101 protein-coding genes, 1 tRNA gene and 3 pseudogenes (2 of these 105 only partly in view) are annotated in these 114,257 nt (G+C 60.0%); 58 read left to right on the forward strand and 47 right to left on the reverse strand.

The features are described from left to right. The 5 genes from BFL40_RS04215 to BFL40_RS04235 form a co-directional block, all read right to left on the reverse strand. Positions 1–653: the 5' portion of a methyltransferase gene (locus tag BFL40_RS04215; RefSeq protein ID WP_071482587.1), read on the reverse strand. It extends 535 nt beyond the left edge of the window; only the first 653 of its 1,188 coding nucleotides appear in the window; it begins with the start codon at positions 651–653; its stop codon lies beyond the left edge, outside the window. Next, on the reverse strand, positions 634–1,323 hold the full coding sequence (locus BFL40_RS04220) for an ABC transporter permease (RefSeq protein WP_071482588.1): 690 nt from the start codon (positions 1,321–1,323) through the stop codon (positions 634–636). Before BFL40_RS04220 ends, BFL40_RS04215 begins: the two co-directional genes overlap by 20 nt. Further along, positions 1,323–2,015, reverse strand: coding sequence for an ABC transporter permease (locus tag BFL40_RS04225; RefSeq protein WP_071482589.1), 693 nt, complete (start codon positions 2,013–2,015; stop codon positions 1,323–1,325). Before BFL40_RS04225 ends, BFL40_RS04220 begins: the two co-directional genes overlap by 1 nt. Before the next feature lie 71 nt (positions 2,016–2,086). Then, entirely contained in the window at positions 2,087–2,839 is a 753-nt protein-coding gene (locus BFL40_RS04230) for an ABC transporter substrate-binding protein (protein ID WP_071482590.1), read from the reverse strand. Positions 2,840–2,852: 13 nt separating this feature from the next. Continuing rightward, on the reverse strand, positions 2,853–3,626 hold the full coding sequence (locus tag BFL40_RS04235) for an ABC transporter ATP-binding protein (RefSeq protein WP_017138656.1): 774 nt from the start codon (positions 3,624–3,626) through the stop codon (positions 2,853–2,855). A 555-nt stretch (positions 3,627–4,181) separates the two neighbouring features. Here BFL40_RS04235 and gabP point away from each other — a divergent pair. Continuing rightward, positions 4,182–5,573: a GABA permease gene (gene gabP / locus BFL40_RS04240; protein ID WP_071482591.1), complete on the forward strand. Its 1,392-nt coding sequence runs from the start codon at positions 4,182–4,184 to the stop codon at positions 5,571–5,573. A gap of 74 nt (positions 5,574–5,647) precedes the next feature. On the opposite strand, the gene BFL40_RS04245 is transcribed toward gabP, so the two are convergent. Together BFL40_RS04245 and BFL40_RS04250 are read right to left on the reverse strand one after the other, a co-directional pair. Continuing rightward, entirely contained in the window at positions 5,648–6,061 is a 414-nt protein-coding gene (locus BFL40_RS04245) for a hypothetical protein (RefSeq protein ID WP_071482592.1), read from the reverse strand. Positions 6,062–6,131: 70 nt separating this feature from the next. Further along, entirely contained in the window at positions 6,132–7,052 is a 921-nt protein-coding gene (locus tag BFL40_RS04250) for an alpha/beta hydrolase family protein (protein ID WP_071482593.1), read from the reverse strand. A gap of 171 nt (positions 7,053–7,223) precedes the next feature. Between BFL40_RS04250 and BFL40_RS04255 the strand changes: the two genes are divergently transcribed. The 3 genes from BFL40_RS04255 (at position 7,224) to BFL40_RS04265 (ending at position 10,934) form a co-directional block, all read left to right on the forward strand. Further along, the gene (locus BFL40_RS04255; protein ID WP_071482594.1) at positions 7,224–8,189 is read left to right on the forward strand and encodes an arsenic resistance protein; all 966 of its coding nucleotides are present in this window, start codon (positions 7,224–7,226) and stop codon (positions 8,187–8,189) included. Positions 8,190–8,276: 87 nt separating this feature from the next. Next, positions 8,277–9,917, forward strand: coding sequence for an ArnT family glycosyltransferase (locus BFL40_RS04260; RefSeq protein ID WP_071482595.1), 1,641 nt, complete (start codon positions 8,277–8,279; stop codon positions 9,915–9,917). 192 nt (positions 9,918–10,109) lie between these two features. Then, the gene (locus BFL40_RS04265) at positions 10,110–10,934 is read left to right on the forward strand and encodes a class I SAM-dependent methyltransferase (protein ID WP_071482596.1); all 825 of its coding nucleotides are present in this window, start codon (positions 10,110–10,112) and stop codon (positions 10,932–10,934) included. A 103-nt stretch (positions 10,935–11,037) separates the two neighbouring features. On the opposite strand, the gene BFL40_RS04270 is transcribed toward BFL40_RS04265, so the two are convergent. The 4 genes from BFL40_RS04270 to BFL40_RS04285 form a co-directional block, all read right to left on the reverse strand. Then, a tRNA-Phe gene (locus BFL40_RS04270) sits at positions 11,038–11,113 on the reverse strand. Between the two features lie 103 nt (positions 11,114–11,216). Further along, entirely contained in the window at positions 11,217–11,489 is a 273-nt protein-coding gene (locus BFL40_RS04275) for an oxidative damage protection protein (protein ID WP_071482597.1), read from the reverse strand. After that, entirely contained in the window at positions 11,486–12,553 is a 1,068-nt protein-coding gene (gene mutY / locus BFL40_RS04280) for an A/G-specific adenine glycosylase (protein WP_071482598.1), read from the reverse strand. Before mutY ends, BFL40_RS04275 begins: the two co-directional genes overlap by 4 nt. Next, positions 12,550–14,760, reverse strand: a complete 2,211-nt coding sequence (locus BFL40_RS04285; RefSeq protein WP_071482599.1) for an AsmA family protein — start codon at positions 14,758–14,760, stop codon at positions 12,550–12,552. The genes mutY and BFL40_RS04285 overlap by 4 nt, the downstream gene beginning before the upstream one ends. Before the next feature lie 325 nt (positions 14,761–15,085). Here BFL40_RS04285 and BFL40_RS04290 point away from each other — a divergent pair, with 325 nt between their 5' ends. The 7 genes from BFL40_RS04290 (at position 15,086) to BFL40_RS04320 (ending at position 20,885) form a co-directional block, all read left to right on the forward strand. Beyond that, entirely contained in the window at positions 15,086–16,747 is a 1,662-nt protein-coding gene (locus BFL40_RS04290; protein WP_071482600.1) for an OFA family MFS transporter, read from the forward strand. A 268-nt stretch (positions 16,748–17,015) separates the two neighbouring features. After that, entirely contained in the window at positions 17,016–17,609 is a 594-nt protein-coding gene (gene hisB / locus BFL40_RS04295) for an imidazoleglycerol-phosphate dehydratase HisB (protein ID WP_003218037.1), read from the forward strand. After that, complete coding sequence (gene hisH / locus BFL40_RS04300; RefSeq protein ID WP_071482601.1) at positions 17,609–18,247, forward strand: imidazole glycerol phosphate synthase subunit HisH; 639 nt, start codon at positions 17,609–17,611, stop codon at positions 18,245–18,247. The genes hisB and hisH overlap by 1 nt, the downstream gene beginning before the upstream one ends. Continuing rightward, positions 18,248–18,505: a DUF2164 domain-containing protein gene (locus BFL40_RS04305; protein ID WP_071482602.1), complete on the forward strand. Its 258-nt coding sequence runs from the start codon at positions 18,248–18,250 to the stop codon at positions 18,503–18,505. Between the two features lie 39 nt (positions 18,506–18,544). Next, on the forward strand, positions 18,545–19,282 hold the full coding sequence (hisA, locus tag BFL40_RS04310) for a 1-(5-phosphoribosyl)-5-[(5-phosphoribosylamino)methylideneamino]imidazole-4-carboxamide isomerase (protein WP_029295899.1): 738 nt from the start codon (positions 18,545–18,547) through the stop codon (positions 19,280–19,282). A 10-nt stretch (positions 19,283–19,292) separates the two neighbouring features. After that, positions 19,293–20,063 (forward strand): imidazole glycerol phosphate synthase subunit HisF, encoded by a 771-nt coding sequence (gene hisF / locus BFL40_RS04315; protein ID WP_003171107.1) that lies wholly within the window; start codon positions 19,293–19,295, stop codon positions 20,061–20,063. 66 nt (positions 20,064–20,129) lie between these two features. Further along, a complete protein-coding gene (locus BFL40_RS04320; protein WP_071482603.1) occupies positions 20,130–20,885 on the forward strand; it encodes a substrate-binding periplasmic protein in 756 nt (251 codons plus the stop codon). Here BFL40_RS04320 and BFL40_RS04325 read toward each other — a convergent pair. The 6 genes from BFL40_RS04325 to gpmI all read right to left on the reverse strand — a co-directional run bounded on the left by BFL40_RS04325 (position 20,838) and on the right by gpmI (position 28,766). After that, positions 20,838–22,130: a Vps62-related protein gene (locus BFL40_RS04325; protein ID WP_071482604.1), complete on the reverse strand. Its 1,293-nt coding sequence runs from the start codon at positions 22,128–22,130 to the stop codon at positions 20,838–20,840. The genes BFL40_RS04320 and BFL40_RS04325 overlap by 48 nt on opposite strands. 63 nt (positions 22,131–22,193) lie before the next feature. Then, a complete protein-coding gene (locus BFL40_RS04330) occupies positions 22,194–23,525 on the reverse strand; it encodes a Vps62-related protein (protein WP_256254330.1) in 1,332 nt (443 codons plus the stop codon). 32 nt (positions 23,526–23,557) lie between these two features. Beyond that, positions 23,558–24,343: a divergent polysaccharide deacetylase family protein gene (locus BFL40_RS04335; RefSeq protein ID WP_071482606.1), complete on the reverse strand. Its 786-nt coding sequence runs from the start codon at positions 24,341–24,343 to the stop codon at positions 23,558–23,560. A 1-nt stretch (position 24,344) separates the two neighbouring features. Then, positions 24,345–25,661, reverse strand: a complete 1,317-nt coding sequence (locus BFL40_RS04340; protein WP_071482607.1) for a S41 family peptidase — start codon at positions 25,659–25,661, stop codon at positions 24,345–24,347. Positions 25,662–25,691: 30 nt separating this feature from the next. Next, positions 25,692–26,987, reverse strand: coding sequence for a murein hydrolase activator EnvC family protein (locus BFL40_RS04345; protein ID WP_071482608.1), 1,296 nt, complete (start codon positions 26,985–26,987; stop codon positions 25,692–25,694). A gap of 252 nt (positions 26,988–27,239) precedes the next feature. Then, a complete protein-coding gene (gene gpmI / locus BFL40_RS04350) occupies positions 27,240–28,766 on the reverse strand; it encodes a 2,3-bisphosphoglycerate-independent phosphoglycerate mutase (RefSeq protein ID WP_071482609.1) in 1,527 nt (508 codons plus the stop codon). Positions 28,767–28,916: 150 nt separating this feature from the next. On the opposite strand from gpmI, the gene BFL40_RS04355 reads away from it, so the two are divergent. From BFL40_RS04355 to secB, 3 genes are read left to right on the forward strand one after another with little or no spacing between them, the layout of a single operon-like run. Next, the gene (locus BFL40_RS04355) at positions 28,917–29,330 is read left to right on the forward strand and encodes a rhodanese-like domain-containing protein (protein ID WP_071482610.1); all 414 of its coding nucleotides are present in this window, start codon (positions 28,917–28,919) and stop codon (positions 29,328–29,330) included. A gap of 1 nt (position 29,331) precedes the next feature. Further along, on the forward strand, positions 29,332–29,586 hold the full coding sequence (grxC, locus tag BFL40_RS04360; RefSeq protein WP_010213876.1) for a glutaredoxin 3: 255 nt from the start codon (positions 29,332–29,334) through the stop codon (positions 29,584–29,586). A 42-nt stretch (positions 29,587–29,628) separates the two neighbouring features. Beyond that, positions 29,629–30,108, forward strand: coding sequence for a protein-export chaperone SecB (gene secB / locus BFL40_RS04365; protein WP_071482611.1), 480 nt, complete (start codon positions 29,629–29,631; stop codon positions 30,106–30,108). 145 nt (positions 30,109–30,253) lie between these two features. Here the strand turns inward: secB and BFL40_RS04370 are convergent, their stop codons facing one another. Further along, positions 30,254–30,709 (reverse strand): tRNA (cytidine(34)-2'-O)-methyltransferase, encoded by a 456-nt coding sequence (locus tag BFL40_RS04370; protein ID WP_003171120.1) that lies wholly within the window; start codon positions 30,707–30,709, stop codon positions 30,254–30,256. Here BFL40_RS04370 and BFL40_RS04375 point away from each other — a divergent pair. Both BFL40_RS04375 and BFL40_RS34010 read left to right on the forward strand, forming a co-directional pair. Next, on the forward strand, positions 30,708–31,148 hold the full coding sequence (locus BFL40_RS04375; RefSeq protein ID WP_071482612.1) for a hypothetical protein: 441 nt from the start codon (positions 30,708–30,710) through the stop codon (positions 31,146–31,148). The two genes, BFL40_RS04370 and BFL40_RS04375, sit on opposite strands and share 2 nt — an antisense overlap. 314 nt (positions 31,149–31,462) lie before the next feature. After that, positions 31,463–31,642 (forward strand): hypothetical protein, encoded by a 180-nt coding sequence (locus BFL40_RS34010; RefSeq protein ID WP_176999959.1) that lies wholly within the window; start codon positions 31,463–31,465, stop codon positions 31,640–31,642. 122 nt (positions 31,643–31,764) lie between these two features. Here the strand turns inward: BFL40_RS34010 and ntrC are convergent, their stop codons facing one another. From ntrC to glnA, 4 genes are all read right to left on the reverse strand, one after another. Next, positions 31,765–33,201: a nitrogen regulation protein NR(I) gene (gene ntrC / locus BFL40_RS04380; protein WP_071482613.1), complete on the reverse strand. Its 1,437-nt coding sequence runs from the start codon at positions 33,199–33,201 to the stop codon at positions 31,765–31,767. Beyond that, positions 33,198–34,283: a nitrogen regulation protein NR(II) gene (gene glnL, locus BFL40_RS04385; RefSeq protein WP_024072896.1), complete on the reverse strand. Its 1,086-nt coding sequence runs from the start codon at positions 34,281–34,283 to the stop codon at positions 33,198–33,200. Before glnL ends, ntrC begins: the two co-directional genes overlap by 4 nt. Positions 34,284–34,608: 325 nt before the next feature. Then, on the reverse strand, positions 34,609–35,145 hold the full coding sequence (locus BFL40_RS04390; protein WP_071482614.1) for a chorismate mutase: 537 nt from the start codon (positions 35,143–35,145) through the stop codon (positions 34,609–34,611). Between the two features lie 172 nt (positions 35,146–35,317). Beyond that, on the reverse strand, positions 35,318–36,724 hold the full coding sequence (glnA, locus tag BFL40_RS04395) for a glutamate--ammonia ligase (RefSeq protein WP_071482615.1): 1,407 nt from the start codon (positions 36,722–36,724) through the stop codon (positions 35,318–35,320). Positions 36,725–37,057: 333 nt separating this feature from the next. Here glnA and thiI point away from each other — a divergent pair, with 333 nt between their 5' ends. Both thiI and typA read left to right on the forward strand, forming a co-directional pair. Continuing rightward, positions 37,058–38,512: a tRNA uracil 4-sulfurtransferase ThiI gene (thiI, locus tag BFL40_RS04400; RefSeq protein ID WP_071482616.1), complete on the forward strand. Its 1,455-nt coding sequence runs from the start codon at positions 37,058–37,060 to the stop codon at positions 38,510–38,512. Between the two features lie 139 nt (positions 38,513–38,651). Next, complete coding sequence (gene typA / locus BFL40_RS04405) at positions 38,652–40,472, forward strand: translational GTPase TypA (RefSeq protein ID WP_003217997.1); 1,821 nt, start codon at positions 38,652–38,654, stop codon at positions 40,470–40,472. Between the two features lie 178 nt (positions 40,473–40,650). On the opposite strand, the gene BFL40_RS04410 is transcribed toward typA, so the two are convergent. Beyond that, the gene (locus BFL40_RS04410; RefSeq protein ID WP_071482617.1) at positions 40,651–41,085 is read right to left on the reverse strand and encodes a YkgJ family cysteine cluster protein; all 435 of its coding nucleotides are present in this window, start codon (positions 41,083–41,085) and stop codon (positions 40,651–40,653) included. Between the two features lie 239 nt (positions 41,086–41,324). Between BFL40_RS04410 and BFL40_RS04415 the strand changes: the two genes are divergently transcribed. From BFL40_RS04415 to BFL40_RS04440, 6 genes are all read left to right on the forward strand, one after another. After that, positions 41,325–43,775: a glycogen/starch/alpha-glucan phosphorylase gene (locus BFL40_RS04415; RefSeq protein ID WP_071482618.1), complete on the forward strand. Its 2,451-nt coding sequence runs from the start codon at positions 41,325–41,327 to the stop codon at positions 43,773–43,775. 171 nt (positions 43,776–43,946) lie between these two features. After that, positions 43,947–47,501, forward strand: a complete 3,555-nt coding sequence (locus BFL40_RS04420) for a DUF2339 domain-containing protein (RefSeq protein WP_071482619.1) — start codon at positions 43,947–43,949, stop codon at positions 47,499–47,501. Then, positions 47,501–48,850 (forward strand): DUF3999 domain-containing protein, encoded by a 1,350-nt coding sequence (locus BFL40_RS04425; protein ID WP_071482620.1) that lies wholly within the window; start codon positions 47,501–47,503, stop codon positions 48,848–48,850. The genes BFL40_RS04420 and BFL40_RS04425 overlap by 1 nt, the downstream gene beginning before the upstream one ends. A 96-nt stretch (positions 48,851–48,946) precedes the next feature. Continuing rightward, positions 48,947–49,957, forward strand: coding sequence for a class 1 fructose-bisphosphatase (locus tag BFL40_RS04430; RefSeq protein ID WP_003237460.1), 1,011 nt, complete (start codon positions 48,947–48,949; stop codon positions 49,955–49,957). 176 nt (positions 49,958–50,133) lie between these two features. Continuing rightward, on the forward strand, positions 50,134–50,388 hold the full coding sequence (locus BFL40_RS04435) for a hypothetical protein (protein WP_071482621.1): 255 nt from the start codon (positions 50,134–50,136) through the stop codon (positions 50,386–50,388). Between the two features lie 30 nt (positions 50,389–50,418). After that, a complete protein-coding gene (locus BFL40_RS04440) occupies positions 50,419–50,988 on the forward strand; it encodes a lipocalin family protein (RefSeq protein WP_071482622.1) in 570 nt (189 codons plus the stop codon). Positions 50,989–51,117: 129 nt separating this feature from the next. Here the strand turns inward: BFL40_RS04440 and BFL40_RS04445 are convergent, their stop codons facing one another. Beyond that, positions 51,118–52,482, reverse strand: a complete 1,365-nt coding sequence (locus tag BFL40_RS04445) for a formimidoylglutamate deiminase (protein WP_071482623.1) — start codon at positions 52,480–52,482, stop codon at positions 51,118–51,120. A gap of 147 nt (positions 52,483–52,629) precedes the next feature. Here BFL40_RS04445 and hutC point away from each other — a divergent pair, with 147 nt between their 5' ends. The 22 genes and pseudogenes from hutC (at position 52,630) to BFL40_RS04555 (ending at position 79,020) form a co-directional block, all read left to right on the forward strand. Further along, a complete protein-coding gene (gene hutC, locus BFL40_RS04450; RefSeq protein WP_173668614.1) occupies positions 52,630–53,340 on the forward strand; it encodes a histidine utilization transcriptional repressor HutC in 711 nt (236 codons plus the stop codon). After that, complete coding sequence (locus BFL40_RS04455; protein ID WP_071482624.1) at positions 53,337–53,897, forward strand: HutD/Ves family protein; 561 nt, start codon at positions 53,337–53,339, stop codon at positions 53,895–53,897. The genes hutC and BFL40_RS04455 overlap by 4 nt, the downstream gene beginning before the upstream one ends. Before the next feature lie 344 nt (positions 53,898–54,241). Continuing rightward, positions 54,242–55,912 (forward strand): urocanate hydratase, encoded by a 1,671-nt coding sequence (gene hutU / locus BFL40_RS04460; protein ID WP_016972277.1) that lies wholly within the window; start codon positions 54,242–54,244, stop codon positions 55,910–55,912. A 43-nt stretch (positions 55,913–55,955) separates the two neighbouring features. Then, complete coding sequence (locus tag BFL40_RS04465) at positions 55,956–57,413, forward strand: purine-cytosine permease family protein (protein ID WP_071482625.1); 1,458 nt, start codon at positions 55,956–55,958, stop codon at positions 57,411–57,413. Positions 57,414–57,482: 69 nt separating this feature from the next. Beyond that, positions 57,483–58,448, forward strand: a complete 966-nt coding sequence (locus tag BFL40_RS04470) for an ABC transporter substrate-binding protein (protein WP_071482626.1) — start codon at positions 57,483–57,485, stop codon at positions 58,446–58,448. 71 nt (positions 58,449–58,519) lie between these two features. Then, on the forward strand, positions 58,520–59,371 hold the full coding sequence (locus BFL40_RS04475; RefSeq protein ID WP_071482627.1) for an ABC transporter permease: 852 nt from the start codon (positions 58,520–58,522) through the stop codon (positions 59,369–59,371). After that, positions 59,368–60,192 carry a quaternary amine ABC transporter ATP-binding protein gene (locus tag BFL40_RS04480; protein WP_071482628.1) on the forward strand — a complete coding sequence of 275 codons (825 nt, stop codon included), beginning with the start codon at positions 59,368–59,370 and terminating at the stop codon, positions 60,190–60,192. Before BFL40_RS04475 ends, BFL40_RS04480 begins: the two co-directional genes overlap by 4 nt. Positions 60,193–60,276: 84 nt before the next feature. Beyond that, positions 60,277–61,800: a histidine ammonia-lyase gene (gene hutH, locus BFL40_RS04485; protein WP_071482729.1), complete on the forward strand. Its 1,524-nt coding sequence runs from the start codon at positions 60,277–60,279 to the stop codon at positions 61,798–61,800. Between the two features lie 115 nt (positions 61,801–61,915). Beyond that, a complete protein-coding gene (gene hutH / locus BFL40_RS04490; RefSeq protein ID WP_139213518.1) occupies positions 61,916–63,454 on the forward strand; it encodes a histidine ammonia-lyase in 1,539 nt (512 codons plus the stop codon). Between the two features lie 146 nt (positions 63,455–63,600). Beyond that, on the forward strand, positions 63,601–65,010 hold the full coding sequence (locus BFL40_RS04495) for an amino acid permease (RefSeq protein ID WP_071482629.1): 1,410 nt from the start codon (positions 63,601–63,603) through the stop codon (positions 65,008–65,010). 15 nt (positions 65,011–65,025) lie between these two features. Continuing rightward, positions 65,026–66,231, forward strand: a complete 1,206-nt coding sequence (hutI, locus tag BFL40_RS04500; protein WP_071482630.1) for an imidazolonepropionase — start codon at positions 65,026–65,028, stop codon at positions 66,229–66,231. Positions 66,232–66,242: 11 nt separating this feature from the next. Then, on the forward strand, positions 66,243–67,043 hold the full coding sequence (gene hutG, locus BFL40_RS04505) for an N-formylglutamate deformylase (protein WP_071482631.1): 801 nt from the start codon (positions 66,243–66,245) through the stop codon (positions 67,041–67,043). 151 nt (positions 67,044–67,194) lie between these two features. Next, on the forward strand, positions 67,195–68,142 hold the full coding sequence (locus tag BFL40_RS04510; RefSeq protein WP_071482632.1) for a choline ABC transporter substrate-binding protein: 948 nt from the start codon (positions 67,195–67,197) through the stop codon (positions 68,140–68,142). A 58-nt stretch (positions 68,143–68,200) separates the two neighbouring features. After that, on the forward strand, positions 68,201–69,130 hold the full coding sequence (locus BFL40_RS04515; RefSeq protein ID WP_071482633.1) for an alpha/beta hydrolase: 930 nt from the start codon (positions 68,201–68,203) through the stop codon (positions 69,128–69,130). Positions 69,131–69,233: 103 nt separating this feature from the next. Then, complete coding sequence (gene pip, locus BFL40_RS04520; RefSeq protein WP_071482634.1) at positions 69,234–70,205, forward strand: prolyl aminopeptidase; 972 nt, start codon at positions 69,234–69,236, stop codon at positions 70,203–70,205. After that, positions 70,202–70,639 (forward strand): D-aminoacyl-tRNA deacylase, encoded by a 438-nt coding sequence (gene dtd, locus BFL40_RS04525; protein ID WP_071482635.1) that lies wholly within the window; start codon positions 70,202–70,204, stop codon positions 70,637–70,639. Before pip ends, dtd begins: the two co-directional genes overlap by 4 nt. Before the next feature lie 267 nt (positions 70,640–70,906). After that, positions 70,907–72,643: a glucan biosynthesis protein G gene (locus tag BFL40_RS04530; RefSeq protein ID WP_071482731.1), complete on the forward strand. Its 1,737-nt coding sequence runs from the start codon at positions 70,907–70,909 to the stop codon at positions 72,641–72,643. Beyond that, positions 72,636–75,223 (forward strand): annotated as a pseudogene (gene mdoH, locus BFL40_RS04535) (glucans biosynthesis glucosyltransferase MdoH); the annotation flags it as partial. The gene BFL40_RS04530 and the pseudogene mdoH, both read left to right, overlap by 8 nt. Before the next feature lie 168 nt (positions 75,224–75,391). Further along, on the forward strand, positions 75,392–76,192 hold the full coding sequence (locus tag BFL40_RS04540; protein ID WP_071482637.1) for a transporter substrate-binding domain-containing protein: 801 nt from the start codon (positions 75,392–75,394) through the stop codon (positions 76,190–76,192). Between the two features lie 199 nt (positions 76,193–76,391). Then, the gene (locus BFL40_RS04545) at positions 76,392–77,189 is read left to right on the forward strand and encodes a transporter substrate-binding domain-containing protein (RefSeq protein ID WP_071482732.1); all 798 of its coding nucleotides are present in this window, start codon (positions 76,392–76,394) and stop codon (positions 77,187–77,189) included. 144 nt (positions 77,190–77,333) lie between these two features. Continuing rightward, positions 77,334–78,293 carry an amino acid ABC transporter permease gene (locus BFL40_RS04550; RefSeq protein WP_071482638.1) on the forward strand — a complete coding sequence of 320 codons (960 nt, stop codon included), beginning with the start codon at positions 77,334–77,336 and terminating at the stop codon, positions 78,291–78,293. Continuing rightward, positions 78,286–79,020 carry an amino acid ABC transporter ATP-binding protein gene (locus BFL40_RS04555; RefSeq protein WP_071482639.1) on the forward strand — a complete coding sequence of 245 codons (735 nt, stop codon included), beginning with the start codon at positions 78,286–78,288 and terminating at the stop codon, positions 79,018–79,020. Before BFL40_RS04550 ends, BFL40_RS04555 begins: the two co-directional genes overlap by 8 nt. Before the next feature lie 116 nt (positions 79,021–79,136). Here the strand turns inward: BFL40_RS04555 and BFL40_RS04560 are convergent, their stop codons facing one another. The 12 genes and pseudogenes from BFL40_RS04560 to ubiE form a co-directional block, all read right to left on the reverse strand. Continuing rightward, on the reverse strand, positions 79,137–81,044 hold the full coding sequence (locus BFL40_RS04560; protein ID WP_071482640.1) for a HAMP domain-containing methyl-accepting chemotaxis protein: 1,908 nt from the start codon (positions 81,042–81,044) through the stop codon (positions 79,137–79,139). A 133-nt stretch (positions 81,045–81,177) separates the two neighbouring features. Continuing rightward, positions 81,178–82,050, reverse strand: coding sequence for a methyl-accepting chemotaxis protein (locus tag BFL40_RS34540; protein WP_408003979.1), 873 nt, complete (start codon positions 82,048–82,050; stop codon positions 81,178–81,180). Further along, positions 82,036–83,094: pseudogene (locus BFL40_RS34545) on the reverse strand (methyl-accepting chemotaxis protein); the annotation flags it as partial. The gene BFL40_RS34540 and the pseudogene BFL40_RS34545, both read right to left, overlap by 15 nt. Before the next feature lie 97 nt (positions 83,095–83,191). Then, positions 83,192–83,899 carry a 16S rRNA (uracil(1498)-N(3))-methyltransferase gene (locus BFL40_RS04570; protein WP_071482642.1) on the reverse strand — a complete coding sequence of 236 codons (708 nt, stop codon included), beginning with the start codon at positions 83,897–83,899 and terminating at the stop codon, positions 83,192–83,194. Further along, positions 83,896–84,684 carry a twin-arginine translocase subunit TatC gene (tatC, locus tag BFL40_RS04575; RefSeq protein WP_071482643.1) on the reverse strand — a complete coding sequence of 263 codons (789 nt, stop codon included), beginning with the start codon at positions 84,682–84,684 and terminating at the stop codon, positions 83,896–83,898. The genes BFL40_RS04570 and tatC overlap by 4 nt, the downstream gene beginning before the upstream one ends. Continuing rightward, entirely contained in the window at positions 84,681–85,106 is a 426-nt protein-coding gene (gene tatB / locus BFL40_RS04580; RefSeq protein ID WP_071482644.1) for a Sec-independent protein translocase protein TatB, read from the reverse strand. The genes tatC and tatB overlap by 4 nt, the downstream gene beginning before the upstream one ends. Before the next feature lie 10 nt (positions 85,107–85,116). Continuing rightward, positions 85,117–85,395: a twin-arginine translocase TatA/TatE family subunit gene (locus BFL40_RS04585; RefSeq protein ID WP_071482645.1), complete on the reverse strand. Its 279-nt coding sequence runs from the start codon at positions 85,393–85,395 to the stop codon at positions 85,117–85,119. A 25-nt stretch (positions 85,396–85,420) separates the two neighbouring features. Beyond that, positions 85,421–85,753 carry a phosphoribosyl-ATP diphosphatase gene (locus BFL40_RS04590; protein WP_027605032.1) on the reverse strand — a complete coding sequence of 111 codons (333 nt, stop codon included), beginning with the start codon at positions 85,751–85,753 and terminating at the stop codon, positions 85,421–85,423. A 2-nt stretch (positions 85,754–85,755) separates the two neighbouring features. Beyond that, entirely contained in the window at positions 85,756–86,148 is a 393-nt protein-coding gene (gene hisI, locus BFL40_RS04595; protein WP_012721796.1) for a phosphoribosyl-AMP cyclohydrolase, read from the reverse strand. A 41-nt stretch (positions 86,149–86,189) separates the two neighbouring features. Next, on the reverse strand, positions 86,190–87,794 hold the full coding sequence (ubiB, locus tag BFL40_RS04600) for a ubiquinone biosynthesis regulatory protein kinase UbiB (protein WP_071482646.1): 1,605 nt from the start codon (positions 87,792–87,794) through the stop codon (positions 86,190–86,192). Next, positions 87,791–88,414 carry a ubiquinone biosynthesis accessory factor UbiJ gene (locus BFL40_RS04605; RefSeq protein ID WP_071482647.1) on the reverse strand — a complete coding sequence of 208 codons (624 nt, stop codon included), beginning with the start codon at positions 88,412–88,414 and terminating at the stop codon, positions 87,791–87,793. Before BFL40_RS04605 ends, ubiB begins: the two co-directional genes overlap by 4 nt. Further along, positions 88,414–89,184 carry a bifunctional demethylmenaquinone methyltransferase/2-methoxy-6-polyprenyl-1,4-benzoquinol methylase UbiE gene (ubiE, locus tag BFL40_RS04610; RefSeq protein WP_003171186.1) on the reverse strand — a complete coding sequence of 257 codons (771 nt, stop codon included), beginning with the start codon at positions 89,182–89,184 and terminating at the stop codon, positions 88,414–88,416. The genes BFL40_RS04605 and ubiE overlap by 1 nt, the downstream gene beginning before the upstream one ends. A gap of 144 nt (positions 89,185–89,328) precedes the next feature. Here ubiE and BFL40_RS04615 point away from each other — a divergent pair, with 144 nt between their 5' ends. From BFL40_RS04615 to BFL40_RS04625, 3 genes are all read left to right on the forward strand, one after another. Continuing rightward, positions 89,329–89,604: a polyhydroxyalkanoic acid system family protein gene (locus BFL40_RS04615; protein ID WP_071482648.1), complete on the forward strand. Its 276-nt coding sequence runs from the start codon at positions 89,329–89,331 to the stop codon at positions 89,602–89,604. Positions 89,605–89,709: 105 nt separating this feature from the next. Continuing rightward, positions 89,710–90,132 carry a phasin family protein gene (locus tag BFL40_RS04620; protein ID WP_071482649.1) on the forward strand — a complete coding sequence of 141 codons (423 nt, stop codon included), beginning with the start codon at positions 89,710–89,712 and terminating at the stop codon, positions 90,130–90,132. Between the two features lie 12 nt (positions 90,133–90,144). Continuing rightward, positions 90,145–91,107 carry a phasin family protein gene (locus BFL40_RS04625; protein ID WP_071482650.1) on the forward strand — a complete coding sequence of 321 codons (963 nt, stop codon included), beginning with the start codon at positions 90,145–90,147 and terminating at the stop codon, positions 91,105–91,107. Positions 91,108–91,188: 81 nt separating this feature from the next. Here BFL40_RS04625 and BFL40_RS04630 read toward each other — a convergent pair whose 3' ends face one another. The 10 genes from BFL40_RS04630 to BFL40_RS04675 all read right to left on the reverse strand — a co-directional run bounded on the left by BFL40_RS04630 (position 91,189) and on the right by BFL40_RS04675 (position 103,969). Further along, positions 91,189–91,809: a TetR/AcrR family transcriptional regulator gene (locus BFL40_RS04630; RefSeq protein ID WP_071482651.1), complete on the reverse strand. Its 621-nt coding sequence runs from the start codon at positions 91,807–91,809 to the stop codon at positions 91,189–91,191. A 27-nt stretch (positions 91,810–91,836) separates the two neighbouring features. Beyond that, positions 91,837–93,519, reverse strand: a complete 1,683-nt coding sequence (gene phaC, locus BFL40_RS04635; protein WP_071482652.1) for a class II poly(R)-hydroxyalkanoic acid synthase — start codon at positions 93,517–93,519, stop codon at positions 91,837–91,839. Between the two features lie 91 nt (positions 93,520–93,610). Beyond that, the gene (gene phaZ, locus BFL40_RS04640) at positions 93,611–94,456 is read right to left on the reverse strand and encodes a poly(3-hydroxyalkanoate) depolymerase (protein ID WP_071482653.1); all 846 of its coding nucleotides are present in this window, start codon (positions 94,454–94,456) and stop codon (positions 93,611–93,613) included. Positions 94,457–94,560: 104 nt separating this feature from the next. Next, positions 94,561–96,240, reverse strand: coding sequence for a class II poly(R)-hydroxyalkanoic acid synthase (gene phaC / locus BFL40_RS04645; protein WP_071482654.1), 1,680 nt, complete (start codon positions 96,238–96,240; stop codon positions 94,561–94,563). 249 nt (positions 96,241–96,489) lie between these two features. Continuing rightward, complete coding sequence (locus BFL40_RS04650; RefSeq protein ID WP_071482655.1) at positions 96,490–96,867, reverse strand: gamma-butyrobetaine hydroxylase family protein; 378 nt, start codon at positions 96,865–96,867, stop codon at positions 96,490–96,492. Positions 96,868–96,961: 94 nt separating this feature from the next. Beyond that, positions 96,962–98,299 carry an ATP-dependent protease ATPase subunit HslU gene (hslU, locus tag BFL40_RS04655; RefSeq protein ID WP_071482656.1) on the reverse strand — a complete coding sequence of 446 codons (1,338 nt, stop codon included), beginning with the start codon at positions 98,297–98,299 and terminating at the stop codon, positions 96,962–96,964. Positions 98,300–98,337: 38 nt separating this feature from the next. Continuing rightward, the gene (gene hslV / locus BFL40_RS04660; RefSeq protein WP_017738857.1) at positions 98,338–98,868 is read right to left on the reverse strand and encodes an ATP-dependent protease subunit HslV; all 531 of its coding nucleotides are present in this window, start codon (positions 98,866–98,868) and stop codon (positions 98,338–98,340) included. A gap of 245 nt (positions 98,869–99,113) precedes the next feature. Then, a complete protein-coding gene (locus BFL40_RS04665; RefSeq protein WP_016972721.1) occupies positions 99,114–99,815 on the reverse strand; it encodes an SPOR domain-containing protein in 702 nt (233 codons plus the stop codon). 1 nt (position 99,816) lies between these two features. After that, entirely contained in the window at positions 99,817–101,553 is a 1,737-nt protein-coding gene (argS, locus tag BFL40_RS04670; RefSeq protein ID WP_071482657.1) for an arginine--tRNA ligase, read from the reverse strand. Positions 101,554–101,749: 196 nt separating this feature from the next. Continuing rightward, a complete protein-coding gene (locus BFL40_RS04675) occupies positions 101,750–103,969 on the reverse strand; it encodes a primosomal protein N' (RefSeq protein WP_071482658.1) in 2,220 nt (739 codons plus the stop codon). Positions 103,970–104,195: 226 nt separating this feature from the next. Between BFL40_RS04675 and rpmE the strand changes: the two genes are divergently transcribed. Together rpmE and BFL40_RS04685 are read left to right on the forward strand one after the other, a co-directional pair. After that, entirely contained in the window at positions 104,196–104,429 is a 234-nt protein-coding gene (rpmE, locus tag BFL40_RS04680; protein ID WP_071482659.1) for a 50S ribosomal protein L31, read from the forward strand. A 288-nt stretch (positions 104,430–104,717) separates the two neighbouring features. After that, the gene (locus BFL40_RS04685; protein WP_071482660.1) at positions 104,718–105,986 is read left to right on the forward strand and encodes a malic enzyme-like NAD(P)-binding protein; all 1,269 of its coding nucleotides are present in this window, start codon (positions 104,718–104,720) and stop codon (positions 105,984–105,986) included. A gap of 107 nt (positions 105,987–106,093) precedes the next feature. Here BFL40_RS04685 and BFL40_RS04690 read toward each other — a convergent pair whose 3' ends face one another. Beyond that, positions 106,094–108,559: a penicillin-binding protein 1A gene (locus tag BFL40_RS04690; RefSeq protein WP_071482661.1), complete on the reverse strand. Its 2,466-nt coding sequence runs from the start codon at positions 108,557–108,559 to the stop codon at positions 106,094–106,096. Positions 108,560–108,777: 218 nt separating this feature from the next. Between BFL40_RS04690 and pilM the strand changes: the two genes are divergently transcribed. From pilM to BFL40_RS04725, 7 genes and pseudogenes are all read left to right on the forward strand, one after another. Further along, positions 108,778–109,431: a type IV pilus assembly protein PilM gene (pilM, locus tag BFL40_RS04695; protein ID WP_071482662.1), complete on the forward strand. Its 654-nt coding sequence runs from the start codon at positions 108,778–108,780 to the stop codon at positions 109,429–109,431. After that, positions 109,431–109,982 carry a PilN domain-containing protein gene (locus tag BFL40_RS04700; RefSeq protein ID WP_071482663.1) on the forward strand — a complete coding sequence of 184 codons (552 nt, stop codon included), beginning with the start codon at positions 109,431–109,433 and terminating at the stop codon, positions 109,980–109,982. The genes pilM and BFL40_RS04700 overlap by 1 nt, the downstream gene beginning before the upstream one ends. After that, positions 109,979–110,950, forward strand: a complete 972-nt coding sequence (locus BFL40_RS04705; protein WP_071482664.1) for a pilus assembly protein PilP — start codon at positions 109,979–109,981, stop codon at positions 110,948–110,950. Before BFL40_RS04700 ends, BFL40_RS04705 begins: the two co-directional genes overlap by 4 nt. A gap of 141 nt (positions 110,951–111,091) precedes the next feature. Beyond that, positions 111,092–112,345, forward strand: a pseudogene (locus tag BFL40_RS04710) (type IV pilus secretin PilQ); the annotation flags it as partial. Between the two features lie 4 nt (positions 112,346–112,349). Next, positions 112,350–112,868, forward strand: coding sequence for a shikimate kinase AroK (gene aroK / locus BFL40_RS04715; protein ID WP_071482666.1), 519 nt, complete (start codon positions 112,350–112,352; stop codon positions 112,866–112,868). A 124-nt stretch (positions 112,869–112,992) separates the two neighbouring features. Then, positions 112,993–114,093 (forward strand): 3-dehydroquinate synthase, encoded by a 1,101-nt coding sequence (aroB, locus tag BFL40_RS04720; RefSeq protein WP_071482667.1) that lies wholly within the window; start codon positions 112,993–112,995, stop codon positions 114,091–114,093. Between the two features lie 10 nt (positions 114,094–114,103). Further along, a protein-coding gene (locus BFL40_RS04725; RefSeq protein WP_071482668.1) for an SPOR domain-containing protein crosses the window boundary here: on the forward strand, positions 114,104–114,257 show its 5' end (the start). It continues 1,409 nt past the right edge of the window; the window shows 154 of its 1,563 coding nt (coding positions 1–154); the start codon lies at positions 114,104–114,106; the stop codon falls past the right edge of the window.

A 114,257-nucleotide genomic window follows, 5' to 3' on the forward strand; every position in this document is an offset into this window, starting at 1 on the left:
AATGCCAGTTGTTTGCAGCCGGCAGCGCTGGCCAATTGCAGCAAGCGTACGTGCAGGTCGCCGCAGGCATGCAGGGCGATAGGGGTGTATTCCGGGCCGATCGACACATCGGCCATCACGTCTTGCAGGCGATGGGTGACGGGCAAACCGTGGTGGTCGCTTAAGGCTTGGCCGGAGGCGATCAAGGCTGGGTCGTATTCCAGGCAGGTCAGTTGTTGGCCAGGTTGCAGCAGGCGTCGGCCGAGGTGACCTTTGCCGGCGCACCAGTCCAGCCAGTGCATGGGTGTTTCAGCAAACTGCAGGGCGGCGCCGAACGCTTCGATCTGTTGCCACTTGCGGCCGGGTACATCGACGTTGAGGCGGTGGCGGGCAGGTTCCAGGGGATGCGCAGGTAACTTATCCACAGCGCTGAGGTGCAGGGCTTGTGCGGCCAACTGTGGAAAAGGCGCTGGCGCCGGCAGGTCATGGGGCAGGTTGTTACTGCTTTCGGCGTCAGCCAGCGAGCGCTGACGCAGCCACTGGGCCAGCTCGGGATGCAGGGTTTCCCAGGGTAATTGCAGGTGAACAAAGGGCCGTGGTCGCCACAGCCCTTGATGTTCAGTCAGGAACGCATCCAGCGCCTGGAAGCGTGCTTCAACGTCCTTGGCAAGCATCGACGCGCAGCCAGCGTTCCAGCAGTTTGAAGGCGCGCACCAGGAGGTAGGAGATCAGCAGGTAGAACACGCCGGCGGTGAAGAACATCTCAACCGTCAGGTAGTTGCGCGCAATGATGGTCCTGGCCATGCCGGTCAGTTCCAGCAGGGTCACGGTACTCGCGAGGGAGCTGGCCTTGAGCATCAAAATGACTTCGTTGCTGTAAGCCGGTAGTCCGATGCGCGCTGCGCGAGGCAGGATGATGTAGATCAGCGTTTTCGGCTTGGACATCCCCAGCGCCCGGGCCGCTTCAATTTCACCCGGCGGGATGGCCTGGATGGCGCCGCGCAGGATCTCGGCGATGTAAGCCGCGGTGTGCAGCGTCATGGTGGCCGTGGCGCACCAGAAAGGATCGCGCAGGTAAGTCCACATGAAGCTTGCGCGTACAGCATCGAATTGGGCCAGGCCGTAGTAGACCAGGAACAACTGTACCAGCAGCGGCGTACCACGAAAGAAGAAGATGTAGGCGTAGGGCAGTGAGCGAACATACCAGCGCTTGGACGAGCGAGCGATGCCCAGTGGGATCGCCAGGATCAGGCCGAGAATTACCGCGATGCTCACCAGTTCCAGAGTCAGGACGGCGCCCTGGATAAACTTCGGCAGCCACTTATAGATGACTTCCCATTCCATTACGTCGTCCTCACGAAGCCGCGGGCGGCGCGTTTTTCCAGGAAGTGCATACCCACCATCGATAGCGACGTCAGGCACAGGTAAATGAACGCGGCGACGAGATAGAAGGTAAACGGCTGCTTGGTCACGGTGACGGCGATCTGCGCGTGGCGCATGATTTCTTCGAGGCCGATGACCGTGACCAGCGCGGTATCTTTCATCAGGATCATGAACAGATTGCCCAGGCCCGGCAGGGCGATGCGCCACATCTGCGGCATGATCAGGCGGGTGAAGATGCGAAACTTTGACAGGCCCAACGCCACACCGGCTTCGCGGTGGCCCTTGGGAATGGCAATGATCGCGCCCCGCAATACCTCGGTGGCGTAGGCACCAAAACACAGCCCCAGGGCGATCACGCCCGCAGCGAAGGCGCTGAGCGAAAGATCGGGGATGTTGAAAATTTCACCCAGTTCACGCATCGCATTGATCGTGCCGAAATAAATCAGCAAGACCCACAGCAGTTCCGGTACGCCGCGAACGATGGTCGAGTAGGCACCGCCCAGCCATTGCAATGGCTTGTACGCAGAAGTCTTGGCCAAGGCGCCGGCAAGGCCGAGTATCAGCCCCAGGCACAGAGCCGTGAGCGCCAGTTTGACGGTCATCAGCGCGCCGGCAAGCAGCGCCGGGCCGAACCCGTAGAGATCGAAATTCATGGTGTTTTCATATCGCAAGGCATTGCTAAAAGCCGGCGCGCTGAAGGTGCGCGCCGGGCAAGTCGCTCAGATCATTCGATGCTGAACGGGAAGTACTTGTCGTTGATCTTCTTGTAGGTGCCGTCTGCCTTGATCTCTGCCAGGGCTTTGTTCAGGCGCTCGCGCAGCGGGTCGCCTTTGCGTACGGCGATACCGATCTTGTCGCTTTCAACCACCGGGTCGCCTTTGAACTCGTAGGCGGAACCGTCTTTGCTCTTGAGCCATTCGTACTGCACGTACTTGTCGGCGAGGATCCCGTCCAAACGGCCGGAAGTCAGGTCGAGGTAGGCGTTTTCCTGGGTGTCGTAGAGCTTGGCGGTGGTTTCCGGCAGCTTGTCTTCCAGGTAGGTACCGGCGAGCGTCGCGCGTTGGGCGCCGATGATCTTGCCTTTCAGGTAACCGGCGTCGGTCTTGAAGTCTTTGGTGGCTTTAGGCGCGATGAATTGCAGCTTGTTGGAGTAGTACGGGTCGGTGAAGTCGACAGCTTGCTTGCGTTCATCGGTGATGGACAGCGAGGACACCAGGAAGTCGAACTTCTTGGCGTTCAGGGCCGGGATGATGCCGTCCCAGTCGGACACATACACTTCACACTTCTCGATTTTCATCTTGGCGCACAGGGCGTCGCCGATGTCTTTGTCGAAGCCCACGACGTTGCCGCTGGCGTCTTTATTGTTGAAGGGCGGGTACGCCGCTTCGATCCCCATTTTCAAGGTTTCTGCCATGGCCGTGGCGCTGAACGCCATCGAGACGGCCGCGGCCAGAAGGAATTTTTTATAGTTCTGCATGCATGTTGCTCCGTTAGCGGTTGCTGGACATGAATTGTTTGCAGCGCGCCGAAAGCGGGTTTTCAAACACCTGCTGTGGCGATCCTTGCTCTTCGACCAGGCCCTGGTGCAGGAACACCACTTCACTGGAAACCTGACGGGCGAAGCCCATTTCATGGGTGACCAGCAGCATGGTGCGGCCTTCTTCGGCCAGCGCGCGGATCACATTAAGTACTTCCTGAACCATTTCCGGGTCAAGGGCCGAGGTGGGCTCGTCGAACAGGATGACCTTGGGCTGCATCGCCAGGGTGCGCGCAATGGCCGCCCGTTGTTGCTGGCCGCCGGACAATTGCGCGGGGTAGGCGTGGCGCTTATCGCTGATGCCGACCTTGGCCAGCAGGGCTTCGGCCACTTCTATCGCTTCGGCCTTGCTCTGGCCAAGTACACGGCGGGGCGCCTCGATGATGTTGTCGAGGATGCTCATGTGCGGCCACAGATTAAAGTTTTGAAACACAAAACCGATTTCGCTGCGCAGGCGGTTGATCTGTTTGCCATCGGCGGCCATCAGTTCGCCGTTTTTTGCAGCCTTGAGCTTGAGCTCTTCACCGGCGACCAGGATCTGCCCCTGGTGCGGGTTTTCCAGCAGGTTAATGCAACGCAGGAACGTGGACTTGCCGGAACCGGAGGAACCCAGGATCGAGATCACATCGCCGTCGCGAGCGGTCAGCGAGATACCTTTGAGTACCTCCAGCTCACCATAGCGTTTATGCAAGTTGCGGATTTCAAGTGCGGGCGCGGCCTCGGCCATGTGCGGTCCTCATTGTGTTCATTGCGTTCGACGCTGTTGGGCCGCCTTCCTGGCGAGGCGCCAAGCTAGCATAGCGTTCGGATGACAGCCAACAGCGCTGCGGACGGTTAACGGGTGGTCTGCGGCAGGGTGTCGCATCGGCACAGCAGCGTGTCGCGCCATCAACAACCCAACAGCCGTTTGAACCCGAAAATCCACAGGCTTCGCGTAAAAAAGGGCGCGATGGTGCCAGCTTTGGCCGGGTGTTGGAAGGGTTAACCGGGTAAACGGTGCTTATCAGCACTTTTATGGAGCGTCACGTACTTTTCGTGTGCGTTTTTGGTGCGCAATCTCGTCTTGAAAGTGAGTCGCCCGGTAACGCTATAGCGGAATGCCATTATTCTCAATGACTTGCGACAGCTGTTGAGTTGTCCTACAGCCCGCGTCAATCGTGGCTTTGTAATATTTTGGCGCAAATCTTGCGTAAAAAATAAAGAACGCCCTGTTGGTTTCTTTTCACGAGAAAGATCGCAGGCCGGGCGGACTGTTTTCGCAATTCCTCGTAAAGGTGTGTCAATGAGTAGTACGCAAAGCTCCAATGACCTCGAACAGGGGCTCAAACCGCGTCACGTCACCATGCTGTCGATTGCCGGCGTTATTGGTGCCGGTTTGTTTGTCGGCTCCGGCCACGCGATTGCCGCCGCCGGGCCTGCTGTGCTGTTGGCCTATGCGGCTGCCGGTACGCTGGTGGTATTGGTGATGCGCATGCTGGCCGAGATGGCCGTGGCCTCGCCGGACACCGGTTCGTTTTCCACCTACGCCGACCGTGCGATCGGTCACTGGGCCGGTTTCACCATCGGCTGGCTGTACTGGTGGTTCTGGGTGCTGGTGATTCCGTTGGAAGCCAACGCCGCTGCGACCATCTTGCATGCCTGGTTCCCTGACGTGGCGATATGGGCGTTTACCCTGATCATCACCTTGCTGCTGACGGCGACGAACCTGTTCAGCGTGAAGAATTACGGTGAGTTCGAGTTCTGGTTTGCGCTGATCAAAGTCGTGGCGATTGTCGGCTTTGTGATCCTTGGCCTGGCCGCGATCTTTGGCTTCCTGCCGACCAGCCAGGTCAGCGGCGTTTCGCACTTATTTGACACCCAAGGCTTCATGCCCAATGGCATGGGCGCAGTATTGGCTGCGATCCTGACCACCATGTTCTCCTTCATGGGCACCGAGATTGTCACCATCGCGGCGGCTGAGTCGAAGAACCCTGGCCAGCAAATCACCAAGGCCACCAACTCGGTGATCTGGCGGATTGGTTTGTTCTACCTGCTGTCGATCTTCATCGTTGTGTCGCTGGTGCCTTGGAACGATCCGACCCTGGCGGCCGTAGGTTCCTACCAAACCGTGCTGGAGCGCATGGGCATCCCGAATGCCAAGCTGATCGTCGACCTGGTGGTATTGGTTGCCGTGACCAGTTGCCTCAACTCGGCGCTGTACACCGCCTCGCGCATGCTGTTTTCCCTGGGGCGTCGCGGTGATGCACCGGCCGTGGCCAAGCGCACCAACAAAAGCGGCACACCTTACTGGGCGGTGATGCTGTCCACTGGCGCAGCGTTCCTGGCGGTATTCGCTAACTACGTGGCCCCGGCGGCGGTATTCGAGTTCCTGCTGGCCAGCTCCGGCGCCATCGCGTTGCTGGTGTACCTGGTGATCGCGGTATCGCAACTGCGTATGCGCCAGAAGCGCACGGCGGCGGGCGAGAAAATTGTGTTCAAGATGTGGTTGTTCCCGGGCCTGACCTACGCGGTGATGGTGTTCATCGTCGGCACGTTGACCATCATGCTGTTCCAGGAAGCGCACCGGGTCGAGATTATCGCAACCGGTATCCTGAGCTTGCTGGTGGTGTTGGCGGGGTTGTTTGTGGCGAGCCGTCGCAAGGCCCAGAGAGTAGGCGCTGCGGTGCTGAACTGATGGCGTGCGGTTGTTAGAGCGCAGCTAAACCATGTGGGAGCCGGGCAAGCCCGGCTCCCACATTTGCTTATGCGTCAGTCTTGCGAGTTGACCAGCGCCTGGGACGCCGCAACGTAATCCGCCTGGAACTGCGGCGATTCAATCCACGCCAGCGCGGCCGCTTCATCATCGCTATCCGTGGCCCACTGCCGATATTCGATCAGCGCCGCCAGGATAAAGTCGGTGGCTTCCTCTTCGCCTTCCTGCTCCAGCACCAGTGCCAGCAACGGGTGCGCCAGGAATACCGCACACAGCGCCTGCTGGCTGGTCTCGCCCGCCGTGCGCATCTCGACAAACAACTCGGTCAAGTCCACCGACTCAAGGTCAATGCGGCTGTCATCGCCGGCAAACGCATCCGGCTTGGTCGCGACGGCGCGCTGGGTACGGTTCTGCTTGGCCTTGGCCTTTGCCCGGTGGGCACGTTTTTGCTGCTTGTTCGGCGAGGCCATGGGCTCACGTCCTTGGTTCAGGATCTGGGTGGCGTATTGAAGCGCAGGTTGGGGGAAATCCCAAGGGAATCTAAGTGCGTTCCGTCACACGGTGCCCTGGTGTGCCTTGCGCCAACTCGCCTTGTTGCAGCCATGCCAATGCAATCGGCCACAACCGGTCCTGATACTCACTGCGAAAGAATGCAAAATGTCCGACGCCTTTTTCGCCAATATCTTCCGGGGCGATCCGTAGATGAGTGCGCACGCTGCCTTTGAAATAGCTCAGTAAGCGCTCAATTGCGGCCACCGTTCCGAATGGATCATCGGTGATACTGACGGCCAGCACCTGCGCCTTCACGCGGCCAAATGGCAACTCACTCAAGGTGCGTCCGCTAGGGCGTGTTTCATACGTCGGCGTCGGTGTTGCCCAGTCGCGCACCACGCCTGCCGGCGTATCTTCCAGCCAGCCCAGTCGCTTGCCTGGGAAGTACCCGCACAGCGCGGTCACCAGCGGCATCATCACATGCCACTTGCCAAACATCCGCCAGCGCCCACTCGCCTGGTAATCGCGCCAGTAAGCGAACTGAGCGCCCACTGTCACAATCCGTCGAATCACCGCGCCCGACGCCCCCAACCCCGCTGCACAACCACCAAAACTGTGGCCGACCACGTCAATTGGCTGCCCCGCAAACTCCCGTTGCGCCCGCTGCAGCACCGCTTCGAAATCCAGCACGCCCCAATCCGACCATGACGCCTTGAAGCCTCGCAGCGAACCGCTTCTGGATTCACCGATGCCGCGATAATCGTAAGTAATGACGTCGAAGCCATTGGCAAACAGGTAGTCGGCGAAGCGCGAATAGTGGCGGCAGCGCACAGAGGTGGCGGCGTTGATGATCACCACGGGGCGTGTCGGGTCGGTTCTGATATGGCGCCAGGTGAAGCCGCCCAGGAGGTAGCCGTCGGCAGCGGGCTCGCGGAATGTTTCTGGAGCGGGTCGTGTGGGCAGGTTCATGGGGCGGCTCGGTGCTTGCGCTTTCGGTATGGGCTTGAAGGCCCGCGCGCTTTTATAAGAAACCGAAATTAACAAATTTAGCGCGGCGTGGGCGTAAGGATTGTCGCGATGCTCGACCTTATCTGCTTGGGTGCTTAGGCTTACGGTCTTTTGATCGACCAGAGTCAGCCCATGACCCGCGACACCCTCGAACACAACCAGATCCCGATCTACTTCGTCGCAGTCCTCCTGGCTGTCGCGTTCGGCGTGCTGGCCCCCTCGTTGGCGCATGGCCTGAGCGTACTGGTCACCCCCGCGATTGCGGTGCTGATGTACGCGATGTTCCTGCAAATCCCGTTTCTGGACCTGCGCCAAGGCTTGGGCAACAAGCGCTTCATGTCGGCATTGTTGCTGGCCAACTTCGTTTTGATCCCGCTGCTGGTCTGGGCGCTGACGCGGGGGCTGGTCGACCACCCGGCGATTCTGGTGGGGGCGCTGTTGGTGCTGCTGACGCCGTGTATCGACTACGTGGTGGTGTTTACGCATATCGGCAAGGGCGATTCGCGGCTGATCCTGGCGGCGACGCCGATTCTGTTACTGCTGCAACTGGTGCTGTTGCCGGTGTATCTGGGGGTGATGCTCGGGGCGCAGTCGCAAGTGGTTGTTTCGGCGGGGCCGTTTATTGAGGCGTTCCTGTTGCTGATCGTAGCGCCGATGGTGCTGGCGGTGTTGACCGCTTCCCTGTCCCGGCGATCGCGTGTCATCGGCGCATGGAGCGAGGCCTGGGCCTGGCTGCCTGTTCCGGCCATGGCGCTGGTGTTGGTGGTGGTGATCGGTTCGCAAATCACTACCGTGGTGCGCGATATAGCCCTGCTGGCTCCAGTGATCCCGGTGTATGTCGGCTTCTTGCTGCTGGCGCCGCTGATGGGAGCGCTGGCAGCGCGGCTGTTCAAGTTGCCGGCCGTCACGGCCCGGGCGGTCACGTTCAGCGCTTCCACGCGCAACTCGCTGGTGGTGCTACCACTGGCCTTGGCGCTGCCTGAAGATATTCGTGGGTTGGCCGCTGCCGCGGTGATCCTGCAGACCTTGCTCGAGCTGATTGGCGAGTTCATCTACGTGCGCTGGGTGCCACGGCTGGTATGGCCCGTCGATCGCTAGGGCGATGAATGTTTGACTTCGTTCAGGCGCTATTCAGGGATGGGGCGGGCAACATGGCGCGGCTCATTTCACCTGACAGGCTTAACAATGGATCAACACAATCGCTTTCGAATGGAATCGCTGGGTATTTTTCTGATTGCCTTGCTGCTGTTTACCCTGGGGATCTGGGATCAGGCCCCGCAGGGCTTTGACGGCCGCTGGGCCGTGTTCATGCAAGAGATGTTTCGTCACGGCGCGAGTCTCTTTCCTAGCACCTATGGCGAGCCTTATCCGGATTACCCGGGTACCGCGACCTATTTCAGTTTTCTCTTCGCCCGCTTGTTCGGAGCGCCCAACGTCTTGGCCAACATCATGCCCACCGCCTTGGCTTCTGCTGGGGTGATGGCGCTGATCTACCGCTTGCTGGTGCCTTCCGGCCGAGCATGGGCGCTGCTGACGGTATTGCTTACCGCATTGACTGCTCAGTTGTTGGAAAAGTCGCGCTCGGTATGCCTGGATCAAATGGTTTCCTTGCTGTGCCTGGGGTGTTTCTACCTACTGCATACCGGTGAGCGCACCGGCTCGAAGCTCCGGCAGTATGCGGTCTTCCCCTTGTTTGTGGTGGCGTTCGCTATTCGTGGGCCGCTGGGGTTGATCGAGGTCTGTGGGGTTGCCTGTGTGTATTGGGCGCTAAGCCCGGCCGGTACTCGGGAAGACAGGATTTTCCTGCTGAAAAAGGTGATTGCCCACGGTGTTATCGGCCTGATCCTGCTCGCCGGTTGCTGGTGGGTACTGTTGAAGCTGGCCCGGTTCAGCGGGGGTGACAGCTTTGCCGATGACGTGCTCAGGATGCAGGTGGCCGGTCGCCTCGACGAAACCGGCGAGCCGTTTTACTTCTACTTCAAGCTGAGCCTGTACCGCTATTTCCCGGTGGTACCCCTGGCGCTGGCGACGCTGATTGCCCTGCGTCACAAATGGTCGCTGCGTCATGCGGATGCCGACGTACAGCTAATGCTGCGCCTGGGCGCCTGTGGCCTGATGATTCTGTTGGGGTTGTCGGTCCCGCACTTCAAGCGGGCCTATTACATTGTGCCCATGGTGCCCATGTTTGCCGCTGTGGCTGCGTATGGCCTGCTTCAGGCTCAAGGCTGGCTGCTTAGCGTACGCCGCGGTTATGAGTGGCTGGTGGCGCTGTTACCGGCTCTGGCGATCCTCGCGGTGTTTGTTTGCCGCTATTTGTGGAACAAGCACGGTTACTGGCCTGACGTTTCCGTGCCGGTATTGGTGGGCGTGCTGATTGTTTTGCAGTTGGCTGCCATCCTTGTCTGGCAGCGTTTACAGGGCCGTGTGGCGCAGCGCCTGGTGATACTCAGTTTGATCGCCCTGGCCACCCAGTGGCTGGTGCTGGTCAAGGCGGTTGAGCCGTCCAAGGACCTGCAATTCGACACCCGCAGCTTTGTGGGTGCGGTAGAAAAACTGCGGGCCGGGAACCCGGGGACGCTGGTGTTCCTCAACCTCAACAAAGACACCTGGGCGATTCGCTACATCATGAACCTGGATCACGACGAGCAGCCGCTGTTTATTGGTGGCAATCAGTTAGAGCGGTTGCAGACATTACCTCGTCCGGCCTGGGTCATTGTGGCGCGCAAAGAAACCGAGCTGCTGCGCGGTACGCCGCTGGAACATCTTGCGCCGGTATTCAATGGGCGACTGAATGACAATCCGCTGTTGGTTTTCCAGGTGCAGTGAGTCAGTCGCCGTACTCATCATGGCGGTTAGGGCTAGGCCTTTGGGTAAATAGTCCCGTTGTCGCGCAACGGGACGCTGGCTCCATGCTTTCGCCTTAGTCGCTGTGCTTACAAATCTCCCCTATTTTCGCAGCGTAACTCTGTCCCAGAATCCCGGCGTCGTTTAGACACAAACCTGAATCCGGGAACTCACATGACCAACTATCTGCACCTGAACCGGGCCAATTGGGATGAGCGCGCTGCGCTGCACGCCGAGTCGCCCGACTATGCCTTTCAAGCCTTCGTCGAAGACCCAGGCTTCCTCTCCGAAGTCGTGCGTTTTGACCTGCCGCTGCTGGGAAGTATTGCCGGCCTGCGCGGTGTTCACCTGCAATGCCACATTGGCACCGATACCTTGTCGCTCTCCCGGTTGGGCGCGCAGATGAGCGGGCTCGACTTCTCTGCGGCGGCATTGGCCGAGGCGCGTGCGCTGGCAGAGCGCGCCGGCGCGCACATCGACTTCGTCGAGTCGGACGTTTATAGCGCCTCGACGGTGCTGCCGGCCGGTAGCTTTGACTTTGTGTACACCGGCATCGGCGCACTGTGCTGGATACCCAGCATTGACGACTGGGCTCGCAACGTCAGTGAGCTGCTCAAGCCGGGCGGCCGGTTGTTCATTCGCGAAGGCCATCCGGTGATGTGGGCGGTCGACGAACGTCGTGATGACCTTTTGTCCCTCACGCTGCCGTATTTCGAGCGAGAAGAACCGCTGGTGTGGGATGACGCGAACACCTATGTGCAAACCGATAAAACGCTGACGGCGTCGGTGACTCACCAATGGAACCATGGGTTGGGGGAAATCATCAGCGCGCTGCTCAAGCACGGCCTGCAGATAACTGGGCTGACTGAGCACCAGAGCGTGCCTTGGGAGGCGTTGCCGGGTCAGATGAGCTGCGACAGTCACGGTGAGTGGCGACTGAATGAGGCGCCGTGGCGGTTGCCGCTGAGCTATACCCTGCAAGCGATCAAGGGCTCGTGAGTTTCCCCTGCTCGGCAGGACAAATCGCAGGCAACAAAAAACCCGCACTAGGCGGGTTTTTTGTGTGTTTCAGATGACATTTGCACCACCTGAAACTAATTAGTGGTGCCCAGAGACGGAATCGAACCGCCGACACGGGGATTTTCAATCCCCTGCTCTACCGACTGAGCTATCTGGGCAACGGGGCGCATTAAACGGGTTTTTCGGGGGGTCGTCAAGCAAGTTTTCAAAAAATATTTAATTATTACCGTCGCTTACGTGCCGACCCCGGATTTTGATCAATTATTGAGCAGGCGGCACGTAGCCGTCAGCCTTGGCGTAATCCTCGCCGGAAAAGAACTTGTCCATCTCGCCTTGAAGATATTTACGGTCTTCGGCGTTCATCATGTTCAGGCGCTTTTCGTTGATCAGCAGGGTCTGGTGTTTTTGCCAGTCGGCCCAGGCCTTGGCGGAGACGTGATCGAAAATGTCCTGGCCCTTGGCACCCGGGAACGGGGCACGCTCCAGGGCGGGTAATTCTTCGTGGTATTTGCGGCACATGATGGTGCGGGTCATGACAAAACTCCTGCGTTCAATACATCGGCCGCGCGCTTCAGCAGTTTTTTCACCGGGGCGGCAAGGCCCAGGCGCGGCGGGGTGGCGAGGTTATACCAGAGCCAGTCGGCCTCGGCCACGTGATGGGCGGATTCCTCGACGTGCACCAGCCAGGGTTCGATAGCCAGTTGGAAGTGGCTGAAGGTGTGGATCAGCCCAGGCAGTTCCTGGTGCTTGCCCAGTTCCAGCGCGTGCTGGTCGGCCAAGTGTTCCAGGTCTTGCAGGTCGTCCAGTTCCGGCAGGCTCCACAAACCGCCCCACAGGCCCGTAGAAGGGCGGCGATAAAGCAGAATTTCGCCCTCTGCATTGGCCAGCAGCGGCATCAGCGTGCGCTTCTGCGGGATGGTTTTACGCGGCTTGGGGATCGGGTAGCGCGTCTCCAGGCCGAGCATATGGGCTTCGCAGCCTTTTTCCAGTGGGCACAGCAGGCAGCTGGGCTTGCTGCGCGTGCAGAGCGTGGCGCCCATGTCCATCATCGCCTGGGTGTAGGCGTTGACGCGGTCGTGAGGCGTAAAGCGCTCTGCAGTGGCCCACAGCTGCTTGGCGACCTTGGGTTCGCCCGGGTAACCCTCTTGCGCCGTAAAGCGTGCCAGCACGCGCTTGACGTTGCCATCGAGGATCGGCGCACGCAGGCCCATGCTCAGGCTGGCAATCGCACCGGCGGTGGAAAGGCCAATGCCGGGCAGCTCGGTGAGTTTTTCGACATCCCTGGGAAACTCGCCAGCGTATTCGGCGACGACAATCTTGGCGGTTTTCTGCAGGTTGCGCGCGCGGGTGTAGTAACCCAGGCCCGTCCACAGGTGCAGCACTTCGTCTTCCGGCGCGGCGGCCAGGGCTTCGACCGTTGGCAGGGAGGCCATGAAACGGTCGAAGTAATTGAGCACGGTGCTGACCTGGGTCTGTTGCAGCATGATCTCCGAGACCCACACCCGGTAAGGCGTGATGCCCTGTTGCCAGGGCAGGTCATGGCGACCGTGGCGGTCGTACCAGTCCAGCACCGCCTGTGAAAACTGCTCGTTTCTCATCGTTTAAACAGGCCTTTCAGAGCGTCTTTGAGCTGCGGGTTGACCTTGTCGAGCTTCTCTTCAAGTTTCTCGCTGAGCTTGTTGCCGGCCGCCTTGATTGCGACCTGGGTCAAGCCGTCCTTGTCCAGGCGGCAGGCCTTGGCGCCCAGCTCCAGCGGGCCACGGCAGCGCAGCGGCACTTCGATGCCCTGGAAGTTGGAGCCGACTTGGCAGGCCGGGTCCGGCACATCGCGTTGGTCGCCTTCGACGATGATGCCGACGCGATAATCCATGCCCAGCACGCGCAGGTCGACGTCACCATTGCCGTTGACCGTCAGGCCCGGAATGCGCACTTTCAGGTCAGGGTTGCTGGCCACGCCGTTACGGAAAGTCAGGTTGCCGCGCAGTTCCTGGAATGGCGTGTCTTTGCCTTGCGGCGTGCTGCTCAGGGTTTTGCGGTTGAGCAGGGCGATGCCGGTACACAGTTGTTGTTCAAGGTTGGCGTTGAGCAACATGCCGTTGTTGATCACGAAGCTCGCCGTGCCATTGAGGCTGTCGATCAGCGCTTTTTGGCTGTTGCCACGGCCGCTGAGGTTGCTGTCCAGAGTGATCTGGCCTTTCACCGGCGGGTTTTGCCCCTGGGCTTGCAGGATGCGTTCAACCGGCACTTGCTTGATGTGGCTTTGCAGCGCTAGCACCGGGATGTCCTGGCGTACATCGAGCGTGCCGTTGGCCTGGAACGTACCGTTGTAGAGACCGCCACTCAGGGTGTCGAGCTTGAGCTGGCCGTCGATGCCGGATGCTTTCAGTGCAGCATTCTGGATCGGCAGCTTGCTCAGGGTCAGTTGGCCAAAGGCCAGGTCGGCGTCTATATCGAGCGTGCGCAGGCGGGTCAATGGCAGCAGTTTGTCGGTGCTCCACGCGCCTTTGGTGGGGGCGTCCGGCAGCGGTGTAGTGCCACCGGCGGCCATGGCACCCATTTCGCTGTTCTGTACTTCGGCCTGGCGGGCAGCGGCTGCACCTTTGGCGGATTCGGACTTGGCCGGCAGGTAATTGTCGGCGTTGAAAGTGTCGCCTTTGAGCTGTACGCGCAGGGATTGCTTGGCGAAATCATCCACCGCGACGCGACCGGTGAAGGTGCTGCCATCAAGCTTCAGGTTCAGGTCTTCCAGAGCAACGCTGGTGGGCGTGCCCTTGAGTCGGCTGACCAACTCGACCTTGCTCAGGCTGCCCTCGGCCATGGCCGGCAGCGGGTGGCCGACGCTGTCGAGAAACTTGGCCAGGTCAAACTGGGCGATGGACAAGGCGCCGCTGATTTGCGGGGTTTTGTTCAGGTCGTTGACCTTCAGCTCGCCCAACGCACGCAGTTGGTTGGCGGAGAGTTTCAGGTTGGTCCATTCGGCGATGTTGGCCGCCAGGTCCACCAGCAGTTGACCTTGTGTGGAAAAGCTCACGGTCTTGTCTTGCAGTGGCTCGCCAGTGACTTCGCCACTGAGCTTCATGTCTTCGAACTGATAGCGCTTGAGGGCGCGCTGGATGCGCAGGTTGCCGTTGAGCTCGGCCTTGACGCGCATCAGCGGCTGGTTGCTGCCGAAGAATGCGGTGAGTTTCAGCGGAATGCTGGCGCCTTCGTGTACTGCGCCGGCGCTCAGTTGGATGCTTTCGGCACTGAACTGCTTGCCGGTCTGCTCATCGTTGTATTCGACGCGGGCGTTGTTGATGGTCAGGCTGTCGATGTCCAGGCGGATCGGCTTTGGCGGCTTTTCAGGCTCCTCGGCGGCAGGCTGCTCCACCGGGGCGGGGGCATCGACGCTCGCCACGGGGGCGATCTTGCCGATGTCTTCCCAGTCACCGTGACCTTGCTTGTCGCGGTTCAGGCGCAGGTTCAGGCCTTCTACACGTACGTCGCTCATCTGTACTTCACGGCGCAGCAGCGGCAAAACACGCACCGACAGGCCGAGCATCTGCAGGTCGGCGAAGGGCTTGGTCGGATTGGTCAGGGTCGCCACGCTGGCTTCGTGCAATTCCAGGCCAAGCCAGGGGAACAGGCTCCAGCCGATATCGCCATTGAGCGTCAGCTCGATGTGGGCCTTGTCGCGGGCAATCTGGCGGATCTCGTCTTTGTAATCGTTGGGATCGAAGAGGTGGGTCAGGGCAAAGCCCAGGGCCACAATGATCAGCAACAGCCCGAGAAGTACCAGACCCAGGATTTTGCCGAACGCTTTCATGGGCGAGTCCTTGTATGTCGATTTCAAAAATTAGCCGCAGAGTATAACGCCCGACGGCTTACGTCAGTTCACGCATCGTTACATTGTATCTAGCCGCGGCAAAACGGGATTTTGGCGTCAAACAAACCAGATTGCGCGAAAAAGGTGATATCAGTTTGGTTTTTCTGTCATCCACTGGTGCTAATCTGCGCACGTTCGTCTGTCGTCTGCGACACAACGTCGCGTTTAAAGGAGCTTTACTCAACAACAACGGCCAACGCTTTGCGTGCAAGGCCGAGGGAGAGAGCGCCTGACGGACACATACTAATAACTGGGGGAAACACCAATGAGCACTAGCACTGCGGCAGGTATTAGCGCCGCACAGCCTGCGTTCCTGTCCAAGGAGCGCATCATCGCCAAGCCGGGGTTCAACCGCTGGCTGGTTCCACCGGCCGCCCTGGCCATCCACCTGTGCATCGGCATGGCCTACGGTTTCTCGGTGTTTTGGCTGCCGCTGTCCAAAGCGTTGGGTATCACGTCACCGGTCGCCTGCGCGCCGGACATGAGCTTCATCGCGCAAATCTTCTCGTCCCAATGCGACTGGCCCATCTCCATGCTGGGCTGGATCTACACCCTGTTCTTCATTTTCCTGGGCTGCTCGGCAGCGATCTGGGGTGGCTGGCTGGAACATGCCGGGCCACGTAAGGCTGGCGTTGTATCGGCGTTGTGCTGGTGCGGCGGCCTACTGATCTCGGCGTTGGGTATCTATACCCACCAGATTTGGCTGATGTGGATCGGCTCCGGCGTCATTGGCGGTATTGGCCTGGGCCTGGGCTATATCTCGCCCGTGTCGACCCTGATCAAGTGGTTCCCGGACAAGCGTGGCATGGCTACCGGCATGGCGATCATGGGCTTCGGTGGCGGCGCGATGGTGGGTGCTCCCCTGGCTGCAGCGCTGATGGGGCATTTCGCCTCGCCGACCAGCGTGGGCGTGTGGCAGAGTTTCGCGGTCATGGCCGTGATCTACTTCGTGTTCATGATCGGTGGTGCACTGTCGTACCGCGTTCCGCCGACCGGCTGGAAGCCTGAGGGCTGGACCGCCCCGGCGAAAAAAGCCAGCAACGCGATGATCACCCATCGTCATGTCCACGTGAACGTGGCCTGGAAAACCCCGCAATTCCGCCTGGTATGGCTGGTGTTGTGCCTGAACGTCTCCGCCGGTATCGGCATCCTCGGCATGGCTTCGCCGCTGCTGCAGGAAGTGTTCGGTGGCAAGTTGCTGGGTAATGGCCTGACGTTTGGCCAACTGGATGCCGGTCAACTGGCCTCCATTGCGGCCATCGCCGCAGGCTTCACCGGCTTGTTGAGCTTGTTCAACATCGGTGGCCGGTTCTTCTGGGCGTCGTTTTCCGATTACCTGGGTCGTAAAAACACTTACTTTGTGTTCTTCGCGCTGGGCTTTGCCTTGTATGCGCTGATCCCGAACCTGGGGCACCTGGGCAACGTGGCGCTGTTCGTGGCGGCGTTCTGCATCATCCTGTCGATGTACGGCGGTGGTTTTGCGACCGTTCCGGCTTACCTGGCCGACCTGTTCGGCACCCAGATGGTTGGCGCGATCCATGGTCGCCTGCTGACCGCATGGGCGGCGGCGGGCGTATTGGGCCCGGTGTTGGTGAACTACTTGCGTGAGTATCAGCTGAGCATCGGCGTTGAACGCGCTGCGGCTTACGACATCACCTTGTACATCCTCGCAGGCCTGCTGGTACTGGGTTTCATCTGCAACCTGCTGGTTCGCCCGGTGGCCGACAAGTACTTCATGACCGACGCAGAATTGGCCGCTGAACAAGCGCTGGGCCATGACAAAGGCGCTGATGCCTCCACTTCTCTGGAGTGGAAAGCAGCGTCCGGTAGCGTGCCGTTGGCGGTCGCAGCCTGGCTGGTGGTGGGTATTCCGTTGGCGTGGGGTGTGTGGGTGACCCTGCAGAAGACGGCAGTGCTGTTCCACTAACTCCGTACTGATCGTTCCCACGCTCCTGCGTGGGAATGCCTCCCGTGACGCTCTGCGTCACCCTTGCGCTAGGCTTGAACCTTGCGATGTGACTGGGACGCAGAGCGTCCCTGGTGGCACTCCCACGCAGAGCGTGGGAGCGATCTTTGTGCACCATGCTGGGGCGCCTGAATCAACTCGTCAGTCTTATCCCCTCCGATGTTTCTGTTTAGCGCCCGCGCCCCTATAATGGCTGCCTTTTTCGCCCAATGATTTTGCGGAGCTGGTGATGGCCGAACGTAAGGCGTCCGTCGAGCGCGACACTCTGGAAACCCAGATCAAAGCCTCGATCAACCTGGATGGCACCGGAAAGGCCCGATTTGATATCGGTGTACCTTTTCTTGAGCACATGCTGGACCAGATCGCCCGTCACGGGCTGATCGACCTGGATATCGTCAGCAAGGGCGACCTGCATATCGACGACCACCACACGGTGGAAGACGTAGGCATCACCCTCGGCCAGGCTTTTGCCAAGGCCATCGGCGACAAAAAAGGCATCCGTCGCTACGGCCACGCCTATGTCCCGCTGGACGAGGCACTGTCGCGTGTAGTTATCGACTTCTCCGGCCGCCCTGGCTTGCAGATGCACGTGCCCTACACCCGCGCCACCGTGGGCGGCTTCGACGTCGACCTGTTCCAGGAATTCTTCCAGGGCTTTGTTAACCACGCACTCGTCAGTCTGCACATCGACAACCTGCGCGGCACCAACACCCACCACCAGATCGAGACCGTGTTCAAGGCTTTCGGCCGCGCGCTGCGCATGGCCGTGGAGCTTGATGACCGCATGGCCGGGCAAATGCCATCGACCAAGGGCGTCTTGTAATGCAGACGGTCGCGGTTATCGATTACGGCATGGGTAACCTGCACTCGGTGGCCAAGGCCCTCGAGCACGTAGGTGCCGGTAAGGTGTTGATCACCAGCGATGCCAAGGTGATTCGCGAAGCCGACCGGGTGGTGTTTCCCGGCGTTGGTGCGATTCGCGATTGCATGGCCGAAATCCGCCGCCTGGGCTTTGACAGCCTGGTGCGTGAAGTCAGCCAGGATCGCCCCTTCCTCGGCATCTGCGTAGGCATGCAAGCCTTGCTCGACAGCAGTGAAGAGAACGACGGCGTTGATTGCATCGGCCTCTTCCCTGGCCAGGTGAAGTTCTTCGGCAAGGACCTGCATGAAGACGGTGCCCACCTGAAAGTCCCGCACATGGGCTGGAACGAAGTCCGTCAGACCGTGGATCACCCGCTGTGGCACAACGTGCCGGACATGGCGCGTTTCTATTTCGTACACAGCTACTACATCGCCGCCGGTAACCCGCGCCAGGTGGTGGGTGGCGGGCACTACGGCGTCGACTTCGCCGCCGCGCTGGCCGAAGGTTCGCGCTTTGCCGTGCAGTTCCACCCGGAGAAGAGCCATACCCATGGCCTGCAATTGCTGCAGAACTTCGCCGCCTGGGATGGGCGTTGGTAAATGACCAAGAAGCCGAAATTGCCGGTCTTGAACCTCACGCCCGAACAGGAGAGTGAGGCTACCCTCAAGATCAAGCGTTTCATGGAGGACCGTTTCGAGCTCAAGCTGGGCTCGTTCGAGGTCGCCGAGATTCTTGAGCTGTTTACTACCGAAGTTGCGCCGCACTATTACAACAAGGCGATTTTCGACACGCAGACGCTCCTTAAAGAAAGGTTCGAAAGCATCGAAAGCGACTTGTGGTCGCTTGAGAAACCCTGATTTCCCAAGCATTGCTGAATATCGAATAAGGTTTGCCAGATGCTGATTATCCCCGCTATCGATCTCAAGGACGGCGCTTGTGTCCGCCTGCGCCAAGGCCGCATGGAAGATTCCACCGTGTTCTCCGATGACCCGGTGAGCATGGCTGCCAAATGGGTGGAGGGTGGTTGCCGTCGTCTGCATCTGGTGGACTTGAACGGCGCCTTCGAAGGCCAGCCGGTCAATGGCGAGGTGGTCACTGCGATCGCCAAGCGCTACCCGAACCTGCCGATCCAGATCGGCGGCGGTATCCGCTCCCTGGAAACCATCGAGCATTACGTCAAAGCCGGCGTGAGCTACGTGATCATCGGCACCAAGGCTGTGAAAGACCCGGCCTTCGTTGCCGAAGCCTGCCGCGCGTTCCCGGGCAAAGTGATCGTAGGCCTGGACGCTAAAGACGGTTTCGTCGCCACCGACGGTTGGGCTGAAATCAGCACCATCCAAGTGATCGACCTGGCCAAGCAGTTCGAAGCCGACGGTGTGTCCGCCATCGTTTATACCGACATTGCCAAAGACGGCATGATGCAGGGCTGCAACGTACCGTTCACCGCTGCGTTGGCTGCCGCTACCAAAATTCCAGTGATCGCCTCCGGCGGTATTCACAACCTGGGCGACATCAAGTCGCTGCTGGACGCCAAGGCCCCCGGCATCATCGGCGCCATCACCGGCCGCGCGATCTACGAAGGGACCCTGGACGTCGCTGAAGCCCAGGCTTACTGCGACGCCTACAACGGCTGAGGAACTGACCATGGCGCTGGCCAAACGCATCATCCCTTGCCTGGACGTCGACAACGGTCGCGTGGTCAAGGGCGTCAAGTTTGAGAACATCCGTGACGCCGGCGACCCGGTGGAAATCGCCCGTCGCTACGATGAGCAAGGTGCCGACGAGATTACCTTTCTCGACATCACCGCCAGCGTCGACGGCCGCGACACCACGCTGCATACCGTCGAACGCATGGCCAGCCAAGTGTTTATCCCGCTGACCGTGGGCGGTGGCGTGCGCACTGTGCAAGACATTCGCAACCTGCTCAATGCCGGCGCGGACAAGGTTTCGATCAACACCGCTGCGGTGTTCAACCCGGAATTCGTCGGCGAAGCCGCGCAGCACTTTGGCTCGCAATGCATCGTGGTCGCCATCGACGCCAAGAAAGTCTCCGGCCCGGGTGAAACCCCGCGTTGGGAGATCTTCACCCACGGCGGTCGCAAGCCGACCGGCCTGGATGCGGTGGAGTGGGCGATGAAGATGGAGGGTTTGGGCGCCGGTGAAATCCTGCTGACCAGCATGGACCAGGACGGCATGAAAAATGGCTTCGACCTGGGCGTCACCCGCGCCATCAGCGATGCACTGGGTATTCCGGTGATCGCTTCCGGCGGCGTTGGTAACCTGCAACACTTGGCCGACGGCGTGATCGAAGGCCACGCCAGCGCGGTGCTGGCGGCGAGTATTTTCCACTTTGGCGAATACACCGTTCCCGAGGCCAAGGCCTACATGGCGGCGCGCGGTATCGTCGTTCGCTAAACGCTGCTGGACACCATGGCGGGCGCGCGGCACTCTCTGCGCTTGCCATGGATTCCGGTAGCCTTCATGTTCAAGACCTTGTTGCTCGCCCTCGCCAGTGCCTCCGTGCTTATGGTCGGTACTGCCCACGCCGAAGAACCGTCCGAAGCCTCCCTTGTGTTGCTGACGGAAAACTTCCCGCCCTACAACATGGCGAAAAACGGCAAGAACTTCGCTAAGGACGAGAACATCGAAGGCATCGCCGTGGACATCGTGCGCGAGACCTTCAAGCGTGCCGGTGTTTCCTACAACCTGACCCTGCGTTTTCCTTGGGAACGAATCTACAAACTCGCCCTGGAAAAACCTGGCTATGGTGTGTTCGTGATGGCGCGTTTACCGGATCGCGAAGCGTTGTTCAAATGGGTCGGCCCCATCGGTCCGGACGATTGGGTGATGCTGGCCAAGGCCGACAGCAAGATTCAACTGGACGACCTCGAGCACGCCCGCCGCTACAAGATCGGCGCCTATAAGGGCGATGCCATTGCCGAGACCCTCGAGAAGCAGGGCCTCAACCCGGTCATTGCGCTACGTGACCAGGACAATGCGCAAAAGCTGGTGGATGGCCAGATAGATTTGTGGGCGACCGGTGATCCGGCGGGCCGCTATCTGGCACGCCAAGTCGGCGTGACCCAGCTCAAGACGGTCCTGCGTTTCAACAGTGCCCAGTTGTACCTGGCCCTGAACAAAGACGTGCCGGATGAAGTGGTGACCAAGCTTCAGGCGGCACTCGATCAGTTACGGGGTGAGGGTGTTGTCGATCAAATCATGGCTCGTTACCTCTAGCTCAGGCTCTGCTTGAGGGCGTTCTACCGGTTGATGCGCCTCATCGGCTAGTGGCTCAGCGTTTGGAGACTCGCTCATATAAACGTGATCGCCATTGTTGTAGCAGACGGCGCCTGACACTTGGCTGCCGTCCTGGCGCAACAGGCGGTATTCACTTTGCAGAAGGTAAGCCGCAACGGCTTTCTTCGGCGGAACGTAAGTGATGATTTCCAGCGGCGAGGAATGGCTCCAGCCTTTCGCCGAGCGTTGGGTGTGTGTGAAGTCACGACCCAAGTGCGCCGAAAAATTCAACGCGAAGGCGTGTTCGCTCACAGGCCACTCGTTGCACAGGTCGATGCTGGTATTAGCTGCCAGAGCTTTGGCATGTCCTCCTATTTCGCCTTTAGTGGCGGTCCACATGAACGGCTGACTGGTCGCTTCGGTGTTATGCCCGAAGCCTGTGAAAAGGTGACGATCCATGCGCTCCAGCCGATAAGTGGGCGAAGACTGAAACTGTTCGATCGCAGTCAGTTCCGGGTCTTTTACACAGAACCACGGCAGTTCGCACACCTGGATCGTGGGGGTGGTTTCATCAAGGGTTGGGCTTTCATGCCCGGTGAGGGCGGGCGGTGGTGGCAGGTCGCTGAATTGCGCTGACAGCGTCAGGCGTAGCGAATAGACCGCAAGGCTTGGCTTGGCGTAGCTGTCACTGCCGATGAACGTGCCGGGGGCCAGGTAGAGTTCGCCAACTGATGCATCGGGAGGGGTAATCGACCAGGCGCTCAAATCGTTGGCGGAGCCGCTACCTTTATCGTTCCAGATCAGTTCGCCCGCTTGAGCCGTCACCACCAGGTCTTCTCGTACACAGCGCACAGCATGGCGCGAGGGTTTGTCGTAGTTCATGCCGTACACCAGCCCCATCGCCACATAGCCTTCTGGCGGTATCGGGCGCCAGATGGACGCGTTGCTTCGCGCGCCCGTTCCTTCATCCTGCCACACCAAGTGGTAATCGACCGGCGGACGCAGGGCCGTGCCATTGACCTTATTCGTGTCGCTGACGACTGCGACGATCTTGTCATGGTTGATATTGCGATAGTGATCCACCGCAATATCACCCAAGGAGTAAAACGGGCTCAGTTCATCGGATGCAGTGCTCGGCCTCCAGAGGCCGACGGCTTTGTGCGCGCCGGACCCCTTGTCGTTCCACAGAGGTAGAAACTCGCTGGTAAAGCTGATGAGCAGGTCGTTGAATTGCAGAGGCTTCATGGAGGGCTCTCCAGTTGATTGGAGCATCAACTATCGAGTAGTTCGTCTGGCGCAGAGCGGTAGTTATATAGCGGGTGGGCGTGGGGCCTGTGTTGGCGTTTTACTTGCGCCACGTAAAGCCTGGTCGGGCAAGGGTGTACAGGTGACCGTGCACTCGCGGGTGGGTGGGTATTCGCTCCAGTACACACTGTCGCCGTCGGTGTAGCTGACGTCAGAAGCGACCTGAGTACCGTTGTGTCGCAGCAGTCGGTAGTCACTCTGGATCAGGTAAACCGCCACAGCTTTGTTTGCCGGGACTGCGGCGGCAATTTCGAACGCGGTTGACGTGGTCCATCCATTCGACGACGTTTCGGTATGCGTCAGGCTCTTGCTCAACTTGGCTGAGAATTTTATCGAGGAGCCTAACAGTGAAAACTGCCATTCTCCGCCGACTTCGATCGCGGTGGTGTTGGTGAGGGTCGTCGAATTTGCGCCGTTTTCTCCTCGGGTGGCAGTCCATTTAAAGGTCTGGTTAACCGAAGTCTGGTTATGCCCGAACCCGACCAACACGTACCGGTCCGAGCGCTCCAACCGATAGGTGGGCGATGTGCGCAACTGTTCGATCGGGTGCAAATTAGGGTCTTTTACCGTAAACCAGGCAATCTCGCAGGTGTGTGTGAGGTGGGCGGCCTCGAACGGCGAGGGTTGCCGATAGCCAGGGAGTGCGGGGGCGGGTGGTGCGTTGCTGACAGTCTGTTGTATCTGCATGCGCAATGAGTAAGCGGCAATATGGGTTGTGGGCTTGGTGTAACTGTCGGCACCCACAAACGTACCTGCCGAAAAATACGCTTCCCCTGAAGCGGCGCCTGGCGGGGCAATGTTCCAGGCGCTGAAGTCCTTGAGGGCACCGCTGCCTTTGTCGTTCCAGACCAGATCGCTGATGTAGGAAGCGATGACCAAGTCAGCTCTGACACAGCGGATGGCATTGCGCGACGGCTTGTCATGACCGATGCCGCACACCAGACCAAGCGCGACGTACCCTTGGGGCGGAATAGGGCGCCATATGGAGCCGTCGGCATAGGCGTTTGAGCCTGAGTCTTTCCACACAAGGTCGTATTCAACGGGCGCACTGAGAGCCCTTTGCAGCCCGACAACGTGTGTTTCGCTGACAACAGCGACAATACGGTGTTTGTTGACGTTGTCGTAGCCGCCAACCACCAAGTCCCCGAGGGGGAAAAAGTCATTGAGAAAGTCTGAGGACGGGACGGGGCGCCAGAAACTGACCGGGTTTTCACTGCCCGCGCCTTTGTCGTTCCAGAGCGGGCTGAACTCGGTGGTGAAGTTGATCAGTAGGTTTGAATAGCGGATTGATTCCATGGCAAAGCGAGTCCTGAATGGGTGAACCGTAAGGGCCAACTATTCAGGAACGTGCGTGCCGAGAAGGGTATTTATCTAGGCACCGGGAAATACGTGCCGTTTTTCCCATGTCCAGCCATCGCCTGGTTACTGCGCACGCTGATCATCAACTTGATATCAATCCAGTCGATGCCCTGGGCCTTGAGCTTGGGCAGTTCGCGCTCAAGCACCGCCAGGGTTTGCGGGTAAGGGTGGCCGATCATCACCACCGAGCCTTGTTTATGGGCCAGCTTGATTGCGGTTTGCAGCTGCGTGGTAATTGCACCTTCAGTGCGTTCGTCATCGAGGAACACATCCCGCGAGACATGGGCCAAACCAATCTTCTGCGCCTCGGCGGCCGCGACGGTTTGCGCGCTGGTGCGGCTGTCGACAAAGAACTTGTTACGCCGTTGCAGTTCAGCCATCAACCAGGCCATCGCCGCCGGTTGCGCGGTCATGCGGCTGCCCATGTGGTTGTTGATGCCTGCGGTGTAGGGCACAGCCTTGAAGGCGGCGTCCAAGCGTTTGCCGAGTTCTTCGATAGGCAGGTCGGGGTGCCAGGCGAAGGGGCCAGTGGCCGGGTCCATGGGCATGTGCAGGATGACGATTTTGCCGGCCTTGTGCGCTTCACGCGCGAATTCGGCGGCGTGGGGCGTGTCGGGCATGATTGCCGTGGTCACCGGCCCAGGCAGGGCCAGCACACGACGGTCCCTGGGCAGGTTTTGCCCCAGGTCGTCGATGATGAGGGTCAGGTAGGCTTTGTGAGGCTCATCGGCAGGGGCCGCTTGGGCGACCCCTGCCAGGCTGAGCAGCGCAGCGATGATCAGTGCAAAACGCATATCAACGGCTGCGGGTGATGCTCAGGCCTTTGAGCAGGCTCAGCGCCTGGGCCAGTTGGTAGTCATCGTCCTGCGGCATCGGCTTGGCTTTGGTGCTGCTGCCGGACGGCTGGTCGGCGCCGCCGTTGCCATTGCCCAAGTGACCTTGCAGGTCAGCTTCCTTGTAGTACTCGCTGTCGGCCTCGTTGGTGATCTTGGCCTTGCGCACTTCGATGTCCGGGACGATGCCCTGGGCCTGGATCGAGCGACCGTTTGGCGTGTAGTAGAGCGCCGTGGTGATCTTCAACGCGCGGTCGTTGTTCAGCGGCAACACGGTTTGCACCGAGCCTTTGCCGAAGCTGGTGGTACCCATCAGCACGCCACGTTTTTGGTCTTGCAGGGCGCCGGCGACGATTTCTGACGCCGAGGCGCTGCCGCCGTTGATCAGCACGGCCAGTGGTACGCCTTCGCTCAGGTCATTGCCAGTGGCCGAGAAGCGCAACTCGGAGTTGGCGATACGGCCTTTGGTGTAGACGATCAGGCCTTTGGTGATGAAGTGGTCGACCACTTCCACCGCCGCCTGCAGCACGCCGCCTGGGTTGTTACGCAGGTCGAGCACGATGCCGTTGAGCTTCTTGCCGTTGTCTTTGCGCAGCTTGGCCAGGGCCTTGGCTACTTCGTCGCCGGTCTTGACCTGGAACTGGGTGATACGGATGTAGCCGTAGCCTGACTCAAGCAATTGGCTCTTCACGCTTTTGACAGTGATGGTCGCGCGCGCCAAGGTCACGTCAAACGGGGTGCCGCCGTCGCGTACCAGGGTCAGGGTGATTTTCTGGCCGAGCTTGCCGCGCATCTTGTCGACGGCTTCGGTCATGGTCTGGCCGCGGGTCGGCTGGCCGTTGATCTTCACGATCAAGTCGCCGGCCTGGATACCGGCCTTGGACGCCGGAGTGTCGTCGATTGGCGAAACTACTTTGATCTGGCCGTCTTCGGAGCCCACTTCGATGCCCAGGCCACCGAACTCACCGCTGGTGCTTTCCTGCAGTTCGGCAAAATCTTCCGGGCCCAGGTAGGCGGAGTGCGGGTCGAGGTTGCTGAGCATGCCCTTGATGGCATTTTCCAGCAGGGTCTTGTCGTCTACGGGTTCGACATAGGCAGCCTTGATCCTGTCCATGACCTCGGCAAAGGTGCGCAGCTCGTCCAGCGGCAGCGGCGCCTTGGTGGTCGCGGCCGTGGCGGCGGGTGCAGCCACAGCGGCCTGGTCGGCAAAAGCCAGAGGCGCGCCGATCACCAGGGCGATCGTCAGGGCCAGCGAAGTGAGGCGGGACAAATGCAGCATGTCGAACGAACTCCTAATGTAGATGCGACCCTATCCTTGGGAACGGCACCATTGTGCGGGATCGCTCGGGCGACCCTGCTGACGAATAGCGAAGTACAGCGCCGGAGTGTCCTGGCCACCACTGTTACCGACAGTGGAGATGGATTCACCGGCTTTTACAACATCACCTGCCGACTTGAGTAAAGTCTGATTGTGGCCGTAAAGGCTCAAATAGCCATTACCGTGGTCAAGAATCACCAACAAACCGGCACCGCGCAGCCAATCAGCAAACACCACACGCCCGCCGTGAACGGCGTGGACCTGGCTGCCGGCGGCGGCGCTGATCATCACCCCATCCCACTTGGCGCGGGTGTCATCGCCACGGGTTTCACCAAAGCGTGCCAGCAGTCGACCATCAACTGGCCATGGAAGTTTGCCGCGAGCTGAAGCAAAAGGGCCGCCGAACGACTCGCCACTGCTGGAAACCAGTGGGCCAGGGGCTGCATGCGCCGGTTTACGGGGCGCCGGGGCGTCGGTGGTGGCTGCCAGTTCGGCCTCACGCTGGCGCTTTTTTTCGGCTTCCTGCTGGGCGACCAGCGCTTTTTGCCGCGCTTCTTCGGCCTCACGTGCCTGGCGGGCCAGGGTTTCTTCGATGGTTTTGAGGACTTTGCCCAGGTCGGCCTGGTCCTGCTCGCGGGCCTGGAGTTTGGCGTCACGGGCTTTCACGTCGTTATTGAGCTTGGCCAGGGCCAACTGGCGGTCCTTACGCACCGTGTCCAACTGGTCGCGCTGGGCGTCAAGGTTGCTTTTCTGGTCGAGCAACTGTGACTGCTGGTCGGCAATTTCTTGCTCGACATTGGCCAGTTGCCGCAGGGTTTCGTTAAAACCCTTTAGTTGCGCCAGGCGTGCCTTGCTCAGGTAGTCGTAGTAGGTGAGGGTGCGGGCGAATTTTTCCGGGTTCTGCTGGTTGAGCAGCAGCTTGAGGTATTCCTGGCGGCCGCTCTGGTAGGCGGCGCGAGCCTGAATTGCGATCAGGCGTTGCTGTTCAACGCGGGCGCTCTGGAGTTTTTTTTTCTCAGCGTCGAGTCGCTCCAGTTCCGACTCGCTCTTCTTTAATTCTTTTTGCAGCTCCTGGACCTGCTTCTCCAGCTTGCCCATCTCGGTTTCCGTGCCGCGCAGGTCTTTCTGCACCCCGGATTTCTCTTCCTGGAGCTTGCCGAGCAGTTTTTTCAGCTCGGTAATGTCCTGACGCGTAGCGTCCAACTGTTGTTGGGTTTGCGCGCGCTCATCGGCAAAAGCCGGTTGGAGCAGGCAGACAAGAGCGAGGGTAATCAAGGCGCGAAGCATAGAGGCGGGCGACACCAGGGAAAGGGACGGCCTAGTATGCCCGCCAAGCGCGGCAAAAAAAACGCCCAATTCGGGCGGAGGAGCAAGATAGGTGCCGAGTGGTGGGCATATTGATCGTTCCCACGCTCTGCGTGGGAATGCATCGCGTGACGCTCTGCGTCACCAATGCGCAGAATTCGGGCTTGGTATTGCAAGTGGGACGCAGAGCGTCCCCGGCGGCATTCCCACGCAGAGCGTGGGAACGATCAGCGGTTACACCAGAATCGAAGTGCCAGTCATCTCGGCCGGCTTCTCCAGGCCCATCAGTTTCAGCATGGTCGGCGCCACATCCGCCAGCACGCCACCTTTACGCACTTTCAGGTCGCGCTTGCCGACATAGATGAACGGCACCGGCTCGGTGGTGTGGGCCGTGTGGGCTTGGCCGGTGGATTCGTCGGACATCTGCTCGCAGTTGCCGTGGTCAGCGGTGATCAGCGCTTCGCCGCCGACTTTTTCCAGGGCGTCGACGATGCGGCCGACGCACAGGTCCAAGCATTCCACGGCCTTGATTGCCGCTTCCAGATTGCCGCTATGGCCGACCATGTCGCCGTTGGCGTAGTTGACCACGATCACGTCATAACGCTGATTGTCGATGGCGTCGACGATCTTGTCGGTCACTTCCGGCGCGCTCATTTCCGGCTGCAGGTCGTAGGTGGCGACTTTTGGCGACGGGATGAGGATGCGCTCTTCCCCTGGGAACGGTTCTTCACGCCCGCCGGAGAAGAAGAAGGTGACGTGGGCATATTTCTCGGTTTCGGCGATGCGCAGCTGGGTCTTGCCGTTTTTTGCCAAGTAGTCGCCCAGCACGTTTTCCAGGCTGCCCGGGGCGAAAGCCGACGGGGCCGGGATGTTGGCGGCGTATTGGGTGAGCATCACGAACTCGACCTTCGGCTGGCGTGCGCGTTCGAAGTCCTTGAAGCCGGCATCAACGAACACATGGCTCAACTCGCGGGCACGGTCGGCGCGGAAGTTCATGAACACCACGGCGTCGCCGTCTTCCACTTTCACCGGCTCGCCGAGGGTGGTGGCTTTGACGAATTCATCGCTCTCGCCACGGGCGTAGGCGGCTTCGAGGCCTTCCTGGGCGGTGGCGGCGTTGAATTCGGCCTGGCCGTTGACGATCAGGTTGTAAGCCTGGGACACACGGTCCCAGCGGTTGTCACGGTCCATGGCGAAGTAGCGGCCTACCAGGCTGGCGATGCGGCCTTTGCCCAGGGCTGCGAAGGTGGCGTCGAGCAGTTCGATGGACGATTGCGCGCTTTTCGGTGGGGTGTCGCGGCCGTCGAGGAAGGCGTGCAGGTAGATCTTGTCGGCGCCGCGCTTGAAGGCCAGTTCGGCCATGGCGACCAGGTGGTCCTGGTGGCTGTGTACACCACCATCGGACAGCAGGCCCATGAAGTGCACGGCCTTGCCGGCGGCGACTGCTTTATCTACCGCCGCGCAAATGGTCGGATTCTCGAAGAACTCGCCGTCACGGATCGATTTGGTGACACGGGTGAAGTCCTGATAGACCACTCGTCCGGCGCCAAGATTCATGTGGCCGACTTCCGAGTTGCCCATCTGGCCGTCCGGCAGGCCGACGTCCATGCCGGAGCCGGAGATCAAACCGTTAGGCACGGTGGCGGTCAGGCGGTCCAGTACAGGCTTGTTGGCCGAGTACACGGCGTTGTCGTGGTGGCTTTCACTGTGTCCGAAGCCATCGAGAATTATCAGGACCAAAGGTTTAGGCGTAGTAGTCATAGATCCTCTCGCGGCGCTAATAAGGAAGACAATTGAAAAGGGAGTGGCAGTTTAAAGCGAAGTTCCGACCACGTCACCGCTTTACGGGGGTTGGCCGCCCCCGGCGGCTGTGTATACTTACCGCCATTTTAACGCCCTGGAACCTCCTTGATGGTTGATCACCTGATTGCATTTGCCACTGCCCACTATCTGCTCGCGGGTGCCTTCGTCATCCTGCTGGCGCTGCTGATCGCTCATGAAATGAGCCGTGGTGGCCGCAGCCTGAGCACGTCGGAGCTGACCGCGCTGGTCAACAAGGATGAGGCCGTTGTCGTTGATATTCGCCCGGTCAAGGATTTTGCCGCCGGCCATATCGTCGGTGCCCTGAACATTCCACAGGACAAGCTGATCGCACGCCTGGCCGAGCTGGAAAAACACAAAGCCAAGACCATCATCCTGGTCGACGCCCAAGGCCAGCACGCCGGCACCCACGCCCGCGAAATGCTCAAGGCCGGTTTCACCGCCGCCAAACTGTCCGGCGGTATCGGCAGTTGGAAGGCCGATAACCTGCCGCTGGTGAAGTGATATGAGCCAGGTTGTCGTGTATTCCAGCGATTGGTGCCCTTACTGCATGCGGGCCAAGGCCTTGCTGGAGAAAAAGGGTGTTGCCTTCGAAGAGATCAAGGTCGACGGCAAACCTCAAGTGCGCGCCGAAATGGCCCAGAAGGCGGGACGCACGTCCGTGCCGCAGATCTGGATCGGCGCCAAGCACATCGGTGGCTGCGATGACCTGTTTGCCCTGGAGCGCGCCGGTAAACTCGATGCGCTGCTGCTCGTCTGACTCCTAAACCCTAAAAGACCCCAAGATCAAGAAGGATCTGCGATGACTGACCAACAGAACACCGAAGCAGCAGAAGCTCAAGGCCCACAGTTTTCGCTGCAGCGGATCTACGTGCGTGACCTGTCGTTCGAAGCGCCGAAAAGCCCGGCTATCTTCCGCCAGGAATGGACTCCAAGCGTTGCGCTGGACCTGAACACCCGCCAAAAAGCCCTGGAAGGTGACTTCCACGAGGTCGTGCTGACCCTGTCGGTTACCGTCAAGAACGGCGACGAAGTGGCCTTTATCGCTGAAGTGCAACAGGCCGGTATCTTCCTGATCCAGGGCCTGGACGAAGCGTCCATGAGCCACACCCTGGGCGCGTTCTGCCCGAACATCCTGTTCCCGTATGCCCGTGAGACTCTGGACAGCCTGGTCACCCGTGGCTCGTTCCCTGCGCTGATGCTGGCTCCGGTGAACTTCGATGCCCTGTACGCTCAAGAGCTGCAGCGCATGCAACAGGAAGGTTCGTCGACCGTTCAGTAAGCCGACGATGTAAAAAAAGCGCCATAACCGGCGCTTTTTTTATGCCCTTGTAGGAGCCGGCTTGCCGGCGATGAGGCCCTTGAAATCGATGTAATGTTCGAGGTCGCTATCGCCGGCAAGCCGGCTCCTACAGAGTGAGAGGGTGTTATTTAAAGCCTAGCTGGCGCCAGCCTTCGTAGACGGCAACGGCGACGGTGTTGGACAAATTCAAGCTGCGGCAACCCTCGCGCATCGGCAAGCGCAGGCGATGGCCGTCGGGCAGGGCGTCGAGCACTTCGGCCGGCAGGCCACGGCTTTCCGGGCCGAACAGGAAGGCGTCGCCTTCGGCGAAGCTGGCATCATGAAACGGCCGCGAGCCCTTGGTGGTGAACGCGAACAGGCGTGGGTGGCCCAGGCTTTCCAGGCAGCTGGCCAGGTCGGCGTGGCGCTTGAGGGTGGCGTACTCGTGGTAGTCCAGCCCGGCGCGGCGCAGGCGCTTGTCGTCCATGTCGAAGCCCAGAGGCTCGATCAAATGCAGGTGGCAGCCACTGTTGGCGCACAGCCTGATAACGTTGCCGGTATTCGGCGGAATTTCTGGTTGAAAAAGGATGACGTGAAACATGCACGGCTCCGAAGGCAAAGATGCGCTGCATTCTACCCCCGAAGAGGACCCAAGGCCGAAGCTATTGCCGAGGGTTATGGGCTCATTGGCGATTGTCGGCCTGATGATCGGCTTGATGATCGGCCGCCTGACCACCCCGGACCCGGTTGAGCTGCAACAGGTAGAGACGGCGACGGATGGGATGATGGTGTGGTTCAACAGCGAACCCAAGCTGCACGGTGAGCATATCGACGGCACCGTGGCGCTGCTGTTCGACGCGCAAGGCAAGGCTGCCAGCGGGCAACTCAAGGTCAATGACAAGGATGTGAACTGGCGCGTGCGCAAGACCGACGGCGGGTTGCTGCTGAACCTGGTGGCGGCTCGGCCGTTGCGCGGGGACTGGAAAGGGGAGAAGGTCGATGGCCGCTGGCGGCTGGAGATCCGTCTCCAAGAGCAATAAAAGAGGGAATCCCCGGCCTGCCTGTACCAAGGTTCCCAAAACGGGCTGGGGCTATGGGCGGCGTGCCGCATAAGCCCCGGGTGTAAAGAAGGGAGTTCCCGGCCTGCCTGTACCAGGGCTCCCAAAACGGGGTGAAGCTTTAAAGGCTTCGGTGTTAAAGAGGGAGTCCCCGGCCTGCCTGTACCGAGGTTCCCCAAAGCGGTGTGGAGCGCGACGCGGTTCGCATCAAGCACTCCGGGTGTAAAGAGGGGATTCTCGGCCTGCCTGTACCAAGGTCCCCGAAACTGGGTTGTACAAGGGTTATTGCAGGGCGCGTGCCAGAACTTGCAATTTGTACCGAAAAAAATTCCCAGAAAGCGCAAAGCCCCGGAATACGGGGCTTTGGTGTTTTTGGTTTTCAGATTTTTCTCAGCGTGGCCGAGATTTTAAGCATTGCATCCGTGCGCGATGCCGGTTCGTGGTGCATTGAAGCGGTGCACGAAGATCGGGTTTGATCGTTCCCACGCTCCGCGTGGGAATGCATCCTGTGACGCTCCGCGTCATGACTCTAAAAGCGGACGCAGAGCGTCCAGGGCGGCATTCCCACGCAGAGCGTGGGAACGATCACGGGCGGTGATCAGCCCTCATCCCCCTCATCATCATCCCCACCATCGACCTTCATACCCAGCTCCTTGATTTTGCGAGTCAGGGTATTGCGGCCCCAGCCCAGCAGCACGGCGGCGTCGCGACGGCGGCCGGCTGTGTGCTTCAAGGCGGTCTCGATCATGATCCGCTCGAAGGCCGGCACGGCGCTGTCCAGCAGGTTCGATTGGCCGCGTGCCAGGGCCTGGTCGGCCCATTGGCGCAACGCTTGTTCCCAGTTGGTGACCGGCGCCGAATCCTGCGGCAGGCTCAACAGCTCCGGCGGCAGGTCGCTGATATGCACTTCGCGCCCGGACGCCATCACGGTGATCCAGCGGCAGGTGTTCTCCAGCTGGCGCACGTTACCCGGCCACGGCAGGTTCTTCAGGTATTCCTCTGTCTCGCTTTTCAGCAGCTTCGGCTCAACCGCCAGCTCTTGGGCGGCGCGGCTGAGGAAGTGGCGGGCGAGGGTCGGAATGTCTTCGCGGCGGTCCGACATGCGTGGAATGTGGATGCGGATCACATTGAGGCGGTGGAACAAATCCTCACGGAATTTGCCCGCGTGCACCAGGGTTTCCAGGTTCTGGTGGGTCGCGGCGATGATGCGCACGTCGACCTTGACCGGCGTGTGCCCGCCGACGCGGTAGAACTCACCGTCCGCCAATACGCGCAGCAAGCGGGTTTGGGTGTCGGCCGGCATGTCGCCGATCTCATCGAGGAACAGCGTGCCGCCGTCCGCCTGTTCAAAACGACCGCGACGCAGGTTGGCTGCACCGGTGAACGCGCCTTTCTCATGGCCGAATAGCTCGGACTCCATCAAGTCCTTCGGAATCGCCGCCATGTTCAGTGCGATAAACGGCGAGGCCGCCCGTGGGCTGTGACGGTGCAGGGCGTGGGCTACCAGCTCTTTACCGGTACCCGACTCGCCGTTGATCAGCACGGTGATGTTGGAGTGGCTCAAGCGTCCGATGGCGCGAAACACTTCCTGCATCGCCGGGGCTTCGCCGATGATTTCCGGGGTCCGGGTCAGCGTCGGCGGGGCTTCCTGGCTTTGCTGTTCCTGGGCGTGCTGGTTGGCGCGCTTGACCAGCGCTACCGCCTCGTCCACATCGAACGGCTTGGGCAGGTATTCAAACGCGCCGCCCTGATAGGACGCGACAGCGCTGTCCAGGTCGGAGTGCGCGGTCATGATGATCACCGGCAGGCGTGGGTGCTGTTCGCGAATCCGCGCCAGCAAGTCCAGGCCACTGGCGCCGGGCATGCGGATGTCGGAAATGATCACGTCCGGCTGCTGGCGAGCCAGGCGGCTCATCACCCCGTCGGCGCTGTCGAAGCTCTGGGTGGTCATGCCTTCCTGTTGCAAGGCTTTCTCGAGGACCCAGCGGATAGAACGGTCGTCATCGACGATCCAGACAGTTTCACTACGGCTCATGTCGATGGGGCTCCTTGTTCCAGAGGCAGAAAGATCGAGAAGGTGGTGTGGCCAGGATGGCTCTCACATTCGATCAGACCCTGGTGCTGGCTGATGATGTTCTGGGTAATGGCCAGGCCCAGCCCGGTACCGTCCGGACGGCCGCTGACCATGGGAAAGAAAATGGTTTCCTGGAGTTCCGCAGGAATGCCTGGGCCGTTGTCGATGATCTCGACCTTGGTCACCAGGCGATGGCGCACGTGGCCGATGGTGAACTGGCGCAAGGCGCGGGTGCGCAGGCTGATGCGCCCCAGGCGCAGCTCGTTCTGGCTGCTGATGGCCTGCATGGCGTTGCGCACGATGTTGAGCACGGCCTGGATCATTTGCTCGCGGTCGATCAACACGTCGGGAATGCTTGGGTCGTAGTCGCGCACCAAGGTGATGCAGCCTTGGCTTTCGGCCTCGACCAACTGGCAGACGCGCTCAAGTACCTCGTGCACATTGGTCATCGCCAGCGACGGCAGCTTGTTGGAGCCGAGCATACGGTCCACCAGGTTGCGCAGGCGGTCGGCTTCTTCAATGATGACGTTGGTGTAGTCCTTGAGGTGCTCGTCCGGCAGCTCTCGAGCGAGCAATTGCGCGGCGCCGCGAATCCCGCCGAGCGGGTTTTTGATCTCGTGGGCCAGCCCGCGCACCAGCATCTTGCTGGTTTCCTGTTTGGACAATTGCGCTTCTTCTTTGGTGATGCGCAGCAGGCGGTCGCGGGGGTGCACTTCGAGCAGCAGCAGGGTGGCGCCGTTGCTCAGGATTGGGGTCACGGCGTAGTCGACGGTCAGGGTCTGGCCGGTGAGGGCCGTGAGCATCGCCTCGCGCTTGGTGAACGGATGTGCCTGCTCCACTGCCTGGCGCAGCGAGCTCAAGGCTTCGGCCGACTCGGTGAACAATTCGCTGATGAACTGCCCATGGCTGCGCTGGCCGCTGATGGCCAGGAGCATCTCCGCCGCCGGGTTCATATACTCAAGACGCAGATCGTCATTGAGCAGGATGGTCGCGGTGGTCAGGTTGTCGAGTAACAAACGGTGCAGTGCATCGCTGATGGTCATCAGGACCTCTTTTGGAGCAAGGCGCGGGCTTGAGGCACACGCTGATACAAGGAAAATGCAAAAACCAAACCAAGGCTCCGAAAAGAAGCGCGAAAGCCTTGAAATGGGTGTTTCAGGCGCGAAACTGTGGCGTTCTGCCAGCTTGCTCGGGAAGAATCGAACCAAAATGGGCTGGGAAGGTGGGAAGAGTGCAGGCTGTCGCACCAATATAGTGCGGTTTTGTGACGATTGTTCAGGAAAGCGTGGAGGGCGCATCTGAATGCCCGCAATCCAAATGTGGGAGCGAGCAAGACCGCTCCCACAGTTTTGATTGGGTTTGCAGTCTTTAACCTTTGTAGATGCACAGCTCGGCAGTGGCGCGGATCATCGCGAGCTGGCGCGTCGGGTCATTCAGCGGCTCATGAACGGCTGCGGCCAGCCACTGGGGGCACTGCGGGTCGGTGCGCTGCGGGGTGAAGTCGGCCAGTTGCTGGAGCAGACGCTTTTGCAGTTGGTCCAGCTGCGGGCGAATTTGCTTTACCAGATCCGGGCGCGGGTCGTCGGGCGCTTGGCCTTGGAACTGCCAGTCGGAAAGGTGGGTGTATTGCACCAGTTTATTGGCCTCGATCTGCGCCGAAAAAAATTGCTCGGCAGCGGCGGGGTCCAATTTGTAAGTGAGCGCCTGGGCGACGACGCTGGCAATCACTTCCTGTTCCCGTTTCTTGTCTTCTACGGGCTTGTGGCTGTCCCATTTGCTCAGGGCCACCTGGTCGGCGATGGCCAGGCGTTCGGCGATGCTGTTGAGCAGGGGCTCCAGGGTGGGCGGTGCAGCGAGTGCGCTGCCGCTGACAAACAACAAAGCGTATGCAAGTCGTAGCTTCAAAGGTGATCTCCTGTGGGGCGGCGGTGGGCAGTGTGTCAGTCAATACAACAGGTGCCTGATGCCGCGCAATCGCGGGCAAACCTTCTGCAGCATTTTTTAAAAACTCCGGACAAAAAAAGACCTCCCGAAGGAGGTCTTTTTTCATCACGCCACGTTAAGCGGCGCTACCGGATCAGCAGCTGTAGTACAGCTCGTATTCCAGTGGGTGTACGAAGGTGCGTACTTTGATTTCTTCTTCGCTTTTCAGCTCGATGTAGGCATCGATGAAGTCGTCGCTGAATACGCCGCCTTTGGTCAGGAACGCACGGCCCTTGTCCAGCTCTTCCAGGGCTTCTTTCAGGCTGCCGCACACTTGTGGGATCTCTTTGGCCTCTTCAGGCGGCAGGTCGTACAAGTTTTTGTCGGCGGCGTCGCCAGGGTGGATCTTGTTCTGGATACCGTCCAGGCCAGCCATTACCAGGGCTGCGAAGGCCAGGTACGGGTTGGCTGCCGGGTCCGGGAAGCGAGCTTCGATACGGCGAGCGCGAGGGCTGGACACGTAAGGAATACGGATCGAGGCGGAACGGTTACGGGCCGAGTAGGCCAGCATTACCGGTGCTTCGAAACCTGGGACCAGACGCTTGTAGGAGTTGGTCGCTGGGTTGGTGAAGCCGTTCAGGGCCTTACCGTGCTTGATGATACCGCCGATGAAGTACAGGGCAGTGTCGGACAGGCCGGCATAACCTTCGCCGGCGAAGGTGTTCTTGCCATCTTTAGCGATGGACAGGTGAACGTGCATACCCGAACCGTTATCGCCGTACAGAGGCTTAGGCATGAAGGTAGCGGTACGGCCGTAGGCATCAGCCACGTTGTGTACGCAGTACTTCAGGGTCTGAACTTCGTCAGCCTTGGCAACCAGGGTGTTGAACTTCACACCGATTTCGTTCTGGCCGGCAGTCGCCACTTCGTGGTGGTGAACTTCGATGACAAGGCCCATTTCTTCCATGGCGTTGCACATGGAGGTACGGATTTCGTGGTCGTGGTCGAATGGCGGAACTGGGAAGTAGCCACCTTTGACGCCTGGACGGTGGCCTTTGTTGCCGCCTTCCACGTCCTGGTCGGACATCCACGAACCTTGTTCGGAGTAGATTTTGAACATGGAGCCGGAGATGTCGGACTTGAACTTGACCGAATCAAAGATGAAGAATTCTGGCTCAGGGCCTACGAATACGGTGTCGCCGATACCGGTCGATTTCAGGTATTCCTCGGCACGCTTGGCGATCGCACGTGGGTCACGGTCGTAGCCTTGCATGGTCGAAGGTTCGATCACGTCGCAGACGATGATCAGAGTTGGGTCTTCGGTGAAAGGGTCGAGAACGGCAGTGCTGTCGTCCGGCATCAGGATCATGTCGGAAGCTTCGATGCCTTTCCAGCCGGCAATGGAGGAGCCGTCGAACATCTTGCCTTCTTCAAAGAAAGCGTCATCCAGAGCATCACGAGCCGGCATGGTCACGTGGTGCTGAGTACCTTTGGTGTCCGTGAAGCGCAGATCAATCCATTTAACGTCATGATCTTTGATGAGTTGAACCGACTTCGACATGGTGTCCTCCGGGTGGCTTCGGGCTGGGTAGTGGAGTTAGCCCTTAGAATGTGGGTGATGCCGGCGCGAATACTCGACCAAGGCAACCTGCCTCACAAGAGAGCAAATTGCATGCCAGTGCGCCAACATGGCCTTTTTGCCTCAAAATGGCCCCTATAAAGGTGCAATCCGTTGAAACGGAATAAATAACGCACTGCAATGTAGCGTCATTTTGTGCAAATGACCTGTTTTGGTGCGCATTGAGTGCGATGCATATTAACTGGTTAAACCTTGAGCGATTTCCGCTATAATCCGCGCCCCCCTTTTTCAGCAGGCCCGGCGCGCGCTGTTTCCATGAAATTAATCGTAAAAGTCTTCCCCGAGATCACCATCAAAAGCCGACCGGTACGGACGCGTTTCATCCGTCAATTGGCGAAGAACATCCGTGCCGTGCTCCGCGATCTGGACCCGGCTGTGGTGGTGAACGGTGTGTGGGATAACCTCGAGCTGGAAACCCGTATCACCGACGCCAAAGCCTTGAAGGACATGACCGAGCGCCTGAGCTGCATGCCGGGCATCGCGCATTTCCTGCAGGTGGATGAGTACCCGCTGGGCGACTTCGACGACATCACCGAGAAGTGCAAGCAGCACTACGGCAGTGCGCTGGAGGGGAAGATTTTTTCGGTGCGTTGCAAGCGTGCCGGCAAGCACACCTTCAGCTCCATGGATGTCGAAAAATACGTCGGCAGCAAGCTGCGTCGCGAGTGCGGCGCCGCCGGAATTTCCCTGAAAGCGCCGCAAATTGAAGTGCGCATGGAAATTCGCGACCAACGGTTGTTTGTGATCCACAGCCAGCACAACAGCATCGGCGGCTACCCCTTGGGCGCCCTGGAACAGACCCTGGTACTGATGTCCGGCGGTTTCGATTCCACGGTTGCCGCTTACCAGATCATGCGCCGCGGCCTGATGAGCCACTTCTGCTTCTTTAATCTGGGCGGGCGCGCACATGAATTGGGCGTGATGGAAGTCGCGCACTTCATCTGGAAGAAGTACGGCAGCTCCCAGCGCGTGTTATTTGTCAGTGTGCCGTTTGAAGAAGTGCTCGGCGAAATTCTCGGCAAAGTCGATAACAGTCATATGGGCGTGGTATTGAAGCGTATGATGTTGCGCGCCGCGTCCAGGATCGCCGACCAGTTGCAGATTGACGCGCTGGTGACCGGTGAAGCGATTTCCCAGGTGTCCAGCCAGACGCTGCCGAACCTGTCGCTGATCGACTGTGTGACCGAAAAGCTGGTGCTGCGCCCGCTGATCGCCAGTCACAAGCAGGACATCATCGACTTGGCCGAGGAAATCGGCACGGCGGATTTTGCCAAGCACATGCCTGAATATTGCGGGGTCATCTCGGTGAACCCCAAGACCCACGCCAAGCGCAACCGCGTGGAGTACGAAGAACAACAGTTCGACATGGCGATTCTGGAGCGTGCGCTCGAGAACGCCAAAATGGTGCCGATCGATCGTGTAATCGACGAATTGGGCCAGGATGTGAAAATCGAAGAAGTCAGCGAAGCCCTGGCGGGTCAGATCGTCGTCGACATCCGTCACCCGGATGCTGCTGAAGATGAGCCGCTGGAAATCGCTGGCATCGACGTGCAAACGCTGCCGTTCTACGCACTGAACGCGCGTTTCAAGGAACTGGATAACAGCCGTCAGTACCTGCTGTATTGCGACAAAGGCGTGATGAGTCGCCTGCATGCCCACCATTTGCTCAGTGAGGGGCATGCCAATGTGCGCGTTTATCGACCGAGCTAAGAGCCCGGGGCTGTTTGCCTGTGGCCTGCGTCACCGGCCCCCCGACTCTGCCGTCAAGCTGTAACGGCAAGGCCTGACTCTACTGTTAATCGCTGCCACGACCTGTCAGCACACCGAATCCTCTGATCGAGATACACAAGTGATCGAAAATCTACGTAACATCGCCATCATTGCTCACGTTGACCATGGTAAAACCACCCTGGTAGACAAACTCCTGCGTCAATCCGGCACCCTGGAGCGCAACGAGCTCAACGACGAGCGCGTGATGGACTCCAACGACCAGGAAAAAGAGCGCGGTATTACCATCCTGGCTAAAAACACCGCTATCAACTGGAACGGCTACCACATCAACATCGTGGATACCCCGGGCCACGCCGACTTCGGCGGCGAAGTTGAACGTGTAATGTCGATGGTTGACTCCGTTCTGCTGCTGGTTGATGCCCAAGACGGCCCTATGCCGCAAACCCGTTTCGTGACCAAGAAGGCTTTCGAAGCCGGCCTGCGTCCGATCGTGTGCATCAACAAGGTTGACCGTCCAGGCGCGCGTCCGGACTGGGTTCTGGACCAGATCTTCGACCTGTTCGACAACCTGGGTGCTACCGAAGAACAGCTGGACTTCAAAGTCGTCTACGCCTCGGCCCTGAACGGCATTGCCGGTCTGGAACACACCGACATGGCTGAAGACATGACCCCGCTGTACCAGTCGATCGTCGACAACGTACCTGCGCCGAAAGTTGACCGTGAAGGCCCGTTCCAGATGCAAATCTCGGCACTGGACTACAACAGCTTCCTGGGCGTTATCGGTGTTGGCCGTATCGCTCGTGGTAGCGTCAAGCCGAACACTCCAGTTGTCGCCATCGGCGCCGACGGCAAGAAACGCAACGGTCGTATCCTGAAGCTGATGGGTCACCACGGTCTGCACCGTATCGACGTTGAAGAAGCTTTCGCAGGCGACATCGTATGCGTGAGCGGTATGGACTCGTTGTTCATCTCCGACACCCTGTGCCAGCCGGACAACGTCGAGGCGATGAAGCCTCTGACCGTTGACGAGCCAACCGTTTCCATGACCTTCCAGGTAAACGACTCGCCTTTCTGCGGTAAAGAAGGCAAGTTCGTGACTTCCCGTAACATCAAGGAACGTCTGGACAAAGAGCTGCTGTACAACGTTGCACTGCGCGTTGAAGAAGGCGACTCGGCTGACAAGTTCAAAGTTTCCGGCCGTGGTGAGCTGCACCTCTCGGTACTGATCGAAACCATGCGTCGCGAAGGCTTCGAAATGGGCGTTGGTCGTCCAGAAGTGATCATCCGTCAGGTTGACGGCGTGAAGCAGGAACCGTTCGAAAACGTCACCATCGACACCCCGGAAGAATCCCAGGGCAAGGTGATGGAAGAGATGGGTCTGCGTAAAGGCGACCTGACCAACATGGTGCCGGATGGCAAAGGCCGTGTGCGTCTGGAATACAACATCCCTGCTCGTGGTCTGATCGGTTTCCGTAACCAGTTCCTGACCCTGACCAACGGTGCTGGCATCCTGACCTCGATCTTCGATCGCTACGACACCATGAAGTCCGGCGACATGTCCGGCCGTCAGAACGGTGTTCTGGTATCGGTAGAAACCGGTAAGGCACTGACCTACTCCCTGGAAACTCTGCAGGCGCGTGGCAAGCTGTTCGTTGAACACGGTCAAGAGATCTACAACGGTCAGATCGTTGGTCTGAACAGCCGTGACAACGACATGGGCGTCAACCCAACCAAAGGCAAGAAGCTCGACAACATGCGTGCTTCGGGTAAAGACGAAACCATCGCCCTGGTTCCACCTGTTCGCTTCACCCTGGAACAGGCTCTGGAATTCATCCAGGACGACGAGCTGTGCGAAGTGACGCCGAAGTCCATTCGTCTGCGTAAGAAGATCCTGGACGAAGGCGAGCGTACCCGCGCTGCCAAGAAAGCCAAGAACTGAGTTAACTCAGGCTGAATGAAAAACGCCCCCGGTCGAAAGGCCGGGGGCGTTTTTTTATGCCTGATCGTTCCCACGCTCTGCGTGGGAATGCCTCATGGGACGCTCCGCGTCCCGCTTTCAAGAGCGGACGCAGAGCGTCCAGGGCTGCATTCCCACGCAGAGCGTGGGAACGATCGGATCAGAACTTATCGAGGGTCTTGAACTTGGTCTCGCGCACCACTTCCTTCGGCTTGTACGCGCAATACCCTGGGCGCGGCCCGATTTTCGGGTGGTTGCGGCAGGTATCCGGGCGCTTGTCATAAATAGTGCAGAAGCGGGTCTTACGATCCAGGTACAGGCAGTCGTTGTTGCTCATGCGCTGCAGGGTAAAAATTTCGGATTTGGAATTGAAGCGCTCGACGATGCCTTCTTTCTGCAAACGCTTGGCGATGTTCTTCGGCGGGTCGCCGAGCTCGAACTCATCGACGATGCCAATGCGGATCAGGTCCTTGATCTTCACTTCGACCGGCAGCGTGCAGCAGCTGGACACGCAGCCACCGCACATATGCGCGGAATATTTCTGCCACGTTTCAAGTCGGTCGAGTTCCGCGGCGGCGATCAGTTGAGGCTTCATCAGGGTTCCAAAAGGTGGGGCTGTATCCGGGCGCGCGATCATACCGGGATTGGTGATTTTTTGAACAATATTTTCTGGGTTTCAGCCAAAAGGTGCGCGTGAGTGAAAAGCAGGCACGGCCAATGCATTAAAACCACGCAACCCTGAATGAGTTAAAAAACTGCCGAACCAGAGCGTCTACCGTCTGTCAGACCGACTAGGCTCTAGCAACTCCTTCAATCTCGCCCGAGGTCGCATCGATGTCTCAGGAACCGCTTGCACGAGAAGCAGAGGTAGCCGCATTTCGCGATGCCGTCTTGACCAAACTCACCTACGCGGTGGGCAAGGACCCGGATCACGCCTTCGACCATGACTGGTTCGAAGCCATTGCCCTGGCCGCGCGCGACCAGATGGTCGACCACTGGATGAACCATACGCGGCACATCTACCGCAAAGGTCAGAAGCGGGTTTATTACCTCTCCCTGGAATTCCTTATCGGCCGTTTGCTCTACGACAGCCTGAGCAATCTCGGCTTGCTGGAGATCGCCCGCGAAGCGCTGGTGGAGCTGGGCGTCGACCTGGAGCGCATCCGCCTGCTGGAGCCCGACGCGGCGCTCGGCAATGGTGGCTTGGGCCGCCTGGCCGCGTGCTTTATGGAAAGCATGTCGACCTTGGGCATTGCCGGCCATGGTTATGGCATCCGTTATGAGCACGGCTTATTTCGCCAGGCGATTGTCGATGGCTGGCAACAGGAGCAGACCGAGCGCTGGCTGGATTTCGGCAACCCATGGGAGTTCGAGCGAGCCGAAGTGATTTACCCGATTGGCTTTGGCGGCAGCGTCGAAACCCTGGCGGACGCCTCCGGCAAGATGATTCAGGTGTGGACGCCCGGTGAAACCGTGCGCGCCGTCGCCTATGACACCCCGGTGGTCGGCTGGCGCGGTGCTAGCGTCAACACCCTGCGCCTTTGGCGTGCACGGGCGGTGGAAGACCTGCACCTGGAGCGCTTCAACGCCGGTGACCATTTGGGCGCCGTAGCCGAAGTGGCCCGTGCCGAAAGCATCTCGCGGGTGCTTTACCCGGCCGACAGCACCGAAGCGGGGCAGGAATTGCGCCTGCGCCAGGAGTACTTCTTCGTCGCAGCCTCCTTGCAAGACCTGCTGCGCCGCCACAAGAATATGCACGGTTCGGTGCTGAGCCTGGGCGAGCACGCCGCCATCCAGCTCAACGATACCCACCCGTCCATTGCCGTGGCCGAGTTGATGCGCCAACTGGTGGACTTGCACGACATCCCTTGGGAAGCCGCGTGGGATGTCACGGTTGAAACCCTTTCCTACACTAACCACACCCTGTTGCCCGAAGCCTTGGAAACCTGGCCTGTCGGCCTGATGGAACGCATGCTGCCTCGGCACATGCAGATCATCTACCTGATCAACGCTCAGCACATCGACTCGCTGCGCGCCAAGGGCATTCATGACTTCGACGTATTGCGTGCCGTGTCGCTGATCGAAGAAGACAACGGCCGCCGCGTGCGCATGGGTAACCTGGCGTTCCTCGGCTCCCATAGCGTCAACGGCGTGTCCGGTTTGCACACCCAACTGATGCGCAGCACGGTGTTCTCCGAGTTGCACAAGCTGTACCCGCAGCGCATCAACAACAAAACCAACGGCATCACCTTCCGCCGCTGGCTGTACCAGGCCAATCCCAAGCTCACCGAGATGCTGGTAGAAGCGCTGGGCCCGGACATTCTCGACACCATGGAAACCCGCCTGACGGAGTTGGAAACCTTCGCCGAGAAACAGGCGTTCCGCAAAGCCTTCGCCGATCAGCGCCTGCACAGTAAACGTGCGCTGGCGGACATCATCCATGAGCGCCTGGGTATTTCGGTCAACCCGGCGGCGATGTTCGATGTGCAGGTCAAGCGTATCCACGAGTACAAGCGCCAACTGCTGAACCTGCTGCACACCGTGGCGCTGTACCAGGCGATCCGTGCTGAGCCTGGCACCGACTGGGTGCCTCGGGTGAAGATTTTCTCCGGCAAGGCGGCGGCCAGTTATCACCAGGCCAAGCTGATCATCAAACTGACCAACGACATCGCCCGCACCGTCAACAACGACCCGACCGTACGCGGTTTGCTCAAGGTGGTGTTTTTGCCCAACTACAACGTCAGCCTGGCGGAAAGCATTATTCCAGCGGCGGATTTGTCGGAGCAGATTTCCACCGCCGGCTTTGAAGCCTCGGGCACCAGCAATATGAAGTTCGGCCTCAACGGCGCGCTGACCATCGGCACCATGGACGGCGCCAACGTGGAGATGCACGAGCGTGTGGGTGCCGAGCACATGTTTATCTTCGGCCTCAGCGCCCAGCAGGTGGAAGCCCGCAAGCATGCCGGCGAATTCAACGCCGGGCCGGATATTGCTGCGTCCCATCGCCTCAACGATGTGCTGCAAGCAATTCGGGGTGGGGTGTTCTCGCCGGATGACCCGGGCCGTTATGTGGGGTTGATCGACGGGTTGATTGATTACGACCGCTTCTTGGTGTGTGCCGACTTCGATTCCTACTGGGACGCCCAGGCCGCGGTCGAAAAACATTGGCACGACTCTAAGGCGTGGTGGCGGTCGGCGGTGCTCAACACGGCGCGCATGGGTTGGTTCTCGTCCGACCGGACTATCCGTGAGTACGCGACCGAGATCTGGAAAGCCCTCGACTAAACACCGCAGATCCAAAATGTGGGAGTAGGCTTGCTCGCGAATGCTGTGTGTCAGTTAACGAATATGTCGACTGATACACCGCATTCGCGGGCAAGCCCGCTCCCACATTGCTCCCGCGTCGATATACTAGGCCTCGGTTTGCCCGCTTCGGGCTGCTTAGGGATATCGACCATGCAATGGATTTTCATGCTGATTGGCCTGGCGCTCGGCTGGACACTCGATGAGTCGCTCATGGAGGCCGGTTTCGGCGCGCTGCTGGGGTTGGGCATTGGCCAGGCGATTCGCTTGTCGATGCTGTCGACTCAAGCGAATCAGCAGGGTCGTCAGTTGGAGGCCGCGCAGAAGGCGTTGAAAGCGCTGGAGCAACGCCTGGCACAACTGGAAACCTCCGAACCAGAGCCTGCGCCGCTGGCGCGCGGTGTGTTTGTCGGCCCCGCCATTGCGCAATCCCCCGTCGTTGAACCTGGACCTGAGGCTAAGGCGCCCGATCTTGTCTGGGAACTGCCTGCCGAATTGATACCCGCACCGGTTGCCATGGAAACCGAGCCGAGCCAGCCGCTGCCGGCTGATGTCTGGGCGCCTGCCCCGACCCCGCGCCCTACGGAACCTGCTGTCCCCCGTGGCCCCAACTTCATCGAACGGGCTATCAGCGGCGCGCGCAATTGGCTGTTTGGCGGCAATACCGTGTTGCGGGTCGGTGTGGTGTTGTTGTTCCTCGGCCTGGCCTTCCTGCTGCGCTATGCCACCGAAGGCATGGTGGTACCGATTGAACTGCGTTATGCAGGCGTTGCCGCTGCCGCAGTGGGCCTGTTGGGTCTGGGTTGGTGGCTGCGGCTGCGTAACAGCAATTACGGTTTGATGCTGCAAGGCACCGGTATTGCCGTGTTGTACCTGACGGTGTTCGCCGCGATGCGCCTGCATCCGCTGATCGATCCGGGTGCCGCTCTGGGCTTGTTGGTGGCGGTCACAGTATTTTCCGCGATTCTGGCGATCACCCAGGATGCGTTGGGGTTGGCTTGCGCGGCGGCGCTGGGCGGCTTTGCGGCGCCGATCCTTACCTCCACCGGCGCGGGTAACCATGTGGCGCTATTCAGCTACTTTGCCCTGCTCAACGCCGGCATCCTCGGCATCGCCTGGTTCAAGGCCTGGCGCTTGCTCAACCTGATCGGGTTTGTCGGCACCTTCGGCATCGGTTTCGCTTGGGGCATGCGCTCCTATACGCCGGAGTTGCTGTGGAGCACCGAGCCGTTCCTGATTGTGTTTTTCCTGATGTACCTGGCCATCGGCCTGTTGTTCGCCCGGCGCAAATTGCTGGAGATGAGCGATGCACCCGAAGATGACAGCCGTGGCGCGTTGCTGCGTTGGTCGGCGGCCAAAGGCGATTATGTCGATGGCAGTATGTTGTTCGGGCCACCGCTGGTGGGCTTTGGATTGCAGTTCGCGTTGGTTCAGCACATGGAGTTCGCTGCGGCGTTCAGTGCGCTGGGCCTGGGCATTATCTATATGGGCCTGGCGCGGTTGCTGAGTGGCGGGCGCGCCTTGCTGCTGGCGGAAACCTGCCTGGCGCTGGGCGTGATCTTTGCCAGTCTCGCTATCCCGCTGGGTCTCGATGCCCGCTGGACCGCTGCTGCCTGGGCCGTTGAAGGCGCCGGGATCTTCTGGCTCGGTTTGCGTCAGCAGCGGCCGTTGGCGCGAGCATTCGGCTTATTGTTGCAGTTGGGCTCGGCGCTGGCATTCCTCAGCGAGCTACGCGTTGGCGAACGCACCTTGCTCGACGGTGCGCCATTGGGCGCGTTGCTGCTGGGCGCGGCGTTACTGTTCAGCTTCCATCAACTGCGCAAGGCGCCGACCGAACAGGCGGCGGATTGGGAGCGCCAAGGCTTGCCGGTGCTGGCGAGTCTCGGTTTGGGCTTTTTGTACCTGCTCGCACCGTTACTGTTGCTGACCCAAGGCACTGCCATCAGTTGGGCAATCGCCGGTCTGGTGACCCTGTTTGTCGGCCTGCGTATCGGCTCTCGCACCTTCCTGTTCAGCGCGTTCGCCGTGCAGTTGTTGGGCGGTGCGTTGTTCCTGTTGCGCTTGCAAGGGGGTGAAGGAGGGGCGGTATTCAGTGCCGGTTGGACCGGCTTGCTGACCGCTTCCCTGATCGGCTTGGCGTTGGTCGGCGGCATGTTGCTGGCTGCGCGCGACGATATGGTGCGCAGCGATGTACGCCTGCTGCGCGGGTTGTCGGTGGTGCTGCTCGCGGGCTTGGCATTGATCAATCTGGCCGTGCTGTTTGTACTGCCATGGGAGAGTGCGAGCGGCGTGTGGGCGGCCAGTGGGTTGTTGATCATCTGGCTGAGCCTGTACCTGCAACAGCGCGTCAGTTTTGTGTTTGGCTTGCTGCTGCAACTGATCGGCGGCGGCTCGTTCTTGCTCGCGGTGCCGGAGTTGTTGGGGCCGTTGACCGGCGAGGGCCTGCGCCCATTGGCGCACAGCGGTTTCTGGACGCCAATGGTGCTCGGCCTGGCCGCCTTGGTCGGCGCCTGGCGCTTGCAGCGTGAGCCACATGCTCCGGTGTTTGCCGTGTTGCAACTGCAACGCCTGTCCGACCTGTTGCTGGTGTGGGGGGCGGCATGGTGGGCGTTGGCGTTGATCAGTGAAGTGCTGCGGTTTATTCCTGATGAGTTGCAAGGGCAGTGCCTGCTGGCGATCGCGGCGGTGAGCGTGGCGATCTGGGCGTTGTTGGCCGAACGCTTGCGTTGGGCGTCGATGGGCATGCTGTGCACCTTGCTGATGCCGGCGGCGGGGTTGGTATTGCTGGTATCTGCCCACGCGTATTACCACCCGGCGGCGCAGTTCGGTTGGCTGGCCTGGTTGGCGGTGTTTGGGGTGCATTTCATCTCGTTGCGTCGTTTGGCGACGGTGGTTCCCGCCAAAGTGCTGAGCGTGGCACACGTGCTGGGCTGCTGGATGCTGATCGGTGTGTTGGCGCTGGAGCTGCGTTACGGCTTGTTGTTGCTGTCGAGCGAGTACAACGCCTGGCGCTGGTTGGGTTGGGCGATTCTGCCGAGTGTCTATTTGGTGCTGGCCGCCGCGCCGCGCAGTTGGCCATGGCCTGTGTCGGCTTACCCGCGTGAATACCGCGTGCTGGCGGCGCTGCCATTGGCGGTGTTGATGCTTGGTTGGTTCTGGCTGGCGAATATTTTCAGCGATGGCACGGCCAAGCCACTGCCGTATGTGCCGCTGCTTAACCCGTTGGATCTGGGCCTGCTGTTTGCGCTGCTGGGTGTGTATTTGTGGTCGCGCAGCGTGGCGCCACAGCGTGGGCCGCGTGCTGAGCTGGTCGCCCAAGGTGTCGCAGGTGTTTCGCTGTTTGCCTTCTTTACTGCGTTGGTGATGCGCGCGGCTCATCATTGGGGCGACGTGCCGTTTCATCTGGATGCGCTATTGGAATCCATGCTGGTACAGGCCAGTTTGTCGATTGTCTGGACCCTGATCGCCCTCGGTCTGATGATCGGCGGCCACCTGCGCCATCGTCGCGAAGTGTGGCTGATCGGTGCCGCGTTGATTGCGGTGGTGGTCGCCAAGCTGTTCTTTGTCGAGCTGAGCAACCGTGGTGGCCTGGCGCGGATCGTGTCGTTTATCGGCGTGGGCGGGTTGCTGCTGGTGGTGGGTTACTTTGCACCGCTGCCGCCGAAACGTGCCGAACCTGTGATTGAAACTGAGGGAGCGTCTTCTTGATGGGCAAGCTGAGTCTGAGCGGGTGGGCGGTATGGCTGGTGTGTTCGGCGGTATACGCGCAGGAAGGTCCGGCTGACTTCACCACGCAAGTGCCGCTGGCCGTGAGTGGCAGCGGCCCTTGGTATCGGCTGGAGCTGCCCTTGGCGGTGCAATTGAGTGCACGCCAGGCTGATCTCAGCGACGTGCGCGTGTTCAACGCTGCCGGCGAGCAGCAGGCCTATGCGCTATCCCGTCAATCGGCGCAACGCTCCGAGAACCGAAACGTTACTGACGTGAAGTGGTTTCCGCTGTACGCCGTCGACACGCAGGCCGCGTTGCCTGGCGTGGTGATGAAGTCCACGTCTGAAGGCACGTTGCTGGAAGTGCGCCCATCCACCAAGGCGGGCAAGCAAGTGCTGCGTGGCTGGGTGCTGGACGCCAGCGCGATCAAGGCGCCTTTGCAGCAACTGAGCCTGGATTGGAGCCGCGAAAGAGACGGCTTCCAGCGTTTCAGCATTGAAGCCAGTGATGACCTGCAACACTGGGAGTCTTGGGGCGACGGCCAGGTAGCGCGCCTGTCGTTTGCCGACGAGCGGGTCGAGCAACATGATGTGAGCCTGCCGGGGCAATCGGCGCGTTACCTGCGCCTGGTGTGGCAAGGCCAGGAGGCGCCTTTGCTGACCTCGGCCAAGCTGGTGAGCGCCATCAGCAGCAGTTTGCCGATGCCACTGGTGTGGTCGCAGCCGTTGGCCGGTGCGCGGCTCAAGGCCGGGGAATACAGTTGGCAGTTGCCTACAGGACTGAATGTCGAGCGCTTGCGTATCGAGTTGAAGCAGCCGAACACGCTGGCGCCGGTGACCTTGTCGGGGCGTCGGGAAGCCAATCAAGCCTGGCAGCCGCTGAGCAATGGCTTGCTCTACCGCCTGACCCAGAACGGCCAGGATGTGGTGCAAGACGAACTGCAACTGCCCGGTGTAACCGTTGCTGAACTCAAATTGCAGGTAGATGAACGCGGTGGTGGCCTGGGTGTAGAAGCGCCGGCGCTGCGCTTTGCCGTGCGCTCCACGCAGTTGGTGTTCCTGGCGCGGGGTGAGCCGCCGTTCACCCTGGCATTGGGTAATGCGTCGGTGAAAGCTGCCAATCTGCCGTTATCCACCCTGATCCCCGACTACAGCACCGAGCGTCTGAAGACGTTGGGCCAGGCCAAAGTCGCGGGGGAGGCAGTGGTGAAAGCTCTCGCCGTTGCCACATCGCCTGAGGTTGGCCCCAACTGGAAGAAACTCGGCCTGTGGGCCGTGCTTCTGCTGGGTGTGGCGGCACTGGGGGCCATGGCCTACAGTTTGTTGCGCAAGCCACAGGTCAAACCGTGAACTCTGTTGGCGTTAAATCCTCTGATTAGAGGAAATAACCCTCGACTCGCGTTAAACTGCGCGGGTTTTTAAGCCCCCCATTTTCCGGAGCCTTCCATGTCCCGCGTTACCCTGAGTCGCTATTTGATCGAGCAGACCCGCAGCAACAACACGCCTGCCGATCTGCGCTTCCTTATCGAAGTGGTGGCGCGTGCTTGCAAGGAAATCAGCCACGCCGTGTCCAAAGGCGCACTGGGTGGTGTCCTGGGCAGCATGGGCACTGAAAACGTCCAAGGTGAAGTGCAGAAGAAGCTCGACGTGATCTCCAACGAGATCCTGCTCGAAGCCAACGAATGGGGCGGTCACCTGGCCGGCATGGCGTCCGAAGAAATGGACAATGCCTACCAGATCCCGGGTAAATACCCGAAAGGCGCCTACCTGCTGGTGTTTGACCCACTGGACGGTTCGTCCAACATCGACATCAACGCACCGGTCGGCACCATCTTCTCCGTACTGCGTTGCCCGAACGAATACCTGAGCCAGAACGAAGCCCTGAACGAAAAGGCCTTCCTGCAGCCAGGCACCGAGCAGGTGGCTGCCGGTTACGCAATCTACGGCCCACAGACCATGCTGGTGCTGACCCTGGGCGACGGCGTCAAAGGCTTCACCCTGGACCGTGAAATGGGCAGCTTCGTACTGACCCACGAAGACATCACCATTCCTGCCTCCACCCAGGAATTCGCGATCAACATGTCCAACCAGCGTCACTGGGAAGAACCCGTCACCCGCTACGTGGGCGAGCTGATGGCCGGCGAGGAAGGCCCGTTGAAGAAAAACTTCAACATGCGCTGGGTCGCCGCGATGGTGGCCGATGTGCACCGTATCCTGACCCGTGGTGGCCTGTTCATGTACCCACGTGACAGCCGCGAGCCGTCCAAACCGGGCAAACTGCGCCTGATGTACGAAGCCAACCCGATGTCGTTCCTGGTTGAGCAGGCGGGCGGTGCGTCCACCGACGGCCACCAGCGTATCCTCGACATCCAGCCGGAAGGCCTGCACCAGCGTGTGGCGGTATTCCTGGGTTCGAAGGAAGAAGTTGAGCGTGTGACGGCTTATCACAAGAAGTAAGTCTGTGCGATAAGTGGCCGGCGTTGTTGTGAGCCGGTTCACCCTTAAAAAAGCCCCGAAACGTTTCAGCGTTTTCGGGGCTTTTTTGTTTTTGCTTGTCGGGAACCAGACACCCCTTTTCCCTTCTAAGCTTCTGGCAGACACCCCAGCTGCTTCTTCTCTCCAGGAGTTTTTCCATGTCGTTACGCCGTCTCGCTTTGCTGGCTTTTTGCGTGCTATTGGCCGCTTGCAGCAAGGTCAACCAAGAAAATTACGCGAAGCTCTCGGCTGGCATGGCCAAGGCTGAGGTGGAGTCGTTGCTGGGCAAGCCGAGCGATTGTTCCGGCGCACTGGGCATGTCCAGTTGCACCTGGGGCGATAAAAACAGCTTTATCAGCGTGCAGTACGCCGGTGACAAAGTTCTGATGTTTTCCGGGCAAGGCCTGAAGTAAACCGGGGCGCGAGCCTACGGGAGAAAAAGAATGATGCGTTTTGTTTTATACCTTTGTGCCAGCCTGTTTTTGGCGGGCTGCGCCAGCCATTCTGGCGATGATCTGCAACCCAAGACAGCCGGCAACGTCAACCTCAAGCGTTACCAGGGCACCTGGTATGAGTTGGCCCGATTGCCGATGTACTTCCAGCGCAATTGCGCGCAGTCCGAAGCCCGTTATACCTTGCTGCCTGATGGCGACATGTCGGTGTTCAACCGCTGCCTGACGACCGAATGGAAATGGGAAGAGGCCAAGGGCACGGCCACGCCGCAAGTGTCCGGCAAGACCGACAAGCTCTGGGTGGAATTCAATAACTGGTTTACGTCGCTGCTGCCGGGCGTCGCCAAGGGCGATTACTGGGTGTTGTACGTCAGCGATGACTACAAGACCGCCATCGTCGGCAGCCCGAACCGGCGCTATATGTGGTTGTTGTCCCGGACCCCGACGGTCAGCGCCGATACCCTCGAAGACCTGCAAAGCAGGGCGCGTCAGCAGGGTTATGACACGACTCGTTTGATCTGGCGTACGTCGGACAAGCAGATGGCCAAAACCTCGCAGTAATTTTGCGATCGCCGCCAATCAAAATGTGGGAGCTGGCTTGCCTGCGATGGCATCAACTCGGTGTACCTGATGTACCGAGGTAACTGCATCGCAGGCAAGCCCGCTCCCACATTTGTTATGTGTTGCCTGTTAGCCCAGCAGATCTCTCAATACTTGAGTGAACGCCCGGCTGCTTTCTTCCTCGCCAGCATGGCGCCCATCCCGCACCACCCACTTTCCGTTTACCAGCACATCGCGGACCTGCCGATCACCACCGGCGAACAACCAACGATTGAGAATCCCATCCTCGGTCGCCGTCGCCAGGTAGGGATCGTTGCCATCCAGCACCAGCCAGTCTGCGCGCTTGCCCACTTCCAACCGACCAATTGGCTGGCCCAGCGCCTGGGCACCACCGTCCAGCGCGGCATCGAACAGCGTGCGGCCGACCATCGGCTGATCACTGCGATACAGGCGATTTCGCCGCTGATCACGCAGGCGTTGGCCGTATTCCAGCCAGCGCAGTTCTTCCACCACGCTCAGTGATACATGGCTGTCGGAGCCGATACCCATACGCCCACCTTGGGCGAGGAAATCCACCGCCGGGAAAATCCCGTCGCCCAGGTTGGCTTCAGTGGTCAGGCACAAACCGGCAATTGCGCGGCTCTTGGCCATGCGCGTCACTTCTTCGGGGTTGGCGTGAGTGGCGTGTACCAGGCACCAACGCTCATCGACATCGACGTTGTCATACAGCCATTGCAGCGGACGTTTGCCGCTCCAGGCCAGGCAGTCGTCGACTTCTTTCTGCTGCTCGGCGATGTGGATGTGCACCGGGCAAGCCTTGTCGCTGGCGGCCAGGACTTCATTGATTTGTTGCGGCGTGACGGCGCGCAGGGAGTGGAAGCACAGGCCCAACTGCTGCGTCGGTTGCGCGGCGAGGATTGGCTTGAGTTGCGCTTGCAGCTCCAGATAGTTTTCAGTGCTGTTGATAAACCGTCGCTGGCCTTCATTCGCAGGCTGGCCACCAAACCCGGAGTGGGTGTAGAGCACCGGCAGCAGCGTCAGGCCGATACCACTGCTGGCGGCTGCCTGGCTGATTTGTCGCGACAACTCAGTGCGGTCGGCATACGGCTGGCCGCTGACGTCGTGGTGCACGTAATGAAATTCGGCCACCGAGGTGTAGCCGGCCTTGAGCATCTCGATATACAGCTGGCGCGCGATGACGTGCAGTTGGTCGGGACTGATCTTGCCGACCATGCGGTACATCAAGTCGCGCCAGGTCCAGAAGCTGTCATTCGGGTTGCCGGCCACTTCGGCCAAACCGGCCATGGCGCGTTGGAACGCATGGGAGTGCAGATTCGGCATGCCCGCCAACACCGGGCCTCTGAGCCGTTCGGCGCCGTCTGCACTGGCATTGGGTTCAACGTGGGTCAGCAGGCCGTCGGCGCTGACTTCAAAGCGTACATCGTTGGCCCATCCATTAGGCAGCAGCGCGCGTTCGGCAAAGAAAGCGGACATGATCAAGGCACCCCGGTCGTGTGTTTATTTGTATATACATATACAGACGTTTGCCTGCTCGGTAAACTCCGGCAATCTATGCATCTTTTCAACCTGCAAGGATTCCCTGTGCCGACTCCGCCTGCCAAGTCTTCGCTGGCTGCCCACATGGACGAAAGTCCGGCGCCCTTGTATGCCCGCGTCAAACAGATGATCAGCCAGCAGATCCTCAACGGCAACTGGCCGCCGCATTACCGCGTGCCGTCCGAAAGCGAACTGGTCAGCCAGTTGGGCTTTAGCCGCATGACCATCAACCGCGCCTTGCGCGAGCTTACCGCCGAAGGTTTGCTGGTGCGTATGCAAGGCGTCGGTACGTTCGTCGCTGAGCCCAAGAGCCAGTCGGCGCTGTTTGAAGTGCACAACATTGCCGATGAGATCGCTTCCCGCGGTCATCGCCATACCTGCCAAGTCATCACGCTGGGCGAAGAGGCCGCCGGCTCCGAGCGCGCGGTTGCCCTGGAAATGCGCGAAGGCGGGCGGGTATTCCATTCGCTGATCGTGCACTTCGAAAACGACATTCCCGTGCAAATCGAAGACCGCTTCGTCAACGCCCTGGTTGCACCGGAATACCTGCAGCAGGATTTCACCCAGCAAACCCCCTACGCCTACTTGAACCAAGTGGCACCGCTGACTGAAGGCGAGCACGTGGTCGAAGCGATCCTCGCCGATGCCGCCGAGTGCAAGTTGTTGCAGATCGAGCCGAGCGAGCCGTGCCTGTTGATTCGTCGACGTACCTGGTCGGGTCGCCAGCCGGTGACCGCTGCGCGTTTGATCCACCCCGGTTCCCGTCACAGCCTGGAAGGACGTTTCAGTAAATGAGTGCAGTGAAAGTCTGGCGCGCCGCCGATTACGTGCGCATGCCGTGGAAAAACGGCGGCGGCAGCACCGAAGAAATTACCCGTGACGCAGGCACAGGCCTGGATGGTTTTGGCTGGCGCCTGTCGATTGCCGACATTGGTGAGTCGGGTGGGTTCTCCACATTCGCCGGCTATCAGCGCGTTATCACGGTGATCAAAGGCGCGGGCATGGTCCTGACGGTGGATGGCGAAGAGCAGCGTGGGTTGTTACCGCTGCAACCTTTCGCCTTCAAGGGTGAAAGCCAAGTGTCTTGCCGCTTGATCTCCGGGCCGATTCGCGATTTCAACCTGATCTACTCGCCGCAGCGTTACCACGCGCGGTTGCAGTGGGTGGATGGCGTGCAGCGCTTTTTCAGCACGGCGCAGACTGTATTGGTGTTCAGCGTTGCTGATGAAGTGAAGGTGTTGGACCAGGTGCTGGGCCATCACGACTGTCTGCAGGTGGACGGTAACACTGGGCTGTTGGACATCGCCGTAGCTGGCCGCAGCTGCATTATCGAACTGACTACACGCGGTTAAAAAATGTGGGAGCGAGCAAGCCCGCTCCCACATTTGTTTTGTGGTGTTCACACGATTTGTTTCCAGCCTGCGCACCAATTTGTTACCGAACGCCCCAGCGTGGCGCAAAACCATGCTGAAGTGACAAACCTCCTCTGCTGCAAAACTCCTCCGAAAGAAATTTCATCAAACCCCTAAGCCTTATTTTTCAAGGCTCGCACACCCATTCCAAAAAATTCTCAACAGCTCGCGCAGAAAGTTGGCCGCTTGATTGCATATGCTTGTATGTACAAGTAGAGATGTGTGCGTAAGAGTACTCTTCGCACCAATCATGTTCGCGCATCGATCGCTGAGGAGTCTGAGTTGTGACCAAGCCTACAAAATACCGTGACGTTGAAATCCGCGCCGCTCGCGGTAACAAGCTCACCGCCAAAAGCTGGCTGACTGAAGCGCCGCTGCGCATGCTGATGAACAACCTCGACCCACAAGTGGCCGAGAACCCGAAAGAACTGGTGGTGTACGGTGGTATCGGCCGTGCAGCGCGCAACTGGGAGTGCTACGACCAGATCGTCGAAAGCCTCACCAACCTGAACGACGACGAAACCCTGCTGGTGCAATCCGGCAAACCGGTCGGCGTGTTCAAGACCCACAGCAACGCACCACGCGTACTGATCGCCAACTCCAACCTGGTGCCACACTGGGCCAGTTGGGAACACTTCAACGAACTGGATGCCAAGGGCCTGGCCATGTACGGCCAGATGACCGCCGGCAGCTGGATCTACATCGGTAGCCAGGGCATCGTCCAAGGCACCTACGAAACCTTCGTCGAAGCCGGTCGCCAGCATTACAACAGCGACCTGACCGGCCGTTGGGTCCTCACCGCCGGCCTCGGCGGTATGGGCGGCGCCCAGCCATTGGCTGCAACCCTGGCCGGCGCCTGCTCGCTGAACATTGAATGCCAGCAGGTCAGTATCGATTTCCGCTTGAACAGCCGCTATGTCGACGAGCAAGCCACCGACCTCGACGACGCACTGGCTCGCATCGCCAAATACACCAAAGAAGGCAAGGCCATCTCCATCGCGCTGCTCGGCAACGCGGCTGAAATCCTGCCGGAACTGGTCAAGCGCGGCGTGCGCCCCGATATGGTCACCGACCAGACCAGCGCCCACGACCCGCTCAACGGCTACCTGCCGGCCGGCTGGACTTGGGACGAATATCGCGCCCGCGCCAAGACCGAGCCTGCCGCCGTGATCAAGGCCGCCAAGCAGTCGATGGCCGTGCATGTAAAAGCCATGCTGGAATTCCAGAAGCAAGGCATCCCGACCTTCGACTACGGCAACAACATCCGTCAGATGGCCCAGGAAGAGGGCGTGGAAAACGCATTCGACTTCCCAGGTTTCGTACCGGCCTACATCCGCCCCCTGTTCTGCCGTGGCATCGGCCCGTTCCGTTGGGCTGCGCTGTCGGGCGACCCGCAAGACATCTACAAGACCGACGCCAAAGTCAAAGAACTGATCCCCGACGACGCCCACCTGCACAACTGGCTGGACATGGCGCGCGAGCGCATCAGCTTCCAGGGCCTGCCGGCGCGTATCTGCTGGGTTGGGCTGGGTCAGCGCGCCAAGTTGGGCCTGGCATTCAACGAAATGGTACGCAGCGGCGAGCTGTCGGCGCCGGTTGTGATCGGCCGTGACCACCTGGACTCCGGCTCGGTATCCAGCCCGAACCGCGAGACCGAAGCCATGCAGGACGGTTCCGACGCCGTGTCCGACTGGCCACTGCTCAACGCCTTGCTCAACACCGCGAGCGGCGCGACCTGGGTTTCGCTGCATCACGGCGGCGGCGTAGGCATGGGCTTCTCCCAGCACTCCGGCATGGTGATCGTCTGCGACGGTACCGACGAAGCGGCCGAGCGGATTGCCCGCGTGCTGCACAACGACCCGGCCACCGGTGTGATGCGTCACGCAGACGCCGGTTACCAGATCGCGATCGACTGCGCCAAGGAGCAGGGCCTCAATCTCCCAATGATCAAGTAAGCCGGCACCACCCGAAAAACAATCCATCAGAGGTTGAACACACATGGCTGCAAATGACGCACGTGCAAGCACCACCCCGTTGATCGAAAGGCGTTCGATCGACTACATCCCGGAAGCGGAAAGACACGGTCGTCTATTGAGCCAGTTCACCCTGTGGCTGGGTGCCAACCTGCAGATCACTGCCATCGTCACCGGGGCCTTGGCCGTGGTGCTGGGCGGTGATGTGTTCTGGTCGTTGATCGGTCTGTTGATCGGTCAACTGCTGGGCGGCGGCGTCATGGCGCTGCATGCGGCGCAAGGCCCGCAATTGGGCTTGCCGCAGATGATCTCCAGCCGGGTGCAGTTTGGTGTGTATGGAGCGGTGATCCCGCTGGTGCTGGTGTGCCTGATGTACATCGGTTTCTCGGCCAGCGGCTCATTGCTGGCGGGGCAGGCGGTGGCGCAGCTGCTGCACGTGGAAGACTGGGTCGGCATTGTGTTGTTCGCCGGGCTGATCATGGTGTTCACCATCTTCGGCTACCGGGTTATCCATGGCATCGGCCGCATTGCCAGCGTGCTTGGCGTGATTGCGTTCGCGTACCTGTTCTACAAGCTGTTGGCCGGTAACGACATCGGCGCGTTGTTGGGCAACAAGCACTTTTCCCTGAGCAGTTTCCTGCTGGCGATTTCGCTGTCGGCGTCCTGGCAGATTGCGTTCGGCCCTTATGTGGCGGACTACTCGCGCTACCTGCCGCGCAGCACTGAGGCCAAGAAAACCTTCTGGGCGGTTGGCCTGGGTTCAGTGATCGGTGCGCAGGCGTCGATGGTGTTCGGTGTGTTCGCAGCGGCCTTGGCCGGTTCGCAATTCGCCCACCACGAAGTCTCGTTTATCGTCGGCCTGGGTGGCACCGGCATTGTCGCGGCGCTGCTGTATTTCAGCATCGCCTTCGGCAAGGTCACCGTGACCACGCTCAATGCCTACGGCAGCTTCATGTCGATCGCGACGATCATCAGCGGCTTTCGTGGCAGCCGGCACATTTCGAGTGCGGTGCGCCTGCTGTACATCTTCCTGATGGTGTCGATTGCCGCCGCGCTGGCGTTGCTGGGCAAGGACTCGTTCCTCAAGGATTTCTCCGCGTTCATCCTGTTCCTGCTGGCGTTTTTTACGCCATGGAGCGCGATCAACCTGGTGGACTTCTACTGCATCACCAAAGAGCGCTACGACATTCCGGCGCTGTCCAATCCCAATGGTCGGTACGGCCGCTGGAACCTGATGGGCATCAGCATCTATGTGTTCGGCGTGCTGATCCAGATGCCGTTCATCTCCACGCATTTCTACACCGGCCCACTGGTCGCCAGCCTTGGCGACACCGATATCTCCTGGATCATCGGCCTGGTGGTGCCTGCTGCGCTTTATTACTGGGCCGCGAAAAAGTGGCACAGCGCAATACCTGAAAAACTGATCCTGCCGGTAGAGCAGGGCGCTATACCAACGACAAACGGGCTGGCTGCACAGGCCTGATGGGACGTGGACAGGGCAGGATGCCTACTGACTGCCGTAATCCATTTCAAGATTGGGAGCGTCACAACAATGAAAATGAATAAGACCCTGTTGGCCACATTGTTCTCAGCAGGCGTACTGGCAAGTGCAAGCGCCCAGGCGGCAGGTTGGTGCGAATCGGGTAAACCGGTGAAATTTGCCGGTCTGAACTGGGAAAGCGGCATGTTGCTCACGGACATCCTGCAAACCGTTCTGGAAAAAGGCTACGACTGCAAAACCGACAGCCTGCCGGGTAACTCCATCACTATGGAAAACGCCCTGAGCAGCAATGACATTCAAGTGTTTGCCGAAGAGTGGGTCGGCCGCAGCGAAGTCTGGAACAAGGCCGAGAAGGCCGGCAAAGTCGTCGGCGTCGGTGCCCCTGTTATCGGCGCTGTCGAAGGTTGGTACGTGCCGCGTTATGTGATCGAAGGCGACGCCAAGCGCAAGCTGGAACCCAAGGCGCCGGACCTGAAAAACATCGCCGACCTGGCCAAGTACGCCTCGGTGTTCAAGGACCAGGAAGAACCTTCCAAAGGCCGTTTCTACAACTGCCCGGCCGGTTGGACCTGCGAGCTGGACAACAGCGAGATGCTGAAAAGCTACGGCCTGGAAAGCACCTACACCAACTTCCGCCCTGGCACCGGCCCGGCGCTGGATGCAGCGGTGCTGTCGAGCTACAAGCGTGGCGAACCGATCCTGTTCTATTACTGGTCGCCTACCCCGCTGATGGGCCAGGTTGATCTGGTGAAGCTGGAAGAAAAGCCCGGTGTGGATAAAAGCGTGAGCATCAAGGTCGGCTTGTCCAAGACGTTCCACGAGCAAGCCCCGGAACTGGTGGCGGTGCTGGAAAAGGTCAACCTGCCGATCGACCTGCTGAACCAGAACCTCGGTCGCATGGCTAAAGAGCGAATTGAATCGCCAAAACTGGCGAAAATTTTCCTCAAGGAACATCCTGAAGTCTGGCACGCATGGGTGAGCGACGACGCAGCCAAGAAAATCGACGCGGCCTTGTAGGTTGAGCGTTCCCGGTTGCTTTAACAGGCAACCGGGCGCCCGGCCACAACCCACTGGATCGAGAGCACGATATGTTTCCTGAGCGTTTTACGTTTTCCATTGCCGACTGGGTCAACGGTTGGGTGGATTCACTGGTTACCAACTACGGCGATGTGTTCCGGCACATCTCCGACACCCTGTTATGGGCCATCGTCAACCTGGAAGGGTTGCTACGCGCGGCGCCTTGGTGGCTGATGTTGGCCATCGTCGGTGGTGTCGCCTGGCACGCCACCCGCAAGGTGGTGACCACGGCGGTGATCGTCGGTTTGCTGTTCCTGGTGGGCGCCGTTGGCCTGTGGGACAAGCTGATGCAAACCTTGGCACTGATGATGGTCGCCACAGTGATCTCGGTGCTGATCGGCATTCCCTTGGGCATCCTCTCGGCGCGTAGCAATCGCCTGCGTTCGGTGCTGATGCCGCTGCTCGACATCATGCAAACCATGCCCAGCTTCGTGTACCTGATCCCGGTGCTGATGCTGTTCGGCCTCGGTAAGGTCCCGGCGATTTTCGCCACGGTGATCTACGCCGCGCCGCCGCTGATTCGCCTGACGGATCTGGGTATTCGCCAAGTCGACGGCGAAGTCATGGAAGCCATCAATGCCTTCGGTGCCAACCGCTGGCAGCAACTGTTCGGCGTGCAGCTGCCGCTGGCACTGCCAAGCATCATGGCCGGTATCAACCAGACCACCATGATGGCGTTGTCGATGGTGGTGATCGCCTCGATGATCGGCGCCCGTGGCTTGGGTGAAGACGTACTCGTCGGCATCCAGACTCTCAACGTTGGCCGTGGGCTCGAAGCCGGGCTGGCGATCGTGATTCTTGCAGTGGTCATCGACCGCATTACCCAGGCCTATGGTCGTCCACGGCACGAGGCGAGCAAATGACTACTGTCAGCAAAATTGAAGTAAAAAACGTCTTCAAGATTTTCGGCGCCCGTTCCAAGGATGCACTGGCCATGGTCGGCCAGGGCAAGACCAAGGACCAGGTACTGGCCGAGACCGGTTGCGTGGTCGGCGTGAACGACTTGTCCCTGAGCATCGGCACCGGTGAGATCTTCGTGATCATGGGCCTGTCGGGCTCCGGCAAGTCGACCCTGGTGCGTCACTTCAACCGCCTGATCGACCCCACCAGCGGCGCGATCCTGGTGGACGGCGAAGACATCCTGAAACTGGACATGGAAGCCCTGCGCCAATTCCGTCGACATAAGATCAGCATGGTGTTCCAGAGCTTCGGCCTGTTGCCCCACAAGAGCGTGCTCGACAACGTTGCCTACGGCCTGAAAGTGCGCGGCGAAACCAAGCAGGTCTGCGCCGAACGCGCGCTGCACTGGATCGAAACCGTGGGCCTCAAAGGCTACGAAAACAAATACCCGCATCAGCTCTCCGGCGGCATGCGTCAGCGCGTCGGCCTGGCCCGCGCCCTGGCGGCCGACACCGACATCATCCTGATGGATGAAGCGTTCAGTGCCCTCGACCCGCTGATTCGTGCCGAGATGCAGGACCAATTGCTGGAGCTGCAAAAGACCCTGCACAAAACCATCGTGTTCATCACCCACGACCTCGACGAGGCCGTGCGCATCGGCAATCGCATTGCAATTCTCAAGGACGGCAAGCTGATCCAGGTCGGCACGCCTCGCGAGATCCTGCATTCGCCGGCGGATGAGTATGTGGATCGGTTTGTACAGCGGCGGGCGGCGGTGGTCTGATCCGGATGACAGCGGGACGCAGAGCGTCCCAGGTGGCATTCCCACGCAGAGCGTGGGAACGATCAAATTGAAGAAGGTATGAAGATGTCCCTGGCTGAAAAAATCATCATCGCCGACGTCCCCATGCGCTGGCAGGACGTGGTCGCCGTGGCCCGTCACGGTGCTGTTCTCGAACTCTCGGGCCACGCCTGGGCGCGTATCGACAATGCCCAGGCCATCGTGCAGCGCATCGTCACCAGCGGTGAGCGCGCCTATGGCGTGAACACCGGTCTGGGCGCGCTGTGCAATGTGTCGCTCAAGGGCGAGCAACTCAGCCAACTGTCGCGTAATACCTTGCTGAGCCACGCCTGCGGCGTCGGTCCGGTACTCAGCGATGAGCAAACGCGTGCGATCATTTGTGCGGCAATTATCAACTACAGCCACGGCAAATCCGGCCTGCATCCGCAGGTGGTGCATTCGTTGCTGGCGCTGCTCAACCACGGCATCACGCCGCAAGTGCCGTCCCAGGGCTCGGTGGGTTATCTGACCCACATGGCGCATGTCGGCGTGACCTTGCTGGGTGTTGGCAATGTGAGCTACCGGGGCCAGGTCGTCCCGGCGCAACAGGCCCTGAGCGCCGAAGGTTTACAGCCGGTGGTACTGGGTGCCAAGGACGGTCTGTGCCTGGTCAACGGCACGCCGTGCATGACCGGCCTGAGCTGCCTGGCCTTGGCTGACGCGCATCATTTGCTGCAATGGGCCGACGTGATCGGTGCCATGAGCTTTGAGGCCCAGCGCGGTCAGATTGACGCCTTCGACGAAGCCATCATCGCCCTCAAGCCGCACCCGGGCATGCAACAAGTCGGCATCAACCTGCGCGCCTTGCTCGACGGCAGTGAAGTGATCGCCAGCAGCAAAGGCATCCGTACCCAGGACGCGCTGAGCATCCGCTCGATCCCGCAGATTCATGGCGCGGCGCGCGACCAGGTGGAACACGCCACTCGTCAGATCGAGACCGAACTCAACAGCGCCACCGATAACCCGTTGGTGCTCGGCACACCGGACAACTACCGCGTGGTGTCCCAGGCCAACCCCCACGGACAATCCGTGGCGCTGGCGGCCGACATGCTCGCCATCGCGATGGCCGAAATCGGCTCCGTGGCCGAGCGTCGCCTGGACCGCCTGATCAACCCGCACGTCAGTGGTCTGCCGGCGTTCCTGGTCAGCAACCCCGGGGTCAACTCCGGGATGATGATCGTGCAGTACGTCGCCGCCTCCCTGTGTGGGCAAAACCGCCAGTTGGCGCAACCGGCGGTGCTCGACAACTTTGTCACCTCGGGCCTGCAGGAAGACCATCTGAGCATGGGCACCAATGCCGCGCTCAAGCTGCATCAATTGTTGGCCAACGTCACCCAGATCCTTGCCATTGAGTACCTGCTGGCGGCCCAGGCGTTTGAGTTTCTCAAGGACCAGCGTTTCGGCGCGGGTACTGACAGCGCCTGGCGCCTGTTGCGTGAAAAGGTCTCGCCTTACGAACAAGACCGCTGGCTGGCGCCGGACATCGCGACGGCGGCCGCACTGCTCAAGGATGCCAACCTGCTGCACCGCACCTTGCCGAATTTGCACTGAACGTTTTTCCAACAATAACCAGCGTGCCAAGCCGCGAGTCGTTCTAAAAGAACACCGCGGCGGATAACGGAAGCATCCGGAGCGACTGGTAGTTAACAACACTCTCAAAAGGAGCATGAATGTGACTGCGCTAAATCTGATTCCAGGCCAACTGAGCCTCTCCCAACTGCGGGCCATCTACCAGCAGCCGGTAACCCTCAGCCTGGATGACAGCGCCACGGCGCAGATCGAAGCCAGTGTTGCCTGCGTGGAGCAGATTCTCGCCGAGAACCGCACCGCTTACGGCATCAACACCGGTTTCGGCCTGCTGGCCTCGACCCGCATCGCAAGCGAAGACCTGGAAAACCTCCAGCGTTCGCTGGTGCTGTCCCATGCCGCCGGTGTCGGTGAGCCGATCAGCGATGCGCTGGTGCGGCTGGTCATGGTGCTCAAGGTCAACAGCCTGAGCCGTGGGTTCTCCGGGATTCGCCGCCAGGTGATCGACGCACTGATCGCGCTGATCAACGCCGAGGTGTATCCGCATATTCCTCTGAAAGGTTCAGTGGGTGCTTCCGGTGACTTGGCGCCATTGGCCCACATGTCCCTGGTGCTGCTGGGCGAAGGCAAGGCGCGCTACAAGGGCGAATGGCTTGAGGCCACCGAAGCGCTGAAAGTCGCCGGCCTGACCCCGCTGACCCTCGCCGCCAAAGAAGGTCTGGCGCTGCTCAACGGCACCCAGGTATCTACCGCGTATGCTTTGCGTGGCCTGTTCGAAGGCGAAGATTTGTTCGCGGGCGCCCTGGCCTGCGGCGCCCTGACCGTGGAAGCGGTGCTGGGCTCGCGTTCGCCATTTGACGCACGTATTCACGCCGCTCGCGGCCAACGTGGGCAGATCGATGCGGCTGCGGCCTATCGTGACCTGCTGGGCGAAAGCAGCCAGGTCTCCCAGTCGCACCAGAACTGCGACAAAGTACAAGACCCGTACTCCCTGCGCTGCCAGCCGCAAGTCATGGGCGCCTGCCTGACCCAGTTCCGCCAGGCCGCCGAAGTGCTGGTGGTGGAAGCCAACGCCGTGTCGGATAACCCGCTGGTGTTTGCAGCCGAAGGCGACGTGATCTCCGGCGGTAACTTCCACGCGGAACCGGTGGCCATGGCCGCTGATAACATGGCGCTGGCCATCGCGGAAATCGGCTCCCTGAGCGAGCGCCGTATCTCGCTGATGATGGACAAGCACATGTCGCAATTGCCGCCGTTCCTGGTGGGCAATGGCGGGGTGAACTCCGGTTTCATGATCGCCCAGGTGACAGCAGCAGCGTTGGCCAGTGAGAACAAGGCGCTGGCTCATCCGCATAGCGTGGACAGCCTGCCGACTTCCGCCAACCAGGAAGACCACGTTTCGATGGCGCCGGCTGCGGGCAAGCGCCTGTGGGAAATGGCCGAGAACACCCGTGGTGTGTTGGCGGTTGAGTGGCTGGCAGCGTGCCAGGGCCTGGACCTGCGCGACGGCTTGAAAACCTCGACCAAGCTTGAAAAGGCTCGCGGCATTCTGCGCGACAAAGTGGCGTTCTATGAAAAGGACCGCTTCTTTGCACCTGACATCAACGCCGCCAGCGAGCTGCTTGCCAGCCGCTGCCTGAATGAACTGGTGCCGGCCAAGTTGCTGCCAAGCCTGTAACTGATCATTCCCACGCTCTGCGTGGGAATGCCGCCCTGGACGCTCTGCGTCTACTTTTAGAGCCGTGACGCTGAGCGTCACAGGATGCATTCCCACGCAGAGCGTGGGAACGATCCTCTTCTTATAAAAATAATTAGGGACGAGAAATGCACACGCAAGAAAAGGGTTTGAAACGCGGGCTCAACGCCCGACATATTCGCTTTATGGCTCTGGGCTCGGCGATCGGTACCGGGCTTTTCTATGGCTCCGCGTCCGCCATCCAGATGGCCGGTCCCGCCGTGTTGTTGGCCTACCTGATCGGCGGCGCCGCGGTATTCATGGTGATGCGCGCCCTGGGTGAAATGGCCGTGCACAACCCGGTGGCCGGCTCCTTCGGCCAGTACGCCAGCACCTACCTGGGCCCCATGGCCGGCTTTATCCTCGGCTGGACCTACGCGTTTGAAATGATCATCGTCTGCCTCGCCGACGTGACCGCCTTCGGCATCTACATGGGCTTCTGGTTTCCCGAAGTCGCACGTTGGGTCTGGGTGCTCGGCATCGTGTTTTTGATCGGCGGCCTGAACCTGTGCAACGTCAAAGTGTTTGGCGAGATGGAGTTCTGGCTGTCGCTGCTCAAGGTTGGCGCGATTGTCGCGATGATCCTGGGCGGCTTCGGCATCATGCTGTTCGGCATTCACACTGCCGGCGACACCCAAGCCAGCGGCCTCAGCAACCTGTGGGCCCACGGCGGCTTTATGCCCAACGGCGTTGGCGGTTTGATCGCCTCGTTTGCGGTGGTGATGTTCGCGTTTGGCGGCATCGAAATCATCGGCATCACCGCCGGTGAAGCCAAGGACCCGCAACGTGTGATCCCCAAGGCGATCAACGCCGTGCCGCTGCGCATCCTGTTGTTCTACGTGCTGACCTTGTTTGTGTTGATGGCGATCTACCCGTGGCCGCAGATCGGCACCCAGGGCAGCCCGTTCGTACAGATATTCAGCAACCTGGGCATCGGCTCGGCGGCGACCATTCTCAATATCGTGGTGATCTCGGCGGCGGTGTCGGCCATCAACAGTGACATCTTTGGCGCCGGCCGCATGATGTACGGCCTGGCCCAGCAAGGGCAGGCGCCCAAGGGTTTTGCCCAGCTGTCCAAACAAGGCGTGCCGTGGATGACCGTGGTGGTGATGGGCGCGGCGCTGCTCGGCGGCGTGGTGCTCAATTACCTGATCCCGGAAAACGTGTTCCTGGTGATTGCCTCGATTGCCACCTTCGCCACCGTATGGGTCTGGCTGATGATCCTGTTCACCCAGGTCGCGATGCGCCGCTCGATGACTAAAGAGCAAGTCGCCGAGCTGAAATTCCCGGTACCGTTCTGGCCTTATGCGCCTGCGGCGGCCATCGTGTTCATGTTGTTTGTATTTGGCGTGCTGGGCTACTTCCCGGACACCCAGGCTGCATTGCTGGTCGGCGCCGTGTGGATCGTGCTGTTGGTCGTCGCCTACCTGTTGTGGGTCAAACCCGCTGCCGGGCAAGCGGCCAAGGTCCATTACGACCCGGTTTTGTCTCATCGATAACTTAGGGAGGCGTTGATGAAAACGCTTTGGCAACACTGCCACGTCGCAACCATGGCCCACGGCAAATACTCGATCATCGAGGATGCCGCCATGGTCACCGCAGGTCAGCTCATCGAGTGGATCGGCCCCTTGGCCGATCTGCCGGAGGGAGACTATGCGCAGGTTCACGACCTGCAAGGCGCGTGGGTTACCCCCGGGCTGATCGACTGCCACACGCACACGGTGTTTGGCGGCAATCGCAGCGGCGAATTCGAGCAGCGCCTTGAAGGGGTGAGCTACGCCGAAATCGCGGCCAAAGGGGGCGGTATTGCCAGCACGGTGCGCGCCACCCGCGCCGCGACAGAAGATGAACTGTTTGCCAGCGCTGAAAAGCGCCTGCGCAGTTTGCTGCGTGACGGCGTGACCACGGTTGAGATCAAGTCCGGCTACGGCTTGGACCTGGCCAATGAACGCAAGATGTTGCGGGTTGCGCGTCGTCTCGGCGAAGCGCTGCCAGTCAGCGTGCGCGCCACGTGCCTCGCGGCGCACGCGTTGCCGCCGGAGTACAAGGACCGTGCCGATGACTACATCGATCACATCTGCGCCGAGATGTTGCCAGCCTTGGCGGCGGAAGGGCTGGTGGATGCGGTCGACGCTTTCTGCGAGTACCTAGCGTTTTCCACCGAACAGGTGGAGCGCGTGTTCAAGGTTGCCCAGCAGTTGGACCTGCCGGTGAAACTGCATGCCGAGCAGCTGTCGTCGTTGCACGGTTCCAGCCTCGCGGCGCGTTACCACGCGTTGTCGGCGGACCATCTGGAGTTCATGACCGAAGAAGACGCCATCGCCATGGCCGCTTCTGGCACCGTCGCCGTCTTGCTGCCGGGCGCTTTCTACTTCCTGCGTGAAACCCAGTTGCCGCCGATGGAGGTCCTGCGCAAGCACGGTGTGAAGATCGCTATAGCCAGCGACCTCAACCCCGGCACCTCACCGGCGTTGTCGGTGCGCTTGATGCTGAACATGGCTTGCACCTTGTTCCGCATGACCCCGGAAGAAGCCCTGGCCGGCGCCACCCAGCATGCGGCCACCGCGCTGGGCATGGGTGACACCCATGGGTCTCTGGAAGTGGGCAAGGTCGCGGATTTTGTCGCGTGGCAGATTGATCGCCCCGCCGACCTTGCCTACTGGCTGGGCGGCGAGCTGGATAAACGCGTCGTGCGCCACGGCGTCGACGTCACTGTTTGAGGAGCAATGCTGTGGACAAGGTTCTGAACTTCAAAAAAGGCCGCGTGCCGCTGCTGATCAGCATGCCCCACGCCGGGCTGCGTCTCACGCCTGCGGTGCAGGCCGGGTTGATCCCCGAGGCGCAGAGCCTGCCGGATACCGACTGGCACATCCCCACGCTGTATGACTTTGCCGAAGAGCTCGGTGCCAGCACCTTGGCGGCCGAGTACTCGCGGTTTGTGATCGACCTGAACCGGCCGTCCGACGACAAACCGTTGTATGTCGGCGCCACCACCGGTTTGTACCCGGCGACGCTGTTTGACGGCGTGCCGTTGTTCCGCGAAGGTCTGGAGCCGTCAAAGGAAGAGCGCGCAACCTACCTGGAAAAGGTCTGGGGCCCATACCACCGTACGCTGCAAGAGGAACTGGCCCGGCTCAAGGCCGAGTTCGGCTATGCGCTGCTGTTCGATGCGCACTCGATCCGCTCGGTGATCCCGCACCTGTTCGATGGCAAACTGCCGGACTTCAACCTCGGCACCTTCAATGGCGCTGCCTGCGACGCCGAGTTGGCCAGCCAGCTCGAAGCCATCTGCGCCAAATATCCCCAGTACACCCATGTGCTGAACGGGCGCTTCAAGGGTGGCCATATCACCCGGCACTACGGCAACCCGGCGCAGGACATCCACGCCGTGCAGTTGGAGTTGTGCCAGAGCGCTTATATGGAAGAGTTCGAGCCGTTCCGTTATCGGACGGATTTGGCCGAGCCAACCCAGGTGGTGTTGAAGCAGTTGCTGGAAGGGTTCCTGGCTTGGGGGCAAAAGCGCTACGGCTGAAATGGCTATCGCCGGCAAGCCTCACAGTCGCCGCAGTGCAACTGCCGGTCGCCACAGGTCGTGTTGATAGAGGTCTCGCTGGGTAAGGTTGTGGGTACGGCGCGTCAGACGCCACTCCCCACAATAAAAGCTGCCGAGTGAGACCTCTTTCATGAAAAGACTGTTCAACCGTTACCTGTTGACCCTCACCGGCGCCGCACTGCTCAGTGCACACGCCATGGCCGCCGAGCCGGCCTCCTGCAAAGCCGTGCGCATGGGCGTGGTCAGTTGGACCGACGTGATCGCCACCTCGGGCATGGCTGATGTGTTACTCAACGGCCTGGGCTACGACAGCAAACAGACCAGCGCTGTGCAGCAGATCATCTTCGCGGGCATCCGCGACAAGCGTCTGGATGTTTTCCTCGGCTACTGGAAACCGGCGATGGATAACAACATCGCACCGTTCCTGGCGGCCAAACAGGTCAAAGTCTTCGATAAACCCAGCCTTGCCGACGCCCAGGCCACCCTGGCCGTGCCGCAATACGTGGCCGATGCCGGGTTGAAGACCTTTGCCGATATCGCCCGCTTCAAAGACAAGTTGGGCGCCAAGATCTATGGCATCGAGCCCGGTAGCGGCGCCAATACCGATATCCAGAAAATGATCGACACCAACCACTTCGGCCTCGGCGGCTTCAAGCTGGTCGCCTCGGGTGAAGCGGGCATGCTGGCGGCGGTGCAACGCGCGGTGAACCGCAAGGAGTTCGTGGTGTTTGTCGGTTGGACCCCGCACCCGATGAACATCAACATGAAAATGGCCTACCTCACCGGCAGTGAAGATGTGTTCGGCCCTGACGAAGGTCGCGCCACGGTCTCCACCGTCACCGCGCCGGACTTCGCAGAGCGCTGCCCCAACGCCAATCGACTGTTGGAAAACCTGACCTTCACCGCCGCCCAGGAAAGCCAGTTGATGGTGCCGATCATGGAGCGCCAGTCGCCCCAGGATGTGGCCAAGCAATGGCTGCGTGATCACCCTGAGGATTTGCAGCGCTGGTTGGCCGGGGTCACGGCGTTTGATGGCAAGGATGGCGTGGCAGCGGTGCAGGCCAGCCTCAAACCCTGAGCCGAACTTGTCAGATAAAACAACACGTTTGGATCTCCAGCGTCAGGGATATTTGCGCATGTATTCGATCTCTCCGCAGCTTGCCGCCTTTGTCGCCAAAACCGAGTCCTTCACCAGTGACGACTCGTCGCTGGCAGGATTACGCCAAGGCTACGACCGCATGTGCCAAGCATTTACCCCGCCACAGCCGCCAGGACTGCAAGTTTCGGACTTTTCACTGGGTGGGGTGAAGGTGCGTAGCTATAAGCCTACGACTCCCACTCCGGTTGATGGCTGGCCCTGCCTCCTTTATATGCACGGCGGCGGCTGGGTGGTCGGCGGGCTGGATTCCCATGACTTCATTTGCTTCGAACTGGCCAGCGCGTTACAGGTGCTGGTGATCGCCATCGATTACCGCCTGGCGCCTGAACACCCATTCCCAGCGGCTTACGAAGATTGCCGCGCGGTGTGGCAAGCGATCCAGGCGGGGCAGGGGCCGTACGCCATTGATCTCCGGCGTCTGGTGGTGGCAGGTGACAGCGCGGGCGGCAATCTGGCGGCGGCGTTGTGCCTGGGCCTGCGGGATGACGGCCAGCCGCGGCCCCGGGCCCAAGTGTTGATCTATCCAGGCTTGGGTGGCCCGGCCGATTTGCCATCACGCCGCGATTGCAGGGATGCGCCATTGCTCACCACCGCCGACACAGACTGCTATCTGGCGCTCTACCTGCTGGGTGCGGGCCAGCCGTCGTCCTATGCCATGCCGCTGCTGGCTGAAGACTTCAGCGATTTGCCCAAGGCATTGATCGCCGTGGCGCAGTTTGACCCGCTGCGTGATGACGGCATGCTCTACGCCGAACGCCTTCAGGCGGCGGGCGTAGCAGCGGTGCTTTATCCCGGGAAAGGCCTGATCCATGGCTGCCTAAGGGCGCGCGGCCAAGTGCCGGAGGTGGATCAGTTGTACGACTATCTGTTGTATTACCTGAGGAGCGAAGGGCTGACACAGGTCTAAGCGCTCAAGGACATGCTCATTGCACAATTCGGGTTTATGATGCCAGACGGCAAAATAATAGACGTCCCCCCAGGGATGAACCCGACACCCTACGGAGCGCGCAATGCAGACTTGGTACCCGCAGATCAAACCCTACGCCCGGCACGATCTGGCAGTCGATGAAACCCACACGCTGTATGTCGATGAAAGTGGCTCCCCCGAAGGTTTGCCCGTCGTATTCATCCACGGCGGCCCTGGTGCCGGTTGTGATGCCAACAGTCGCTGCTACTTTGATCCGAGCCTGTACCGCATTGTCACCTTCGACCAGCGTGGTTGCGGTCGCTCCACCCCTCGCGCCAGCCTGGAAAACAACACCACCTGGGACCTGGTCGCCGACCTCGAGCGCATCCGCGAACACTTGGGCATCGAGAAATGGGTGTTGTTCGGCGGTTCCTGGGGTTCGACCCTGGCCCTGGCCTACGCGCAAACCCACCCAGAGCGGGTCCATGGCCTGATCGTGCGCGGTATTTTCCTGGCCCGTCCCCAAGACATTCAGTGGTTCTACCAGGCCGGCGCCAGCCGTATGTTCCCGGATTACTGGCAGGACTACCTTGCCCCGATCCCTCAAGAAGAACGCCACGACCTGCTCACGGCCTACCATAAGCGCCTGACCGGCAACGACCAGATTGCCCAGATGCATGCGGCCAAGGCCTGGTCCACCTGGGAAGGTCGCATGTTGGGCCTGTGCCCGAACCCTCAGCAGGTCGAGCGGTTTGCCGAGCCCCAGCGCGCCCTGTCCATCGCGCGTATCGAGTGCCACTACTTCACCAACAACTCCTTCCTGGAACCTGACCAGCTGATTCGCGATATGCACAAGATCGCCCATCTGCCTGGCGTAATCATTCACGGCCGCTACGATATGATCTGCCCACTGGATAACGCCTGGGAGCTGCATCAGGCGTGGCCCAACAGCGAACTGCAAGTGATCCGCGAGGCTGGCCATGCGGCATCCGAGCCGGGAATCACTGATGCGTTGGTGCGTGCGACCGGCGAGATGGCACGGCGCCTGCTTGACTTGCCGCCAGAAGAAGCATGAAGGGCCTGTTGCAAAGGGTGCGTGGCGCCCGGGTTGAGGTCGCGGGCGAAGTAGTGGGGTCGATCGATCAGGGTTTGCTGGTGTTGGTGGCCGTCGAACCTGGCGATACGCCCGAGAGCGCCGACAAACTTTTGCACAAGCTGCTTAACTATCGGGTGTTCAGCGACGAAGAGGGCAAGATGAACGTGTCCTTGAAGGACATCGGCGGCGGTTTGCTGCTGGTGTCACAGTTCACTCTGGCGGCGGATACCAAAAGCGGGCTGCGTCCGAGCTTCTCTACTGCGGCCCCACCGGCCTTGGGTGCAGCGCTTTTCGATCACTTGCTGTTACAAGCGCAACAATTGCATGGCAAGGTGGCGTCGGGGCGTTTTGGCGCTGATATGCAGGTGCATTTGGTCAATGATGGCCCTGTGACCTTCCTCTTACAGACGTGAATGTATTAAAAACGACTTTTAATGCCTAAAAACGCAGGATTTCGCTACAAATACTTCGTTGTCCCTGATGCGTTGTCTCGCGGGCTACTAGATAATCGCGCGCTACGGGGATCAGCGTTGTTTGGTCCATTTTTGACTTAGGTAGAGACTTGTCCGGCAGCCGTTGGGGAATCATTTAGCCCCAGGGGAGTCGGAACAATGCTCGCCAACCTGGCATATAGATAGCTGGCCGTTGGTTTTTTGATCTGTTTTCGGCGAGGGTTGCTCGTGATTGTTAGTCCCTGTAATGCACCAAAATTGTCTGCCAAACGGTTACGAAACGCACTGGTGACGGGCTCTGCCCTGTTTTGCCTGTTCGGCGCGGGTCAACTGTGGGCATTCAGTCTGGATGATGTGTCGGCCAAGGCAAAAGAGCTGGCCGGGCAGAAATACGAAGCTCCGCGCAGCAATCTGCCAAACGAATTCCGCGAAATGAAATTCGCTGACTACCAAAAAATTCGTTTCCGCAACGAGAAAGCCGAGTGGGCTGATCAGAACACGCCGTTCAAGCTGTCCTTCTATCACCAGGGCATGCACTTCGACACGCCGGTGAAAATCAACGAAGTCACTGCCGACAGCGTCCAGGAAATCAAATACGACCCGACTCGTTTCGATTTCGGCGACGTGAAGTTTGATCCTAAAGCCACCGAACAACTGGGTTATGCCGGTTTCCGTGTGCTGTACCCGATCAACAAGGCTGACAAGCAAGACGAAATCATGACCATGCTCGGCGCCAGCTACTTCCGCGTCGTTGGCAAGGGCCAGTCCTATGGCCTGTCCGCCCGTGGCATGGCGATCGACACGGCATTGCCGTCCGGCGAAGAATTCCCGCGCTTCACTGAGTTCTGGATCGAGCGTCCAAAACCGGGTGAAAAACAGCTGGTGATCTTTGCCTTGCTGGACTCGCCTCGGGCTACCGGTGCCTATCGCCTGACCCTGCGCCCTGGCACCGACACCATTGTCGACGTCAAATCGCAGATGTTCCTGCGTGACAAGGTCACCAAACTGGGCGTTGCTCCGTTGACCAGCATGTACCTGTTCGGCGCGAACCAGCCGTCGAAGGTGCTCAACTACCGTCGTGAACTGCACGATTCCAGCGGCCTGTCGATCCATGCCGGTAACGGCGAGTGGATCTGGCGCCCACTGAACAACCCTAAACACCTGTCGGTCAGCAACTTCGCCGTAGAGAACCCGCGTGGTTTCGGCTTGCTGCAGCGTGGCCGCGACTTCAGCCACTACGAAGACCTGGACGACAACTACGACAAGCGCCCAAGCGCCTGGATCGAGCCTGAAGGCGACTGGGGCAAGGGTTCCGTCGACCTGGTAGAGATTCCGACCGCCGATGAAACCAACGACAACATCGTTGCGTTCTGGAGCCCGGCCGAGCTGCCTAAAGTCGGCGAACCGCTGAACGTCAGCTACCGCCTGCACTGGACCATGGACGAAAAGGCCCTGCACCCGACCGACAGCGCCTGGGTCAAGCAGACCCTGCGTTCCACCGGTGACGTGAAACAGTCCAACCTGATCCGTCAACCCGATGGCAGCGTGGCCTACCTGGTGGACTTCGAGGGCCCGTCCCTGAAAGCCCTGCCGTCTGATGCGCCGGTTCGCAGCCAGGTCAGCGTTGGCGACAACGCCGAGATCGTTGAGAACAGCGTGCGCTACAACGAGCACACCAAAGGCTGGCGTCTGACCCTGCGTATGAAGATCAAGGACGCAGGCAAACCGACCGAAATGCGTGCGGCCCTGGTCCAGGACATCGTGAAGCCTGAGCCTGAGAAGGTTTCGACCCAAGTGCTCAAGGCTGACAAAGTGCTCGCTAAACAGCACGAAAAGCAGGCCAAGAAAGACGCGAAAGACAAGGAAGCCAAGCAGCCAGAAGCTGCCCCAGCCACACCGGAGCCGGCCAAGACAGAACAAGTCCTGACCGAAACCTGGAGCTATCAGTTGCCTGCCGATGAGTAATTCCCAAGCCACGCCCGAGACTCTGTCCGAGTACCTGGCGCATCTCCCGATGACTGCTGAGCAGCGCGCCGAACTGGCGGGCTGCACATCCTTCAGCGAACTGCACGAACGCTTGTCGTCCAAGGCCTTCGACGCACCGACCGACGCTGCCCAAGCGTCGGTTGGCCGCCGGCTGACCCTCAACACCGCCGAAGAGCTGCAAGACGCGGAAATGCTGGCGCTCGACGCCAGTGGTCGGGTTTGCCTGAAGGCCACGCCGCCGATTCGTCGGACCAAAGTGGTGCCTGAGCCTTGGCGTACCAACATTCTGGTGCGCGGTTGGCGCCGGCTGACCGGTCGTACCAACCCTCCGGCCCCGCCGAAGGATGAACGTGTATTGCCGGCGGCGCGCTGGCGCACCGTGGGTTCGATCCGTCGTTACATCCTGCTGGTGCTGATGCTCGGCCAGACCATCATTGCCGGCTGGTACATGAAAGGCATCATGCCGTACCAAGGCTGGTCGCTGGTCGACTTCGACGAAGTTCGTAACCAGACGCTGCTGCAAACCGCCACCCAAGTACTGCCTTACGCCCTGCAAACCAGCATCCTGATCATGTTCGGGATCTTGTTCTGCTGGGTGTCGGCTGGTTTCTGGACTGCATTGATGGGCTTCCTGGAGTTGCTCACCGGTCACGATAAATACCGAATCTCCGGTAAAAGTGCCGGCGACGAGCCAATTCCGAAAGACGCCCGCACCGCGCTGGTGATGCCGATCTGCAACGAAGACGTGCCCCGGGTATTCGCCGGTCTGCGTGCGACGTTCGAATCGGTGGCCGCCACGGGTGACCTGGATCGCTTCGATTTCTTCGTGCTCAGCGACAGTAACGACGCTGATATCTGTATCGCCGAGCAGCAAGCCTGGCTCGACGTGTGCCGCGAAGCCGGTGGTTTCGGCAAGATCTTCTATCGCCGCCGTCGCCGTCGCGTAAAGCGCAAGAGCGGCAACCTCGACGACTTCTGCCGTCGTTGGGGCGGTGACTACAAGTACATGGTCGTTCTCGACGCCGACAGCGTGATGAGCGGCGAATGCCTGACCAGCCTGGTGCGCTTGATGGAAGCCACGCCGGATGCCGGGATTATCCAGACCGCGCCACGGGCGTCGGGCATGGACACCCTGTATGCGCGCATGCAGCAGTTCGCCACCCGCGTGTATGGCCCGCTGTTTACGGCCGGCCTGCACTTCTGGCAACTGGGTGAATCCCACTACTGGGGTCACAACGCGATCATCCGCATGAAGCCGTTTATCGAGCACTGCGCCCTGGCGCCATTGCCGGGGAAAGGCGCGTTCGCCGGTGCGATCCTCTCCCACGACTTCGTTGAAGCTGCGCTGATGCGCCGTGCCGGCTGGGGCGTGTGGATTGCCTACGACTTGCCGGGCAGTTACGAAGAGCTACCGCCGAACCTGTTGGATGAACTCAAGCGTGACCGTCGCTGGTGCCACGGCAACCTGATGAACTTTCGCCTGTTCCTGGTCAAGGGTATGCACCCGGTGCACCGTGCGGTGTTCCTGACCGGCGTGATGTCCTACCTGTCGGCGCCTTTATGGTTCTTCTTCCTGGTGCTGTCGACGGCGTTGCTGGCGGTGAACACCTTGATGGAACCGCAGTACTTCATGGCACCACGCCAGCTGTACCCACTGTGGCCTCAATGGCATCCGGACAAGGCGGTGGCGCTGTTCTCCACCACTATCGTGCTGCTGTTCCTGCCGAAGTTGCTGAGCATCATCCTGATCTGGGCCAAGGGCGCGAAAGAGTTCGGCGGCAAGTTCAAGGTGACCTTGTCGATGCTGCTGGAGATGCTGTTCTCCATGCTGCTGGCGCCGGTGCGGATGATCTTCCACACCCGCTTCGTACTCGCCGCGTTCCTCGGCTGGGCTGCGACCTGGAACTCGCCGCAGCGTGACGACGACTCCACGCCATGGAGTGAAGCGGTCAAGCGCCACGGTCCGCAAACCGTGCTCGGCTTCCTGTGGGCGCTGTTGGTGGTGTGGTTGAACCCAAGCTTCCTGTGGTGGCTGATTCCGATCGTCGGTTCGCTGATGCTGTCGATCCCGGTGTCGGTGATTTCCAGCCGGGTCAAGCTGGGCCTCAAGTCTCGCGACGAGAGCCTGTTCCTGATTCCTGAGGAATACAATCCGCCGCAAGCGTTGCTGTCGACCGAGAAGTACACCCACGAAAATCGTTGGCACGCCCTGAATGATGGGTTTGTGCGTTCGGTAGTCGATCCGCAGCAGAACGCCTTGGCCTGTGCCCTGGCGACCTCGCGTCACCGCGAGGCGGAGCCGATCGAGTACTTGCGCCTTGAGCGTGTTCGCCACGCGTTGAAAGTCGGCCCTGCCGGCCTCAACAACAGCGAGCGCCTGGCCTTGCTCAGCGACCCGGTGGCCCTGGCTCGCCTGCATGAGCAGGTCTGGAGCGAAGGTCATGCCGAGTGGCTCGGCGCTTGGCGTGAATCGATCAAAGCTGATCCTCACGCGCCGTTGCTGCCGCTGCAACCGCTGTCGTCCCAGGCTCAACCGGCCTGATTCAGACGCCCCCGAGTGTTCATCTCGGGGGCGTTCGAAGCGCTGATCCTACAGCGTTCCCCGCCTCTTCCATTTAACGCTAACTCCTTGTTATTTCGAAACAAAAGACCTTTGTTCGAGACGTATTGCCGTGCCCGTGCCTGGGTTAGCATCGCCCCCCAAATTTGATTTGCCACGGGGGATTCATGAGCAAAAGGTATTGTTTGGCATGGCTGATCGGCGCTGTCGTATTGATTTACGCAGGTCTGGTGAATGCTGGCGCCCTTGACGACGCCGTTCGACGCGGTGTGCTTAAAGTCGGCACCACGCCCACTTACGTCCCCTTTGAAATGACGGATAAACAGGGGCGCATCGTCGGTTTTGAGATCGACTTGCTCCAGGCGATGAGCCGCGCGTTGGGCGTTGAGCTTGAACTGATTGCGGTGCCTTATACCGAGTTGCTGCCGGGTCTGATGGCGAAGAAGTTTGATCTGATTGGCAGCGGCATGACGGTTACTCAGGAGCGCAACCTGAAGCTGAATTTCAGCGACTCCTTCATCGTGGTTGGCCAAACGGTACTGTTGCACCCCCGCCTGGCCGGCATGGTTTCGAGTATTGAAGACCTGAACGAGGCTGGATACCGGATCGTTGCCACTGAAGGCACCACTGGAGAGGCTGCTGCACAACGCTTTCTGGGGGCGGCTCGTCTAAGTAGTTTCACCACCTCGGAAGAAGCTATACGGCAGGTAGTCGAGGGCAAGGCCGATGCCTTTATTCATGACGCGCCCTACAACCTGATCGCGATGACCCGGCCGGAAAACCGCACGTTATTGGCGCTTGAACAACCCTTTACCTTCGAGCCCCTGGCGTTCGGCCTGAAAAAAGGTGATTACGACAGCCTTAACTGGATCAACCATTTCCTCAATCAGGTGGCACAGGATGGCACCTACGATCGCCTGCACGATAAGTGGTTTAAGGACACCACCTGGATGGCGGAGATCGATTGAGTGTCATAACTGCTTACACATCAATCAATTGCCGAACACAGGCTCTTGGCTGCACCGTTGTGGGGCTTTTCCGACATACGCCGATAACATTTACCCGTGAAACCTTTGTGACGGGGGACGAGTGAGTTAGGATCGCACCCCGCAATGGTGCAGCCCTTTTGCGCACCGGCCTTACAAGAATCGTTCAGGGGACTTGATGATGAAAAAGTATCTTTCGATGCTGCTGCTAGGCGTCACTACGCTGGTCGCCGCAGCTGCGGCCCAAGCCGGAGCCATCGATGATGCGGTCAAGCGCGGCACGCTGAAAGTCGGCATGGACCCGACCTACATGCCGTTCGAAATGACAGATAAACGCGGTGAAATCATCGGTTTTGAAGTCGACATCCTCAAGGCCATGGCCAAGTCCATGGGCGTCAAGCTGGAGCTGGTGTCCACCGGTTATGATGGCATCATCCCGGCCTTCCTGACCGGCAAGTTCGACATGATCGGCAGCGGCATGACCCTGACCCAGGAACGTAACCTGCGCCTGAACTTCAGCGAACCCTTCATTGTGGTCGGCCAGACTTTGCTGATCCGCAAGGACCTGGAAGGCACCATCAAGTCTTACAAAGACCTGAACGACGAGAAATATCGCCTGACCTCCAAGCTTGGCACCACGGGTGAAATGATCGCCAAGAAGATGATCTCCAAAGCCAAGTACCACGGCTATGACAACGAGCAAGAAGGCGTGTTGGACGTGGTCAACGGCAAAGCCGACGCCTTCGTCTATGACGCGCCGTACAACGTAGTGGCTGAGAAGAAAGTCGGCAACGGCAAGCTGGTGTTCCTCGACGAACCCTTCACTTTCGAGCCTCTGGCGTTCGGCCTGAAAAAAGGCGATTACGACAGCCTCAACTACATCAATAATTTCCTGCACCAGATCCGCAACGACGGCACCTACGATCGCATCCATGACAAGTGGTTCAAGAGCTCCGAGTGGCTCAAGGACATGGAATAAGGGCTGACATCGAGTCGATCGTTCCCACGCTCTGCGTGGAAATGCAGCCCGTGACGCTCCGCGTCACAAAGCGGACGCAGAGCGTCTAGTGAGGCATTCCCACGCAGAGCGTGGGAACGATCTCAATCAATCCCGGAATTCGCAATGAAACAGAAAAAAGCCCAATGGCCCTGGCACCTGCTGACCGTGGTCGTGTTGGTTGGCCTGGCTGGCGCGTTGTACTACGCCACCTCGCTGATGTCCTACGAATGGCGCTGGAACCGCGTGCCGCAGTACTTCGCCTATCAGGCCGAAACGTCGCAGCGTGCCGCCGACATTTCCACCGTCGTTGAGTTGGTACGCAAAGGCGATGTAGCCGAAGTCACCCTGCGCAACGACGCCGGAGTGGAGCAAAAACTGACCGTTGCCGACAACAGTCTGCAAGTTGCACGTGGCGATGACGTGGCCGAAGGCGATGTGGTGGGCGTGACCCGCCATTGGGCGCTGGGCCCGCTGATGTGGGGCTTGTGGACCACGTTGTGGCTGTCGGTGGTGTCCGGGATTCTGGGCTTGGCGATTGGTTTGGCGACGGGGTTGTGCCGTCTCTCCAGTAACCCGACCCTGCGCGACCTGTCGACGATCTACGTCGAGCTGGTGCGCGGCACGCCGCTTTTGGTGCAGATCTTCATTTTCTATTTCTTCATCGGCACGGTGCTCAACCTGTCTCGGGAATTCGCCGGGATCGCCGCACTGTCGCTGTTCACCGGCGCCTACGTGGCGGAAATTGTCCGCGCCGGCGTGCAGTCCATCACCCGTGGTCAGAACGAAGCCGCGCGCTCCCTGGGCCTGAGTGCCAGTCAGTCTATGCGCCACGTGGTGTTGCCGCAGGCCTTCAAGCGCGTGCTACCGCCGCTGGCCGGGCAATTTATCAGTCTGGTGAAAGACACGTCCCTGGTCTCGGTGATCGCCATTACTGAGCTGCTCAAAAGCGGTCGCGAAGTGATCACCACCTCGTTTTCGCCGTTTGAAATCCTGTTCTGTGTGGCAGGCCTGTACCTGCTGATCAACCTGCCGCTGTCGAAAATGGCCAGCCGGCTTGAGCGGAGGCTCGCGCAAAGTGATTGAAGTTCGCGATCTGGTAAAAGTCTTCGACACCCGTGGCCATGTGGTGCGCGCGGTGGACCACGTCACCACCCAAGTCGCCAAGGGCGAAGTGTTGGTTGTGATTGGCCCGTCGGGTTCCGGTAAGTCAACGTTCCTGCGCTGCCTTAACGGGCTGGAAGAATTCGATTCCGGCTCGGTGAGCATCGACGGCCTGCAACTGGCCGACCCGAAAACCGATGTGAACGCCTACCGCCGTGAAGTCGGCATGGTGTTCCAGCACTTCAACCTGTTTCCCCACATGACCGTGCTGGAAAACCTGTGCCTTGCGCAAAAAGTCGTGCGCAAGCGCGGCAAGCAAGAGCGCGAGGCCAAGGCCCTGGCGCTACTGGAGAAGGTCGGGATCGCGCAGAAGGCCAACGAATTCCCGTCACGCCTGTCTGGCGGTCAGCAACAACGGGTGGCGATTGCCCGGGCCCTGGCCATGGAACCCAAGGTGATGTTGTTTGACGAACCGACTTCGGCCCTCGACCCGGAAATGGTCGGCGAAGTACTGGACGTGATGAAGACCCTGGCCCTGGAAGGCATGACCATGGTCTGCGTCACCCACGAGATGGGTTTTGCCCGCGAAGTCGCGGACCGTGTGCTGTTCTTCGATCACGGCAAGCTGCTCGAAGACGCTTCCCCAGCCGAATTCTTCGATGCGCCGAAAGACCCACGGGCCCAGGCCTTCCTACGCCAAGTCCTGTAATCACCTCACCCGTAGCAGCTGTCGAGCTTAAGCGAGGCTGCGTCGGGCGCGCTGCCGATACAGGCGCGTGTCGCGCCTCACGCAGCCTCGCTGGGGCTCGACAGCTGCTACGGTGGCTAGAGCCTGAATTTGCCAACCAGCGTCTGTAAGTCCAGGCTCAGCCTCGTCAACTGAACGCTCGCAGTTGCGGTTTCCTCACTGGCGACTGCCGTTTGTTCCGACACATCCCGCACCGTCAACACACTGCGATTGATCTGCGCGGCCACCGCACTTTGCTGCTCGGCAGCGGCAGCAATCTGCGGGTTCATTTCCTGGATGAGCGACACGGTTCGCGCAATCGCCGCCAGCGCGTCGCCGACGTCTCGGGTCAGGCCGACGCTGTTGTCGGTCAGCGTACGACTGTTGTCCATGATGTCGGCGACCTGTTGTGTGTCGTTATGCAGGCGGAGGATCAGCCCTTCGATTTCTTCGGCGGACTCTTGGGTACGTTGGGCCAGGCTGCGAACCTCATCGGCCACCACGGCGAAACCTCTACCGGCGCTGCCTGCGCGCGCCGCCTCGATCGCGGCGTTCAGTGCCAGCAAGTTGGTCTGCTGGGACACTGACTTGATAACGTCCAGCACGCTGCCGATCTTTTGGCTCTGGCGCTGCAACGCGAGCATCGCCTGGCTGGAGCGTGCCATCTCATGGGCCAGATGATCGATTTGCTCAACGGCCTGCGTGACAATCTGTTCTCCCGCGCTTGCCTGTTGGTCCGCCTCGCTGGTGGCTGTGGATGCCTGTTCCGCGTGACGAGCGACTTCTTGCGCAGTGGCGAGCATTTCATTCATGGCCGTGGCCATCTGGTCGGTTTCCTCTTTCTGATAGTTGATCCCGCTGCGGGTCTGTTCGGTGACGGCTGACAGTTGGTTGGCAGCACCGGCTATTTGCCGGGCACTATCGCTGATACCCCCGATGAGGCTGCGTAGATTGAGCGTCATTTGCGCGATGCTCTGCTGCAACTGACCGAGTTCGTCATGGCGTTCGACCTGAGGGTTGTCACTCAAGTCGCCGTCGGCGATACGGTTGGCGGTGGTCAGGGTTTTACGCAATGGCACCACGATTTGCCGGGCGATCCACCACGCGGCCAGGCTGCCTAGTAGAAGCGCGGTCAGGGTGACACCCACCAGCAGCGTGCGGGTTTGGCTCGCTTCGTTGTCGCGCTTGAGGGTCTGGTCCTGGCTTAGCAGGTCGCTTTGTTCGAGCAATTGGTTGAGCTGTTGCTCTAGGCGATTTTGCACGGCTTCGGTGGTGAGCTGGGTCTCCTTGAGGGCATTGAGTTGCACGCGATAGTCCGCCAGGTCGGTTTTGAGCAGGGTGGAGTCAACGGGGAGCGTTGTAACGGCGGCCAGGGAGATTTCCAATGCGTCGAGGGTTTGGCTCACGGCCTGTTCGTAGGCGTTCAGCGAATCGGCTGACCAGGCCGGGCTTTGTGTACGGTCCTGCGCCAGTGCGATGGCTTGACGCAGGTTTTCTAATGTATCCAGGGCCATTTGGTCCTGCTGGTCGGGCAACTTGCTGGCCAGCTGGGCGAGGGTATCACCCGCCTGGAGCGCAGCATTTTTCAGTAGGGTGCGGGTGTTCTCGCGTCTCTCGATCAAGGGTGGCAGCTGCGCCAGCCCAGCCTTGAAGCTGTTGATCGACTGAGTCGCCTCTTGGACGCTCAGTTGGTTGTTCGGGTCTTTCAGGTTGCTGGAGAGGTCGGCGAGATACTGGTCGATCTTTTTAATCTGAGTGCTCATCTTGCTGAGACTGGCAGTGTCCGTGAGGGTGCGATACACGATGCGATCGGCGCGCATAGCCTCTGCCACTACGGCGAGTTGCCCCAACACAATCAAATTGTTCGAACGGCTGAGTACAGCATTCACGGCTTGCCAGCCGGTAATTGCGATGATGACGCTGAGGAGCAGCACCTGGCCGAAGCCTAGGGCCAGTTTAAGCGTGACGCTGGTGTTACCCAGCAGGCGGGTCAGCCGAGGAAACATGAGGAGCCTCCAAATCAGAAAGAGCGCTTGGGAACGCTAATTCGATTCGGAGTCATGGCGGGCTGATAATTGCGTAGGACGTTTCACAAGGTGCTGTGTTCGGCGGCCTCGATTAGCCGCCGCAAAGGGCCGATCAGACGCGGAAGCGCCCTACAAGCGTCTGCAAATAAATCCCCAGGCGTGCCAGCTCGGCGCTGGACGCGGCGGTTTCTTCACTGGCCGAAGAGGTCTGTTCAGACACGTCTCGCACATTCAGCACGCTGCGGTTGATCTCCTCAGCCACGGCGCTTTGTTGCTCGGCGGCGGTGGCGATCTGCGAGTTCATTGCCTGGATGGTCGAGACCGTGCGGGTGATATTGCCCAGCGCATTGCCGGCGCGGCGGGTCAGCTCCACGCTGCTCTCTGTGAGGCCACGGCTGTTGTCCATGATGGTCGCCACCTGTTGGGTGCCGCTTTGCAGGCCGACTATCAGTTCTTCGATCTCTTCGGTGGACTTCTGGGTGCGCTGGGCCAGGCTGCGCACCTCGTCAGCCACCACCGCGAAGCCACGTCCGGCCTCACCTGCACGTGCCGCCTCAATCGCCGCGTTCAGCGCCAGCAGGTTGGTTTGTTGAGCTACGGACTTGATCACGTCGAGTACGCTGCCGATCTTGTCGCTCTCGCGTTTCAGATGGCCCATCGCCTCGGTGGAGTTGCCGACTTCAGTGGCTAAGCGCTCGATCTGGGCGATGGCTTCACCCACCACCTTATCGCCTTCACGGGCTTGTTGATCAGCGGCTACGGCGGCTTCGGAGGCTTCCTCGGCGTTACGCGCGACCTCTTGTACGGTGGCGGCCATTTCATTCATGGCGGTGGCTACCTGATCGGTTTCCACTTTTTGGCTGTTGACCCCGGCGCTGGTCTGCTCGGTCACGGCCGACAGTTGCTCGGCGGCGCTGGCGATCTGAGTGACGCCGTCACTGATGCCGCCGATCAGCTCGCGCAGGCCCACGGTCATGCTCTGCATGGCACGTTGCAGTTGGCCCAGTTCGTCTTGGCGTCCGGAGTTGAGGTTGTGGCTCAAGTCGCCGGAGGCCACGCGCTCAGCCACTTTGAGGGTCTGGTTCAGCGGTATGACGATCTGACGGGTGATGGCCCAGGCGGCGACCATGCCGAAGATCAGCGCCAATACTGTGGCCAGCAGCAACAGTTGTTTGGCATGGGCGGCATCGGTGTCGCGCACCACGGTCTGGGAAATCGTGAGTTTGTCGCTGTTGCCCAGCAGGATGGCGCCTTGTTCGGTCGTGATTTTCAGGGCTGCCGCTGTTGCAACTTGGGAGTCACGGTACTGGCTGACGGCGGCGCGGTAGGCTTGCAGCGAGGTGCTGGCCTCTTGCAGGTTGGCCTGGTACTGCGCTGGCAGTTGGCCTTGGAGTTCGGTGATTTTCTTCAGGGCGTTGTCGATGGCATCCAGCGCGGGCTGCTCGGCTTCGGTCTTGCCGCTGTAGGTGTAGCCGCGAACCTGGAAGCGCGCTTGCTGAATCAGCTTGCTCAGGTCGACCACGCTGTTGAATTGGATGACGCTATCGCCTTGCAGCAGAGATTTCTCAATTTCGCTGGTTTTGGCCACAGCGTTATCGGCCGTATCTCCGAGCTTACTGCGCGCGCCTTCACGCTTGAGGCCGGCCTGGACCATGGTTGCAAAGGCTTTTTTGTATTGATTCAAGGCGTCCAGTTGTTGCTCTACCAGGGCCTTGTCGTCGGGTTGCTCGATCAGGCCTTCGGCGGTTTTCAGGCCACTGTCCAGTTGTGTGATCAGGTCGTTGACCGCGCCCGTGCCTTGTTCGCCGCGACGCATTTCGAAGTCCAGGCGCGCCAGGCGCAGGTCTTTGGTCAGGCTGTTGAGGCTGGAGATAAAGCCCAGCTTGTCGCCACGACTGGTCACGTCGCCCAGGCCGGTCCAACCGGTGAAGGTGATCAGCAGCGTCAGGATCAACACCAAGCCAAAGCCAATGCTCAGCTTGCGATTGACGCTCACATTCCCCAGATTTTCGGCTAACCAACGGTACATGCTGCGATCTCCTTTGGAACAAGGCTTGGACTTATTCAAAGGTTATCGGCAGCGTAGGGAGATTCTGTAGTGACGCAAATCCATTGTGGGCGTGTTGTCAGAACAGGCGCGCGAGCAGTGCGGTTACGGCGGTTTCGACGCGCAGGATGCGTGCACCCAACTGCACCGGTTGTAAGCCGGCCTTGGCCAGCAGGTCCACTTCGTAGGGAATCCAGCCACCTTCCGGGCCGATGGCCAGTGTGACTGGCTCATCCAGCCCACGCGGGCAGGGCGGGTAATCGCCGGGGTGGCCGATCAGGCCCAGAGTGCCTTCGGTCATGGCCGGCAGGCGGTCTTCGACGAAGGGCTTGAAGCGTTTTTCAATGATGATTTCGGGCAGCACGGTGTCCCGGGCCTGTTCCAGGCCGAGGATCAATTGCTCACGAACCGCTTCAGGCTCCAGGAACGGGGTTTGCCAGAAACTCTTTTCCACCCGGTAACTGTTGACCAGCACTACCTTGGGCACACCCATGGCGGCCACGGTTTGCAGCACCCGGCGCAGCATTTTCGGGCGCGGCAGGGCCAGCAATAGAGTCAGCGGCAGTTTGGCCGGAGGCGGCAGGTCAAAGCTGACTTGCAACTCGGCTTCGCGAGCTTCCAGGCGCAGCAGTTGCGCGTTGCCCATCAGCCCGCCGATGCGCCCAACCCGCAGGTTGTCGCCCACCACGGCGCGGTGGACTTCCTGCATATGCACCAGGCGCCGATCTCGCAGGACCACCCGGTCGGCCGCAACAAAGTCGGCCTCTTCAAGCAGCAGCAGGTTCACGGTTGGGTCGCTGGCGGCTGGTCGTCGTCGGGTTGGTCATCCGGATGATCGCCACGTTTGCTGATCAGGCTGCCGAACAGGATACCGATCTCGAAGAGCATCCACATTGGCACGGCCAGCAGGGTCTGGGAGAAGATGTCCGGCGGCGTCAGGATCATGCCGACCACGAAGCAGCCGATGATCACGTATGGGCGGATCTTCTTCAGGTATTGGACGTTGACCACACCGATCCACACCAGCAGTACGACCGCCACCGGGATTTCGAAGGCCACGCCAAAGGCGAAGAACAGCGTCATCACGAAGTCGAGGTAGCTGGTGATGTCGGTCATCATTTCAACGCCGGCCGGGGTGGCGGAGGCGAAGAACTTGAAGATCAGTGGGAACACTAGGAAGTAGGCGAAGGCCATGCCGGTGTAGAACAACAGGATGCTCGACACCAGCAATGGCACCGCGATGCGCTTCTCATGCTTGTACAGGCCCGGTGCGATAAAGCCCCAGATCTGATGCAGGATCACCGGAATCGCCAGGAACAACGACACCATCATGGTCAGCTTCAACGGTGTCAGGAACGGCGACGACACGTCGGTGGCGATCATCGTCGCGCCGGCCGGCAGGTAGTGGCGCAGCGGGGTGGAGACGAAGGTATAAATCTGCTGGGTAAAGGCGAACAGCCCGGCAAAGATGATGAAGATCGCCGCCACGCAACGCAGCAGGCGGGTACGCAACTCGGTGAGGTGCGAGACCAGCGGCATGTGCTGGTCGTTTTCCGGTTTATCAGCGCTCATGGGGCTCGCGGCGGCAATGTAGGGTCATGGGGCGCGGGCGACGCAACGGGCGTCGGCGCGGCGGGCTCTGTCGCGGTTGGAGCGGTCGGGATCGGAGCAGCAGGTGGGGCTTCAACCACAGGTGTCGGCGCGATGCTGTGCTCGGCCACAGGTTCGGCCGGTTTGGCGGGCTCCTGGACCGGGGAAAGAATCTTCCGCGCTTCCTGCTCCAACGACAGGATATGTTCGTTGTGCAGTTGCCGACGGATCTCGTCGGCGCCGATTTCCCGTTCAACTTCCTGTTTGATGGCGTTGAAGCTGCGCTTCAAGCGCCCGATCCATAGGCCTGCGGTGCGCGCGGCACCGGGCAGGCGTTCCGGCCCCAGCACCAACAGGGCAACCAGGCCGACGAGGAGCAGTTCAGAGAAGCTGATACCAAACATTAGTCAGTGCTCACGAGTCTTTGCGGGTCGGCTCTTCGACTTTCTCAGCCTGCACGTCGAAGGTACGACGCTCGGTGATTGGCTGGGCGGCCTGCGGGTGCACAGGCTGGACCGGCGGCGCTGGGTTAACTACGGGGTCAGCAGGTTTTTCATCGTCGTTCATGGCTTTACGAAAGCCCTTGATCGACTCGCCTACGTCGGTGCCCAGGTTCTTGAGTTTCTTGGTGCCGAACACCAGTACAACTACCACCAGAATGACGATCCAGTGTTTCCAGTCAAAAATGCCCATGCTGCAATTCCTCTGTGAAAGTTATTCAGGCGGACGGGCGCGAGGCCTTTTCGGCATGCCCGGACAAGCCGAAGCGACGGTCCAGTTCATCCAGCACTGCCTGTGGATGCTGCCCCAGTTGGGCGAGCATGACCAGGCTGTGGAACCACAAGTCGGCAGTTTCGTAGATCACATCGCTGCAGTCGCCGCTGATCTGCGCGTCCTTGGCTGCGATGATCGTCTCGATGGATTCCTCGCCGAGCTTTTCCAGAATTTTGTTCAGACCTTTGTGGTACAGGCTGGCGACATAGGAACTGTCGGCATCCGCGCCTTTGCGGTCTTCCAACACCTGGGCCACACGGTTCAGGGTATCGCTCATGTTCAGTGTCCTGCCGAGTAGATAGCGTGCGGGTCTTTGAGTACCGGTTCAACAACCTTCCATTCGCCGTTCTCGAACACGCGATAGAAGCAGCTGTGGCGACCGGTGTGGCAGGCGATGTCGCCGATTTGCTCGACCTTGAGGATCACCACGTCGGCGTCGCAGTCGATGCGCATCTCGTGCAGGGTTTGCACGTGCCCGGACTCTTCGCCCTTACGCCATAGTTTGCCACGCGAGCGTGACCAGTAGATGGCGCGCTGCTCAGTGGCAGTCAGGCTCAGGGCCTCGCGGTTCATCCAGGCCATCATCAGCACACGCCCGGTCTTGTAGTCCTGGGCAATGGCCGGCACCAGGCCGTCACTGTCCCACTTGATCTCGTCCAGCCAGTCTTTCATGTTCGGCTCCGGCAATTTGCGACAGTGTATAACCGGATTGGCTATCGACGCACGATCAGATAAACACCCACGGCGACCATGATGCCAGCGGGCCAGTGGCCCAGCTCATTCAGTGGCCCGCCAATGGCCAAAATTACGCCGCCCACCAGGTGCGCGGCGCCCAGCAGACGCAGGAACCAATCGTCCTTGCGCTTGTGCCACGGCGGCGCAGGGTCCTCGGCGTGGGGCTGGGACATGCGTTCCAGCAGGTCGCGGGTCATGTTGGCCAAGTGTGGCAGCTGTTCGAACTGGCTGTGCAGGTTGCCGATCAGGGTTTTCGGGCTGACGCGCTCGCGCATCCAGCGTTCCAGGAACGGTTGGGCGGTGTTCCACAGGTCGAGGTCCGGATACAGCTGGCGACCCAGGCCTTCGATATTCAGCAAGGTCTTTTGCAGCAGTACCAGCTGCGGCTGTACTTCCATGTTGAAGCGGCGCGCGGTCTGGAACAGGCGCATCAGCACTTGGCCGAAGGAAATATCTTTTAACGGTTTTTCAAAGATCGGTTCGCACACGGTGCGAATCGCCGCTTCGAATTCGTTGAGTTTGGTTTCCGCCGGCACCCAGCCCGAATCGATGTGCAACTGCGCCACGCGGCGGTAGTCACGCTTGAAGAAAGCGAACAAGTTGCGGGCCAGGTAGTCCTGGTCTTCCGGGGTCAGGCTGCCGACGATGCCGCAGTCGATCGCAATGTACTGCGGGCTCCACGGGTTGACGGTGCTGACGAAGATGTTGCCCGGGTGCATGTCGGCGTGGAAGAAGCTGTCGCGGAACACTTGGGTGAAGAAAATCTCCACGCCGCGCTCGGCGAGCATCTTCATGTCGGTGCGCTGGTCGGCCAGGGTGGCGAGGTCGGTGACCTGTACGCCATAGATACGCTCCATCACCAGCACTTTCGGGCGGCACCAGTCCCAATACACTTGCGGCACGTACAGCAGCGGCGAGCCTTCGAAGTTGCGCTTGAGCTGGCTGGCGTTGGCGGCTTCGCGCAGCAGGTCGAGTTCGTCGTAGATGGTTTTTTCGTAGTCGGCGACCACATCCACCGGGTGCAGCAGGCGCGCGTCGGCCGAGAAACGCTCGGCGGCGCGGGCGAGGATAAACAGCCACGCCAGGTCCTGGCCGATAATCGGCTTGAGACCCGGGCGGATCACCTTTACCACCACTTCTTCGCCGGTCTTGAGCTGCGCGGCGTGCACTTGCGCCACGGAGGCCGAGGCCAGCGGTTCGATGTCGAAGCGGCTGAACACTTCGCTGATTTTTTTACCAAGCTGCTCTTCGATCAGGTTGACCGATTGCTGGGAGTCGAACGGCGGTACGCGGTCTTGCAGCAGCATCAGCTCGTCGGCGATGTCTTCAGGCAGCAAGTCGCGGCGCGTGGAGAGGATTTGCCCGAACTTGATAAAGATCGGCCCCAAATCCTGTAACGCCAGGCGCAGGCGCGCACCACGGCTCAGCTCCAGCTGTTTGCGCGGGAACCAGCGCCACGGCAGCACGTAGCGCACCGCCAGCAGGAACCACGGCAGGGGCAGGGCGAACAGCAGGTCATCGAGGCGGTAGCGGATTACGACGCGCTGGATACGAAACAAACGGCGGACGGCGAGCAGCTTCATGCGTTATCGCTTGGATCAAGGGAACGGCTCAGGCGCTCGAAGCGCGCCTCAAGGCGTTCCAGGTCGATTTTGGCCTTGTCGAGTTCACGAAAGCGCGCTTGCGCTTCCCGTTCTCCGACCAGGGTGCGCGATTCTTCGCTCAAGTATTCGGCGAGGTTCTGGTTGAGGCTGGCGAATCCTTGCTGGTACCAGCGTGCGCGGCTGCGCAGGTGCCCGCTGATCAACTGGGTGGCCACAGGGCCGATCCAGCGTGACAGCTCGTATTCCCAGTCCAACTCCAGGTCTTGCAGCACGGCGGCCAGGTCCATCAGCACCGCGCTGTCGCCTTCCAGTTCCACTTCGGCGCTGTGCAGTATGGCGGTCTTGTTGCGGCTCAGGGCCAGGTGCAACAGGCTCGACGCCGGTGCGCGTAGCGTGCAGTCGGCCTCGGCGGCCCAGTCGGTCGCGAGCAGCAGGCCTTCATCACTGGGCAGGATAAACAGTTGCAAGGCGGGACTGCGGCAGTCGACGGCAATCACCTTGCCGTTCAAGTGCGCGAGCCGCGCCAGGGCGGTGCTGTCCAGGCGCAGTACACGATTGAGGCCGTGTTCAACGCTGGCCAGAAGACCTTTGAGCAGCATCAGGGCTTGATGCCGCGGTGCAGGGCGACGATGCCCGAGGTCATGTTGTGGTAGGTCACGCGGTCGAAGCCGGCCTCTACCATCATCGACTTCAGGGTTTCCTGGTCGGGGTGCATGCGGATCGATTCAGCCAGGTAGCGATAGCTTTCGGCGTCATTGGTGATCAGCTTGCCCATCAACGGCATGAAGGCAAAGGAGTAGGTGTCATAGACCTTGGACATCAGCGCGTTGGTCGGCTTGGAGAACTCCAGCACCAACAGACGGCCACCCGGCTTGAGTACGCGCAGCATCGAGCGGATCGCGTCTTCCTTGTGGGTCACGTTGCGCAGGCCGAAGGCGATGGTCACGCAGTCGAAATGGTTGTCCGGGAACGGCAGCTTTTCAGCATCTGCCTGGACGAATTCGATATTGCCGGCCACGCCTTTATCCAGCAGGCGATCGCGACCGACCTTGAGCATCGAGCCGTTGATGTCCGCGAGCACCACTTGGCCAGTGGGGCCGACGAGCTTGGAGAACTTGGCTGCCAGGTCGCCCGTACCACCGGCGATATCCAGTACGCGGTTGCCGGTGCGTACGCCCGACAGCTCGATGGTGAAACGCTTCCACAGGCGGTGCATACCGCCCGACAGCACGTCGTTCATCAGGTCGTACTTGGCGGCTACGGAGTGGAACACCTCAGCGACTTTTTCCGCTTTTTGGCTTTCCGGGACGTTCTTGAAGCCGAAGTGAGTGGTGGGTTCGGCATCGCTGCCTTTGCGCTGATCAGTCATATCGCTGTCACCAAAAGAGAATGCGGGACATGATAATCCCCAAGGCCTGCTTTGTCTTGGCAAGGCTGAAGGTAAGATAGGCGGTCACCGAGACCTTTTGCCGCACGGAAGGTGTTCCAGTCGTTATAAAGAGGAGTCATAGCAATGGCCCGTATTACCGTTGAGCGTGCACATACCCTGGGTAAAGAAGGCGCGCGGGCAAAGGCCGAGAAGTTGGCGCACAAACTCAAGGAACAATATGGCCTGGAGCCGTCGTGGTCCGGCGATACCTTGAACCTCAAGCGTTCGGGGGTTAAAGGCACGGTATTAGTCGCCGATGACTCACTGCGCATTGATGTGGAACTGGGCCTGTTGATGTCGGCCATGAGTGGCACCATCAAGTCCGAAATCGAGAAGGCCCTGGATAAGGCACTGGCCTGATCGATGTGTTCTTAGGGTGCCGATTCTAATTTTTCACCCTACTTTGTGCCCAAGCCCTCAACTCCTGTGGGCCGTTCCTCCACCCTATTTTGCGTGAGGTGCACCATGGCCAAAGTTATTTTGAAGAAAAAAATCGACGTTCAATCCACCGCCCTGAGTGACGTTAAAAGCTATGCCCGCAAGATCTGGCTGGCGGGACTTGGCGCCTATGCCAAGGTCGGCAGCGAGGGCAGCGAGTACTTCAAAGAGCTGGTTAAGACCGGTCAACATGTTGAAAGTAAAGGCAAAAAAGTTGTGGTTGAACAACTTGATGCCGCCAACAGTCAGATTGACCAAGTAAAGAGTAACGTCTCGAGCGTCAAAGGTTTGGTTGAAGTTCAACTGGATAAAGTTGAAAAAGCTTTTGACACGCGTGTTGCAAGTGCCTTGAATCGGATCGGCATTGCGTCTAAACATGACGTTGAGACACTCTCTGCTAAGCTCGAAGAGCTGACGGCATTGCTAGAACGTGTCGCGCGTAAACACTAAGGAGACATCGGGATGGCTGTTAAGAAGACTACTCAGAAAGAAAACAGCTCGTGGATCGGGGAAGTTGAAAAATATTCCCGTAAGATCTGGCTGGCTGGTTTAGGCGTGTATTCGAAGGTTAGCAGTGACGGCGGCAAATACTTCGATACTTTGGTCAAGGACGGCGAGAAGGCCGAGAAGTTGACCAAGAGCACGGTTGGTAAAAAAGTTGAAGCGGCCAAGGCAACTGCCGGTTCCGCCAAGTCGAGCATTTCTGACACCTGGGGCAAGTTGGAAGAAACTTTCGACAAGCGCCTCAACAGTGCCATTTCGCGACTGGGCGTACCTAGCAAAGCAGAGCTCAAAACGCTGCACAGCAAGGTCGATACCCTGACCAAGCAAATCGAAAAACTCACCGGCGCTAAAGTGGCTCCCGTGAAAGCTGTCGCTGCAAAACCTGCTGCCAAGCCTGCCGCTAAAACCGCAGCTGCCAAACCCGCGGCTAAACCTGCGGCCAAGCCTCTGGTGAAAGCCGCGGCCAAGCCTGCTGCAAAACCTGCGGCCAAGGCTCCAGCCAAAGCAGCAGCAAAACCTGCCGCCAAGCCTGCTGCGAAAACCGCAGCCGCCAAACCGGCTGCCAAGCCTGCCGCTAAACCCGTGGCCGCTAAAGCTGCTGCCAAGCCTGCTGCAAAACCAGCCGCCAAACCAGCGGCTAAAACCGCCGCCGCCAAACCTGCCGCCAAGCCGGCTGCTGCAAAACCAGCCGTCAAGCCAGCTGCGGCAAAACCTGTGGCTGCCAAGCCGGCGGCAAAACCTGCTGCAGTGAAGAAACCAGCGGTAGCCAAAAAACCAGCAGCCGCCAAACCTGCTGTTGCGGCCAAGCCTGCTACCTCGGCGCCAACCGCTTCGACAGCCAACTCGGTTTCCGCACCGACACACGCTGTTGCAACCTCGACTGCAACGCCGGTAACCCCGACGCCATCCAGTCAGTCCTGATTTTATCAGGGCGTAAAAAATGCCCGGCCTGCAAAGGTCGGGCATTTTTTTATGGCGCAGCTTCTTCAACGCCACACATTTTTAATCTATGTCATCCAGGTATTTCAGCGCGAATTTCTCGGTTGCCAGCCGTGCCGGCAACAACAGATGTGGCGCCACCAGCATCATGATCTGGTACACCACCACTCGCACTTCACCTTCACGGTCCAGAATCCGCTGGTAATCCAGGGAAAACAGCAAGGTCATGGTGATCTGCTCCACCAGTTGCCCCAACGCCTGGGTGCCACTGACCAACTGCCCCGATGCCTTCAACCGCGCGAGCAATGACGCCAGGGTGCGCTTGAGCGCCGTCAGCAGGTTGCGAATACCCTTGGCCAGTTTTGGCAGGCGCCCGGCCAGGTTCGACAGGTCCTGGAACAGAAACCGGTAATGGGCCATGCGCTCGACGATCAAGTGCAGGAACAGCCAATAGTCCTCGGCCTCCAACTGCGCATCCGCCGGTGGGTCGAGCAGCGGTGCCAACTCACATTGAAAGCGCTCGAACAATCCGAGCACCAACGGCTCCTTGCCATGGAAGTGGTAGTAGAGGTTGCCCGGGCTGATCCCCATTTCATTGGCCACCTCCATGGTCGACACGTTCGGTTCGCCCTTCTGGTTGAACAACTGCAGGGCACATTCAAGGATACGGTCGCGGGTCTTCATCCAGTCTTCTTAATGTGATCGTTGAGCTCAGCGCACACGCACGTAAGTGCCTGGCGCCGCTTCCATCGGTGGGTAATTCTGGTTGCCCAGGGCAGTCAGGGTTTCGCGCTGTACGCCTGAGCGTTGCTGAATCCACTCCAGCCACTGCGGCCACCAGCTGCCTTCGACGTGGTTGGCGTCGTAGTACCAGGCGCGCGGGTCGCTGCTTAGCTTGGGGTTCTCGACGTAGTTAGCCTTGGGGTTGCCCGGCGGGTTGAGGATGCTCTGGATATGCCCGCTATTGGACAGCACAAAGCGCTTGTCACCACCCAGCAGTTGGGTCGAGCGATACACCGCGTCCCATGGCGTGATGTGGTCGTTGATCCCGGCCACGCTGAAGCTGTCCACCGTGACCTTCTGCAAATCAATCGGTGTACCGCATACCTCCAGGCCGCCGGGATGGCTCAACGGGTTGTGCTTGAAGAAGTCCAGCAGGTCGCCATGCAGCGCGGCGGGCAGACGCGTGTTGTCGTTGTTCCAGTACAGGATGTCGAAGGCCGGCGGCTCCTTGCCCAACAGGTAATTGTTGATCCAGTAGTTCCAGATCAGATCGTTGGGGCGCATCCAGGCAAACACCTTGGCCATGTCGCGGCCGTCCAGCACGCCTTGCTGGTAGGAACGACGCTTGGCGGCTTCCAGAGTCTGTTCGTCGGCGAACAGGGTGGCGGGGCTGTCGATCTGGCTGTCCAGCAGGCTCACCAGGTAACTGGCACTGGAGATGCGCCGCAGTTGACGTTTGGCTTGCAGGTGACCTTGCAGGGCGGCAATGGTCAGGCCGCCTGCGCAAGCGCCCATCAGGTTGACCTCGCGGGCGCCAGTGATGGCTCGGCATACGTTGAGTGCTTCCTCCAAGGCCGCAACGTAGGTGGAGAGCCCCCATTCACGGTGGCGCACATCCGGGTTGCGCCAACTGACCATGAACGTCTGCAGGCCGTTTTTCAGGGCGAACTGCACAAAGCTGTTGGCTGGGCTGAGGTCGAAGATGTAGTACTTGTTGATTTGCGGCGGCACTATCAGCAGCGGTTTGGCGTACTGTTTTTCGCTCATGGGCTTGTACTGGATCAACTCCAGCAGCTCATTACGAAACACCACTGAGCCTGGGGTGGTAGCGACCGTTTTGCCCACTTCAAAGGCGTGCTTGCTCACCTGGCGCGGCAGGCCATTGTTGTGCAGCAGGTCTTCGAACAGGTTGCTCACGCCGCGCACCACGCTGTTGCCGCCGGAGTTGAGCAGCTCCTTGATGGCCAGCGGGTTGAGCAGGGTGTTTGAGGGAGAGACCGCATCGTTGAGCAGGGAAAAAGCAAAGTGCGCACGGGCCCGGTCATCGGCACTCAGCGTACTGTCGTCGATCCAGTGGCGGGCTTGCTTTTGCCAGCTCAAGTAGGCTTGCAGGCTACGCCGGTACAGCGGGTTGAGCTTCCAGGTGGGGTCACTGAAGCGGCTGTCGTGGGGGTTGGGTTCATGCACGGCTTCACCCAGCAAGACGCGGCCCAGTTGTCCGCCCAGGGCCAGGGCATGACGGGCGGTATGCACCGGGTTGCGCAAGCCGTGGGCGGCTACGCTGCGCAGGGTCGACAGCAAATCTCGACCGCGCAGGCCGGTGATCGCATTTTGCGCATTGATGAACGCCGCCGGGGTGGGCGCCGGGTTCGTCACGGGTCTTTCTCGCATGAGCCAACACTCCTTCGTCAAGCCATCATCAACAGGCACGCCAATTCAGAACCATAGTCGGTTCTTGGCAAGTTGCGCGGCGGTGTGGTCCTTACACCGCGGGTCGCGGGTGAATCACTGCCCGCATGCGCTCCTCCTCGAGAAATTTCATGATGATCGGCGCTACGGCTTCGGCGCGGGTGATCAGGAACAGGTGGCCGTCATCGATGACGTGTAACTGTGCGTTGGGAATGCGCCAGGCCAGCATGCGCATGTTGATCAGGGGGATCAGCGGGTCGTCGTCCCCCGCCAGCACCAGGGTCGGTTGGCGGATCTTGTGCAGCCAGTGGATGCTGGTCCAGCCCAGCCCCGCAAACAGCTGCCAGTAGTAACCCAGCTTGCCGGCCGAGCGCACTTTGCTGGCGTGCTCGGCGGCCAATTTCGAATCGCGGCGGAACGAGCCGCCATAAATCATCGGCGCAATGCGCACCACGTGGGAGGGTTGGATGTAGCGCCGAGGGCTTGCCATCAGCCACAGCACCTTCGGCTTGCCCGGCACCATCACCGCGCCCGCCGCCGTGGCCGCCAGGATCAGCTTCTTGCAGCGCTCCGGGTAGTCATAGGCAAATTGCTGCGCCAAAGCCCCGCCCCAGGAAACTCCCACCACGTTAACCTGGCCGTAGTCGAGGTAATCGAGCATGCGCGCAGTGAGTTTGGCCAGGCCGGGAAATCGATAAGGCCGATTGGGTGTCGAGGACCCGCCCACCCCTGGCACATCGAAGGCGATCACTTCCAGGTCCGGGTCCAGGGCCTGGACGAACGGAAACACCAACTCAAGGTTGGCGCCGATGCCGTTGAAGATCAGCAACGGCGTCAAATGAGGCTTGCCCGGGCGTACCGCCGTGCGGATGGTCTGGCCATCCAGGTCGATGGTACGGAAGATGAACGGTTGCGGCATGCTCAAGCCCTGTGAAGTGGCACTACTTGTCTGTAGGAACTCGGTCAATGTGGGAGCAGGCAAGCCGGCCCCCACACTGACCTCATTTCAACCACAAAATTTGCTTATCGTTCATGCACATATGTACCCGGCGCCGCCTCAGCTGCGCCATAGGCTTTATTACCCAAACTCGTCGGCGCTTTCTTCAACTTACCCGCGCGCTCTGCCTGCCAAACCTGCCAATGCAGCCACCAGGAGTCGGTGTGCTTGGTGGCATTCTCCTGCCATTCCAGCGCTTTGCCCGACAGGCTGTCACTGGTCTGGTAGCGCGCCTTGGGGTTGCCCGGCGGATTAAGGATGCTCTGGATGTGACCACTGCTGGACAGCACGAATTCAACCTTGCCGCCAAACAGCTGGGCTGATTTGTAGCAGGACTGCCATGGTGTGATGTGATCGTTGGTGCCGGCCAATGAGTAGATATCGGCGGTGACCTTCTTGAGATCGATCGGCGTGCCGCACACTTCCAGTGCATCGGCGCGCACCAGCGGGTTGTTCTTGAACAGTTCGATCAAGTCGCCGTGGAATGCCGCAGGTAAGCGCGTGGTGTCGTTGTTCCAGAACAGGATGTCGAACACCGGCGGCTCGTTGCCCAGGAGGTAGTTATTGACCCAGTAGTTCCAGATCAGGTCGTTGGGGCGCATCCACGCGAACACCTTGGCCATGTCGCGGCCTTCCAGCACGCCAGCCTGGTAGGAGTGGCGCTTGGCGGCCTCCAGGGTTTGCTCGTCGACGAACAGCGCCACCTGGGTGTCCAGAGTGGTGTCCAGCACGCTCACCAGCAGGGTCAGGGCGTTGACCTTCTTCTCTCCCAGTGCCGCGTAGTGGCCGAGCAACGCGGTGCAGGTAATGCCGCCGGAGCAGGCGCCAAGCATGTTGACGTCCTTGCTGCCGGTAATGGCGGTGACCACATCGACGGCTTCCTTGAGTGCCTCGATATAGGTCGACAGGCCCCATTCGCGCTGGGCCTTGGTCGGGTTGCGCCAACTGACGATAAAAGTCTGTTGGCCGTTGCGCAGGCAAAAGCGCGCCAGGCTCTTATCCGGGCTCAGGTCGAATACGTAGAATTTGTTGATCTGCGGCGGCACCACCAGTAATGGGCGCTCGTGCACCTGCTCGGTGATGGGCTTGTACTGGATCAGCTCCAGCACGTCGTTGCGAAACACGACCGCGCCTTCGGTGGTGCCCAGGGTCTTGCCGACTTCAAAGGCGCCCATGTTGACCTGGCTCGGCATGCCGCCGTTGTGCACCATGTCCTTGGCCAGATGGGACAGGCCATCGAGCAGGCTTTTGCCGCCGGTTTCAAAGAAGCGTTTGATCGCCGCCGGGTTGGCCGCACTGTTGGTGGGGGCCATGGCTTCGGTCATCAGGTTGATCACGAAGTGACCGCGGCTGATGTCCTGTTCCGACAAGTTGCTGTCACCGATCCAGTCGTGGAGTTCCTTGCGCCACGCCAGGTAGGTTTGCAGGTAACGTTTGTAGAGCGGGTTCTGGCTCCACGCAGGGTCATGAAAGCGGCGGTCGTCGCTTTCGGGCACCAGTTGCGATTTGCCGAACATCACGTTCTTCAATTCGACGCCAAAGTGGGCGACGTGCTTGACGCTGTGCAACGGTTGCTTGATGGCCTGGGTCAGCACCATCTTCGCCGAGGCCAGTAAATCCTTTTTACGTAACGCGATGATCGGGTTCAGCCCCAGGGTGTTTTCTGAGGCCTGGCGTTTCAAGTCATCGTTGTTCTTGTTACTCATCTACGACGCTCCATTGTCCGAAAGACGAGTACCGGGTACTGCTGTGCACCCAATTTCGATACACAACACAAGCCTGGTACTGCGACTCGGGTGACCGTTGATACCGCATCGTCAAATGCAGGGAACTTGCCAGTTCCATTGGTTACCCGAGTTTAATTTTTTTCGCAAGCGGGCCAATCGTTGGCCACGAGAGAGGGCATTCAAGCAGATGAAATTAGAAAATGCCCTCTAAAGAGCAAGAAGCCTGGACTAGAGCATCAGCCGCACGATCGACTCACTCGGATCGCGGGTTTTTCCAGCGGCTTTGAGCTCAGCCAGGTAATCGGCCCACAACGCATCCTGGCGCATGGCCAACTGGTAAAGGTAGTCCCAGGTGAACAGTCCGCTGTCATGCCCGTCGTCGAAGGTCAATTTCAGTGCGTACTGCCCGGCCGGTTCTATCTTGGTCAACCGGACGTTGAGCTTGCCGAACTGGAGAATGGGTTTGCCGTGGCCCTGGACCTCGGCGGAAGGTGAGTGCACCCGCAACAGTTCGGCGGGCAACTGATAGACCTCGTCGGGCCCGTAGGTGAGGCCGAGGGTGTTGGAGGTTTTGTGCAGGTTTATAGCGGTAGGGAGTTTAGACATAGTGAACCGCCCAAAGATGATCCTGAAGGAACCGGCTCAAAAATGTGGGAGCGGGCTTGCTCCCACATTAAAGCAAAGCGGTCCTGTGTGAGGCTTACAGGATATAACGAGACAGATCTTCGTTTTGCGCCAATTCGCCCAGGTGGCTGTTGACGTAGTCGGCGTCGATCTTGATCACTTCGCCATTCTGCGCACCGGCCAAATCGCCAGCACTGAAGGACACTTCCTCAAGCAGACGCTCAAGCAGGGTGTGCAGGCGACGAGCACCAATGTTCTCGGTCTTTTCGTTGACCTGCCAGGCGATCTCCGCCAGGCGCTTGATACCGTCTGGCAGGAACTCGATCCCCAAACCTTCGGTTTTCAACAGCTCGCGGTATTGCTCGGTGAGCGACGCGTGCGGCTCGCTGAGGATGCGCTCGAAGTCGCCCGGCGTCAGTGCCTTGAGTTCCACGCGAATCGGCAGACGGCCTTGCAGCTCCGGCACCAGGTCGCTTGGCTTGCTCAAGTGGAACGCACCAGAGGCGATAAACAGGATGTGGTCGGTCTTGACCATGCCCAGCTTGGTATTCACGGTGCAGCCTTCGATCAGCGGCAGCAGGTCGCGCTGCACACCTTCACGGGACACATCGACACCGCCGGAGTTGCCGCGTTTGGCCACCTTGTCGATCTCGTCGATAAACACGATACCGTGCTGCTCAACTGCTTCCAGGGCCTTGGCTTTGAGCTCTTCCTCATTCACCAGGCGTCCGGCTTCTTCGTCACGCACCAATTTCAGTGCTTCCTTCACTTTGAGCTTGCGGCTTTTCTTCTTGCCCTTGCCCATGTTGGAGAACAGGTTCTGCAACTGGCTGGTCATTTCTTCCATGCCAGGCGGGGCAGAGATATCCACGCCGGAGATTTCGGCGACTTCAATCTCGATTTCCTTGTCGTCCAGCTGGCCTTCGCGCAGGCGTTTGCGGAACAGTTGGCGAGTGTTGGAATCCGAGGCTGGGGCGGCGTCTTCGTTGAAACCCATGCGTGCCGGTGGCAGCAGGGCGTCGAGGATGCGGTCTTCGGCGGCGTCTTCAGCGCGGTGGCTGACCTTGGTCATTTCCTGTTCGCGCAGCAGCTTCAGGGCGGCGTCGGCCAGGTCACGAATGATCGACTCAACGTCGCGGCCTACGTAGCCCACTTCGGTGAACTTGGTGGCTTCGACCTTGATGAACGGTGCATTGGCCAGTTTGGCCAGGCGTCGGGCGATTTCGGTTTTACCGACGCCGGTCGGGCCGATCATCAGGATGTTTTTCGGCGTTACTTCAACGCGCAGTTCTTCGGGTAGTTGCATCCGGCGCCAGCGGTTACGCAGCGCAATGGCAACAGCGCGCTTGGCATCGTCCTGGCCGATGATATGGCGATTGAGTTCATGGACGATTTCGCGGGGAGTCATGGACATAGTATTTGGCGGTCCTCAAGCGGGAATAAGCCTACGGCTTACTCGGCGAGGTCCTGCTCCTCAATGGTCAGATTGTGGTTGGTAAACACGCAGATATCGCCGGCGATACCCAGGGCAGTCTCGACAATTTCCCGGGCTGACAGGTCAGTTTTCTTCAACAGCGCGCTGGCTGCAGCTTGTGCATAGCCACCGCCGGAACCCATGGCGATCAAGCCGTTTTCCGGCTCTACCACGTCGCCGTTGCCGGTGATGATCAAGGAGGCGTCTTTGTTGGCAACAGCCAGCATGGCTTCGAGGCGGCTGAGGGAGCGGTCGGTGCGCCATTCTTTGGCGAGTTCGACAGCGGCGCGTACGAGGTGGCCCTGGTGTTTTTCCAGCTGGCCTTCGAAACGCTCGAAGAGGGTGAAGGCGTCGGCGGTGGCGCCGGCAAAGCCTGCCAGAACCTGGCCGTGGTACAGGCGACGCACTTTTTTGGCGTTGCCTTTCATCACGGTGTTGCCAAGGGAAACCTGGCCGTCGCCGCCCATGACGACTTTGCCGTGGCGACGAACTGAAACGATGGTGGTCAAGGGGAGAGTCTCCACGCAGCGGGGCGAAAATGCCCTGATGGAAACTCATATGGGGGTGGCGGGGGGGATTTCAACTGTAGGACTGTGGTGAGCGGGCTTGTCCAGCGTTGGGCTGCGTAGCAGCCCGAATAGGAGCGACGCATTTTTCAGACAGGCGGTGATGCTGGATCTGAGGGGCTGCTGCGCAGCCCAACGCTGGACAAGCCCCCTCGCCACAACTGCTCGTCCATTGAGCGATTACGAAATTACCGGCTCTGGCGTTGTTGTAACAACAGGTTGCTAAACCCTGCGCCAGCCAATTGCTTCTGCGCCACGGTCAGTTGTTCACGGTTGCTGAACGGCCCTACCAGTACGCGATACCACGTCGCGTCCTTCACCGTGCCGGACTCCACCGTCACGGCCTGGCCCAGCAGAATGATCTGCGCGCGCACCCGATCCGCATCCGCCTGTTTCGGGAACGAGCCCGCTTGCAGGAAGAACTTGGTCACCGGTGCAGCCTTGGTGGTCGCCACCGGCGGCGGTGGCGGTGGGGTAATTCCTGCCAGCGCGGCTTGGGCGCGTGCGGTGTCGATTTTTGCCGCTTCCGCTGGGGTGACCGGCGTGGTCGGCACTTGCGGCGTCGGCAGGGTTTTCTCCGGCACGGCGTCAGGCGGCACAATCACTTCCGATTCCGGCAGCAGTGTGTAGAAATCGTACTTCGGCTTCACCGGAGCCGTTGGGCTCGGCGCAGTCTTGTTGGCCTCGGCAATTTTTGTGGCCTTCTGCTGCTCTTGCTTGACGCGTTTGACGTCATCGCCCTTGCCCGGCTCCAGCTTCATCAGAATCACGACAAACGCACCGACCGCCAGGCCGATGGCCATCCACAGCCAGCCCGGAATTGGCTTCTTCGCGGGTGCCTGGTAGCGGCTGGCGCCGCGCTTGGGTGCTGGTTTTTTCTTGGCAGCCAACTTACATACGCTCCAGGGTTTCCAGGCCTAACAATTCCAGGCCTTGCTTGAGGGTCCGTCCAGCCAGTGCGGCGAGGCGCAGGCGACTTTGCTTCTGGGCTTCGTCGTCGGCGGTGAGGATCGGGCAGTTCTCGTAGAAGCTGGAGAACAGGCCGGCGACCTCGTACAGGTAGGTGCACAGGATATGCGGCGTGCCTTTCTCGCCGACGCTGTTCAACACTTCGCCGAACTGCGCCAGTTTCGCCGCCAGTTCCTGTTCGTGCGGTGCATCCAGGACGATCTGGCCTTCGACTTCGCTGAAGTCTTTGCCCAGCTTGCGGAACACACCCGCCACGCGGGTGTAGGCGTACAGCAGGTACGGCGCGGTGTTGCCTTCGAAGTTGAGCATCAGTTCGAAGTTAAAGCTGTAGTCACTGGTGCGGTGCTTGGACAGGTCGGCGTATTTCACCGCGCCAATCCCCACCACGCGAGCGATGTTGCGCAGGTCGGCTTCGGCCAGCTCCGGATTCTTTTCCTTCACCAGGTTGTAGGCACGCTCCTGGGCTTCGTTCAGCAGGTCGATCAGCTTCACGGTGCCGCCGTCGCGGGTCTTGAACGGGCGGCCGTCGGCGCCGTTCATGGTGCCGAAGCCCATGTGTTCCATGTGCATCGGGTGGGTCACGAAACCGGCGCGGCGCGCCACTTCGAACACCTGTTGGAAGTGCAGGGCCTGGCGCTGGTCGACAAAATACAGCGCACGATCAGCCTTGAGCACACCGCTGCGGTAGCGCACGGCCGCCAGGTCGGTGGTGGCGTAGAGGTAGCCGCCATCGGCCTTGACGATGATCACCGGCAGCGGCTCGCCATCGGCGGTCTTGAACTCTTCGAGGAACACGCATTGCGCGCCGTTGCTTTCAACCAACAGGCCCTTGGCCTTGAGGTCGTTGACCACGTTGATCAGGTCGTCGTTGTAGGCGCTTTCGCCCATTACGTCAGCCATGGTCAATTTAACGTTGAGCAGCTCGTAGATTTCCTGGCAGTGGGACAGGGAAATCTCACGGAAGCGGCCCCACAGTTCCAGGCATTCCTTGTCACCGGCTTGCAGCTTGACCACCAAGCCGCGGGCACGGTCGGCGAACTCTTCGGATTCGTCGAAGCGCTTCTTGGCCGCGCGGTAGAAGTTTTCCAGGTCCGACAGTTCATTGCTGGTGATCGGGTTTTCCTGCAGGTAAGCCATCAGCATGCCGAACTGGGTGCCCCAGTCGCCCACATGGTTCTGACGGATTACGGTGTCGCCGAGAAACTCCAGCACGCGTGCCACGCCGTCGCCAATGATGGTCGAGCGCAGGTGGCCCACGTGCATCTCTTTGGCCAGGTTCGGCGCAGAGAGGTCGACAGCCACGCGTTGCAGCGCGCCAGCCTTGCGCACGCCGATCTTGGCGTCGGCCAGTGACGCGTCCAGGCGCGAAGCCAGGGCCTGGGTGTTCTGGAAGAAATTGATAAAGCCAGGGCCAGCGATTTCAGCTTTGCTGACCTGTGGGTCGGCAGGCAGGGCGGCGATGATTTTCTCCGCCAAGTCGCGCGGTTTCAGGCCCGCAGGCTTGGCCAGCATCATCGCGATGTTGCTGGCGAAGTCGCCGTGGGTCTTGTCGCGGGTGTTCTCCACCTGGATCGCCGGCGTCAGGCCTTCAGGCAACACACCTTCGTTGACGAGTTGGGTGAGGGCTTGTTGGATCAGCTGGCGAATGGTGTCTTTCATGGTGTTCTCTTTCGACCGCAAGCGGCGGCGCGCGATGCGCAGGTGGAAAAACTGGGCATTATCCGTGGCGAGGGCGGGCTTGCCAACCGTTCAGGCCAGATGGCGGACCTGCGGGCCTCATCGCGGGCAAGCCCGCTGCCACATTTTAACGTGTGAATACTTCTACATGTGGGCGCTGGTTTGCCTGAGATCGTTATCAATACAAATCTACCGGGTCCACATCCAACGACCATCGCACTTGCCGACCGCTGGGCATTTGCTCCAAGGCAAGCAACCAGCTACTTAATAGCCGATGCAGCGGTGCACGCGACGTTGCCTGCAAGAGTAGCTGAGCGCGATAACGTCCGGCGCGGCGTTCCATGGGGGCGGGCACCGGGCCGAGCAATTCGATGCCGGTCAGACTCAGTTCGCCGAGCAAACGTTCGGCGGCGCTGCACGCTTCATCGAGAAAACTTTCGGCTTGCCCCGGCTTATGCGCTTCTGCGCGCAGTAGCGCCAAATGAGAGAAGGGCGGCAGGCCGGCGGAGCGGCGTTCGCTCAATGCCTGTTCGGCGAAAGCAAAGTAGCCTTGTTCGGTCAGCTGAATCAGCAGCGGATGATCGGCCAGGTGCGTCTGGATAATCACTCTGCCCGGTTCTTCGGCCCGCCCGGCGCGGCCTGCGACCTGCACGATCAACTGCGCCATGCGTTCGCTGGCGCGGAAGTCGCCGGAGAACAGGCCGCCGTCGGCATCCAGAATTGACACCAGGGTCACCCGTGGAAAGTGATGACCTTTGGCAAGCATCTGTGTGCCGATCAGAATGCACGGCTGGCCTTTCTGGATGGTGGCGAACAGTTGGGTCATCGCGTCTTTGCGCGAGGTGCTGTCGCGGTCGACCCGCAGCACCGGGTAATCCGGGAATAGAATGCCCAGGCGCTCTTCGGCGCGTTCGGTACCCGCGCCAACCGGGCGCAAATCCACCTTGCCGCACTGCGGGCAGTGGCGCGGCAACCGCTCCACATGACCGCAGTGATGGCAGCGCAGCTCGCCGTGGCGCTGGTGCACGGTCATGCGCGCATCGCAGCGCTCGCACTCGGACATCCAGCCGCAGTCGTGGCACAGCAGTGTCGGCGCAAAGCCGCGGCGGTTGAGGAACACCAAGACTTGCTGGCCGGCGGCAAGGGTCTGGCCAATGGCTTGCTGCATAGGCCCGGAAATACCGCTGTCCAGTGGACGGCTTTTTACGTCCAGGCGCAGGAAACGTGGCTGCTTGGCCCCGCCTGCGCGTTCGTTGAGGCGTAGGAGGCCGTAACGGCCGGTGTAGGCGTTGTGCAGGCTTTCCAGGGATGGGGTCGCCGAGCCCAGCACAATCGGGATGTCTTCCTGGCGCGCCCGCACCAGCGCCAAGTCGCGGGCGTGGTAGCGCAGGCCTTCCTGCTGTTTATAGGAGCCGTCGTGCTCCTCGTCGATGATGATCAGCCCGGGGTTTTTCATCGGGGTGAACAGTGCCGAACGGGTGCCGATAATAATGTCGGCGTCGCCGTCCCGCGCCGCCAGCCAGGATTCCAGGCGCTCGCGGTCGTTGACCGCCGAATGCACCAAGGCGATGCGGGCATTGAAGCGTTGCTCGAAGCGCGCCAGGGTTTGCGGGCCCAGGTTGATCTCCGGGATCAGCACCAGCGCTTGTTTGCCGGCCTGCAGGGTTTCGCGGATCAACTGCAAATAGACTTCGGTCTTGCCGCTGCCTGTTACGCCGGCCAGTAGAAAGGCGTGGAAACTGTCGAAGCCTGCGCGGATCGCTTCATACGCAGCGCGTTGCTCGGTGTTCAGCGGCAATTCCGGTTGGGCCAGCCAATGTTCATGGCGAGCATCGGGTGCGTGCTTGCGGATTTCTACCTGTACCAGGCCCTTGGCGAGCAACAGGTCGAGGCTGTCTTTGCTCAGCATCAGCTTACTTAATAGCTGATGCGCCACGCCGTGGGGGTGCTGGGCCAGGGTCGCCAGGGCTTCACGTTGGCGTGGGGCGCGGGCGATGCGCGGGTCGTCGAGGCGTGCGCCGGGCACCGTCGACCAGAAGCGTTCCTGGCGCGATTCGGCCAGTTCGCCCTGGCGCAGCAGCACCGGGAGCGCCCAGCTCAAGGTATCGCCCAGGCTGTGTTGGTAATACTGGGCGGTCCACAGGCATAACTTGAACAGCGCCGGCGGCAGTGGCGGCGTGGCGTCGAGGATCGCCAGGGCTGGTTTGAGTTTTTCAGCCGGGACTTCGCTGTGGTCGGCGACTTCCACCAGGATGCCGATCATTTCCCTGCGCCCAAACGGCACACGCACACGCATGCCCGGCTGCAACTGTGCCCGCAACACGCCGGCCGGGGCACGGTAGTCGAACAGGCGGCGCAGGGGCGAGGGCAGGGCTAGGCGCAAAATGGCGTCGGGCACGCGGAGGGTCTCATATAAGGCAGGCGGTGGTGCAGGGGCGGGAGCCTAGCAGACAGGGGAAGGCTTGGGTATGCCGTGGTTTTCTGATGAAAGGGGCTTTTACGTGGGGAATCGGCCGCAAGGGCTGCTTGCGTGTTTAAAAAGGTCTGGTAGAATCCGCGGCCTAATTACGTGCGGTATTCGACAATAGTGTCGAGTGGCGGCACGCTAGCCCGAGGAAGTCACCATGAAAGCCGATATCCATCCAGCGTACGAAGTCATCGACGTAACTTGCAGCTGCGGCAACAAGTTCCAGACCCGTTCGAACCTGTGCAAGCCACTGGGTACTGACGTATGCAACGAGTGCCACCCGTTCTACACCGGTAAGCAGAAAACTCTGGACACCGGCGGCCGTGTACAGCGCTTTGCTGATCGTTTCGGTACTTTCGGCAAGAAGCCTGCTGCTACTCCAGCAGAGTAAGGCTCAAAAGCCTTTTGGGCTTTTGCTTGCTGTTCAAGAAGGCGTCCCTAGTGGACGCCTTTTTTGTACCTGGAATTTGGCTGTGGACTGGATAAGTAGACTTTCAAGAAAAAATTGTAGACATTTTTTAATTCAATTGTGAACAGTTGAGCCCTTGTATCCCGTGGCTCTTGGCCAAAAGTCTTAGTGCAGGGCCCTTGACACCTGTGACTGCCCAGTCTTGTAGGGACTTTGCGACACGCGTATCCTCGGCGGTCCGTCGACCAACAGTAAAAGCGGAATGCCGATATGTCTGATTTGAAAACTGCCGCTCTCGAATATCATGCCCATCCTCGTCCAGGAAAGCTGAGTGTAGAGCTCACCAAAGCCACTGCCACCGCTCGCGACTTGTCGCTGGCCTACAGCCCTGGCGTTGCCGAGCCCGTACGTGAAATCGCCCGCGACCCTGAACTGGCGTACAAGTACACCGGCAAAGGCAACCTGGTTGCAGTGATTTCCGATGGCACCGCGATTCTCGGCCTGGGTAACCTCGGCCCATTGGCTTCCAAGCCAGTCATGGAAGGTAAAGGCGTGCTGTTCAAGCGCTTCGCCGGCATTGACGTTTTCGACATCGAAGTCGACTCCGAGAGCCCGCAAGCTTTCATCGACACCGTAAAGCGCATCTCCATCACCTTCGGTGGCATCAACCTGGAAGACATCAAGGCACCTGAGTGCTTCGAGATCGAAAAGGCCCTGATCGAGCAGTGCGACATTCCGGTATTCCACGATGACCAGCACGGCACCGCGATCGTTACTGCGGCAGGCATGATCAACGCCCTGGAAATCGCCGGCAAAACCCTGGCTGACGCGAAGATCGTTTGCCTGGGCGCCGGCGCTGCGGCCATCTCCTGCATGAAATTGCTGGTGAGCATGGGCGCCAAGCTGGAAAACATCTTCATGGTCGACAGCAAGGGCGTCGTTCAGTCCGAGCGTACCGACCTGAACCAGTACAAGGCGATGTTTGCCCACGCGACCGAGAAGCGCACCCTGGCTGACGCCTTGAACGGTGCAGACGTGTTCGTTGGCCTGTCCGGCCCGAACCTGCTGAGCGCTGAAGGCCTGAAAACCATGGCGGCTAACCCGATCGTGTTCGCCTGCTCCAACCCTGATCCGGAAATCTCTCCGGAACTGGCTCACGCTACCCGTAGCGATGTGATCATGGCCACCGGTCGTTCGGACTACCCGAACCAGGTCAACAACGTACTGGGCTTCCCGTTCATCTTCCGTGGTGCCCTGGACGTTCGCGCCAAGCGCATCAACGAAGAGATGAAAGTGGCTGCCGCCAACGCCCTGCGTGAACTGGCCAAGCTGCCGGTACCTCAGGACGTGTGCGATGCCTACGGCGGCGCCAAGCTGGAGTTCGGTCGTGAGTACATCATCCCGAAACCAATGGATAAGCGTCTGATCACCCTGATCTCCGATGCCGTGGCCAAAGCCGCCATCGAGACCGGTGTGGCTACCCTGCCGTATCCGAAGCACTACCCGCTGAAAAGCGTGGATGATGTGTTCAACGGCTAAGCCGTTGTAGCGCACCAACAAAAAGCCCCGGCTCTCACGAGCCGGGGCTTTTTTGTGGCTGTCCGGATTTAAAGGTGAAACCTGTGGGGGCTAGGCCACAGACTCCATCAGAACAAATCGATTGGCGCCGCCTCATCCGCCGGCAGCGGGCTGCCCGGAACAACGCCATTGCCCAGCTCGTTGACCGACGGCGGTGTGTCTTCGCTCTTGAACAGCTCGAAGTATGCGTTTGGTGTGCTTGGCGATGCTGCACGGCCACTCACCGGATCGATCCGCAGGCTGAGAATGCCTTCCGGTTCCGGTTGGGTGTTCAACGGCTTGTCCTTCAAGGCTGCGCCCATGTAGCTCATCCAGATCGGCAGCGCGACGGTGCCACCGAACTCGCGGCGGCCAAGACTTTCCGGCTGGTCGTAGCCGGTCCATACGGTGGTCACGTAGTCGCCGTTGTAGCCGGAGAACCAGGCATCCTTGGAGTCGTTGGTGGTACCGGTTTTGCCCGCGATATCGGCACGGCCCAGGGCCAGTGCACGACGGCCGGTACCTTTCTTGATCACGTCTTCCAGGATGCTGTTGAGGATATAGGTGGTACGGCCATCCACTACACGCTCAGCGACCGCTGGCGCTTGTGGCTCAGTTGGAGCCGCGGCATTTGTGGCTGGCGCTGCACCTGGGGTCGGCTCGATGGTGATGCCGCCGTGGCTCGGTGCCGCAAGGCCATCCGTGGCTGCCACACCGTTGACCACGTCACCCGGCACGCGTGGCGGGTTGGCGGTGAACAGGGTGTCGCCATTGCGACTTTCGACCTTGTCGATCAAGTAAGGCGTGATTTTGTAGCCGCCGTTGGCAAAGGTGCTCCAGCCGGTGGCGATTTCCATCGGCGTGAGGGTCGCGGTGCCGAGGGCCAGCGACAGGTTCGGTGGCAGGTCCGATTTGTTGAAGCCAAAGCGCGTGATGTAGTCGATGGTCTTGCCTACGCCCATCGCTTGCAGCAAGCGGATCGACACCAGGTTACGCGACTTGTACAGCGCTTCGCGCACGCGGATCGGGCCGAGGAAGGTATTGGTGTCGTTCTTCGGGCGCCAGACCTTGTCCAGGTACTCGTCGACAAACACGATCGGTGCATCGTTGACCAGGCTGGCGGCGGTGTAGCCGTTATCCAGCGCGGCACTATAAATAAATGGCTTGAAGCTCGAACCCGGCTGACGCTTGGCCTGGGTGGCGCGGTTGTAGTTGCTTTGCTCGAAGGCAAAGCCGCCGACCAAGGCACGGATCGCACCGTTCTGCGGGTCCAGGGAAACGAGGGCGCCCTGGGCTAACGGCACTTGGCTGAATTTCAGGCTGTCGTCTTTCTGGCGTTGCACGCGGATCAAATCGCCCACTTGGGCCACGTCCGACGGCTGCTTGGGCATCGGGCCCATGCTGTTGGTGTTCAGGAAGGGGCGCGCCCACTTCATGCTGTCCCACGCCACATGGGCTTCGCCGGAGCGGGTCAGCACTTGCACGCCATCTTTCGTCACTTGGGTGACGATGGCGGGTTCCAGTCCGCTGATCGCACGCTGTTTGCCCAGCTCGGTGGTCCAGGCGCTCAGAGTCTTGCCCGGCAGGCGCGATTCTGGGCCGCGGTAGCCGTGGCGCTGGTCATAGGCGATCAGGCCGGAATGCACCGAATTGTTGGCGATGTCCTGCAGGCTGCTCGGAACGGTGGTGGTCACGCGGAAGCCTTCGGTGTAGGCCTCGCTGCCATAACGGCCGACCATCTCGGCACGCGCCATTTCGGCGATGTACGGTGCGTTCACTTCCGGCGTCGGCACGTGGTAACTGGCGTTCAGCGGTTCGGCCACGGCGCTGTCGTAAGCGGCCTGGTCGATCTTGCCCAGCTTGTACATACGGCCCAGGATCCAGTCACGACGCTCTTTGCTGCGCGCCGGGTTAGCCAACGGGTTGAAGCGCGAAGGGGCCTTGGGCAGGCCGGCAATCATCGCCATCTGCGCCAGGCTGGCATCACGAATGGACTTGCCGTAGTACACCTGGGAAGCGGCCTCGATCCCGTAGGCGCGGTTGCCCAGATAGATCTTGTTAACGTACAGCTCGAGGATCTCGTCCTTGGTCAACTGACGTTCGATTTGCAGTGCCAGCAGGATCTCGGTGGCTTTACGCGAAAAACTACGCTCGCTGGTGAGGAAGAAGTTCTTCGCCACCTGCATGGTGATGGTGCTGCCGCCGGATTGAATGTGTCCGCTTTTTACCAACTGGGTGGCTGCGCGCACCAGGCTGCTAGGGTCGACGCCGTAGTGATTGGCGAAATTGTCGTCTTCAGCCGACAGCAGAGCACTGATGAAGTTGGGTGGAATGTCGGCGAAACGGATCGGGGTGCGGCGCATTTCGCCGAACTCCGCGATCAGTTTTTCATCGCTGCTGTAAACCCGCAAAGGAATCTGCAACTGGATACTTCTGAGTGCCTCTACGGAAGGCAAACCCGGACTAAGGTAGAGGTAAGCACCGCTGAGTACGAGCAGTAGCCCGCAGACGATCGCGACAATGGAGTACCCGAAAAACTTCAGCAGACGAATCAAGGCTTTTGGATTTCCAGAGAAAAGAATGAGTTAGGCGTCGGGGCATGCATGGCAAACGATGGATCGACCCGAGCTGCAGATAAAAAGCGGGAAAAAACGCTGGGCATTAAAGCATTTTTCGGCTTGGGGCGTCATTCGTGCCACTCAAACAAGTCGACCGAATGCACGACGCCCTGCGGCAATCAGCCGGTATGACAAGGAAAGTTTTGGGGAGTTTTATGAGAAAGGGAATTTTCAGGCGAAAAGTCGACACCCTTCTGGGCGTCGACATCAATGGCACAGGCATCAAGCTGATAGAGCTGAGTCGCTCAGCCCGCGGGTACACCGTTGAAGGCTATGCCACGCAGGTGCTGCCAACCCTGGCGGTAGTCGATGGCGCATTGCTGGACCTCGAGGGCATAGGGCGCGCGCTGCAGCAGGCGTTATCTCGGTTGCGTACGTCGGCGCGGCAGGCGGCGGTGGCTGTAGCGGGCCCGTCGGTCATCACACGGGTGATCGAAATGGAGGCAGGGCTCAGTGATGAAGAGATGGCCTGGAAGATCCAGATGGAAGCCGATCAGTATGTTCCTTACCCATTGGATGACGTAGCTATCGACTTTCAGGTTCGCGGCCTTTCGGCCCAGGACCCGGCTCGGGTCGAGGTGTTGCTGGCGGCGTGTCTCAAGGAGCACGTAGAGGCTCGCGAAGCGGTTTTGGCCCTGGCTGGGCTTGTGCCACGGGTGGTGGACGTCGAAGGGTTTGCATTGGAGCGCGCTTGCAGTCAGGATTTTGCCAGCTTCATGCCGGGTCATCGAGTCGATGGCACGCAATGGGCCATGGATGCACCAGGGATGGGAATTGCTTGCGGGTTGGCCCTGAGGAGTTTCGCTTGATGACACGAATCAACCTTTTGCCTTGGCGCCAGGCGCTGGCGGAGCGGCGGCGCAAGTACTTCCTGATATTTCTGCTGGCGTTAGCCTGTGCGGCGCTCGCGGCGGTGTGGCTGGCGGATCAAGTGATTGGCCAGGCTATCGACCGGCAAGTGACGCGCAATAATCACTTGGGCAAGGAAGTCAGCGTCCTGGATTCGCGCATCAAGACCATCGACGACCTTCAAGAACAAAGCCAGCAATTGGCGGAACGCATGAAAGTCGTGCAGGACCTCCACGAAGCCCGCTCGGCTGGCGCCCAGTTGTTGGATCAATTGGCCCGTGCAGTTCCCGATGGGGTGCATTTGCATGAGGTTGTAGCGAAGGGTGATACGGTGAGTGTCAGTGGCAGTGCTGAAACCAGCCAGGATATCGCCGAGCTGATGCGTCGTCTGGAGGCCTCGCAAGGTGCCCACGCCACTCGGTTGCAGCATGTGCGGGCGGACGATGAACAGGGTAGCAACGGGTTTCAACTGATGGTGCGCCAAGGGGAATCCACCGAGGCCCAACCATGAGCCTGCCCAGGCTCGATTTTTCCACGCTGACTCACAACGCTGCCAAATGGCCCTTGCCAGGCAAGGCACTGTTGGGCTGCGCGCTGGCAGGCTTGGTACTGGTGGTGGGCGATAGTTTGCTGCTGGCCCCATCACGTGAGCGCCAGCGCGCGTTAGGGGCGCAGGAAATGGCCCTGCAACAACAACTCGTGGAAAAAACTGGTTTGTCCGCCAGCCTTGAAGAGCGCACCCGTCAGCTCCAGCTGAATCAGGCAGGGGTTGCCGAGCTATTGCGGCAGTTGCCGAGCGAGTCCGAGGTGCCGGGCTTGCTGGAAGATATTGCTCGGCTGGCCGTTGCCAATGGCTTGATGGTTGAGAGCATCGCGGTGTTGGATGAGCAGATTCGGCCGTACTATGTCGAGCAACCCATGCAGATTGGCGCTTCTGGGGCTTTTCACGATCTGGTGACGTTCGTGAATGCTTTGGGTGGCTTGGCGCGAATCGTCACTGTGCATGATGTCGCGCTTCGGCGTGATGGGGCGCTACTGCGGCTTGAATTGCTGGCCAAGATTTATCGAAGTGCTTCGCTAGGCGATAAATCTGGCTACGCCGCCAAACAAGGGTCGGGCTTTGTCTACGACCCATCCTCCCTGCGTGACCCGTTTCAGCTGCCCGCATTGCAGGCTGAGCACCTTGGCGGCCAGCCAGCTCTTGCGCCAGATCTAACTCGGCCAAGGGGTTTGCTGGAAGGTCTGGCGGTCGATCAGTTCGAAATGGTCGGCACGTTGTCCCGAGGCGTGCAGTCCTTCGCATTATTACGCGTAGCCTCAACGGTGCATCGGCTTGCGGTCGGCGACTATGTGGGGCCGAACCACGGCCGAGTAACGGCTATTCATGACGGCCACATCGAGCTGGCCGAGTTGTTCCCCGATGAACAAGGCGCATGGCTGGTGCGCTCGCGAACCCTCGTGTTGAACGTCAACTCATAACGGAATCAAACAATGAAAAGGACTTTCTCGTCCTTCGGTGTGGCGCTATGGATAGCGTTCACGGCACCGATGGCTTTTGCTGTGCCCAATCGTGTGGACCTGATCCAACTGCCGCCGCCAGGCAAGGCAGTTTCGGGCGTTTATACCGGCGACAAGCTGAGCCTCAACTTCCAGAATATCGAACTGCGCGCGGTGCTGCAGCAGATCGCCGATGTGGCGGGCCTTAACTTGGTCGCCAGCGACGAGGTGCAGGGTTCAATCACCCTGCGACTCAGGGATGTACCTTGGGATCAGGCGCTGGACCTGGTATTGCAGACCAAGGGGTTGGATAAACGGGTAAAAGCCGGTGTCTTGCTGGTAGCGCCCGCCGACGAGTTGGCGGCTCGCGAACGGCTGACACTGGAGTCGCGCAAGCAGATGGCCGAGTTGGCGCCACTGCGTCGGGAGTTGTTGCAGGTCAATTACGCCAAGGCGGCGGACTTGGCCAAGTTGTTCCAATCTGTGACGGGCTTTGAAGGCGTCACCGATGAGCGCGGCTCGGTGGCAGTGGATGACCGCACCAATAACATCATCGCCTACCAGACCAGCGAACGATTGGAAGAGTTGCGGCGGATCGTGGCGCAACTGGATATTCCAGTGCGCCAAGTGATGATCGAAGCGCGGATCGTCGAAGCCAATGTCGATTACGACAAAAGCCTGGGCGTGCGCTGGGGTGGGCGACTCAATCCCGGAAACTGGGGCGCGGGTGGTATCGGCAAGCCCTTGGCCGAAGGTGCGCAGCCACCGGAAAATTCGCCCAGCTCACCGTTTGTCGACTTGGGTTCACTCACCGGTACTTCTGGTGTGGGCATCGCCTTTATCACAGACAACCTGTTGCTGGACCTCGAACTGACCGCCATGGAGAAAACCGGCAACGGTGAAATTGTCTCGCAGCCCAAGGTAGTTACCTCCGACAAAGAAACTGCGCGCATCCTCAAGGGCACCGAAATTCCCTATCAGGAGTCCAGTTCCAGCGGTGCCACCTCCGTGTCTTTCAAAGAGGCCTCGCTCTCGCTGGAGGTGACCCCGCAAATCACCCCCGACAATTGGGTGATCATGGAGGTCAAGGTCACCAAGGATGAGCCCGATTATCTGAACAAGCTCAACGACGTACCGCCGATCAAGAAAAACGAAGTCAACGCCAAGGTGTTGGTCAAGGATGGCGAGACCATCGTCATTGGCGGGGTTTTCTCCAATACCCAAAGCAAAGTGGTAGATAAAGTGCCATTTTTGGGCGATGTGCCGTATCTTGGCCGCCTTTTCCGGCGCGATGTGCTGGCGGAGAAAAAATCCGAGCTGCTGGTATTCCTGACTCCGCGTATTATGAATAACCAGGCGATTGCTGTGAGTCGTTGATTCTGTGCGAAATTTGATTCTTGTAGGACCGATGGGGGCTGGAAAAAGCACCATCGGCCGTTTGCTGGCCAAAGAGCTGCGCCTGCCATTCAAAGACTCCGATAAGGAAATTGAATTGCGCACGGGCGCCAATATCCCGTGGATCTTCGATAAAGAAGGTGAACTGGGCTTTCGCGACCGCGAGCAGGCGATGATTGCCGAGCTGTGCGGCTGCGATGGCGTGGTATTGGCCACCGGCGGTGGCGCAGTCATGCGCGATGAAAACCGCCGGGCGCTGCACGCCGGTGGTCGCGTGGTCTATCTGCATGCCTCGGTTGAGCAGCAGGTGGGTCGCACCGCCCGTGATCGTAATCGCCCGTTACTGCGTACAGCGGACCCTGCAAAAACCTTGCGGGACTTGCTGGCGCTGCGCGATCCGCTCTATCGGGAAATCGCCGATCTGGTGGTGGAAACCGATGAGCGGCCGCCACGGATGGTCGTTCTCGACATTCTCGAGCGCTTGCAGCAATTGCCACCCCGTTAAAGCCAGGCCAGAAATGCGCTATTCTCGGCGGCGCGTCATCACCCTTTGAGGTGTGGCGTAGAGCCATCAGGCAACGTCAGATCCGAGCGTTGCCGATCGTAAATATATCTTCACGCGGGGACACATGCAGACACTTAAGGTTGATCTAGGCGAGCGCAGCTACCCAATCCATATTGGCGAAGGTTTGTTGGACCAACCCGAGTTGCTTGCACCGCATATTGCCGGGCGGCAAGTGGCGATCATCTCCAACGAAACGGTCGCGCCGCTGTATCTTGAGCGTCTGAGCCGCAGCCTTGCTGCCTATTCGGTGATCTCGGTGATCTTGCCTGACGGCGAAGCCCACAAGAACTGGGAAACCCTGCAACTGATCTTTGATGGCCTGCTGACCGCTCGTCATGATCGTCGAACCACCGTGATCGCTCTGGGCGGCGGTGTGATCGGCGATATGGCCGGTTTTGCGGCAGCCTGCTACCAGCGTGGTGTGGACTTTATCCAGGTGCCGACCACCTTGTTGTCCCAGGTCGATTCGTCGGTGGGCGGCAAGACCGGTATCAACCACCCGCTGGGCAAGAATATGGTTGGCGCGTTCTACCAGCCCAACGCCGTGCTGATTGACACCGCGACCCTCAACACCTTGCCGCCGCGCGAGCTGTCGGCGGGCTTGGCGGAAGTCATCAAATACGGACTGATCTGCGACGAGCCCTTCCTGACCTGGCTCGAAGAGCATGTAGATGCTCTGCGCGCCCTGGACCAGGTGGCGCTGACCGAAGCGATTTCCCGCTCTTGCGCCGCCAAGGCGCTGGTGGTGAATGCCGACGAACGGGAGTCCGGCGTACGGGCCACCTTGAACTTGGGCCATACCTTCGGCCATGCGATCGAAACGCACATGGGCTATGGTGTGTGGTTGCATGGGGAAGCCGTAGCGGCTGGCACTGTGATGGCATTGGAAATGTCGCAGCGCCTGGGCTGGATCAGCGCCCAGGAGCGGGATCGCGGCATCCGCCTGTTCCTGCGCGCCGGCTTGCCGGTCATCCCTCCGGAAGAGATGACCGAGGCGGATTTCCTCGAACATATGGCAATAGACAAGAAAGTGATCGACGGTCGACTGCGACTGGTGCTGCTGCGCCATATGGGCGAAGCGGTGGTGACCGACGATTATCCGAAAGAGATTTTACAGGCCACGCTGGGAGCGGATTACCGCGCCCTGGCCCAGCTTAAAGGTTAATAAGATCCCGATGACTAGTTTGCATGCCGACGAGGCCTTCCTCGGCCATTACCAGTTAAGCCACGACCCCTTTGCTCCTCGGGTGCCGGGCTTCAAATTTTTCCCTGCCCAGCGCAAGCCGGTACTTGGCCAATTGCACCATCTGGCGCGCTACAGCCAGCTGC

Origin of the sequence: Pseudomonas costantinii (genome assembly GCF_001870435.1) — a bacterium.
Taxonomy (GTDB): Bacteria; Pseudomonadota; Gammaproteobacteria; order Pseudomonadales; family Pseudomonadaceae; genus Aquipseudomonas; species Aquipseudomonas costantinii.

Excerpts from the sequence above, each read along its gene's own strand:
- BFL40_RS04220 (WP_071482588.1), bottom strand. The coding sequence starts at position 1,323 with ATGGAATGGGAAGTCATCTATAAGTGGCTGCCGAAGTTTATCCAGGGC.
- BFL40_RS04225 (WP_071482589.1), bottom strand. The coding sequence starts at position 2,015 with ATGAATTTCGATCTCTACGGGTTCGGCCCGGCGCTGCTTGCCGGCGCG.
- BFL40_RS04230 (WP_071482590.1), bottom strand. The coding sequence starts at position 2,839 with ATGCAGAACTATAAAAAATTCCTTCTGGCCGCGGCCGTCTCGATGGCG.
- BFL40_RS04235 (WP_017138656.1), bottom strand. The coding sequence starts at position 3,626 with ATGGCCGAGGCCGCGCCCGCACTTGAAATCCGCAACTTGCATAAACGC.
- gabP (WP_071482591.1), top strand. The coding sequence starts at position 4,182 with ATGAGTAGTACGCAAAGCTCCAATGACCTCGAACAGGGGCTCAAACCG.
- BFL40_RS04245 (WP_071482592.1), bottom strand. The coding sequence starts at position 6,061 with ATGGCCTCGCCGAACAAGCAGCAAAAACGTGCCCACCGGGCAAAGGCC.
- BFL40_RS04250 (WP_071482593.1), bottom strand. The coding sequence starts at position 7,052 with ATGAACCTGCCCACACGACCCGCTCCAGAAACATTCCGCGAGCCCGCT.
- BFL40_RS04255 (WP_071482594.1), top strand. The coding sequence starts at position 7,224 with ATGACCCGCGACACCCTCGAACACAACCAGATCCCGATCTACTTCGTC.
- BFL40_RS04260 (WP_071482595.1), top strand. The coding sequence starts at position 8,277 with ATGGATCAACACAATCGCTTTCGAATGGAATCGCTGGGTATTTTTCTG.
- BFL40_RS04265 (WP_071482596.1), top strand. The coding sequence starts at position 10,110 with ATGACCAACTATCTGCACCTGAACCGGGCCAATTGGGATGAGCGCGCT.
- BFL40_RS04275 (WP_071482597.1), bottom strand. The coding sequence starts at position 11,489 with ATGACCCGCACCATCATGTGCCGCAAATACCACGAAGAATTACCCGCC.
- mutY (WP_071482598.1), bottom strand. The coding sequence starts at position 12,553 with ATGAGAAACGAGCAGTTTTCACAGGCGGTGCTGGACTGGTACGACCGC.
- BFL40_RS04285 (WP_071482599.1), bottom strand. The coding sequence starts at position 14,760 with ATGAAAGCGTTCGGCAAAATCCTGGGTCTGGTACTTCTCGGGCTGTTG.
- BFL40_RS04290 (WP_071482600.1), top strand. The coding sequence starts at position 15,086 with ATGAGCACTAGCACTGCGGCAGGTATTAGCGCCGCACAGCCTGCGTTC.
- hisB (WP_003218037.1), top strand. The coding sequence starts at position 17,016 with ATGGCCGAACGTAAGGCGTCCGTCGAGCGCGACACTCTGGAAACCCAG.
- hisH (WP_071482601.1), top strand. The coding sequence starts at position 17,609 with ATGCAGACGGTCGCGGTTATCGATTACGGCATGGGTAACCTGCACTCG.
- BFL40_RS04305 (WP_071482602.1), top strand. The coding sequence starts at position 18,248 with ATGACCAAGAAGCCGAAATTGCCGGTCTTGAACCTCACGCCCGAACAG.
- hisA (WP_029295899.1), top strand. The coding sequence starts at position 18,545 with ATGCTGATTATCCCCGCTATCGATCTCAAGGACGGCGCTTGTGTCCGC.
- hisF (WP_003171107.1), top strand. The coding sequence starts at position 19,293 with ATGGCGCTGGCCAAACGCATCATCCCTTGCCTGGACGTCGACAACGGT.
- BFL40_RS04320 (WP_071482603.1), top strand. The coding sequence starts at position 20,130 with ATGTTCAAGACCTTGTTGCTCGCCCTCGCCAGTGCCTCCGTGCTTATG.
- BFL40_RS04325 (WP_071482604.1), bottom strand. The coding sequence starts at position 22,130 with ATGAAGCCTCTGCAATTCAACGACCTGCTCATCAGCTTTACCAGCGAG.
- BFL40_RS04335 (WP_071482606.1), bottom strand. The coding sequence starts at position 24,343 with ATGCGTTTTGCACTGATCATCGCTGCGCTGCTCAGCCTGGCAGGGGTC.
- BFL40_RS04340 (WP_071482607.1), bottom strand. The coding sequence starts at position 25,661 with ATGCTGCATTTGTCCCGCCTCACTTCGCTGGCCCTGACGATCGCCCTG.
- BFL40_RS04345 (WP_071482608.1), bottom strand. The coding sequence starts at position 26,987 with ATGCTTCGCGCCTTGATTACCCTCGCTCTTGTCTGCCTGCTCCAACCG.
- gpmI (WP_071482609.1), bottom strand. The coding sequence starts at position 28,766 with ATGACTACTACGCCTAAACCTTTGGTCCTGATAATTCTCGATGGCTTC.
- BFL40_RS04355 (WP_071482610.1), top strand. The coding sequence starts at position 28,917 with ATGGTTGATCACCTGATTGCATTTGCCACTGCCCACTATCTGCTCGCG.
- grxC (WP_010213876.1), top strand. The coding sequence starts at position 29,332 with ATGAGCCAGGTTGTCGTGTATTCCAGCGATTGGTGCCCTTACTGCATG.
- secB (WP_071482611.1), top strand. The coding sequence starts at position 29,629 with ATGACTGACCAACAGAACACCGAAGCAGCAGAAGCTCAAGGCCCACAG.
- BFL40_RS04375 (WP_071482612.1), top strand. The coding sequence starts at position 30,708 with ATGCACGGCTCCGAAGGCAAAGATGCGCTGCATTCTACCCCCGAAGAG.
- BFL40_RS04370 (WP_003171120.1), bottom strand. The coding sequence starts at position 30,709 with ATGTTTCACGTCATCCTTTTTCAACCAGAAATTCCGCCGAATACCGGC.
- ntrC (WP_071482613.1), bottom strand. The coding sequence starts at position 33,201 with ATGAGCCGTAGTGAAACTGTCTGGATCGTCGATGACGACCGTTCTATC.
- glnL (WP_024072896.1), bottom strand. The coding sequence starts at position 34,283 with ATGACCATCAGCGATGCACTGCACCGTTTGTTACTCGACAACCTGACC.
- glnA (WP_071482615.1), bottom strand. The coding sequence starts at position 36,724 with ATGTCGAAGTCGGTTCAACTCATCAAAGATCATGACGTTAAATGGATT.
- thiI (WP_071482616.1), top strand. The coding sequence starts at position 37,058 with ATGAAATTAATCGTAAAAGTCTTCCCCGAGATCACCATCAAAAGCCGA.
- BFL40_RS04410 (WP_071482617.1), bottom strand. The coding sequence starts at position 41,085 with ATGAAGCCTCAACTGATCGCCGCCGCGGAACTCGACCGACTTGAAACG.
- BFL40_RS04415 (WP_071482618.1), top strand. The coding sequence starts at position 41,325 with ATGTCTCAGGAACCGCTTGCACGAGAAGCAGAGGTAGCCGCATTTCGC.
- BFL40_RS04420 (WP_071482619.1), top strand. The coding sequence starts at position 43,947 with ATGCAATGGATTTTCATGCTGATTGGCCTGGCGCTCGGCTGGACACTC.
- BFL40_RS04425 (WP_071482620.1), top strand. The coding sequence starts at position 47,501 with ATGGGCAAGCTGAGTCTGAGCGGGTGGGCGGTATGGCTGGTGTGTTCG.
- BFL40_RS04430 (WP_003237460.1), top strand. The coding sequence starts at position 48,947 with ATGTCCCGCGTTACCCTGAGTCGCTATTTGATCGAGCAGACCCGCAGC.
- BFL40_RS04435 (WP_071482621.1), top strand. The coding sequence starts at position 50,134 with ATGTCGTTACGCCGTCTCGCTTTGCTGGCTTTTTGCGTGCTATTGGCC.
- BFL40_RS04440 (WP_071482622.1), top strand. The coding sequence starts at position 50,419 with ATGATGCGTTTTGTTTTATACCTTTGTGCCAGCCTGTTTTTGGCGGGC.
- BFL40_RS04445 (WP_071482623.1), bottom strand. The coding sequence starts at position 52,482 with ATGTCCGCTTTCTTTGCCGAACGCGCGCTGCTGCCTAATGGATGGGCC.
- hutC (WP_173668614.1), top strand. The coding sequence starts at position 52,630 with ATGGACGAAAGTCCGGCGCCCTTGTATGCCCGCGTCAAACAGATGATC.
- BFL40_RS04455 (WP_071482624.1), top strand. The coding sequence starts at position 53,337 with ATGAGTGCAGTGAAAGTCTGGCGCGCCGCCGATTACGTGCGCATGCCG.
- BFL40_RS04465 (WP_071482625.1), top strand. The coding sequence starts at position 55,956 with ATGGCTGCAAATGACGCACGTGCAAGCACCACCCCGTTGATCGAAAGG.
- BFL40_RS04470 (WP_071482626.1), top strand. The coding sequence starts at position 57,483 with ATGAAAATGAATAAGACCCTGTTGGCCACATTGTTCTCAGCAGGCGTA.
- BFL40_RS04475 (WP_071482627.1), top strand. The coding sequence starts at position 58,520 with ATGTTTCCTGAGCGTTTTACGTTTTCCATTGCCGACTGGGTCAACGGT.
- BFL40_RS04480 (WP_071482628.1), top strand. The coding sequence starts at position 59,368 with ATGACTACTGTCAGCAAAATTGAAGTAAAAAACGTCTTCAAGATTTTC.
- hutH (WP_071482729.1), top strand. The coding sequence starts at position 60,277 with ATGTCCCTGGCTGAAAAAATCATCATCGCCGACGTCCCCATGCGCTGG.
- hutH (WP_139213518.1), top strand. The coding sequence starts at position 61,916 with ATGAATGTGACTGCGCTAAATCTGATTCCAGGCCAACTGAGCCTCTCC.
- BFL40_RS04495 (WP_071482629.1), top strand. The coding sequence starts at position 63,601 with ATGCACACGCAAGAAAAGGGTTTGAAACGCGGGCTCAACGCCCGACAT.
- hutI (WP_071482630.1), top strand. The coding sequence starts at position 65,026 with ATGAAAACGCTTTGGCAACACTGCCACGTCGCAACCATGGCCCACGGC.
- BFL40_RS04510 (WP_071482632.1), top strand. The coding sequence starts at position 67,195 with ATGAAAAGACTGTTCAACCGTTACCTGTTGACCCTCACCGGCGCCGCA.
- BFL40_RS04515 (WP_071482633.1), top strand. The coding sequence starts at position 68,201 with ATGTATTCGATCTCTCCGCAGCTTGCCGCCTTTGTCGCCAAAACCGAG.
- pip (WP_071482634.1), top strand. The coding sequence starts at position 69,234 with ATGCAGACTTGGTACCCGCAGATCAAACCCTACGCCCGGCACGATCTG.
- dtd (WP_071482635.1), top strand. The coding sequence starts at position 70,202 with ATGAAGGGCCTGTTGCAAAGGGTGCGTGGCGCCCGGGTTGAGGTCGCG.
- BFL40_RS04540 (WP_071482637.1), top strand. The coding sequence starts at position 75,392 with ATGAGCAAAAGGTATTGTTTGGCATGGCTGATCGGCGCTGTCGTATTG.
- BFL40_RS04545 (WP_071482732.1), top strand. The coding sequence starts at position 76,392 with ATGAAAAAGTATCTTTCGATGCTGCTGCTAGGCGTCACTACGCTGGTC.
- BFL40_RS04550 (WP_071482638.1), top strand. The coding sequence starts at position 77,334 with ATGAAACAGAAAAAAGCCCAATGGCCCTGGCACCTGCTGACCGTGGTC.
- BFL40_RS04560 (WP_071482640.1), bottom strand. The coding sequence starts at position 81,044 with ATGTTTCCTCGGCTGACCCGCCTGCTGGGTAACACCAGCGTCACGCTT.
- BFL40_RS34540 (WP_408003979.1), bottom strand. The coding sequence starts at position 82,050 with ATGCAGAGCATGACCGTGGGCCTGCGCGAGCTGATCGGCGGCATCAGT.
- tatC (WP_071482643.1), bottom strand. The coding sequence starts at position 84,684 with ATGAGCGCTGATAAACCGGAAAACGACCAGCACATGCCGCTGGTCTCG.
- tatB (WP_071482644.1), bottom strand. The coding sequence starts at position 85,106 with ATGTTTGGTATCAGCTTCTCTGAACTGCTCCTCGTCGGCCTGGTTGCC.
- BFL40_RS04585 (WP_071482645.1), bottom strand. The coding sequence starts at position 85,395 with ATGGGCATTTTTGACTGGAAACACTGGATCGTCATTCTGGTGGTAGTT.
- BFL40_RS04590 (WP_027605032.1), bottom strand. The coding sequence starts at position 85,753 with ATGAGCGATACCCTGAACCGTGTGGCCCAGGTGTTGGAAGACCGCAAA.
- hisI (WP_012721796.1), bottom strand. The coding sequence starts at position 86,148 with ATGAAAGACTGGCTGGACGAGATCAAGTGGGACAGTGACGGCCTGGTG.
- ubiB (WP_071482646.1), bottom strand. The coding sequence starts at position 87,794 with ATGAAGCTGCTCGCCGTCCGCCGTTTGTTTCGTATCCAGCGCGTCGTA.
- BFL40_RS04605 (WP_071482647.1), bottom strand. The coding sequence starts at position 88,414 with ATGCTGCTCAAAGGTCTTCTGGCCAGCGTTGAACACGGCCTCAATCGT.
- ubiE (WP_003171186.1), bottom strand. The coding sequence starts at position 89,184 with ATGACTGATCAGCGCAAAGGCAGCGATGCCGAACCCACCACTCACTTC.
- BFL40_RS04615 (WP_071482648.1), top strand. The coding sequence starts at position 89,329 with ATGGCCCGTATTACCGTTGAGCGTGCACATACCCTGGGTAAAGAAGGC.
- BFL40_RS04620 (WP_071482649.1), top strand. The coding sequence starts at position 89,710 with ATGGCCAAAGTTATTTTGAAGAAAAAAATCGACGTTCAATCCACCGCC.
- BFL40_RS04625 (WP_071482650.1), top strand. The coding sequence starts at position 90,145 with ATGGCTGTTAAGAAGACTACTCAGAAAGAAAACAGCTCGTGGATCGGG.
- BFL40_RS04630 (WP_071482651.1), bottom strand. The coding sequence starts at position 91,809 with ATGAAGACCCGCGACCGTATCCTTGAATGTGCCCTGCAGTTGTTCAAC.
- phaC (WP_071482652.1), bottom strand. The coding sequence starts at position 93,519 with ATGCGAGAAAGACCCGTGACGAACCCGGCGCCCACCCCGGCGGCGTTC.
- phaZ (WP_071482653.1), bottom strand. The coding sequence starts at position 94,456 with ATGCCGCAACCGTTCATCTTCCGTACCATCGACCTGGATGGCCAGACC.
- phaC (WP_071482654.1), bottom strand. The coding sequence starts at position 96,240 with ATGAGTAACAAGAACAACGATGACTTGAAACGCCAGGCCTCAGAAAAC.
- BFL40_RS04650 (WP_071482655.1), bottom strand. The coding sequence starts at position 96,867 with ATGTCTAAACTCCCTACCGCTATAAACCTGCACAAAACCTCCAACACC.
- hslU (WP_071482656.1), bottom strand. The coding sequence starts at position 98,299 with ATGTCCATGACTCCCCGCGAAATCGTCCATGAACTCAATCGCCATATC.
- argS (WP_071482657.1), bottom strand. The coding sequence starts at position 101,553 with ATGAAAGACACCATTCGCCAGCTGATCCAACAAGCCCTCACCCAACTC.
- rpmE (WP_071482659.1), top strand. The coding sequence starts at position 104,196 with ATGAAAGCCGATATCCATCCAGCGTACGAAGTCATCGACGTAACTTGC.
- BFL40_RS04685 (WP_071482660.1), top strand. The coding sequence starts at position 104,718 with ATGTCTGATTTGAAAACTGCCGCTCTCGAATATCATGCCCATCCTCGT.
- pilM (WP_071482662.1), top strand. The coding sequence starts at position 108,778 with ATGAGAAAGGGAATTTTCAGGCGAAAAGTCGACACCCTTCTGGGCGTC.
- BFL40_RS04700 (WP_071482663.1), top strand. The coding sequence starts at position 109,431 with ATGACACGAATCAACCTTTTGCCTTGGCGCCAGGCGCTGGCGGAGCGG.
- BFL40_RS04705 (WP_071482664.1), top strand. The coding sequence starts at position 109,979 with ATGAGCCTGCCCAGGCTCGATTTTTCCACGCTGACTCACAACGCTGCC.
- aroB (WP_071482667.1), top strand. The coding sequence starts at position 112,993 with ATGCAGACACTTAAGGTTGATCTAGGCGAGCGCAGCTACCCAATCCAT.